The organism is Delftia tsuruhatensis, assembly GCF_903815225.1.
GTDB lineage: Bacteria > Pseudomonadota > Gammaproteobacteria > Burkholderiales > Burkholderiaceae_C > Comamonas > Comamonas tsuruhatensis_A.
The window spans coordinates 3,714,456-3,824,521 of record NZ_LR813084.1 but is presented as its reverse complement, the minus strand read 5'-3'; the positions used below and the strand labels follow the sequence as shown (position 1 = coordinate 3,824,521).

At 66.9% G+C, this 110,066-nt stretch carries 107 protein-coding genes, 2 tRNA genes and 1 pseudogene (2 of these 110 cut by a window edge); 59 read left to right on the top strand and 51 right to left on the bottom strand.

Annotation, left to right across the window (positions count from 1 at the left end; translation table 11 throughout):
• The 9 genes from L1Z78_RS17350 to L1Z78_RS17310 form a co-directional block, all read right to left on the bottom strand.
• Positions 1–1,016, bottom strand: the 5' portion of a protein-coding gene (locus tag L1Z78_RS17350; RefSeq protein ID WP_234637630.1) for an MBOAT family O-acyltransferase. 565 nt of this gene lie to the left of the window's left edge; the window shows 1,016 of its 1,581 coding nt (coding positions 1–1,016); it begins with the start codon at positions 1,014–1,016; its stop codon lies beyond the left edge, outside the window.
• A gap of 13 nt (positions 1,017–1,029) precedes the next feature.
• The gene (locus L1Z78_RS17345; protein ID WP_234637629.1) at positions 1,030–2,154 is read right to left on the bottom strand and encodes an alginate O-acetyltransferase AlgX-related protein; all 1,125 of its coding nucleotides are present in this window, start codon (positions 2,152–2,154) and stop codon (positions 1,030–1,032) included.
• 4 nt (positions 2,155–2,158) lie between these two features.
• Positions 2,159–3,181 carry an alginate O-acetyltransferase AlgX-related protein gene (locus L1Z78_RS17340; RefSeq protein WP_234637628.1) on the bottom strand — a complete coding sequence of 341 codons (1,023 nt, stop codon included), beginning with the start codon at positions 3,179–3,181 and terminating at the stop codon, positions 2,159–2,161.
• 41 nt (positions 3,182–3,222) lie between these two features.
• Positions 3,223–6,084 (bottom strand): NfrA family protein, encoded by a 2,862-nt coding sequence (locus L1Z78_RS17335; RefSeq protein WP_234637627.1) that lies wholly within the window; start codon positions 6,082–6,084, stop codon positions 3,223–3,225.
• Positions 6,081–7,805, bottom strand: a complete 1,725-nt coding sequence (locus L1Z78_RS17330; RefSeq protein WP_234637626.1) for a glycosyl transferase family protein — start codon at positions 7,803–7,805, stop codon at positions 6,081–6,083. The genes L1Z78_RS17335 and L1Z78_RS17330 overlap by 4 nt, the downstream gene beginning before the upstream one ends.
• Positions 7,806–7,845: 40 nt before the next feature.
• Positions 7,846–10,071: a cellulose biosynthesis cyclic di-GMP-binding regulatory protein BcsB gene (locus L1Z78_RS17325; RefSeq protein ID WP_234637625.1), complete on the bottom strand. Its 2,226-nt coding sequence runs from the start codon at positions 10,069–10,071 to the stop codon at positions 7,846–7,848.
• Between the two features lie 76 nt (positions 10,072–10,147).
• Entirely contained in the window at positions 10,148–11,332 is a 1,185-nt protein-coding gene (wecB, locus tag L1Z78_RS17320; RefSeq protein ID WP_234637624.1) for a non-hydrolyzing UDP-N-acetylglucosamine 2-epimerase, read from the bottom strand.
• A 552-nt stretch (positions 11,333–11,884) separates the two neighbouring features.
• A tRNA-Ser gene (locus L1Z78_RS17315) sits at positions 11,885–11,974 on the bottom strand.
• A 94-nt stretch (positions 11,975–12,068) separates the two neighbouring features.
• Positions 12,069–13,286 carry an MFS transporter gene (locus tag L1Z78_RS17310; protein ID WP_234637623.1) on the bottom strand — a complete coding sequence of 406 codons (1,218 nt, stop codon included), beginning with the start codon at positions 13,284–13,286 and terminating at the stop codon, positions 12,069–12,071.
• Between the two features lie 106 nt (positions 13,287–13,392).
• Here L1Z78_RS17310 and L1Z78_RS17305 point away from each other — a divergent pair, with 106 nt between their 5' ends.
• On the top strand, positions 13,393–14,352 hold the full coding sequence (locus L1Z78_RS17305; RefSeq protein WP_234637622.1) for a LysR family transcriptional regulator: 960 nt from the start codon (positions 13,393–13,395) through the stop codon (positions 14,350–14,352).
• Between the two features lie 119 nt (positions 14,353–14,471).
• On the opposite strand, the gene L1Z78_RS17300 is transcribed toward L1Z78_RS17305, so the two are convergent.
• A complete protein-coding gene (locus L1Z78_RS17300) occupies positions 14,472–14,735 on the bottom strand; it encodes a hypothetical protein (protein WP_234637621.1) in 264 nt (87 codons plus the stop codon).
• A 207-nt stretch (positions 14,736–14,942) separates the two neighbouring features.
• On the opposite strand from L1Z78_RS17300, the gene L1Z78_RS17295 reads away from it, so the two are divergent.
• On the top strand, positions 14,943–15,224 hold the full coding sequence (locus tag L1Z78_RS17295) for a DUF2789 domain-containing protein (RefSeq protein ID WP_234637620.1): 282 nt from the start codon (positions 14,943–14,945) through the stop codon (positions 15,222–15,224).
• 46 nt (positions 15,225–15,270) lie between these two features.
• Here L1Z78_RS17295 and L1Z78_RS27985 read toward each other — a convergent pair whose 3' ends face one another.
• Both L1Z78_RS27985 and L1Z78_RS17290 read right to left on the bottom strand, forming a co-directional pair.
• Positions 15,271–15,393, bottom strand: coding sequence for a hypothetical protein (locus L1Z78_RS27985; RefSeq protein ID WP_267966982.1), 123 nt, complete (start codon positions 15,391–15,393; stop codon positions 15,271–15,273).
• A gap of 97 nt (positions 15,394–15,490) precedes the next feature.
• Positions 15,491–16,129 carry a TetR/AcrR family transcriptional regulator gene (locus L1Z78_RS17290; protein WP_234637619.1) on the bottom strand — a complete coding sequence of 213 codons (639 nt, stop codon included), beginning with the start codon at positions 16,127–16,129 and terminating at the stop codon, positions 15,491–15,493.
• A 141-nt stretch (positions 16,130–16,270) separates the two neighbouring features.
• Between L1Z78_RS17290 and L1Z78_RS17285 the strand changes: the two genes are divergently transcribed.
• The 8 genes from L1Z78_RS17285 to L1Z78_RS17250 are packed head-to-tail and all read left to right on the top strand — an operon-like array spanning position 16,271 to position 23,305.
• Positions 16,271–17,608: an NAD(P)/FAD-dependent oxidoreductase gene (locus L1Z78_RS17285; RefSeq protein ID WP_234637618.1), complete on the top strand. Its 1,338-nt coding sequence runs from the start codon at positions 16,271–16,273 to the stop codon at positions 17,606–17,608.
• Entirely contained in the window at positions 17,605–18,357 is a 753-nt protein-coding gene (locus L1Z78_RS17280; RefSeq protein ID WP_234637617.1) for a DUF1365 domain-containing protein, read from the top strand. Before L1Z78_RS17285 ends, L1Z78_RS17280 begins: the two co-directional genes overlap by 4 nt.
• Entirely contained in the window at positions 18,354–19,622 is a 1,269-nt protein-coding gene (locus L1Z78_RS17275; RefSeq protein ID WP_234637616.1) for an SAM-dependent methyltransferase, read from the top strand. The genes L1Z78_RS17280 and L1Z78_RS17275 overlap by 4 nt, the downstream gene beginning before the upstream one ends.
• Positions 19,619–20,209: a hypothetical protein gene (locus L1Z78_RS17270; protein WP_234637615.1), complete on the top strand. Its 591-nt coding sequence runs from the start codon at positions 19,619–19,621 to the stop codon at positions 20,207–20,209. Before L1Z78_RS17275 ends, L1Z78_RS17270 begins: the two co-directional genes overlap by 4 nt.
• An 18-nt stretch (positions 20,210–20,227) precedes the next feature.
• Complete coding sequence (locus tag L1Z78_RS17265) at positions 20,228–21,505, top strand: MFS transporter (RefSeq protein WP_234637614.1); 1,278 nt, start codon at positions 20,228–20,230, stop codon at positions 21,503–21,505.
• Entirely contained in the window at positions 21,502–22,062 is a 561-nt protein-coding gene (locus L1Z78_RS17260; protein WP_234637613.1) for a DUF3833 domain-containing protein, read from the top strand. Before L1Z78_RS17265 ends, L1Z78_RS17260 begins: the two co-directional genes overlap by 4 nt.
• 5 nt (positions 22,063–22,067) lie before the next feature.
• Positions 22,068–22,859 carry an SDR family NAD(P)-dependent oxidoreductase gene (locus L1Z78_RS17255; RefSeq protein WP_234637612.1) on the top strand — a complete coding sequence of 264 codons (792 nt, stop codon included), beginning with the start codon at positions 22,068–22,070 and terminating at the stop codon, positions 22,857–22,859.
• A 5-nt stretch (positions 22,860–22,864) separates the two neighbouring features.
• Positions 22,865–23,305, top strand: coding sequence for a nuclear transport factor 2 family protein (locus L1Z78_RS17250; protein WP_234637611.1), 441 nt, complete (start codon positions 22,865–22,867; stop codon positions 23,303–23,305).
• Positions 23,306–23,427: 122 nt separating this feature from the next.
• On the opposite strand, the gene L1Z78_RS17245 is transcribed toward L1Z78_RS17250, so the two are convergent.
• The 3 genes from L1Z78_RS17245 to L1Z78_RS17235 all read right to left on the bottom strand — a co-directional run bounded on the left by L1Z78_RS17245 (position 23,428) and on the right by L1Z78_RS17235 (position 25,114).
• Positions 23,428–23,517: transfer RNA gene (locus L1Z78_RS17245), tRNA-Ser, on the bottom strand.
• A 158-nt stretch (positions 23,518–23,675) separates the two neighbouring features.
• Positions 23,676–24,593 carry an SPFH domain-containing protein gene (locus L1Z78_RS17240; RefSeq protein ID WP_234637610.1) on the bottom strand — a complete coding sequence of 306 codons (918 nt, stop codon included), beginning with the start codon at positions 24,591–24,593 and terminating at the stop codon, positions 23,676–23,678.
• 95 nt (positions 24,594–24,688) lie between these two features.
• Positions 24,689–25,114 (bottom strand): NfeD family protein, encoded by a 426-nt coding sequence (locus L1Z78_RS17235; protein WP_234637609.1) that lies wholly within the window; start codon positions 25,112–25,114, stop codon positions 24,689–24,691.
• A gap of 150 nt (positions 25,115–25,264) precedes the next feature.
• Between L1Z78_RS17235 and L1Z78_RS17230 the strand changes: the two genes are divergently transcribed.
• Positions 25,265–27,814: an arginine/lysine/ornithine decarboxylase gene (locus L1Z78_RS17230; RefSeq protein ID WP_234637608.1), complete on the top strand. Its 2,550-nt coding sequence runs from the start codon at positions 25,265–25,267 to the stop codon at positions 27,812–27,814.
• Between the two features lie 77 nt (positions 27,815–27,891).
• Here the strand turns inward: L1Z78_RS17230 and L1Z78_RS17225 are convergent, their stop codons facing one another.
• From L1Z78_RS17225 to L1Z78_RS17210, 4 genes are all read right to left on the bottom strand, one after another.
• Positions 27,892–28,893, bottom strand: coding sequence for a Bug family tripartite tricarboxylate transporter substrate binding protein (locus tag L1Z78_RS17225; RefSeq protein WP_418921632.1), 1,002 nt, complete (start codon positions 28,891–28,893; stop codon positions 27,892–27,894).
• A 131-nt stretch (positions 28,894–29,024) separates the two neighbouring features.
• Positions 29,025–30,272: a CaiB/BaiF CoA transferase family protein gene (locus L1Z78_RS17220; RefSeq protein WP_234637607.1), complete on the bottom strand. Its 1,248-nt coding sequence runs from the start codon at positions 30,270–30,272 to the stop codon at positions 29,025–29,027.
• Between the two features lie 22 nt (positions 30,273–30,294).
• A complete protein-coding gene (locus L1Z78_RS17215; RefSeq protein ID WP_234637606.1) occupies positions 30,295–31,248 on the bottom strand; it encodes a hydroxymethylglutaryl-CoA lyase in 954 nt (317 codons plus the stop codon).
• The gene (locus L1Z78_RS17210; RefSeq protein ID WP_234642306.1) at positions 31,217–31,417 is read right to left on the bottom strand and encodes a hypothetical protein; all 201 of its coding nucleotides are present in this window, start codon (positions 31,415–31,417) and stop codon (positions 31,217–31,219) included. The genes L1Z78_RS17215 and L1Z78_RS17210 overlap by 32 nt, the downstream gene beginning before the upstream one ends.
• On the opposite strand from L1Z78_RS17210, the gene L1Z78_RS17205 reads away from it, so the two are divergent.
• Positions 31,416–32,147 carry an IclR family transcriptional regulator gene (locus tag L1Z78_RS17205; protein WP_234637605.1) on the top strand — a complete coding sequence of 244 codons (732 nt, stop codon included), beginning with the start codon at positions 31,416–31,418 and terminating at the stop codon, positions 32,145–32,147. The two genes, L1Z78_RS17210 and L1Z78_RS17205, sit on opposite strands and share 2 nt — an antisense overlap.
• Before the next feature lie 6 nt (positions 32,148–32,153).
• On the opposite strand, the gene L1Z78_RS17200 is transcribed toward L1Z78_RS17205, so the two are convergent.
• The 3 genes from L1Z78_RS17200 to fabI form a co-directional block, all read right to left on the bottom strand.
• Complete coding sequence (locus L1Z78_RS17200) at positions 32,154–33,074, bottom strand: ZIP family metal transporter (RefSeq protein ID WP_234637604.1); 921 nt, start codon at positions 33,072–33,074, stop codon at positions 32,154–32,156.
• 38 nt (positions 33,075–33,112) lie between these two features.
• Positions 33,113–33,748: a superoxide dismutase gene (locus L1Z78_RS17195; protein ID WP_234637603.1), complete on the bottom strand. Its 636-nt coding sequence runs from the start codon at positions 33,746–33,748 to the stop codon at positions 33,113–33,115.
• Between the two features lie 286 nt (positions 33,749–34,034).
• On the bottom strand, positions 34,035–34,835 hold the full coding sequence (gene fabI, locus L1Z78_RS17190) for an enoyl-ACP reductase FabI (protein WP_234637602.1): 801 nt from the start codon (positions 34,833–34,835) through the stop codon (positions 34,035–34,037).
• A gap of 123 nt (positions 34,836–34,958) precedes the next feature.
• Between fabI and L1Z78_RS17185 the strand changes: the two genes are divergently transcribed.
• The 4 genes from L1Z78_RS17185 (at position 34,959) to L1Z78_RS17170 (ending at position 40,800) form a co-directional block, all read left to right on the top strand.
• Positions 34,959–36,776 carry an extracellular solute-binding protein gene (locus tag L1Z78_RS17185; RefSeq protein WP_234637601.1) on the top strand — a complete coding sequence of 606 codons (1,818 nt, stop codon included), beginning with the start codon at positions 34,959–34,961 and terminating at the stop codon, positions 36,774–36,776.
• A gap of 93 nt (positions 36,777–36,869) precedes the next feature.
• On the top strand, positions 36,870–37,892 hold the full coding sequence (locus L1Z78_RS17180) for a microcin C ABC transporter permease YejB (protein WP_234637600.1): 1,023 nt from the start codon (positions 36,870–36,872) through the stop codon (positions 37,890–37,892).
• A 92-nt stretch (positions 37,893–37,984) separates the two neighbouring features.
• The gene (locus L1Z78_RS17175; protein WP_418921631.1) at positions 37,985–39,118 is read left to right on the top strand and encodes an ABC transporter permease; all 1,134 of its coding nucleotides are present in this window, start codon (positions 37,985–37,987) and stop codon (positions 39,116–39,118) included.
• The gene (locus L1Z78_RS17170; RefSeq protein WP_234637598.1) at positions 39,115–40,800 is read left to right on the top strand and encodes an ABC transporter ATP-binding protein; all 1,686 of its coding nucleotides are present in this window, start codon (positions 39,115–39,117) and stop codon (positions 40,798–40,800) included. Before L1Z78_RS17175 ends, L1Z78_RS17170 begins: the two co-directional genes overlap by 4 nt.
• Before the next feature lie 9 nt (positions 40,801–40,809).
• Here the strand turns inward: L1Z78_RS17170 and L1Z78_RS17165 are convergent, their stop codons facing one another.
• Complete coding sequence (locus tag L1Z78_RS17165) at positions 40,810–41,421, bottom strand: lipocalin family protein (protein WP_234637597.1); 612 nt, start codon at positions 41,419–41,421, stop codon at positions 40,810–40,812.
• 255 nt (positions 41,422–41,676) lie between these two features.
• On the opposite strand from L1Z78_RS17165, the gene L1Z78_RS17160 reads away from it, so the two are divergent.
• Positions 41,677–41,838: a hypothetical protein gene (locus L1Z78_RS17160; RefSeq protein ID WP_234637596.1), complete on the top strand. Its 162-nt coding sequence runs from the start codon at positions 41,677–41,679 to the stop codon at positions 41,836–41,838.
• A gap of 116 nt (positions 41,839–41,954) precedes the next feature.
• On the opposite strand, the gene L1Z78_RS17155 is transcribed toward L1Z78_RS17160, so the two are convergent.
• Together L1Z78_RS17155 and L1Z78_RS17150 are read right to left on the bottom strand one after the other, a co-directional pair.
• A complete protein-coding gene (locus L1Z78_RS17155; RefSeq protein WP_234637595.1) occupies positions 41,955–42,278 on the bottom strand; it encodes a chaperone modulator CbpM in 324 nt (107 codons plus the stop codon).
• Positions 42,275–43,270: a DnaJ C-terminal domain-containing protein gene (locus L1Z78_RS17150; protein ID WP_234637594.1), complete on the bottom strand. Its 996-nt coding sequence runs from the start codon at positions 43,268–43,270 to the stop codon at positions 42,275–42,277. The genes L1Z78_RS17155 and L1Z78_RS17150 overlap by 4 nt, the downstream gene beginning before the upstream one ends.
• A 174-nt stretch (positions 43,271–43,444) precedes the next feature.
• Between L1Z78_RS17150 and L1Z78_RS17145 the strand changes: the two genes are divergently transcribed.
• The 9 genes from L1Z78_RS17145 (at position 43,445) to typA (ending at position 54,493) form a co-directional block, all read left to right on the top strand.
• The gene (locus tag L1Z78_RS17145) at positions 43,445–44,248 is read left to right on the top strand and encodes a c-type cytochrome (RefSeq protein WP_234637593.1); all 804 of its coding nucleotides are present in this window, start codon (positions 43,445–43,447) and stop codon (positions 44,246–44,248) included.
• A gap of 35 nt (positions 44,249–44,283) precedes the next feature.
• Positions 44,284–45,594, top strand: coding sequence for a cytochrome c (locus L1Z78_RS17140; protein ID WP_234637592.1), 1,311 nt, complete (start codon positions 44,284–44,286; stop codon positions 45,592–45,594).
• 9 nt (positions 45,595–45,603) lie between these two features.
• The gene (locus tag L1Z78_RS17135) at positions 45,604–46,005 is read left to right on the top strand and encodes a thioredoxin family protein (protein WP_234637591.1); all 402 of its coding nucleotides are present in this window, start codon (positions 45,604–45,606) and stop codon (positions 46,003–46,005) included.
• 249 nt (positions 46,006–46,254) lie between these two features.
• The gene (gene rimP, locus L1Z78_RS17130; protein WP_234637590.1) at positions 46,255–46,833 is read left to right on the top strand and encodes a ribosome maturation factor RimP; all 579 of its coding nucleotides are present in this window, start codon (positions 46,255–46,257) and stop codon (positions 46,831–46,833) included.
• Between the two features lie 83 nt (positions 46,834–46,916).
• Positions 46,917–48,404: a transcription termination factor NusA gene (gene nusA / locus L1Z78_RS17125; RefSeq protein WP_234637589.1), complete on the top strand. Its 1,488-nt coding sequence runs from the start codon at positions 46,917–46,919 to the stop codon at positions 48,402–48,404.
• 23 nt (positions 48,405–48,427) lie between these two features.
• Complete coding sequence (infB, locus tag L1Z78_RS17120; RefSeq protein ID WP_234637588.1) at positions 48,428–51,292, top strand: translation initiation factor IF-2; 2,865 nt, start codon at positions 48,428–48,430, stop codon at positions 51,290–51,292.
• A 6-nt stretch (positions 51,293–51,298) separates the two neighbouring features.
• Entirely contained in the window at positions 51,299–51,670 is a 372-nt protein-coding gene (gene rbfA, locus L1Z78_RS17115; RefSeq protein WP_234637587.1) for a 30S ribosome-binding factor RbfA, read from the top strand.
• A gap of 4 nt (positions 51,671–51,674) precedes the next feature.
• The gene (truB, locus tag L1Z78_RS17110) at positions 51,675–52,640 is read left to right on the top strand and encodes a tRNA pseudouridine(55) synthase TruB (RefSeq protein ID WP_234637586.1); all 966 of its coding nucleotides are present in this window, start codon (positions 51,675–51,677) and stop codon (positions 52,638–52,640) included.
• Between the two features lie 23 nt (positions 52,641–52,663).
• Positions 52,664–54,493, top strand: a complete 1,830-nt coding sequence (gene typA, locus L1Z78_RS17105; protein WP_234637585.1) for a translational GTPase TypA — start codon at positions 52,664–52,666, stop codon at positions 54,491–54,493.
• Positions 54,494–54,595: 102 nt separating this feature from the next.
• Here typA and L1Z78_RS17100 read toward each other — a convergent pair whose 3' ends face one another.
• Positions 54,596–55,486 carry a LysR family transcriptional regulator gene (locus tag L1Z78_RS17100; RefSeq protein WP_234637584.1) on the bottom strand — a complete coding sequence of 297 codons (891 nt, stop codon included), beginning with the start codon at positions 55,484–55,486 and terminating at the stop codon, positions 54,596–54,598.
• A gap of 109 nt (positions 55,487–55,595) precedes the next feature.
• Here L1Z78_RS17100 and L1Z78_RS17095 point away from each other — a divergent pair, with 109 nt between their 5' ends.
• The 4 genes from L1Z78_RS17095 to L1Z78_RS17080 all read left to right on the top strand — a co-directional run bounded on the left by L1Z78_RS17095 (position 55,596) and on the right by L1Z78_RS17080 (position 59,566).
• Entirely contained in the window at positions 55,596–56,768 is a 1,173-nt protein-coding gene (locus L1Z78_RS17095) for a CaiB/BaiF CoA transferase family protein (protein WP_234637583.1), read from the top strand.
• A 1-nt stretch (position 56,769) separates the two neighbouring features.
• Entirely contained in the window at positions 56,770–57,327 is a 558-nt protein-coding gene (locus L1Z78_RS17090; RefSeq protein WP_234637582.1) for a MaoC family dehydratase, read from the top strand.
• Positions 57,311–58,330, top strand: coding sequence for a Bug family tripartite tricarboxylate transporter substrate binding protein (locus L1Z78_RS17085; RefSeq protein WP_234637581.1), 1,020 nt, complete (start codon positions 57,311–57,313; stop codon positions 58,328–58,330). The genes L1Z78_RS17090 and L1Z78_RS17085 overlap by 17 nt, the downstream gene beginning before the upstream one ends.
• Before the next feature lie 144 nt (positions 58,331–58,474).
• Positions 58,475–59,566, top strand: a complete 1,092-nt coding sequence (locus L1Z78_RS17080; RefSeq protein WP_234637580.1) for an enoyl-CoA hydratase/isomerase family protein — start codon at positions 58,475–58,477, stop codon at positions 59,564–59,566.
• Positions 59,567–59,712: 146 nt separating this feature from the next.
• Here L1Z78_RS17080 and L1Z78_RS17075 read toward each other — a convergent pair whose 3' ends face one another.
• The gene (locus L1Z78_RS17075; RefSeq protein WP_234637579.1) at positions 59,713–60,378 is read right to left on the bottom strand and encodes a TetR/AcrR family transcriptional regulator; all 666 of its coding nucleotides are present in this window, start codon (positions 60,376–60,378) and stop codon (positions 59,713–59,715) included.
• 130 nt (positions 60,379–60,508) lie between these two features.
• Here L1Z78_RS17075 and L1Z78_RS17070 point away from each other — a divergent pair, with 130 nt between their 5' ends.
• Positions 60,509–61,204, top strand: coding sequence for a DAPG hydrolase family protein (locus L1Z78_RS17070; RefSeq protein WP_234637578.1), 696 nt, complete (start codon positions 60,509–60,511; stop codon positions 61,202–61,204).
• Positions 61,205–61,219: 15 nt separating this feature from the next.
• On the opposite strand, the gene L1Z78_RS17065 is transcribed toward L1Z78_RS17070, so the two are convergent.
• The 4 genes from L1Z78_RS17065 to smpB form a co-directional block, all read right to left on the bottom strand.
• On the bottom strand, positions 61,220–62,032 hold the full coding sequence (locus tag L1Z78_RS17065) for an anti-sigma factor family protein (protein WP_234642198.1): 813 nt from the start codon (positions 62,030–62,032) through the stop codon (positions 61,220–61,222).
• Between the two features lie 14 nt (positions 62,033–62,046).
• Positions 62,047–62,574, bottom strand: coding sequence for an RNA polymerase sigma factor (locus tag L1Z78_RS17060; RefSeq protein WP_234637577.1), 528 nt, complete (start codon positions 62,572–62,574; stop codon positions 62,047–62,049).
• Between the two features lie 30 nt (positions 62,575–62,604).
• Complete coding sequence (locus L1Z78_RS17055) at positions 62,605–63,009, bottom strand: hypothetical protein (RefSeq protein WP_234637576.1); 405 nt, start codon at positions 63,007–63,009, stop codon at positions 62,605–62,607.
• A 110-nt stretch (positions 63,010–63,119) separates the two neighbouring features.
• Positions 63,120–63,593, bottom strand: a complete 474-nt coding sequence (gene smpB, locus L1Z78_RS17050) for an SsrA-binding protein SmpB (RefSeq protein WP_234637575.1) — start codon at positions 63,591–63,593, stop codon at positions 63,120–63,122.
• 168 nt (positions 63,594–63,761) lie between these two features.
• Between smpB and L1Z78_RS17045 the strand changes: the two genes are divergently transcribed.
• Both L1Z78_RS17045 and L1Z78_RS17040 read left to right on the top strand, forming a co-directional pair.
• A complete protein-coding gene (locus tag L1Z78_RS17045; protein ID WP_234637574.1) occupies positions 63,762–64,214 on the top strand; it encodes a type II toxin-antitoxin system RatA family toxin in 453 nt (150 codons plus the stop codon).
• The gene (locus tag L1Z78_RS17040) at positions 64,207–64,551 is read left to right on the top strand and encodes an RnfH family protein (protein WP_234637573.1); all 345 of its coding nucleotides are present in this window, start codon (positions 64,207–64,209) and stop codon (positions 64,549–64,551) included. The genes L1Z78_RS17045 and L1Z78_RS17040 overlap by 8 nt, the downstream gene beginning before the upstream one ends.
• A 31-nt stretch (positions 64,552–64,582) precedes the next feature.
• Here L1Z78_RS17040 and L1Z78_RS17035 read toward each other — a convergent pair whose 3' ends face one another.
• Positions 64,583–65,119, bottom strand: coding sequence for a DUF4124 domain-containing protein (locus L1Z78_RS17035; RefSeq protein WP_234637572.1), 537 nt, complete (start codon positions 65,117–65,119; stop codon positions 64,583–64,585).
• Between the two features lie 110 nt (positions 65,120–65,229).
• Between L1Z78_RS17035 and guaB the strand changes: the two genes are divergently transcribed.
• Positions 65,230–66,705, top strand: coding sequence for an IMP dehydrogenase (guaB, locus tag L1Z78_RS17030; RefSeq protein WP_234637571.1), 1,476 nt, complete (start codon positions 65,230–65,232; stop codon positions 66,703–66,705).
• A 66-nt stretch (positions 66,706–66,771) separates the two neighbouring features.
• Here guaB and ilvD read toward each other — a convergent pair whose 3' ends face one another.
• The gene (gene ilvD, locus L1Z78_RS17025) at positions 66,772–68,469 is read right to left on the bottom strand and encodes a dihydroxy-acid dehydratase (protein ID WP_234637570.1); all 1,698 of its coding nucleotides are present in this window, start codon (positions 68,467–68,469) and stop codon (positions 66,772–66,774) included.
• A gap of 103 nt (positions 68,470–68,572) precedes the next feature.
• Between ilvD and L1Z78_RS17020 the strand changes: the two genes are divergently transcribed.
• Positions 68,573–69,508, top strand: a complete 936-nt coding sequence (locus tag L1Z78_RS17020) for a LysR family transcriptional regulator (RefSeq protein ID WP_234637569.1) — start codon at positions 68,573–68,575, stop codon at positions 69,506–69,508.
• Between the two features lie 15 nt (positions 69,509–69,523).
• On the opposite strand, the gene L1Z78_RS17015 is transcribed toward L1Z78_RS17020, so the two are convergent.
• The 9 genes from L1Z78_RS17015 to L1Z78_RS16975 form a co-directional block, all read right to left on the bottom strand.
• Positions 69,524–69,979, bottom strand: coding sequence for a RidA family protein (locus L1Z78_RS17015; RefSeq protein WP_234637568.1), 456 nt, complete (start codon positions 69,977–69,979; stop codon positions 69,524–69,526).
• A gap of 23 nt (positions 69,980–70,002) precedes the next feature.
• Positions 70,003–71,346, bottom strand: a complete 1,344-nt coding sequence (locus L1Z78_RS17010; protein WP_234637567.1) for an OprD family outer membrane porin — start codon at positions 71,344–71,346, stop codon at positions 70,003–70,005.
• Positions 71,347–71,554: 208 nt separating this feature from the next.
• Entirely contained in the window at positions 71,555–72,223 is a 669-nt protein-coding gene (locus L1Z78_RS17005) for a TetR family transcriptional regulator C-terminal domain-containing protein (RefSeq protein ID WP_234637566.1), read from the bottom strand.
• A gap of 5 nt (positions 72,224–72,228) precedes the next feature.
• A complete protein-coding gene (locus L1Z78_RS17000) occupies positions 72,229–73,197 on the bottom strand; it encodes a PDR/VanB family oxidoreductase (RefSeq protein ID WP_234637565.1) in 969 nt (322 codons plus the stop codon).
• Positions 73,198–73,241: 44 nt separating this feature from the next.
• Positions 73,242–74,291 (bottom strand): ABC transporter substrate-binding protein, encoded by a 1,050-nt coding sequence (locus L1Z78_RS16995; protein WP_234637564.1) that lies wholly within the window; start codon positions 74,289–74,291, stop codon positions 73,242–73,244.
• Positions 74,292–74,344: 53 nt separating this feature from the next.
• Positions 74,345–75,730, bottom strand: a complete 1,386-nt coding sequence (locus tag L1Z78_RS16990) for an FAD-binding oxidoreductase (RefSeq protein ID WP_234637563.1) — start codon at positions 75,728–75,730, stop codon at positions 74,345–74,347.
• Entirely contained in the window at positions 75,720–76,637 is a 918-nt protein-coding gene (locus L1Z78_RS16985; RefSeq protein ID WP_234637562.1) for an ABC transporter permease, read from the bottom strand. Before L1Z78_RS16985 ends, L1Z78_RS16990 begins: the two co-directional genes overlap by 11 nt.
• Positions 76,615–77,427: an ABC transporter ATP-binding protein gene (locus L1Z78_RS16980; RefSeq protein WP_234637561.1), complete on the bottom strand. Its 813-nt coding sequence runs from the start codon at positions 77,425–77,427 to the stop codon at positions 76,615–76,617. Before L1Z78_RS16980 ends, L1Z78_RS16985 begins: the two co-directional genes overlap by 23 nt.
• A gap of 27 nt (positions 77,428–77,454) precedes the next feature.
• Positions 77,455–78,276, bottom strand: coding sequence for a creatininase family protein (locus L1Z78_RS16975; protein WP_234637560.1), 822 nt, complete (start codon positions 78,274–78,276; stop codon positions 77,455–77,457).
• A gap of 308 nt (positions 78,277–78,584) precedes the next feature.
• On the opposite strand from L1Z78_RS16975, the gene L1Z78_RS16970 reads away from it, so the two are divergent.
• From L1Z78_RS16970 to L1Z78_RS16940, 7 genes are all read left to right on the top strand, one after another.
• Positions 78,585–78,857, top strand: coding sequence for a type II toxin-antitoxin system Phd/YefM family antitoxin (locus L1Z78_RS16970; RefSeq protein WP_234637559.1), 273 nt, complete (start codon positions 78,585–78,587; stop codon positions 78,855–78,857).
• Positions 78,854–79,288, top strand: coding sequence for a type II toxin-antitoxin system VapC family toxin (locus L1Z78_RS16965; protein WP_234637558.1), 435 nt, complete (start codon positions 78,854–78,856; stop codon positions 79,286–79,288). Before L1Z78_RS16970 ends, L1Z78_RS16965 begins: the two co-directional genes overlap by 4 nt.
• A gap of 31 nt (positions 79,289–79,319) precedes the next feature.
• Complete coding sequence (gene guaA / locus L1Z78_RS16960) at positions 79,320–80,936, top strand: glutamine-hydrolyzing GMP synthase (protein ID WP_234637557.1); 1,617 nt, start codon at positions 79,320–79,322, stop codon at positions 80,934–80,936.
• A gap of 301 nt (positions 80,937–81,237) precedes the next feature.
• On the top strand, positions 81,238–82,494 hold the full coding sequence (locus L1Z78_RS16955; RefSeq protein ID WP_234637556.1) for a tyrosine-type recombinase/integrase: 1,257 nt from the start codon (positions 81,238–81,240) through the stop codon (positions 82,492–82,494).
• Between the two features lie 156 nt (positions 82,495–82,650).
• The gene (locus tag L1Z78_RS16950; RefSeq protein WP_234642197.1) at positions 82,651–83,472 is read left to right on the top strand and encodes a type IV toxin-antitoxin system AbiEi family antitoxin domain-containing protein; all 822 of its coding nucleotides are present in this window, start codon (positions 82,651–82,653) and stop codon (positions 83,470–83,472) included.
• Positions 83,456–84,400 (top strand): nucleotidyl transferase AbiEii/AbiGii toxin family protein, encoded by a 945-nt coding sequence (locus L1Z78_RS16945; protein WP_234637555.1) that lies wholly within the window; start codon positions 83,456–83,458, stop codon positions 84,398–84,400. Before L1Z78_RS16950 ends, L1Z78_RS16945 begins: the two co-directional genes overlap by 17 nt.
• On the top strand, positions 84,400–84,663 hold the full coding sequence (locus tag L1Z78_RS16940) for a transcriptional regulator (protein ID WP_234637554.1): 264 nt from the start codon (positions 84,400–84,402) through the stop codon (positions 84,661–84,663). Before L1Z78_RS16945 ends, L1Z78_RS16940 begins: the two co-directional genes overlap by 1 nt.
• A 25-nt stretch (positions 84,664–84,688) precedes the next feature.
• Here the strand turns inward: L1Z78_RS16940 and L1Z78_RS16935 are convergent, their stop codons facing one another.
• Positions 84,689–85,045, bottom strand: coding sequence for a helix-turn-helix transcriptional regulator (locus L1Z78_RS16935; protein ID WP_418921630.1), 357 nt, complete (start codon positions 85,043–85,045; stop codon positions 84,689–84,691).
• A 285-nt stretch (positions 85,046–85,330) separates the two neighbouring features.
• On the opposite strand from L1Z78_RS16935, the gene L1Z78_RS16930 reads away from it, so the two are divergent.
• The 6 genes from L1Z78_RS16930 (at position 85,331) to L1Z78_RS16905 (ending at position 91,121) form a co-directional block, all read left to right on the top strand.
• The gene (locus L1Z78_RS16930; RefSeq protein WP_234637552.1) at positions 85,331–86,182 is read left to right on the top strand and encodes a hypothetical protein; all 852 of its coding nucleotides are present in this window, start codon (positions 85,331–85,333) and stop codon (positions 86,180–86,182) included.
• 100 nt (positions 86,183–86,282) lie between these two features.
• Complete coding sequence (locus tag L1Z78_RS16925; RefSeq protein WP_418921629.1) at positions 86,283–87,851, top strand: recombinase family protein; 1,569 nt, start codon at positions 86,283–86,285, stop codon at positions 87,849–87,851.
• Complete coding sequence (locus L1Z78_RS16920; RefSeq protein ID WP_234637550.1) at positions 87,848–88,744, top strand: plasmid partitioning protein RepB C-terminal domain-containing protein; 897 nt, start codon at positions 87,848–87,850, stop codon at positions 88,742–88,744. The genes L1Z78_RS16925 and L1Z78_RS16920 overlap by 4 nt, the downstream gene beginning before the upstream one ends.
• Positions 88,741–89,643 carry a plasmid partitioning protein RepB C-terminal domain-containing protein gene (locus tag L1Z78_RS16915; RefSeq protein WP_234637549.1) on the top strand — a complete coding sequence of 301 codons (903 nt, stop codon included), beginning with the start codon at positions 88,741–88,743 and terminating at the stop codon, positions 89,641–89,643. The genes L1Z78_RS16920 and L1Z78_RS16915 overlap by 4 nt, the downstream gene beginning before the upstream one ends.
• A gap of 325 nt (positions 89,644–89,968) precedes the next feature.
• Complete coding sequence (gene radC / locus L1Z78_RS16910; protein ID WP_234637548.1) at positions 89,969–90,505, top strand: RadC family protein; 537 nt, start codon at positions 89,969–89,971, stop codon at positions 90,503–90,505.
• A 268-nt stretch (positions 90,506–90,773) separates the two neighbouring features.
• Complete coding sequence (locus L1Z78_RS16905) at positions 90,774–91,121, top strand: DUF2958 domain-containing protein (RefSeq protein ID WP_234637547.1); 348 nt, start codon at positions 90,774–90,776, stop codon at positions 91,119–91,121.
• 33 nt (positions 91,122–91,154) lie between these two features.
• On the opposite strand, the gene L1Z78_RS16900 is transcribed toward L1Z78_RS16905, so the two are convergent.
• Entirely contained in the window at positions 91,155–91,826 is a 672-nt protein-coding gene (locus L1Z78_RS16900) for a DUF6988 family protein (RefSeq protein WP_234637546.1), read from the bottom strand.
• A 528-nt stretch (positions 91,827–92,354) separates the two neighbouring features.
• Here L1Z78_RS16900 and L1Z78_RS16895 point away from each other — a divergent pair.
• The 7 genes and pseudogenes from L1Z78_RS16895 (at position 92,355) to L1Z78_RS16870 (ending at position 98,795) form a co-directional block, all read left to right on the top strand.
• Positions 92,355–93,182, top strand: a complete 828-nt coding sequence (locus tag L1Z78_RS16895; protein ID WP_234642196.1) for a DUF932 domain-containing protein — start codon at positions 92,355–92,357, stop codon at positions 93,180–93,182.
• A 78-nt stretch (positions 93,183–93,260) separates the two neighbouring features.
• On the top strand, positions 93,261–95,318 hold the full coding sequence (locus L1Z78_RS16890; RefSeq protein ID WP_234637545.1) for a ParB/RepB/Spo0J family partition protein: 2,058 nt from the start codon (positions 93,261–93,263) through the stop codon (positions 95,316–95,318).
• Positions 95,319–95,380: 62 nt separating this feature from the next.
• Entirely contained in the window at positions 95,381–95,566 is a 186-nt protein-coding gene (locus L1Z78_RS16885; RefSeq protein WP_234637544.1) for a hypothetical protein, read from the top strand.
• Between the two features lie 205 nt (positions 95,567–95,771).
• Positions 95,772–96,083, top strand: a pseudogene (locus L1Z78_RS28180) (DUF6367 family protein); the annotation flags it as partial.
• A gap of 76 nt (positions 96,084–96,159) precedes the next feature.
• Positions 96,160–97,262 (top strand): IS3 family transposase gene (locus L1Z78_RS16880; RefSeq protein ID WP_234637323.1). Its coding sequence is split into 2 segments (ribosomal slippage): positions 96,160–96,418 and positions 96,418–97,262, totalling 1,104 coding nucleotides; the frame shifts between segments, so codons are not numbered across the junction.
• A gap of 89 nt (positions 97,263–97,351) precedes the next feature.
• Positions 97,352–97,855 carry a hypothetical protein gene (locus L1Z78_RS16875; RefSeq protein ID WP_234637543.1) on the top strand — a complete coding sequence of 168 codons (504 nt, stop codon included), beginning with the start codon at positions 97,352–97,354 and terminating at the stop codon, positions 97,853–97,855.
• Positions 97,856–98,114: 259 nt separating this feature from the next.
• Positions 98,115–98,795: a YdcF family protein gene (locus tag L1Z78_RS16870; RefSeq protein ID WP_234637542.1), complete on the top strand. Its 681-nt coding sequence runs from the start codon at positions 98,115–98,117 to the stop codon at positions 98,793–98,795.
• A 40-nt stretch (positions 98,796–98,835) separates the two neighbouring features.
• Here the strand turns inward: L1Z78_RS16870 and L1Z78_RS16865 are convergent, their stop codons facing one another.
• The 6 genes from L1Z78_RS16865 to L1Z78_RS16840 form a co-directional block, all read right to left on the bottom strand.
• Positions 98,836–100,029, bottom strand: a complete 1,194-nt coding sequence (locus tag L1Z78_RS16865) for an MFS transporter (RefSeq protein ID WP_234637541.1) — start codon at positions 100,027–100,029, stop codon at positions 98,836–98,838.
• A gap of 339 nt (positions 100,030–100,368) precedes the next feature.
• Positions 100,369–101,184: a hypothetical protein gene (locus L1Z78_RS16860; protein ID WP_234637540.1), complete on the bottom strand. Its 816-nt coding sequence runs from the start codon at positions 101,182–101,184 to the stop codon at positions 100,369–100,371.
• Between the two features lie 224 nt (positions 101,185–101,408).
• Positions 101,409–102,731, bottom strand: coding sequence for an MFS transporter (locus L1Z78_RS16855; protein WP_234637539.1), 1,323 nt, complete (start codon positions 102,729–102,731; stop codon positions 101,409–101,411).
• Between the two features lie 45 nt (positions 102,732–102,776).
• Entirely contained in the window at positions 102,777–103,622 is an 846-nt protein-coding gene (locus L1Z78_RS16850; RefSeq protein ID WP_234637538.1) for an NAD(P)-dependent oxidoreductase, read from the bottom strand.
• Between the two features lie 14 nt (positions 103,623–103,636).
• A complete protein-coding gene (locus L1Z78_RS16845; RefSeq protein WP_234637537.1) occupies positions 103,637–104,638 on the bottom strand; it encodes a transketolase family protein in 1,002 nt (333 codons plus the stop codon).
• On the bottom strand, positions 104,635–105,507 hold the full coding sequence (locus L1Z78_RS16840) for a transketolase (RefSeq protein ID WP_234637536.1): 873 nt from the start codon (positions 105,505–105,507) through the stop codon (positions 104,635–104,637). Before L1Z78_RS16840 ends, L1Z78_RS16845 begins: the two co-directional genes overlap by 4 nt.
• A 129-nt stretch (positions 105,508–105,636) precedes the next feature.
• Between L1Z78_RS16840 and L1Z78_RS16835 the strand changes: the two genes are divergently transcribed.
• On the top strand, positions 105,637–106,530 hold the full coding sequence (locus tag L1Z78_RS16835; RefSeq protein WP_234637535.1) for a LysR substrate-binding domain-containing protein: 894 nt from the start codon (positions 105,637–105,639) through the stop codon (positions 106,528–106,530).
• A 3-nt stretch (positions 106,531–106,533) separates the two neighbouring features.
• On the opposite strand, the gene L1Z78_RS16830 is transcribed toward L1Z78_RS16835, so the two are convergent.
• Positions 106,534–108,228 carry a TerD family protein gene (locus L1Z78_RS16830; protein ID WP_234637534.1) on the bottom strand — a complete coding sequence of 565 codons (1,695 nt, stop codon included), beginning with the start codon at positions 108,226–108,228 and terminating at the stop codon, positions 106,534–106,536.
• A gap of 71 nt (positions 108,229–108,299) precedes the next feature.
• Here L1Z78_RS16830 and L1Z78_RS16825 point away from each other — a divergent pair, with 71 nt between their 5' ends.
• The 3 genes from L1Z78_RS16825 to L1Z78_RS16815 form a co-directional block, all read left to right on the top strand.
• Positions 108,300–108,602: a hypothetical protein gene (locus L1Z78_RS16825; protein WP_234637533.1), complete on the top strand. Its 303-nt coding sequence runs from the start codon at positions 108,300–108,302 to the stop codon at positions 108,600–108,602.
• 281 nt (positions 108,603–108,883) lie between these two features.
• On the top strand, positions 108,884–109,474 hold the full coding sequence (locus L1Z78_RS16820; protein WP_234637532.1) for an SMI1/KNR4 family protein: 591 nt from the start codon (positions 108,884–108,886) through the stop codon (positions 109,472–109,474).
• A gap of 93 nt (positions 109,475–109,567) precedes the next feature.
• On the top strand, positions 109,568–110,066 hold the start of the coding sequence (locus L1Z78_RS16815) for a hypothetical protein (RefSeq protein WP_234637531.1). 971 nt of this gene lie beyond the right edge of the window; only the first 499 of its 1,470 coding nucleotides appear in the window; its start codon is at positions 109,568–109,570; its stop codon lies beyond the right edge, outside the window.

Sequence of the window (110,066 nt, the reverse complement as noted above, 5' to 3'; positions counted from 1 at the left end):
AGCCCCATGGTGAACAGCGTGGGCAGCACGATGGTGGCGGCGAAGCCTCCCGGCGAGCGCGCCGCGCTCGACCCCACGGACAGGCCGCGCCTTTCGCGTGCGCGGGAGACGGCCATGGCCACGGGGTAGTAGAGATAGGCCGTCAGGTAGCGCGTCAGCGTCATGTGCCAGCGCGCCCAGAAATCGATGATGCTGGCCGCCTTGTAGGGCGAGTTGAAGTTCAGCGGGAAGCGGATGCCGAACATGCGCGCCAGGCCCAGGGCCATGTCCGAGTAGCCCGAGAAGTCGAAGTACAGCTGCAGCGCATAGCTCACGCTGGCGCCCCAGGCCGCCCAGAACTGCAGCTCGCCCGGCGCGGCGAAGCCTGCATCCGCGTAGGGGGCGATCTCGTCGGCCAGCAGCACCTTCTTGGCCAGGCCGATCACGAACAGCGTGCCGCCCACCGACAGGTTGTCCGCGCGCAAGCGGTAGTTCTCGGGCTGCGCGAACTGCGGCATCATTTCCTTGTGATGCAGGATGGGGCCCGCGATGAGGTGCGGGAAGAAGGTCACGAACAGCACATAGCTCAGCAGGCTGCGTTCCTTGACGATGCCCGAGCGGCAGTCCAGCAGATAGCCGATCTGGGTGAAGGTGAAGAACGAGATGCCCAGCGGCAGGATCAGCTCGTGCATGCCACCCTGCGTCAGCCCCCACTCGCCCAGGAAGTTGAACAGCGTGGCGAAGTACTTGTAGTGGAACAGCGCCGCCAGGTCCGCGCCCACGCCCACGGCGGTCACCAGCGCCTGCCAGCGCGCATGGCCTGCACAGCGCAGGATCAGCAGGCTCACCAGGTAGTTGAAGGCGATGGACAGCGCCAGCAGGGCCACGAACTGCGGGTTCCACCAGCCATAGAAGACGAAGGAGGTCAGGCACAGCCAGAACGCGGCCAGCCGCAGGCTGATGGCGCCGGCCAGGTAGTGGCCCGCCAGCGCGATTGGCAGGAACAGCAGCAGGAAAAGGTAGGAGTTGAACAGCATGTGGCAGTCGGGGTCACGCAGGCGGGGCGGCGGCGGCCATCTCCTGGAGCGCCGCCTTTTCCTCGTCCGTCAGGGGCAGGGACAAGGTGTTTTCCGAGAATTCCCAGATCACCAGCCGCAGGCTGGCCGGCCAGGAGGCGCGGCGCTTGAGCGCGGCCGCCATGGCGCCATTGAACTGGCCGCCATCCATGCTCAGGTTCCAGACCTCGCGGCCCAGCGCACGGCCTAGCTGGGGCGCGAAATTGCTGCGCAGGCCGTTGGAGCTGCCGGCCAGCAGCACCTGCACGGGCGGCGTCTCGTCGAGCAGGCCGCCGCCGCGCAGGGGGGTAATGGCCTGCGGCCTGACCTCGTCGCGCGCGGGCCGCCAGCCCGGGGGCGCATCGCTCAGCCCCGCGAGGGCCAGCAGGTCGCCGGGCAGCAGTTGCGCGGGCCCGGGCGCAGACGCCTCGAACGCCTGGTCGCCGCGCTGACCGCCCAGCAGCGGCAGCGCCGCCCGGGCCACGGCCAGGGCTGCGGCATGCGCGCCCTCGGCATTCATGTGCACATCGGTGCGAAAGAACATGGGCTGCGCCTGGTCTTGCAGGGCAGGACGCAGGTCGGCGAAGGCGATTCCCTCGGTCTGCAGGAACCGCTGCCACTGGTCCAGCCGCTGGCGCATCACGGGCGCCACGGGCAGGCCGCACAGATGGGCGGCCTCGATGCGTGATTTGTCGGGCACGGCCACGACCAGGGTGGCGATGCCCCGGGCCTGCAGCTGCCGGGTCCAGTACCGGACCAGCTGCTGGCGCGCCTCGAACGGTGCGGCCCCCGTGCCGGGCTGCGGTCGCAGGCCGTCGCGATAGAACATCCATTGCGGGCAGCCCAGGGCCACCTGGGGGCCGGTGTCTCCCAGCAGGCGATAGCGCAGCGCGGCCTGGCCTGTTTCCAGCGAGGACTGGGCGGGCAGGCGCAAGGCCTTGTTCAGCGCCGCGCCCGCGCGGCCGTCCAGCCAGGCGGACAGTTGCAGGTCGCCGGCCCTGGGTCCATGCCGCACCAGCGTCCAGCCGCCCCAGGCCAGTCCCGCCAGCAGCAGCGCGCCCCAGATCCAGGCGTTGCGTCGATGGCCTTGCGCCAGAGGATCTCGTTCTGATGGGGCCACGGTCTCAGCCCTTCAGCGCGGCGCGCAGGCGCTCCAGCCATGTCGCGCTGGGCATCAGCGAGGCGTTGTCCCACTGTCCGGCCGCATTGGGGCCGTAGCTGTAGGTGGGCTCGAACATCTGCCATACCAGCACCTGGGGCTTGCGGGCCTTGAAGGCCGGAGACTCCAGGTATTCGAGCAGCATGGTCCATTGGCCGACGTTGCCGGGTTTCCAGTTCAGGGAGACCGGGCGGTCCAGGAGGCTGGAGAGCTTCTGGGGGAAGCCGAAATAGGGCTGGACCATGCTGTGGCCGGTCACGTGCACGGGGGCGGGCTCGTCATCGATCAGGCCCGGTGCCTGGGCCTGGCGGCGCACGGTGTAGACCTCGCGGCCGACCTGCTTGCGTTCGTCGGCGGTGAGGAACAGTTCGGCCAGGTCGCCGTAGCGGCGTTCGGTGACGACATCGCCCAGCGCCATGCCACCACCAGCGCGGCCCGCCAGCTGGGGCACCTCGGCCTGGACCATGCGGGCCGTGGCTTCGGCCGTGGCGTCGGCCGCGGCCTGGGTCCAGTGCTGGTCGGTGCGGTAGAACACGTCCTTGCCGCTTGCACGCACGGCGCGCAGCACGGCCTCGTCGTCGAAGCTGGGGATGCCGGCCGCCTGCAGGGACTGCAGCACCTGCTGGTAGCGGCCCTGGACCTCGCTGCTCATGGCCTTGCCGTCGGGCATCTTGTCGGGATAAAAGCGTACCTTGTCGGGCAGCAGCAGCACCTGCAGCTTGACGCCGCGGGCTGCCAGCAGGTTGCGGGCCTCGCTGATCAGGCGGGTGGACTCGGCGATGCCGGCTCGGTCCACCTGGGTCAGGCTGCCCCAGCCCGGGAAGAGCCAGCCGTCCTTGCCCTTGAGAATGATGGAGGAACTGTCCTGGGCCTGTGCCGCCAGCCCGCCCAGCGCCAGGGCGCAGGCGGCCAGCCCGCGCGCGGCGCGCGCCAGGACTGCGTGCCGCCTGTGCGGGGCCGGGCGCGGTGCTCGGGTCGTGGAATCCATGTTTCTTTTCTCCTTGTCGATGCGGTGATGGCGGGCAGGGCTCAGTAGGACAGGGTCAGCGTCATGAACAGGCCCTTGGCCCGGTCGGCCTGGCCGCCGCCGATGTTGAAGCGGTACTGCATGGACCAGTCCAGATAGGACTGGGCCGTGCTGTAGTGGCTTTCGCGGAACCATTGGCGCAGGCTGACGCCCACGCCGGCGCTGGCGGACCAGCTGCTGCCATTGCCTTGCAGGGCCAGTGTCTGGCCCTGCTGGGCCGCCAGCTGGGCGGCCGTGGGCGTGGCGCCCGGGGCCGCCTGCAGGGAGCGCACCTCGACGCGATTCCTCTGCTTGATCCAGTCGGCGGCGACCACGCCGAAGGGGAAGATCACCAGGCCCTGGCGGATGCCGTCGGCCCGGAAGCTGCGGCCGATGCGGGCCTCGGTGGAGAAGAACCACTGCTCGCGCTTGTAGCGGCCCGAGCCGTCGCCCACCTGGGCGCCGGTGGCCTGGTCGGTCAGCGTGAAGCGCGAGGCCATGCTCTGGTTGGCGTAGCCGGCCTGGCTGTAGCCTTCCATGGTGAACCAGCTGGAGCGGTCCGTGCGCCGTCCCGTGCCCTCGTAGAAGCCGTGGGTGACATAGGCCAGCCAGCCTCCCTGGCCCGCGCCCGCGCTGTACCTGGCCGAGATGGGGTTGCCCAGCGCCGGGCCGGTGGGGTTGAGCGGATCGCGTCCGCTCATCATGCAGCGCAGCTGGGGCGATTCGGGCGTGATGAAGCCCGAGCGCGTGGCCGAGCCCAGGTTGAACTGGCGCTCTATGCCGAAGGTCAGCGCGTACTTGGTGGACGGCGTGAAGCGCATCCCCAGCGAGCCCGTGGTGGTGGGCAGGCCCGAGACACCCCGGTTGTCGGTGGCCTGCACATTGATGGGCAGGCCCGTGCAGGGGTCGATGGCGCTCTGGCCCAGCGTGGTGCCTCCGCCGTCATGCAAGGTGCTGCCCAGCCGCCCGTAGACATCGAAGATGCGGGTGGAAGAGTTGAGGAAGTTGGACGGGCGCCAGTAGGCCTCGGCCGTACCGAAGACCGCATCGCCCGCCTGCGTGAGAATGCCGTCCGAAAACGCCCGCCCGGCAGGCCGCGCACCGCGGTAGCCCATGGACACGATGGCCCCCCATTCGCGCGCGTAGCCGGAGACGGCGCTGCGCGCGTTCTCGCGTTGTCCGGGCGTGAGTTTCGCGGTGCCGGCATCGTCGAGGTCGATGGCTTCCTTGAAGGTGCGAACGGCGGCGCGGCTGTCGCCGGTGCCGGCCAGCGCATAGCCTTCGTCCAGCATGGCGCCCGCGGGCGCCTCGCCCGTGGCACGGGCCGCGCGAAAGTCCTGCAGCGCCAGGGCCGGTTCCCCCCGGCGCGAGTGCAGGTAGCCGCGCTGCATCAGCAACTGGGCATCGTTGGGGGCGAGGGACAGGGATTTGTCCAGCCGCAGCAGTGCCTGGCCCTGCTGCTCGCGGTCGCCCGCGGCCAGCGTGGTGGTCAGCAGCTTTTGCAGCTGGGGATTGTCGGGGTCCTGCTCCACGGCCGTGCGCGCATGGCCGATGGCGGCCTGATAGTCCTGGCGCGCGTAGGCAGCGTAGGCCTGGGCGCTGGGGCCGCCCGCGCCCTGGGCATCGGAGGGCTGCAGCTCGCAGACCGTGCCATAGGGCGTGTCGCGGCAGTCCTGCAGCGGCGGGGGATAGTCGGCCATGGCCAGGGTCTGGGAGGCCGCCCGCGTGTCGGCCACCATGGGCGTGTCCCGTCCGGGGCGCAGGGCATCGGCCTCCTTCAGGCGCCGTGCCACGGATTCGTCCTGCGCCGGCATCGGCGCCAGCAGCGCCCGGGCGCGCGCCGGGTCTCCGGCCGCCAGGGCCGCGTCGACGGCGATCAGGCGCAGGTTGGCGGATTGCTTGTCATCCAGCCAGTCCTGCTTGAGCACGGCGTCGAAATCCTCGTTGGCCTGCGCCGTCTTGCCCTGGCGCTGGCGGATGTAGCCACGCATGCCCAGGGCAGCGGTGTCCTCGTCGTCCTGCTTCAGGGCCTCGTCGGCGGCCTGCTCGGCCTGGGGCAACTGCTCGGCCAGCATGAGCGAGGTGATCAGCAGCAGGCGGTGCGAAGCCGTTGCCGGAGCCAGCGCCACGGCTTCGCGCGCGAAGGGGACGGCCTGGGCCGGATTGTTGGCGATCAGCGCCTGGTAGGCCTTTTGCGCGGGAACGATGGCCTGGCTGCGCTGCAGTGTCTGGCGCCTGGCCACCAGGTCGCTCCTGTTGGGCGCGCCCAGGGCGAGCGCGGCATCCACGGCCTCGATGGCGGCACCCAGCTGCTCCTGCGCCTCGAGCGCTCCGACCCACAGCAAGGCCCATTGGCCCTGGGTGGGATCAAGGCGAAAGGCCTGCTCGGCCTTGCGCGCGCTGTCCGTGTAGTTCTTGCGGTTGTAGTCGTCGTAGGCCTGGGTGGCGATGGGAAAGGCCTTGTTGTAGGCCTCGGAGCCCCGGGGGGCCGCTCCCGGGCCGCCTGCGGCCGTTGTCGCGCGCACGTTCTCCTCCGCCTGTTTGAGCGTGGCCTCGTCCAGCCCCGCGGCGCGCGCCGAGGCAATGGCCTTGAGTGCTTCCTCGGACTTGCCCTGCTTTTGCAGCGAGTACACCAGCAGCATGCGCAGGCGCAGCAGGTCGGGCCGCAGGCGGATGGCCGACGCGGCTGCGGTGGCGGCGCGCGCGAAGCGGCCGGCTTCATAGTGGGCGTAGGCCTGGTTGGCCAGTTGCCAGGCACGGCCCTTGAGCGGGGCCTCGGCGGTGGTGGCGGGCAGCGCCTGTGTCCAGGCCGGCGGCGTGCTCCAGCACGCGCCCAGCAGGGCGACCAGAGTCAGCGGGCGAAGGAGGGGAGCGAAAGGCTTCATATGCCGGCCCTTGGTGTGTTGGTGCCTGCGCCCGGGACAGGGTCCTCGGCCAGAGGGGCGGGGGCCGTGCTCTCCCCCTGCTGGAAGCTGATGGCCTCGCGCAGCGTGGCCTCGTCGAGCCAGCCCTGTTCCATGAGGATGGAGCCCAGGGGGCGGCGTTCACGCCGCTGTATCTCCAGCGCGCGGGCCAGCCGCTCTTCGTCGATGGCCTGCCAGGACAGCAGCAGTTCACCCAGCCGCTGGCGCTGGTGGGACAACTGGTCGGCCGACGGGAAGTCGTGCATGGTCTTGTCCCAGGCCAGGCGCTTGCCGGTGACCAGGTGGATGATGAACAGCTTCCAGGCACGTGCCGCCGCCATGGCATTGATGAAGTTGCCGATGACCATGCGCGGAATCGCCAGCAGCGCATGTTCCCAGCCGTACAGGCGCGAGACGAACCAGGAGCGCTGCACCACGCGCAGCAGCAGGGCCACGACATTGACGCTCATCAGCGTCACCAGCCAGCCATTGGGCGCGAACAGCGAGGGGTAGTAGACGGTCCACCAGCCCATGTGGTCGGCCAGCAGGAAAAGCAGGAAGTTCAGCAGCAGCACGTAGGCGAGGATGGCCACGAAGGAGGTCACCAGCCCCTTGCGGTCGCGAAACAGCAGGTACTTGGTGGACAGCGGCCCCGCCCAGCCCACCTGGGACCAGCCCTGCAGGCCGATGCCCAGCGTCCAGCGCGCCTTCTGGCGGTAGGCGGTCTTGAAGGTGTTGGGAAAGAACTCGCGTATGCCCAGCGGCATGGTCAGCGTGGAGACCCTCTCCCTGCCCAGGCCGAACAGGGGCTTGCGCCGCACCACATAGTCCACGGGGAACTTCCCGAAGATCTGCTTCATGCCGCGCCGTGCCAGGCGCGCACCGATGTCGTAGTCCTCGGTCAGCGTGTCGGTGTTGAAGGGCTGGTTGTGGGTCTCGGCCGCCAGTTCCTCCAGCGCCTTGCGTGAAAAGCAGGTGCCCACGCCGGCCGAGGGTACCATGCGGGACATGCTTTCGCGCACCACCAGGTCCTTGGTGTGCCATTCGGCAAACTCGTCCATGTAGGTGCCCGCCACCAGTTCGTACCACTCGCGTTCCAGCGAAGTCACGGGCAGCTGGATGAAGTCCATGCGCGGCAGCAGGTAGTTGTAGTACTTGAGCTCGAGCGGGTGCAGCACGTCTTCGCTGTCGTGCAGGATGACGCCGGCAAAGGGCTCCGGCTGCTGCGCGTTCTGCCGGAAGATGGCCTGCACGATCCAGTTGAGGCAGTCTGCCTTGCAGGTGGGGCCGTCATGGGGGACCTCCACGCGCACGAGCTGGCGGTAGCGCCTGCGCATGCGCTCCACCTCGTTCCTGGTGCGGTCGTCGTTGCGGTAGGTACCCACGAAGATCATGTAGTTCTTGTAGTCCAGCGTGCCCACCATGCTCTCCAGCATGGGGGCGATCACGTCGTACTCCAGCCAGGCCGGCACCATGATGGCCAGCGGCTTTTCCTCGACCTCCATCAGTTGCTGGGCCTTGAGCGGCTGGTAGCGCCGCTTCACGGTCAGCGCGCGCCAGGCCTCGCGCGTCCAGTACCAGGCATCGATGAACAGGTCATCGATGCTGGACAGCAGGATGATGACCGCCACCACGGCGCTGACGATCTCCAGCGCGTGGTAGTAGTCGGCCACCAAGTAGGGCCAGTACAGGGAAGAGATCATGGCGATCGCCTCATGCCCATCCTCTTTCGGGCATCCACGCTCACTGGCTGGACTGCTTGCTGCGCGCCACGGCCCAGGCCAGCACCACCAGCAGCAGCACGACCAGCAGCGCGATGGCGACGCCGGGCACGCTCCAGGACAGGAAGCTGCGCCAGCCGTGGAAGGCGCTGTCGCCCGGACCGGGCACCATGCTGGCCTCGGGGTTGCTGCTGTCCACCCACGCCAGAGGGCCTTCGGCGCCGATCACGGCGATGTTGCCTCGGTTCAGCAGGAATGGCTCTCCCAACCCGCCACTCCACTCGCCGATCGCATGCCACAGCACGCCATGCTGGCCACCTGCCGCCACCACTTCCGCCGAGGACAACTGCCTGAGGCCCGTGATGTCCAGCCAGTCCACGGACTTGCCGCGGATGCGCAACTGCTTGCCATCCGTCACGCTCACCAGGGGCTTGGCGCCATCGACCGCCACCTCCATGGCGACGAAGGGCATGGAGGGTTTGGCGGGCGCATCGGCCCGGGCCACCACCAGCTCGGCCTGCGAGGCTGAAAGGCCGCTGGCGGCCGCCAGGTCGGCGATGCGCTCCAGCGCGCCGGGCGCAGCGGCGAGGTAGCTGGCAGGCACCATCAGCTGGGCCTTGGCGCCCAGCAGCGGCAGCAGTCCGACGAAGCTGCCATCGGGCTCCGGCTTGCCGGGGGTGACATAGCTGATGGTGGGCAGCACGCTGGCAGGGTAGGCCTGGGGAATCTCGTTGCAGTCGGCGGAGTAGGGCTGGCGCTGCACCGAGACACGCAAGGTGTTGTTGATGCCCAGCGCATAGCCGGGCACGCGGGCGCGCAGGCGTTCGGGCTGGCCGTTGGCCTCCAGCTGCCTGGCGGACAGCAGCATGCCGTTCCAGAACAGCGTGGCCACGGGGCGGGTGGCCGAGGCGCCCGGCGCGGCGGCCACATACAGCGTGATCTCTGCGGGCATCTGCCCCTGCGAGGCCACCGCGCTGAGCGGGAAGTTCACCGTCCAGTCGCCGCGTGTGAGCACGTCGAAGCTCTCGCCCGTGCCGCCCAGGCTGGACAGGCGGATGCCCTTGGCGCCGTCCCACTGCGGCGGCTGGGCGGCGGCCACCGTCACCTTGTCGCTGACCAGCAGGCGCTGCATGGCGGCTTCCTGCAGGCCGGCCACGCGCGCGCCGGCGTCGGCGGCCACGGCGAGCACCGTCTGGCGGCCCATGGGGAGGGCGCGCAACTGCTGGGAGGGCAATGGCTCGGACGCCAGCGGCGCGCGCTGGCCACGCCATTGCTGCAGTGCCTGGCCGGCGTCGGCATCGGAGGACAGCTGGCCCTGCAAGGCCGCGAATGCGGCGGCCAGCCGTTGCTGCAAGGCCTTGTCGGCCACGACCACGTCCCCGCTGACCTGGGCCGCGCCCAGCACGATCAGCGCGCCCAGCTCGGCGTCATTGGCCAGCTTGTGCTGCGCCCCGGCGCCTCGTAGCGCGGCAAAGGCGGGAACGGCCGCCAGGGCCGCAGGGATCTCCAGGCCGCGCAGATCGACGGCCTCACCCACGGCGGGCAGGGCATGCACCGCCATGCGCTTGCTGCTGCGCTGAAGGCTCGCACCTATGCGCCATGCGCTGTCGAACGAGGCCTGTTCCAGCTGTCTGCCAGCCACGAGCACGGTGGTGTTGACAGGCAGGGTGCTCCAGACGTCCTCGATGCTGCGCACGTCGCGCGGGTCCACGCGGTAGCTCAGCCGTGTCTGCGGCGAGATGGTCAGGGAGTTGGCCTGGGAATGGTTCTCGTCGCAGCGTTGCTGGCCGTTGCGGCTGTGCCAGTTCACGCCCAGGCGCACGAAGTTGGTGGTGCGCGCCGGTTGCGTGACCGCCAGCGTGCGTTGCAGCGTGCCCTCGCCGTCGGGCACGACCTGCGAGACGGCCGGCGTGCCGTTGATGGACAGCACCATCGACGAGGTGCCCGGTTCGCCCTTCAGGTAGCGTCCCTCGAAGGCAATGCCCGCGTCGGCCAGCGCAATGCCATGGGGAACGGGCAGGTAGAAGTCCTGGGCCGCGGTGCCGGCCAGTACCACGGGGTCGGCAATGCCCAGCTCCTTGAGCGTGACGCTGCGTCGAAGACCATCGCCGGCACCCAGCTGGCGGATGGCATCGCCCACCGCGGAGGCGCAGGCGTCTTGCGTGAGCAGGGCCCCCAGGCCCAGCAGCGTGCCCAGCACCCAGCGGGCGCCGGGCCTGGAGAACGAATGGCGGATGATCGGTTGCATGGTGGGCCCCTTTTTCTCTTTTCTGTGCTCGATTCGGTACCGCGCGGCATGGCTGGCGCGGCGCTGCATTCCCGCTTCAGGCGGGCGCCATGCCTTGCACCATGGCGGCCATGGCACCCGTGTGTCCGGCGGCGAACTCATCGAACGGCCGGCCCAGCAATGCCTGCACGATGCGCCGTGACGCATGGCCATCGCCATAGGGGTTGACCCGTCGCGCGAAGGATGCGTGGTACGCGGCATCACCCAGCAGCCGGTCCACTTCGGCAAAGATGCGCTGGCGCTGCGTGCCCACCAGCAAGACGGTGCCGGCGGACACCGCCTCGGGCCGCTCGGTCACGTCGCGCATCACCAGCACGGGCTTGCCCAGATAGGGCGCCTCTTCCTGCACGCCGCCGGAATCGGTGAGGATGATGTGGGCGTGTTGCATGAACCAGACGAAGTCCACGTAGTCCAGCGGATCGATCAGGCGGATGTTGTCCATGCCGCCCAGCGTGCGCATCACCACCTCGCGCACGGCGGGATTGAAGTGCACCGGGTAGACGATGAGCAGTTCGGGATGGCACCTGGCCAGATCGGCCAGCGCCGCGCAGATGTTCTGGAAGCCCTCGCCGAAGTTCTCTCGCCGGTGGCCCGTGACCAGCAGCATGGGGCGCTGCGGCTGCACCCAGGGGTAGCGGGCGGCGATGGCGCTTGCCAGCGCGGGCTCGGTCTCCAGGCGCCGGCACAGCGTGGCCAGTGCATCGATGACCGTGTTGCCCGTGACGGCGATGCGGCCCTGCAGGTTCTCCCGCAGCAGATTGGCGCGCGACGTCGGCGTGGGGGCGAACATCCACTGGCTGACCACGTCCACCACGCGCCGGTTCATCTCCTCCGGGAAGGGCTGGGCCAGGTCTCCCGTGCGCAGGCCGGCTTCCACATGGCCGACCGGAATGCGCCGATGAAAGGCCGCCAGCGCGCAGGCCGTGGCCGTGCTGGTGTCACCGTGCACGAGCACCTGGTCGGGCCTTTCCTGCTCCAGCACGGCATCGGCGCCGGCCACCACGCGGGAGAACAGGCCGTTGAGCGTCTGGCTGGGTTGCATCACGGCCAGATCGTGCTGCGGCTTCAGTCCGAACAGGTCCATCACCTGGTCCAGCATCTGCCGGTGCTGGCCGGTCACGCAGACCACGCTTTCCACGCCGGGCGTGCCCGCCAACGCCGTCACCAGCGGTGCCATCTTGATGGCTTCGGGACGCGTCCCGAAAAACGAAACAATCTTCATGCCAACCCCTTGTGCCTTTTTTCTGTTGCTCTGTGCCTGCCCGTGAGCGTCTTCTCATCCGGACGCAGGACGCAGCGGGCCGCAAGGCGGTTTGGAATATAAGCCGGCGGGTTGACTTTTTCGATCGAGTCGATGGGTTTGATTGAAAACTATCGTCAATTGATCGGAATTGACAGAAGTTAAGAGGAGTTGAAGGATTTCTGTGACCTTGTTTTCCATTTGAAACCTCCGTCATACACATGCTTGCAAGCCATGTGGGGCCGGCCCTGTCTGTGCACTGCATGGCGACGGTTGCAGAAAGCCGCAGGCCCGGGTGATTTGTTGCACCTAGTACAGCACTGAAACACGGGTTTGCTTGTCAGACACCTGCGTATTGCAGAACCTGCAGTGGTCCGGCGCCACGGCAGGGGAGCCCTGCAGGCGGGCATGCCGTTGCCTGGTGGCGCGGTTTCTCGGAGCTGGGGGCAAAGTCCGGCATGGAACAGGCCATGCTGCATGGGCCTGTCGGCGGTCTTGAAAAGAGAACGGGCCCCATGGGGCCCGACTGGTGTGTGGCGGAGAGGGCGGGATTCGAACCCGCGGTGGGGATTAGCCCACACACGCTTTCCAGGCGTGCGACTTAAACCGCTCATCCACCTCTCCGAAGCCGGCGATTGTAGCAGGGTTTTTGGATTGATTTGAGTGGATGCGCACCGACCCGTACCTGGGGGCCTTGCCGGGGCAGCATCGGCCTGCCTCATCGCTCGACAGGCGCAATCCGCGTTGCCAGCGCTGCGGCGCAGGCCGCGCAGGCCAGCGCCACCACGCCAGTCCACCCCCAGCGCGCCAGGGCCACTGCCCCCAAGGCCGAGCCCAGGGCCATGCCGATGAAGACGCCTGTGAACAGCAGCGCATTGAGCCGGCTGCGTGCGGCGGGCTCCAGACCATAGACCAGGGTCTGGTGCGCCACCAGGGCGGCCTGGATACCGAAATCGAAGCCTATGGCGCTGACCACCAGCAAGGGTAACTGGGCACTGGCCGGAAGCCGGGGTGACAGTGCCAGCAGGGCAAATGAGGCCAGGGCCAGGCCGACGCCCAGGCAGGTCACACGCTGCGGTCCCTTGCGGTCGGCCAGGCGGCCTGCCAGCGGCGCGGCCAGGGCGCCCGCAGCGCCGGCCAGGCCCAGGGAGCCGGCGGCGGCGCTTCCCAGGTGGAACTGGCTGTGCAGCATCACGGCCAGCGTGGACCAGAAGGCGCTGAAGGCCACGGACAACAGGCCTTGTGCCAACGCGGCGCGGCGCAGTGCGGGCTGATCGAGCCACAGTTGCACCATGGATCCCAGCAGCGCACCGTAGCCCAGCTGCGTGGTGGGACGAAAGCCTGGCAGCCCGCGCCACAGCGCCACGCCGAGCAAGGCCATGGCGGCAGCGGCCAGCAGGTAGACGCTGCGCCAGCCCGCGTGCTCGGCCAGCAGGCCGCTGGCCACGCGTGACAGCAGGATGCCCAGCAGCAGTCCCGTCATCACCGTCCCCACCACCTTGCCGCGCTGGTGGTCGGGCGCGAGCGTGGCGGCGGCAGGCACCACATCCTGGGCCAGGGTGGCCGCCAGCCCCACGGCCAGGCTGGCCGCCAGCAGTGGCGCCAGGCCGGGGGCCAGCCCGCTGGCCAGCAGCGCCAGCATCAGGGCTGCGGTCTTGGCCAGGATGATGCGCCTGCGGTCCATGCGGTCGCCCAGCGGGGCCAGCAGCAGGATGCCCAGCGCATAGCCCAGCTGGGTCAGCGTGGGGACGAAGCCCACGGCGCGTTCACTCGCGCCCAGGTCCGGGCCCAGCACGCCCAGCATGGGCTGGCTGTAGTAGAGCGAAGCCACGCCCACGCCCGCCGTGGTGGCCAACAGCCACACGAGCGGCGCGGGCACGCCTGCTGCCTGCCCGCCGGCTGCCGGTTGCATATGCGTAGATTGAATGGAAGACATGATGAGACGCCTGCGAGGCGCATTGGAAAAACGATGGCTGTAGTGTGGTGCGATGCAGCAAGACACGGTAGTGGCTGTGCCCACAGAATCGATATACGCTTGGCGTATGAGCAATGCAGACTTTTCCCTGCCTTCGGGCACAGACCGCATCGAACTGCTGCAGACCTTTGTGCGCATCGTGGAAAGCGGCAGTCTTTCGGCGGCCGCGCAGCAGATGGCGACGACCCAGCCCACGGTCAGCCGGCGGCTTCAGGCGCTGGAGCGTGCGCTGGGGCTGCGCCTGCTCAGGCGTTCCACCCATGCCATGGCGCTCACGGAGGACGGCGAGCGTTGTCTGGCCCATGCGCGCGAGCTGCTCGGCGCCTGGCAGGCGCTGGAGACCGACCTGCAGGGCGCCCAGGACACTCCACGCGGACTGCTGCGCGTGGTGGCACCCCATGCCTTCGGCCAGGACCAGCTGATGGCGCCGCTGCTGGCCTTCCTGGATCGCTACCCTGGCGTCAGAGTCGAATGGCTGCTGCACGACCGCCAGCCCGACTTCATCGCCGAGGGCATCGACTGCGCCGTGCAGGTCGGTGCGGTGGTCGACCCTTCGGTGATCGCCCTGCGCGTGGCCGAAGTGCCGCGCATCGCCGTGGCGGCGCCGCAACTGCTGGGGCAGGGCGCCATTCCCCGGCATCCGCGCGAGCTACAGGCCTTGCCTTGGCTGGCGCTGCGCACCTTCTACCAGCGCGAACTGGAACTCTACCGCGCGGACGCTGCGCGGCAGCCGTCAGAGTCCTGGCGGTTGCAGTTCGACCCCCGGATGAGCACGGACAGCCTGTACGCGTTGCGCAATGCCGCATTGGGCGGGCTGGGCGCGGCACTGGTCTCGGCCTGGATCGTGCGCGAGGATCTGGCTGCAGGTCGCCTCGTACAACTGGCACCCGGCTGGCAGGCGTCCCCGTTGCCCGTGCACCTGGTCTATCCCCCTGTGCGCCACCCGCCCGCACGCCTGCGCGCCTTCATCGATGCCATGCGGGAGGTCATGCCTGGCCTTACCGGCATGCGGGCCCCGCTGCGCTGAAGCGCATGCAGGCGTGCGGCTGCCTCGTTGCGGCGGCACATCCACGCCGGCGCGTGGCACCTTCGCCATGGGTGCATGCAGTCCACGTCCGCAGGCTGCCTGCAGCAGGCGGACGCCATCTACTCGGCTGCTTTCTTCAGCGACTCCTTGGCGTTTTCCGCCGACTGCCTTGAGCGCTTCTTGTGGTAATCGGACTTGACGTTGTTCACCGCCTTGCCCACGGGGCCACTGTCCTTGGCCCTGGCTTCGGCGCGCTTTTCCTGCACCTTGTGGTCTGCGGCGTCGGCTGCCTCGGAGGCGGCCTTGGCGACCTGGGCGTGCAGGGGCGGCAGGCCCGCTGTGAAGGCGAAGACAACGGCGGTGGCGGTCAGCAGCTTTTTCATCGATGGGCTTCCTGTGATGCGATGGCAGCATCGTGCCCCGGTCGAGGCGGCTGGACCTGTAGGCGCAGGCCGGAGTTGGGCGCGGGCGAGGCTGCGTGCCTGGCGCAGGGCTTCCGACGGCAGCTTGCCTGCGTGTCCGACACGGCGGGGCCCGGACAGCCCCTAGCCTTGCATGGACTTGCCATCCACATCGAGAAAGGACGCTCCATGATCACTGCCGAACCGACCATGACCCACCTCTTCGACCAGCTGGGCCTGGATTCCAGTCCCGAGGCCATCCAGCGCTTCATCGAGACCCACCGCCTGGACAAGGGCACCTTGCTGGTCGAGGCGCCTTTCTGGAGCGATGCGCAGCGCGCATTGTTTTCCCAGCAATGGCAGGCGGACGCGGCCTGGGCCATCGTCGTCGACCAGCTCAGCGAGGCGCTGCATGCCGATCCCGCAGCCCTGCCGGTTGCCGATGGACCGGGGCAGGAGGCCCGCCCCTGATGTCCTTGTGAGCGAAGGCGGGTCAGGCCGGCGCCCGCGACCCGGCTCAGATGCCCGCCTTTTCGAACAGGCGGCGCAGGACCTGCATGGGCAGGAATCTCACCTTGCGCCGTTTCAGTTCTCGCCGGAAGAGGCGCTCTCTTTCAATGAAGTTGATCTTGGGTTTCATCTCGTCGTTGGTGCGTTGTGCGAACGCGCCAATCTAACGGTGAACACGGTCCGCGCTGTAACACCGTGTCAGGGGTGCCGGGTCGCTGCGCTGGCCCTCACCGGGTTGTGGCCAGCCCGTCGAAGGTCGTGCTCGACACCCAGTCGATGATTTGCGCATGCGTGTACTGGCCCGACTCCTTGAGCAGGGCCACCACCGGATCGCAGGCCCGTGCGAACAGCGTGTAAAGCACCAGTTCGGGAGGGAGCGTGGCCTGCAGCTGCCCGCTGGTCTGGGCCTCGGTGATCCAGATGCTGAGCCGGTTGCTCAAGGCGATCAACCGGTCCATGTAGGCATCGTTGGATTGCAGCGAGGCGCTCAGGTTGGAGTTTTGCGCGGGCAGCGAAGGCATTTCACCCTCCAGCTGTGTCTGCATGGCCCAGCGCGTCACGGCCTTGAGCTGCTCCAGCGGGCCCTGGGGCGCCCCGGCCTCGGCCGCGCGGGAGGCCTCGTCTCGCAAACCGTCCACGAAGGCCAGTGCGCGGTCCAGCACGCCGACCATGGCGGCCCCCGCGAGTTCTTCCTTGGAGGTGAACAGCTTGTAGAGGCTGGCCTTGGCCATGCCTGCCTCGGCCGCGACCTCGTCCACCGTCATCGCGTCGTAGCCCTTGGTGGCCAGCAGCCGGTTGACGGCTGTGACGATGGCCTGCTCGCGCACACGCTGTATCTGTTCTTTGATCGAGGAGCGACTTGTCATAGCGATATTTTAGACGTGCCAGGTCATATTTGATACCTCATGGTGCAAATTTGGGTTACTTGGTATATAGTTTGAACTCATCAGTTCATTGTTTGATCTTTCTGGTTTTGATGGGCTGCTTCATTCAGGAAAGGCGTTCCCATGCATCGCATTGCTGTCATCGGATCGGGGATTGCGGGTCTGGCCGCGGCACGAAGGCTGGCCGCGGCGCCGGGCAGTCATGGCGTGACCTTGCTGGAGGCGGGCAGCCATTTCGGCGGGCATGCCAACACCATCGATTTGACGCTGGATGGCGTGAGCCAGGGCGTGGACACGGGCTTTCTGGTCTTCAACCACCGCACCTATCCGCTGTTGACGCGCTTGTTCGAGGAACTGCAGGTGCCGACGGCTGCGGCCGAAATGTCCTTTTCGGTGCAGGCTCCACGGGCCGATGGCGGCGCCTGCCTCGAATGGGGTGGCAGTTCACTGGCAAGCGTGTTTGCGCAGCATGGCAATCTGTTGCGCCCGCGTTTTCTGGGAATGCTGGCCGAGATCCTGCGCTTCAACCGCCTGGCCACGCGCCTCGCCAGGCAGGAGGATGATGTCCGGCTGCGCGGCTCCATCGAAGTCTTTCTGGATGAGCATGGCTTTGGCGCGGCCTTCCGGCAGGACTATCTGCTCCCCATGATGGGCTGCATCTGGTCCTGTCCCACCGACCAGATGCTGCGCTTTCCCGTGGCCACGCTGATCCGCTTTTGCCACAACCATGGGCTGATCCAGGTCACGGACCGGCCGCAGTGGTTCACGGTGCGAGGCGGCTCGCGCCAGTATGTGCGGCGCATGCTGGCCAGCCTGCAGCACGATGCGCGTCACGAGGCACGCCTGAGCACGCCCGTGCTGGGCCTGCGCCGGATGGAGCATGCGGTGCTGGTGCAGACCGCGCATGGCACGGAGCAGTTCGATGCCGTGGTCCTGGCCTGTCACAGCGATCAGGCCTTGCGCCTGCTGGGCAGGGATGCCTCGCAGCAGGAGCGCAGCGTGCTGGGTGCCATCCGCTATCAGCCCAACCAGGCGGTTTTGCATACCGATGCCGGCGTGCTGCCGCGCCGCAAGGCTGCATGGGCTGCATGGAACTATGAGCGTGCCGCCGATTCCGGGCGGGACCGGATGGGCGTCTGCCTTCACTACCTGCTCAATCGCCTGCAGCCTCTGCCCTGGCAGCAGCCCGTGATGGTGTCGCTCAATCCGGTACGCCCCATCGATGAAGGCAAGGTCCACGCGCGCATCGAATACAGCCATCCGGTGTTCGATCTGGCGGCCATCCAAGCGCAAGGCCGGGTAGGCTCCCTGCAGGGCCGGCGCCGGACCTGGTTCTGCGGCGCATGGTGCGGCTACGGTTTCCATGAGGATGGACTGCGGTCCGGCCTGGAGGCGGCCGACGGGCTGCTGCACGCCTTGCCGGCGCTGCCCGCCAACCCGGGCGTCGAGGGGGTGGCGTGATGTCGCGGCCCCTCATCGGATTCGGCCATGTCTGGCACCGTCGCCTGCGGCCTGTCGAGCATGCCTTTCGCTATCCCGGCTACTTCCTGATGCTGCCCATGCGCAGCCTGCGCACGCAGCCGGACGCCGTGCTCAGGCGCAACCGGCGCGGCTGGATCAGCTTCCATGACGGCGACCACGGCGAGGGTGGGTCCGATGCGCTGGCCTGGTTCGAACAGCTGTTGTGCAACGAGGGTATTGCAGATGCCGATGGCGAGGTCTGGCTGCACACCTTCCCCCGCGTGCTGGGCTATGTGTTCAAGCCTGTGAGCTTCTGGTATGCCCACCGCGCCGATGGTTCGCTGGCTGCCGTGCTGGCCGAGGTCAACAACACCTTTGGCGAGCGCCATGCCTATCTGCTGGCGGGCTCCGATCTGGACTGGGGCAGAGAGCAGGTGGCAGGCAAGCAGTTCCATGTCTCGCCATTCTGCGAAGTGCGGGGCGAGTACCGCTTCCGCTTCGAACTTGGGCAGGGCCGCACCCTGGCGCGCGTGGATCTCCATGACGAGCAGGGGCCTCTGCTGCAGACCAGCGTGGGAGGCGTGCTGTCCCCGCTGGACAGCTCGGCCGTGCGCCGCGCGTTCTTCGGCACTCCCCTGATGACGCTGGGTGTCATCGCCCGTATCCACTGGCAGGCGCTGCGCCTCTGGGCCAAGCGCGTGCCTTTCCATGGCAAACCCTCCGAGCCCGAGCGCTTCGTCACACGATGAACACTACCGCCGCCCCCATGCCGAGCCCCTCCGCTGCCACGCCGCGCCCCATGCCTGCGCGGGCGCGGCGCGTGCTGGATCTGCTCGAACGCCTGCCGCAGGGCCAATTGGAGCTGGTACAGCCCGACGGCCGCCTGCTGCGCCTGCCGCGCGCACCCTCCGGATCTGTCGATGCGCATTGCGTGCTGCATCGCTGGCAGGCGCTGGAGCGTACGCTGAGATCCGGCGACATCGGCTTGGCGGAGGGCTACATCGCCGGCGAATGGGACAGCCCCGACCTGGCCGCGCTGCTGCGGCTGTGCATGGTCAACCGTGATCATGTTCAAAGCCTGGTCTATGGCAGCTGGTGGGGGCGGCTGGGCTACCGTCTGCGCCACCTGCTGCAGCGCAATACGCGGGCCGGCAGCGCCAGGAACATCCACGCCCACTACGACCTGGGCAACGATTTCTATCGGCTGTGGCTGGACCCCGGCATGAGCTACAGCGCGGCCTGGTTCGAGGGACGCACGGGAGAGTCGCTGCGCCAGGCTGATCTGCAGGCAGCCCAGCAAGCCAAGTTCAGGCGTTCGCTCGAACAGGTGTGCTTGCAGCCGGGCCAGCGCCTGCTGGAAATCGGTTGCGGCTGGGGTGGGCTGGCCGAAGCAGCGGCGCGCGAGTTCGGCGCCCGGGTCACGGGCGTCACGCTTTCGCGCGAGCAACTGGCCTGGGGGCAGCGGCGCATGCAGCAGGCCGGCCTGGCCGATGCCGTGCAACTGCGCTATCAGGACTACCGTGACCTGCCTGCACGGCATGCGGGAGAGCCTTTCGATGCCATCGTCTCCATCGAGATGTTCGAAGCCGTCGGCCGCGAATACTGGCGCGGCTACTTCGAGATGCTGCGCGACTGCCTCAAGCCTGGCGGTCTGGCATGCATACAGACCATCACGCTGCGTGAAGACCTGTTCGCGCGGTATCTGCGCTCGACGGACTTCATCCAGCAGTACATCTTTCCCGGGGGGCTGCTGCCCAGCGCGGCTGCTTTCGAGCAGGAGGCACGCCGTGCCGGCCTGGTGGTGGAAGGCCGCATGGCCTTCGGGCCCGACTATGCTGAGACGCTGCGGCGCTGGCGCCAGTCCTTCGAGGACCGCATCGAGTCGGTGCGCGGCCAGGGCTTCGATGAACGCTTCGTGCGCATCTGGACTTTCTATCTTGCCTATTGCGAAGCCGCATTCGACACCGGCAACACCGATGTGGTCCAGTTCACGCTGCGCAGGCCCGTGCCATGACCACCGCCAAGCCCCATGTACCCCGCCGCCAGGCCCTGGCCTGGGGCGTCGCCTGCGCCATCGCCACTTCAATGATCACCATGACCGATGAACTTCATGCCGAGCCCGCCACGGCGGACATTCCCGCGGAACTGGGCGGCGCCTTGCCCGCCGCGCGTCTGCTCGGCTCTGGCGTACTGCGCTTCTTCGGCCTGCGCGTCTACGAGGCAAGGCTGTGGGCCGTTGCGGGCTTCCAGTCCGAGGACTATGCGCGCCACCCGTTCGCGCTGGAACTGGTCTATGACCGCAAGCTCCAGGGCGAGGCCATTGCCGAGCGCTCCATCGCCGAAATGCGCAGGGTCGGGAGTTTCACCGAGGAGCAGGCCCGGCAGTGGCTGGGCCTTATGAAGCAGGCGTTTCCCGACGTGGGGCCGCAAGACCGTCTGCTGGGCCTGAACGACGGAATGGGCAACGTGCGCTTCTTCCACAACGGACGCCAGACCGCGCAGATACGGGATACCGAATACGCGCGCCTTTTCTTCGGTATCTGGCTGGCGCCGCAGACTTCGGCACCCGCCATGCGCACCTCGTTGCTGGGCCTGGGCTGAATGCCGCCGGACCGTGCCATGTCAACGTACCCCGCCATGTCCCGCATGCTTCCCTGGCGGACAGGGCTGGCCTATGGTGGACTGGCTGCACCGCTGGCCTTTGCGTCGCTTCCCCTGTATGTGAACCTGCCCTACCACTACGCCAGTGTGGCGGGCGCACCATTGGCAGGGCTGGGTGCCGTGTTGCTGGCCACGCGCGCATTCGATGCCCTGGTGGACCCGGCTCTCGGTCGCCAGGCCGACCGGCTGCTGCGCCAGGGGGTGCGGCCCGCCTGGCGGGCGGCGGCGGTGGCCAGTCTGCTGATGGCGCTGGGCTTCTGGGCGCTCTGGCATCCGCCGCGGGACGGCCACGCCAGCATGCTGCTCTGGCTTGCCGGCAGCCTGCTGGCATGCACACTGGCCTACAGCTTCGTGGCCATCCTCCACCAGGCCTGGGCAACCCGCTGGGGCGGCGCGCCTGCATGGCGTGCCCGTGTGACAGCCTGGCGGGAAGGCGCCACGCTGGCCGGCGTGCTGCTGGCCAGCGTGCTGCCCGGCTGGCTGGGGCCGGATGCGACGAGCGGGGCGCTTGGGCTGGGCCTTGTCCTGGGCCTGGCCGGGCTGCACAGGCTCCGTGCTCCCGTGGTGGTGTTGCCGCGACCCGCGGCCGCCACCCCTTCTTGCGTGTGGGCCAACGCCGGATTTCGGCGGTTGCTGGCCGTCTTCATGCTCAACGGGGTGGCGGCGGCAGTGGCGGCAACCCTGTTGCCCTTCTTCGTGGCCGACCGGTTGCGCACACCCGAGCTGCTGCCCGTGTTGCTGCTGTGCTATTTCGGCGCGGCTGTCCTGGGACTGCCGCTGTGGGTGAGGGTCGTCTCCCGCCTTGGCCTTGCGCCCAGCTGGCGCATGGGCATGCTGGCCAGCGTGCCTGCCTTCGGACTCACGCCCTGGCTGGGAGCCGGCGACGGCCTGGCATTCGCCGCCATCTGCCTGGCCAGCGGACTGATGCTGGGCGCGGACTTGGCATTGCCGGGTGCCTTGCTCACGGGGGTGATCCAGGAGTCGGGCGAAGGGGGGCGGGGCGAGGGCCGCTATCTGGGCTGGTGGAACTGCGCGACCAAACTCAACCTGGCCCTGGCTGCGGGCCTGGCGCTGCCGCTGCTGTCCGCGGCTGGCTATCGCAGCGGCGGCACCGACCCGGCCGGCCTGCATGCCCTTGCATGGGCGTATGGCGGGCTGCCCTGCCTGCTCAAGCTGGCGGCGGCGGCGCTGGTCTGGCGCGCCGAGCGCCTGCATTCTTCCTGGAGGCACACATGAATCCCCTCAACCACTTCGCTTCGTTCGCGCCGCTGCGGCGCGCATCCCTGGGGGCCGCATTGGCCTTGTCCCTGGCTGGCTGCGCGGGCCCCTCGGTGCGGGACTATGCCCATGAGCAGCCGCGGCTGGACCTGCGCCAGTACTTCAATGGGCCATTGACGGCGCATGGCATGTTCACCGACCGATCGGGCAAGGTGGTCAAGCGCTTCACCGTGCGCATGACGGGCCGCTGGAACGGCGAGGAAGGGACACTGGATGAACATTTCGTCTACAGCGACGGCAGCACGCAGCAGCGTGTCTGGCATATCCGGCACCTGGGCGAGGGCCGCTACAGCGGCAGGGCGGACGATGTGGTGGGAGAGGCACGAGGCGAGAGCGCGGGCAATGCCATCCACTGGAACTATGTGCTGGCCCTGCCCGTGGACACGAGGGTGTGGAACGTCCGCATGGATGACTGGATGTTCCTGATGGATGGGAAGACCCTGCTCAACCGCACGGCCATGAGCAAGTTCGGTGTGCACCTTGGCGAGGTGACGCTGGCCTTCGTCAAGGAGTGAGTGCCATGCCGTTGTTCTCCGGCCGGCTGAATCCGCCGCTTTCCGACTGGGGTGGCCGCTCGGCCTGGATTCTGGGCGCGTCGTCGGGCATAGGACGCGCCACGGCCGAGGCGTTGCACGCGAAGGGGGCTCGGGTGGTCGTGTCTGCGCGCGATGCCGCGGCATTGCAGGAGGTCGCGCGCGGGCGCGACGGATGCCTGGCCCTGCCCCTGGACGTGACCGATGCCGATGCCGTCGCGCAGGCCGCCCGTGCCGTGCTGGCGCACGAGGGCAGGGCTCCCGACCTCGTCCTGTACTGCGCAGGCCACTACCGGCCGCAGCGCGCCACGGCGTTCGACCTCGCCGAGATGCAGCGCCACCTGGACGTGAACTATGGCGGTGCGCTGCATCTGCTCGCCGCCGTACTTCCCATGCTGCTGGCCGAGGGCCGGGGCCATCTGTCCCTGGTCGGCTCGGTGGCAGGCTATCGCGGGCTGCCCATGTCTCTGGCCTACGGCCCGACCAAGGCGGCACTCAACAACCTGGCGGAAAACCTCTACCTGGACCTGCATGGCCTGGGGCTGGGCGTGTCCATCATCAACCCCGGGTTCGTCGACACGCCGCTGACGGCGCAAAACCGCTTCAGCATGCCTGCCTTGATCGGTGCCGACGAGGCGGCCCGGCAGATGCTGCGGGGCTGGGCTCAGGGCCGCTTCGAGATGAATTTCCCGCGTCGCTTCACACGCTGGGTACGCCTTCTGCGCTGCCTGCCCGACGCCTGGTATTTTTCCGCGGTTCGCCGCATCACTGGAGCATGAACCCCATGGACAGTGGCATATCCGATCCGCGGCTGGCCCGGCTGGCCCGGGCCTACGAGGCTTTGCGCCGGGACAATCTGGCAGAACTGCTGTCCCTGTATGCCGATCAGGCCTTCTTCAAGGATCCCTTCAACGAGGTGCACGGCAGGGCCGAGACAGGGCGGGTATTTGCCCACATGTTCGAGCAGCTCGACCAGCCGCGCTTCACCGTGAACCAGGGAATGGCCCAGGGTGACAGCGGTTTCCTGCTCTGGGAACTGGCCTTTGTCAGGCAGTCGGGCGAGCCGATGTGCATCTGTGGCGCCAGCCACCTGCAGTTCGATGCCGATGGACTGGTGGTGGCTCACCGGGATTTCTGGGATCCCATGGAGGAGATCTTCGCGAAGCTGCCCATGCTCGGCCCCGTGACACGGTGGGTGCAGGCAAGAATGAGCGCTTCGAGATAGCGGCAGGGGCCCTTGTCCGCCGGGCCGCTTTCCTGGTTGCGATCACGGACGGCAGTGCGCCCGATGAAAAAGCCCTGTGACTTGCGTCATCAGGGCTTTTGGGGTCGGCTTGGCGCCATGTATGGCGGAGAGGGCGGGATTCGAACCCGCGGTGGGGATTAGCCCACACACGCTTTCCAGGCGTGCGACTTAAACCGCTCATCCACCTCTCCGAAGCCCTCGATTCTAGCACTGGTTTTGGCGCGTTCCGGGGAATCTGCGCAATTGCAATCAATTCACCCCTGCCAGCCAGGGTCGGTGTGCCTGACGGGATCGCGGACGATGGCCATGGACTCGCCGGGGCCGGGCGGGGCGGACACGGTGCCCGCCTTCAGCCGTTGCGCTGCCCGGTCTGGATCATCTTCATGGCCGAGGTGATCAGGCTGGAAACTTCGGTCATGTTGCTGGGCACGATCAGCGTGGTGGAGGCGTCGGATGCCACCTGGCCGTAGGCCTCGACGGCCTTTTCCGCGACCTTCAGCTGCACGGCCTGTTCGCCACCGGGCTGGCGGATGGCATGGGCCACGCGCTCGATGGCCTGTGCGGTGGCGTCGGCCACGGCCTTGATGGATTCGGCCTCGCCCTGGGCCTTGTTGATGACGGCCTGCTTTTCACCTTCGGAGCGCGCGATGAAGGCTTCGCGCTCGCCGGTGGCGATGTTGATCTGCTCCTGGCGGCGGCCTTCGGAGGCGGCGATCAGCGCGCGCTTTTCCCGCTCGGCCGTGATCTGGGCCTGCATGGAGCGCAGGATCTCGGCGGGCGGCGTCAGGTCCTTGATCTCGTAGCGCAGCACCTTCACGCCCCAGTTGAGCGCGGCCTCGTCGATGGCCGAGACCACCTGGGCATTGATCATGTCACGCTCCTCGAAGGTCTTGTCCAGCTCCAGTTTGCCGATCACGCTGCGCAGCGAGGTCTGGGCCAGCTGGGTGACGGCCATGATGTAGTTGGAGGAGCCATAGCTGGCGCGCATGGGGTCGGTGACCTGGAAGTAGAGGATGCCGTCCACCTGCAGCTGGGTGTTGTCGCGCGTGATGCAGACCTGGCTGGGCACGTCCAGCGGGATTTCCTTGAGGCTGTGCTTGTAGGCCACGCGGTCCACGAAAGGCACGAGGAAGTTCAGGCCCGGCGTCAGCGTGCCGGCGTACTTGCCCAGGCGTTCCTTGACCCAGGCGTGCTGCTGGGGCACGACCTTGATGGAGCGTGCGATGAAGATGGCCGCGATGACCAGAATGACGATGGCGATTTCCATGGTGTCTCCAAGCCCGGAGGGCATTCAGTGAAACAAGAGGGTGAAGCGAAGGGGCGGGACGAGGAGCGCGCCCGGTGCGCGTGACGGCGGCAGGCTCAGAGCTTGTCCACGAGCAGGCGGTTGCCGACGACTTCGGCCACGCGGTGCATGCCTGCCGAGGGCAGGTTGCCGGGGCGGCTGATCACGGTCCATTGTGCGCCACGGTAGCGGACCTGGGCCGTGCCGTCGGTGTTCCACTGCTCGACCATGACGGACTCGCCGACGTCGAGGTTGACGTCGCGGTTGCTCGATGCCGGCTGGCGGCTGGGCAGGCGCCTGCGCACGAGGTAGCAGGCCAGCACGAAGGCGCTGCCGAGCACGGCCGCGGTGACGAGCTGGGCGATGGGGGCCAGGCCCGCATGCGCGCACAGCGCACCGACGATGGCGCCCAGCGCCAGCATCAGCAGGTAGAAGCTGCCGGTCAGCAGTTCGGCGATCACCAATGCACCGGCGACGAGCCACCAGATGGTGGAATATTCCATGCCCAGACTCCCTATCTATGACAGTTGCTTGTGTTTAGTGCACCACATTCTGGGTGAAAAGCCGCACGCTTCAAAGGCGCAATAAGGATATTCCTTACACTTCGCGCCTGTTTCGTTTTTTAGGCCCGCTCAGGTTACGGAGGCTGCCCCATGAAGTTTCGCTTTCCCATCGTCATCATCGACGAGGACTACCGTTCCGAGAACACCTCGGGCCTGGGCATCCGCGCCCTGGCCCAGGCCATCCAGGAAGAAGGTTTCGAGGTGCTGGGCGTGACCAGCTACGGCGACCTGTCGCAGTTCGCGCAGCAGCAAAGCCGGGCCAGCGCCTTCATCCTGTCGATCGATGACGAGGAGTTCTCGCTGGTCGAGGGCGAAACCGATCCCGTGGTCCACAGCCTGCGCAGCTTCATCGGCGAGGTGCGTCGCAAGAACGCCGATGTGCCGATCTACATCTACGGCGAGACCAAGACCAGCCGCCACCTGCCCAACGATATCCTGCGCGAACTGCACGGCTTCATACACATGTTCGAGGACACGCCGGAGTTCGTGGCCAAGCACATCATCCGCGAGGCCAAGAGCTACCTGGAAGGCGTGCAGCCTCCGTTCTTCAAGGCGCTGCTGGACTATGCGGAAGACGGCTCCTACAGCTGGCACTGCCCCGGCCACTCGGGCGGCGTGGCGTTCCTCAAGAGTCCCGTGGGCCAGATGTACCACCAGTTCTATGGCGAGAACATGCTGCGCGCCGACGTGTGCAACGCGGTGGAGGAACTCGGCCAATTGCTGGACCACAACGGCGCCATCGGCGAGAGCGAGCGCAATGCCGCGCGCATCTTCAACGCCGACCACTGCTACTTCGTGACCAACGGCACCTCCACCTCGAACAAGATCGTCTGGCACCATGCCGTGGCGCCCGGCGATGTGGTGGTGGTGGACCGCAACTGCCACAAGTCCATCCTGCACTCCATCATCATGACGGGTGCGATTCCGGTGTTCCTCAAGCCCACGCGCAACCACTTCGGCATCATCGGCCCCATTCCGCAGAGCGAATTCTCGATCGAGTCCATCCAGGCCAAGATCGCGGCCAACCCGCTGCTCGAGGGCGTGGACGCCAAGACCGTCAAGCCGCGCGTCCTGACGCTGACGCAGTCCACCTACGACGGCGTGCTCTACAACACCGAGACCATCAAGGGCATGCTGGATGGCTATGTGGCCAACCTGCATTTCGACGAAGCCTGGCTGCCGCATGCCGCCTTCCACCCGTTCTATGGCAGCTACCACGCCATGGGCAAGAAGCGCGCGCGCCCCAAGGAGTCCGTGGTCTATGCCACGCAGTCCATCCACAAGCTGCTGGCCGGCATCAGCCAGGCCTCGCATGTGCTGGTGCAGGACAGCCAGACCCAGAAGCTGGACCACCACCTGTTCAACGAGGCGTACCTGATGCACACCTCGACCAGCCCGCAGTACAGCATCATCGCCAGCTGCGACGTGGCCGCCGCGATGATGGAGCCGCCCGGAGGCACGGCCCTGGTGGAGGAGTCCATCCTCGAAGCGCTGGATTTCCGCCGCGCCATGCGCAAGGTGGAAGACGAGTTCGGCGACGACGACTGGTGGTTCGAGGTCTGGGGCCCCGAAAAGCTCGCCGAGGAAGGCGTGGGCTCGGCCCGGGACTGGATCATCCGCGGCCATGATGCTGCGCCCAAGCGCTCCAAGGCCAAGAACGGCAAGGAGTTCGACAACTGGCACGGCTTCGGCGAGCTGGCCGACGGCTTCAACATGCTGGACCCGATCAAGTCCACCATCGTGACGCCGGGCCTGGATCTGGACGGTGATTTTTCCGATACCGGCATACCCGCCTCCATCGTCACCAAGTACCTGGCCGAGCACGGCGTGGTGGTCGAGAAGACCGGCCTGTATTCGTTCTTCATCATGTTCACCATCGGCATCACCAAGGGCCGCTGGAACACCATGCTGACGGCGCTGCAGCAGTTCAAGGACGACTACGACCGCAACCAGCCGCTGGCGCGCATCCTGCCCGAGTTCTGCCAGCAGCACCGCCGCTACGAGCGCATGGGCCTGCGCGACCTGTGCCAGCACGTGCACGAGCTGTACGCCAAGTACGACATCGCCCGCCTGACGACCGAGATGTACCTCTCGGACCTCAAGCCCGCCATGAAGCCCAGCGACGCCTACGCCCACATCGCCCAGCGCAAGACCGAGCGCGTGGAGATCGATCACCTCGAAGGCCGCATCACCGTGGGCCTGGTCACGCCGTACCCGCCCGGCATCCCGCTGCTGATTCCTGGCGAAGTGTTCAACCGCAAGATCGTGGACTACCTGCTGTTCGCGCGCGAGTTTGCCAAGGAATGCCCGGGTTTCGAGACCGACATCCACGGCCTGGTGGAGCTGGAAGACGCCAGCGGCAACGTGCGCTACTACGCGGACTGCGTGCGGCAGGAGGCACCGGCCCGCAAGAGCGCAGCCGGCGGCAAGTCGGGCGCCGCACAGCCGGCAGCCAAGGCGTCCGTGGCCAAGCCTGCCGCGAAGAAGGCGACAAAGCCGGCAGTGAAGGCCGCGGCCAGGCGTCCCGCGCCGGCCCGCAAGGCCGGGTCTGCGCCAGAGGTGGGTACGGCCGCCAAGCCTGCCCGTGGCCGCAAGATGGTGCAGGTGGGGGACGATGGCCCGTTCGGCCGCAACGTCTGATCTGCCCGATTCATGAAACGGCGATGAAAAAGGCGCGGTGCTCCTTGCGGGCGCCGCGCCTTTTTTGCTGCTGACGTTCACTCCAGCCGGATCCTGGCATCGCGGATCAGCGCGGCCCAGCCGGCCTGTTCCTTTTGCAGGTAGGCGGCTGCGTCCTGGATGCTGCCGCCCAGGGCCGTGCTGCCTTCGGCCTGCAATTGCTGCTGTACCGCAGGCTGTTGCAGCGCCGCGTTCACGGCGGTGTTCATCTTCTGCACGATGGCCGCCGGCGTGCCCTTGGGCGCGACGATGAGCTTCCAGTCCACGGCCTCGAAGCCCGCATGGCCCGATTCGGCCACGGTGGGCACGTCGGGCAGGATGGGCAGGCGCCTGGCCGAAGTCACGGCCAGCGCGCGCAGCTTGCCGCCCTTGAGCAGCGGCAGCACGGCCTGGGGTGTGCCGAACATGTAGTGCGTCTGCCGGCCCAGCAGATCGGTGATGGCTGGGGCCGCTCCCTTGTAGGGAACGTTGAGCACCTGTATGCCGGCCTTGAAGGCCAGCATCTCGCCCGCCAGGTGGCCCACCGTGCCCGTCGATGCCAGGCCCTGGCGGATGCCGCCCGGGTCGGCCTTGGCGGCCTTGACCAGGTCCTGTACCGATCTCCAGGGTGAGTCCTGCGGAACGACCAGCACCGTGGGCTGGGCGGCGACCAGGGCCACCGGGATCAGGTCCGTGCGAGGGTTGAACGGCATGCTGGGCAGCAGGGCGGGATTGATGGCCAGGTTGGCGGTCTGTCCCATGCCGAAGGTGTATCCATCGGGGGCGGACTTGGCCACGGCATCCAGGCCGATGTTGCCGCCCGCGCCGGGCTTGTTGTCCACCACCACGGTCCACTGGTTCAGCGTGCCCACGCGCTCACTGATCTGGCGCGCGACGGCGTCGGTGCCTCCGCCCGGCGTGTAGGGCACGACCATGCGCACGGCGCGTGCGGGCCAGTGGTCGGGCTGCGCCTGCGCCGCCATCGGCAGCCACAGGGCGGCGGCGTACAGCAGGAACAGGCGGCGGGACGTGGCAGGCGGGTGGGATGGGTGACTTTGCATGGTGTTGTCTCCAGGAATTTTGGGAAAAGGCTCCCCCGCCGGGCGCGCCGTGGGCGTCGTCCGGAAAAGGAAAGTGAGGGGCGGTGGGGAGAGGGCGCCTCCCGGCGCCTCTTCAGCGACTCAGTGCCGTGTCAATGCGATGCCGTGGCATGGCTGGCGGTGGATTCGCCCTGGGCCAGGGCCCGGGCCTGCTCGGCGCTGTAGCCCAGTGCCGAGAGGATCTCCAGGCTGTGCTCTCCCAGGCGCGGCGGCGACAGGCGGACGTCCATGCGCCTGCCATCCAGCGTGAAGGGCAGCAGCACGGTCTTGGTCTCGCGGCCATCGGGCAGGGTGATGGGCGCCAGCGCGCCGGTGGCGTTCAGGTGCGGGTCTTCGAGCAGGTCCTGCGGGCGTGCGATGGGCGCGAAGGGCAGGCCATTCTTCTCGAACACTTCGGCGATGTGGGTCGCACTGTGCGGCGCCATTCTGTCCCGCAGCAGCGGCATCAGCCAGCTGCGCGCCAGCACGCGGTCATTGTTGCTTCCCAGGCGCGGGTCGTCGCGCAGCTCGCCCAGGCCGAAGGCGTCGCAGAACACGCGCCAGGCGCCGTCGCTGACCACGGCCAGGAAGATCTGCTCGCCGTCCCGCACCTCGAACACGTCGTAGATGGCCCAGGCCGAGATGCGCGCGGGCATGGGCGCGGCGGGCTTGCCCGTCACGGCGAACTGCATCATGTGCTGGGCCACCAGGAAGATGTTGTTCTCGAACAGCGCGCTTTGCACCTCCTGGCCCAGGCCGGTCTTCTCGCGCTGGGCCAGGGCCGCCATGGCACCCATGGCGCCGAACATGCCGCCCATGATGTCGTTGACGCTGGCGCCTGCGCGCAGCGGGTCGCCGGGGCGGCCCGTCATGTAGGCCAGGCCGCCCATCATCTGCACCACCTCGTCCAGCGCCGTGCGGTGCTCGTAGGGGCCGGGCAGGAAGCCCTTGTGGCTTACGTAGATCAGGCGGGGAAAGCGTTCCTTGAGGCTGTCGTAGTCCAGGCCCAGCTTGTGCATGGTGCCGGGCTTGAAGTTCTCGCAGACCACGTCGGCCGTGGCGATCAGGCGCAGCGCGGCCTCCTTGCCTTCCTCGGTCTGCAGGTCCAGCGTCAGGCTCTTCTTGTTGCGGTTGAACAGGGGAAAGAAGCCCGAGCCCGAGCCCAGCAGCTTGCGCGTGGCATCGCCGTCGCGGCCGTGCCCCACGGGCTCGACCTTGATGACCTCGGCCCCGAGGTCGGCCAGCATCATGCCGCAGGACGGGCCCATGACCATGTGGGTGAACTCGACCACGCGGATGCCCGCGTAGGGCAGCGGTGCGGCATGGGGAGAGGGTGTGGCGGAGGTGGTGTCGTGGCTCATGGAAAAACGTTCGATGGTGGAATCAGTTGCGGGCATAGGCATGCGCAACGAAGCCCTTGGGCAGGCCGGCCAGCGGCGTCATGCCGTGCAGATCCTCACCGGGCAGGCCTTCGGTCAGCGGCTGGCGGGCGGCGATCAGGCGCTCGATGTCCACGCCCGTACGGATGCCCATGGCCTCGAACATGAAGACGAGGTCCTCGGTGACCACGTTGCCCGAGGCGCCGGGCGCGTAGGGGCAGCCGCCCAGGCCTGCCAACGAGGCATCGAAGGTGCGCACGCCGGCCTCGTGGGCCGCCAGGCAGTTGGCCAGGCCCAGCCCGCGCGTATTGTGCATGTGGGCCGCGCCCGCGTGCTCACCCAGCTCCGCGCGCAGCCGCGTGAACAGGCGCCGTACCTGGGCCGGGTTGGCCATGCCCGTGGTGTCGGACAGGCCCGATTCATTGGCGCCGGCGGCCACGCAGGCCGCGGCCAGTGCGATCACGTCGTCCTCGGGGACCAGGCCTTGCAGCGTGCAGCCGAAGGCCGTGGAGATGCCTGCCTCGATCAGCGCCTGCGGCGCGATCGCGTCACGCAGCGCGGCGATGGCGCGCACCTCCTCGACCATCTGCATGGGGGTCTTGCGCACATTGGCCATGGAGTGCGCGGGACTGGCCGAGACCGGCAGCGTGATCTTGTGGACGCCGGCGCGCAGCGCGGCCTCGGCTCCGCGCAGGTTGGGGACCAGGGCCATCACGGTCAGGCCCGGGCGTCGCACGGCGTGGGCCACCACGTCGGCGGCATCCGCCATCTGCGGCAGCAGCTTGGGCGAGACGAAGGAGCCGACCTCGATCTCCTGCAGGCCGGCGTCGGCCAGCGCGTCGATCCATGCGCACTTGTGCGCCGTGGACATGGTGGCGGCCACGGACTGCAGGCCGTCGCGCGGGCCGACTTCGCTGATGAGTACGTCAAAACGGTGAGAGGACATGGGTTGCTGCATCCGCCAGGTTGTGCCTGCCGCCAGGATTTTCCGGGTTGACAGGATTTGATGTGGTTGTTCTAATAGATAGAACTATATTCTTTCTATTGAAATATTCCGGGCTGCGGGCTGGATCGTCAAGCCCGTGTGTCTGGGGTTTTCCCTTGTTTGCTCGGGAGCGTTCTTTCATGCCTCGCAAATCCGTGACCGAATCGGTGGCCGACGAAAATGCCGCGCCGGGAGGCGTGGCGGCCGTGGACCGGGCCCTGAGCCTGCTGGCGGCGTTTCGCGATGGCGACGGCGGTCTCACGCTGGCGCAGCTGTCCGAGCGCGCGCGGCTCTACAAGAGCACCGTGCTGCGGCTGCTGGCTTCGCTGGAGCACGGAGGGTGGGTGCTGCGCCTGGACGATGGCCGCTATGCGGTGGGCCCGGCCGTGGCGCGGCTGCATGCGGTCTATGCGCGGAATTTCTCGCTGGACAGCGTGGTCATGCCCGTGTTGCGCGCGCTGGTGCAGGCCACGGGTGAGAGCGCGGCCTACCATGTGCGCCAGGGTCAGGACCGCTTGTGCCTGTACCGCGTGGATTCGCCCCATCCCGTGCGCGACCATGCCCGCTCCGGCGACCTGCTGCCGCTGGGGCAGGGCGCGGGGGGGCGCGTGCTGTCGGCCTTTGATCCCGAGTTGTACGCCGCGTCGCGCGGTGGCAGCCGCACGCAGCTGGCGCGCGTGCGTGCCGATGGCTACTGCGCCATGGTGGGAGACCGGCACCGCGAGATAGCCGGGATCTCGGCACCGGTGTTCAAGCGTGATGGGGAGCTGGCGGCGGCGCTGACACTGACCATGCCGGCCCACCGCTATGAGGAGCGCCATGCACGCCATGTGCTGGCCGCCGCGCGTGAGCTGGGGCAACTGCTGCCCTGAGCGGTTCTATCCCAGGGCGGTGTCCAGCAGCATCATCAGCACGAAACCTATCATCAGCCCGCCCGTGGCGAAGGCCTCGTGGCCCTTGCGGTGGGATTCGGGAATGATCTCGTGGCTGATCACGAACAGCATGGCGCCCGCTGCGAAGCCCAGTCCCCAGGGCAGCAGTGCGGCCGAGCCACTGACGATGGCCGCGCCCAGCACGGCCCCGACGGGCTCGACCAGGCCCGAGGCCATGCCCAGCGCCACGGCAAAGCTGCGCTTGTAGCCTGCGGCCAGCAGGGCCACTGCCACGACCAGGCCTTCGGGCACGTCCTGGATGGCGATGCCCGTGGCCAGCGCATTGGCGCGCAGCCCGTCGTTGCCCGCATAGCCCACGCCGATGGCCAGGCCTTCGGGCAGGTTGTGCAGGGTGATGGCGAAGACGAACAGCCAGGTGCGCTGCAGCTTGCGTGCGCCCTGCGGATCCAGCCCCTCGCGGCCCTTGATGAAATGCTCATGGGGCAGCAGTCGGTCCATGAGCATGAGCGCGGCGCCGCCCAGCAGGATGGCCGAGCCTATGACGCCGCCCGCCGCCCAGCCCCCCCCGCCGAACAACTGCTGCGTGCGCACGGCCTCCAGTCCCGGCAGGATCAACGAGAAGGCGCAGGCCGCCAGCATCACGCCAGCGCCGAAGCCGAACAGGCTGTCCTGCGTGCGCTCGGACAGGCGCTGCGACAGCATCACGGGCACGGTGCCCAGTGCGGTCGCCAGCGCGGCGGCCGAGCCCCCGGCCAGGGCCTGGAAGACCACCGGATGGTTCTGGGCATAGGCCCAGAACTGGCTGGTGAGCGCCCAGGCGCCGGCCATCATGATGGCCAGACCTATCCACAGGCGGATATTGGTCCGTGCGCTGGTCTTGGAGCGGAAGCGTCGTGGCAGATCCATGCTGGTCGGGGAGGGAAGGTTGGAGGGCGGGTGACCGCTCAGCCGCGTGCGGCGGCGTGGCGGCGGGCCACTTCGGCCCAGTGGATGACGTTGTAGAACGCCGCGATGTATTCGGGGCGGCGATTCTGGTACTTGAGGTAGTAGGCGTGCTCCCACACGTCCAGGCCCAGGATGGGCGTGGCGCCCGAGCCGATGCCGATCATCAGCGGGCTGTCCTGGTTGCCGCTGCTCTCCACGGCCAGCTTGCCGTCCTTGCCGACGACCAGCCAGGCCCAGCCGCTGCCGAAGCGCGTGAGAGCGGCCTGGGTGAAAGCGGTCTTGAAGGCGTCAAGACCGCCCAGCTCCTTGTCGATGGCCTGCGCCAGCTCTCCGGAAGGCGCACCGCCGCCGCCCTGGTCCGCGGGTGCCATCACGGTCCAGAACAGGCTGTGGTTGGCGTGGCCTCCGCCGTTGTTGCGCACGGCACCGCGGATGCCCTCGGGCAGCAGGGACAGGTCGGCAATCAGCTGCTCGACGGGCTGATTGCCATGCGGTGTGTCCTTGAGCGCCGCATTGAGGTTGTTCACATAGGCCTGGTGATGCCTGGTGTGGTGGATCTCCATCGTCTGCGCATCGATGTGGGGCTCCAGTGCGTCGTAGGCGTAGCTCAGTGCGGGCAGGGTGTAGTTGCTCATTGGGTTGCTTTCAAGGTCTGCGGTGGGAAATCAGTGAGGCAGGTGGGCCTGTACTGGCGCGGCGAGGTCAGAAGTTGCTTGCACGTCTGCTGGCTCCGAGATGCATTCCGAGGTTCTTTGATCTGGATATGAGAATTGTATTATTCATGAGAATCATTCTCATTAATTTTACTGATGCCCGCTTTTTTTCTCATGGGTTTTCAGCGTGGCGGAGAGGAAAAAAAGCCCCGCAGGCGCCAGTGCCTGCGGGGCTGGGAGTGCGGGGCGGGCGCGGCGCCCGCCGGGCTCAGACCTGGTCTGCCGACAGACCGGCGGTCTGGCTGAAGCCGCCGTCCACGTAGGTGATCTCGGCGGTGACGCCCGAGGCCAGGTCGGACAACAGGAAGGCCGCCACATTGCCCACGTCCTCGATGGTCACGTTGCGGCGCAGTGGAGCGGCATCGGCCACGCGGCCCAGCAGCTTGCCGAAGTCCTTGATGCCGGAGGCGGCCAGCGTCTTGATCGGGCCGGCGGAGATGCCGTTGGCGCGGATGGCGCGGCCGTCGGCCGTGCGGCCCACGGCTTCGGCCAGATAGCGCACCGAGGCCTCCAGCGATGCCTTGGCCAGGCCCATGGTGTTGTAGTTCGGGATGGAGCGCAGCGCGCCCAGGTAGGACAGGGTCAGCAGCGAGGACTTGTCGTTGAGGTAGGGCAGGGCCGCCTTGGCCATGGCCGGGAAGCTGTAGGCGCTGATATCGTGCGCGATCTTGAAGCCTTCGCGCGAGAGGCCTTCAAGGAAATTGCCGGCGATGGCCTCGCGCGGCGCGAAGCCGATACTGTGCACGAAGCCGTCGAACCGGCCCCAGGCCGAGCCCAGGTCGGCGAACAGTTTCTCGATCTGCGCATCGTCGGCCACGTCGCAATCGAAGGTCAGCTTGGAGTCGAATTCGGCGGCGAATTCGGTGATGCGGTCCTTGAAGCGCTCGCCCACGTAGCTGAAAGCCAGCTCCGCGCCCTGTGCGTGGCAGGCCTTGGCGATGCCATAGGCGATGGAGCGGTTGGACAGGACGCCCGTGATCAGCAGTTTCTTACCGGCGAGAAAGCCCATTGTTGTTCTCCAGATGAAGTGAGTGGAAGTGCGTGGCGCACGGCGCCGATGGCCGCTGCCCGCGTCAGCGTTTGCCAGCGGGCGGCTGGCTGCGTGGTGCAGAATTGTCGCATGCGCCATTGGATGATTTCTTCGCTGCTGCTGGCCTCGGCCTGTCTGCCGGCCTGGGGCTCGCATGCCTATGCCCTGTGGGGCGAGCCCCGCTATGCCGAGGGCTTCAGCCATTTCGACTACGTCAACGTCAAGGCGCCCAAGGGCGGCGAGCTGCGGCTGGTGAGCAATCTGCGCATCTCCACCTTCGACAAGTACAACCCGTTCACGATCAAGGGATCGGCGCCGGCCTACCTGACGGAGCTGGTGTTCGATACGCTGCTGTCGCCATCGCTGGACGAGTCCGCCACGGGCTACGGGCTGCTGGCCGAGGACGTGCAAGCCGCGCCGGACGGCCTGTCGGTGATCTTCAGGCTGCGGTCCGAGGCGCGCTTTCACAATGGCAAGCCGGTGCTGGCCGCCGACGTCAAGCACAGCTATGACACCCTGGTCGGCCCGCATGCGCTGCCGGGCTACAGGACACTGTTCATCGATGTGGCCGGTGCCGATGTGCTGGACGAGCGCACGGTGCGATTTCGCTTCAGGCAGCCCAACAGGGAGCTGCCGCTGACGGTGGGCGCCATCCCCATCTTCAGCCGCGACTGGGGGGTGGAGGGCGGCAAGGCCAAGCCCTTCGACCAGGTGATCACGGACACGCCCATAGGCAGCGGTCCCTACAGGATCGGTCCTGTGCGTTTCGGCAAGGACATCACCTATGTGCGCGACCCCGACTACTGGGCGCGTGACCTGCCGGTGCGCGTGGGCACGGCCAACTTCGACCGCATCTCCGTCAGGATCTACCGCGACAACACCGCCAGGCTGGAGGCGCTCAAGGCCGGGGAGTTCGACCTGATGCGCTTTTACAGCGCCGGCGACTGGGCGCGGCGCCTGTATGGCAAGCGTTTCGACCGCGGGGAACTGGTCAAGGGCGAGTTCGGCAACAAGCTGCCGTCCGGCTTCCAGAGCTATGTGCTCAATACCCGCCGGCCCTTGCTCAAGGATGCGCGCGTGCGCCGCGCCCTGGGTCTGGCGCTGGACTACGAGTGGATGAACCGCCAGATGTTCTACGGCTCCTACCAGCGGGTGCAAGGGCTGTTCGGCAACACGGAATGCGAGACCCATGGCGAGCCCTCGCCCGAGGAGCTGGCGCTGATGGAGCCCCTTCGCAACAGCCTTCCTCCAGCGGCCTTCGGGCCGATGGCACAGCCGCCGCGCACCGATGGCGACAGCTCGCTGCGCGGCAATCTGCGCCAGGCCAGGCAGTTGCTGGCCGATGCCGGCTGGACCGTGCGGGACGGCGTGCTGCGCAATGCACGCGGCGAAGCCATGGAGCTGGAGTACCTGGACAGCAGCGAATCGGGCATACGCCAGGTCTCGCCCTGGATCCGCAACCTTGAGAAGCTGGGAATCCGGCTGCGCTTTCGCCCGGTGGATTTCGCGCTGTACCAGCAGCGGGTGGAGAAGTTCGACTACGACATCATCTCCATCGCCTACCAGGGCACGAACAATCCGGGACAGGAATTCGCGGACCTGTTCGGCAGCAAGGCGGCCGACATGGAGGGCTCCGGCAACTTCCCGGGAGTGAAGAGCCCGGCCGTCGATGCACTGATCCGGCGCATGACCGAAGCCAAGACCGAGGCACAGCTGTTGCCCGCGTGCCACGCGCTGGACCGTGCGATTGCGCACGGCTACTACCTGATCCCGCAATGGAGCGCAGGCACGCATCGCATGGTCTACGACTCCTGGCGCCTGGTCCGGCCGGCCGTGGTGCCGCCCTATGCGAAGGGCGAGAACTGGGCCATGGAGACCTGGTGGGCCCGCATGCCCGCGCTGACCGCGCCGCCGCCATGACCAACGTGGCGCCACTGCCGTTGCGAACCGTTGCACGATGGTGCGGCCCCCGCTGCGGGCGGGGTTCGCGCCATGGCGATAATGCATGACTCTATGTGGGCCTACATACTCAAACGCTTGCTGCTGATGGTGCCGACCCTGCTGGGCGTGCTGCTGCTGACCTTCGTGGTCGTGCAGTTCGTGCCGGGCGGCCCCGTGGAGCAGTACCTGGCCGAGGCCAAGGCCGGCGTCGGTGCCGAGGGCGGGGGCATGGCCTACCGGGGAGCGCAGGGCGTGGATCCCCAGCGCATCGAGCAGATCAAGGCGCTGTACGGATTCGACAAGCCGGCCCATGAGCGCTTCTGGCAAATGCTGGGCCAGTTCGCGCGCTTCGACCTGGGGCGCAGCTTCTTCCAGAACAAGGATGTCTGGCAGCTCATCAAGGAGAAGCTGCCCGTCTCGGCGAGCCTGGGCCTGTGGACCTTTTTCATCAGCTACCTCGTGGCCGTGCCGCTGGGCATCGCCAAGGCGGTGCGGGCGGGCTCGCGCTTCGATTTCGTGACCACGCTGCTCATCCTGATCGGCTATGCGATTCCCGGCTTCGTGCTGGGCGTGGCGCTGCTGGTGATCTTCGGCGGCCAGTTGCAGTGGTTTCCCCTGCGCGGGTTGACCTCCGCCAACTGGGATGAGCTGTCCTGGGGCGCGCGCATCGTGGACTATCTGTGGCACGTCGCGCTGCCGGTGACGGCCATGGTGGCCGGCAGCTTCGCGATCACGGCCATGCTGACCAAGAATGCCTTCCTGGAGGAAATCCGCAAGCAGTACGTGCTGACGGCGCGCGCCAAGGGCCTGTCCGAGCGGCAGGTGCTCTATCGCCATGTGCTGCGCAATGCGCTCATCCCCATCGTCACGGGTTTTCCGGCGGCCTTCATCGGCGCCTTCTTCACGGGGGCGCTTCTGATCGAGACACTGTTCTCGCTGGACGGGCTGGGCCTGCTCAGCTATGACAGCGTGATCCGGCGCGACTACCCCGTGGTGCTGGGAACGCTGTACCTGTTCACGCTGATCGGCCTGGTGACCAAGCTGGTCAGCGATCTTTGCTATGTGTGGGTGGATCCGCGTGTACGGTTTGACTAGGTACCCCCTGGGCGGCTGGTACTGGCTCCTCCCTGCGGTCTCCGGCCCGGGCTGCGCCGGTCTCGAAGGCTTCACATTCTTGCCGGGGCGACATGGACACTGAGATGCAATCCGTTGCGATTTCGGGGGCGGGGGGGGCTGTGGCCACCGCGTCTGCCCCGCTGGCGGTGGCCGCGGCGTCACCGGCGCGGCGGGCCTGGCTGCGGTTCAAGCGCAACCGGCTGGGCTACTGGAGCCTGGTCGCGTTCTGCGTGATGGTCGTGCTGAGCCTGGGGGCGGAACTGATCAGCAACGACAGGCCGCTGGTCGTGCGCTACGAGGGGCAGACCTACTGGCCCTTGTGGAATGACTATCCCGAAAAGACCTTCGGGGGAGATTTCGAGACAGCCACGGACTACCTGGATCCCTTCATCCGCGATCGCCTGCGCCAGGGCGGCAACTGGGCGCTGTTCACGTTCAATCCCTACGGGCCGCAGGCCCTGAACTACTTCGCCACGCTGCCCAACCCGGCGCCGCCCTCGCGCGAGAACCTGCTGGGCACCGATGACCGCGGGCGGGATCTGCTGGCCCAGCTGATCTACGGTTTTCGCGTGAGCGTGCTGTTCGCGCTGGCGCTGACGGCCTCGGGCGTGGTGCTGGGGGTGGTGATGGGGGCCATCCAGGGCTTTTTCGGCGGCAGGATCGACCTGGCCTTGCAGCGGTTCATCGAGATCTGGAGCTCCATGCCCGAGCTGTACCTGCTCATCATCTTCAGCGCCGTGCTGGCGCCCAGCGTCTCGCTGCTGCTGGTGCTGCTGTCGCTGTTCGGCTGGATGGGCTTGTCGGACTACGTGCGCGCCGAGTTTCTGCGCAATCGTCAGCTGGACTATGTGAAGTCGGCGCGCGCGCTGGGCGTGGGCAATGGCGCCTTGATCTGGCGCCATCTGCTGCCCAACAGCATGACGCCCGTGGTGACCTTTTTGCCGTTTCGCATGAGTGCGGCCATCCTGGCACTGACCTCGCTGGATTTCCTGGGACTGGGCGTGCCACCCGAGACACCCAGCCTGGGCGAATTGCTGAATCAGGGCAAGAACAGCATCGACGCGTGGTGGATCTCGCTGTCCACCTTCGCGGTGCTGGTGCTGACCCTGCTGCTGCTGACCTTCATGGGCGATGCGCTGCGCGATGCGCTGGACCCGCGCAAGGCGGCCACCAGCGACGCGGCCGACGGCAAGGAGCCTGCATGAATACCGTGCAGCCCGCGATGGAGGCCGCGCCGATGGCGCGGGCCAGGACCTTGCTGTCGGTGCGCAACCTGCGCGTGCGCTTTGGCGGCAAGGAGGTGGTGCACGGGGTGAGCTTCGATCTGGCCGTCGGCGAGAAGCTGGCGCTGGTGGGGGAGTCCGGTTCGGGCAAGACCATCACGGCGCTGTCCCTGCTGCGGCTGGCCGGCGATGCGCAACTGGCGGGGCAGGCCCTGTTCGATGGCCGGGATCTGCTGCGCCTGCCGGAACGCGAAATGCGGGGGGTGCGTGGCGGCGACGTGGCCATGATTTTCCAGGAGCCCATGACCGCCCTCAATCCGTTGATGACCGCGGGTGAGCAGGTGGGCGAGGTCCTCCGGCTCAAGCAGGGCCTGTCGCGCAACCAGGCCATGGCCCAGGCGGTCGAGCTGCTGGCGACCACGGGCATTTCCGAGCCGGTGCGCCGTGCCCGGGCCTTCCCCCATCAGCTCAGCGGCGGCCAGCGCCAGCGGGCCATGATCGCCATGGCGCTGGCCAGCAATCCCAGGCTGCTTCTGGCGGACGAGCCCACGACGGCGCTCGATGTCACGCTGCGCGGCCAGATCCTCCGGTTGCTGGATGATCTGCAGCGCCAGACCGGCATGGCCGTGCTGATGATCACCCATGACCTGCACCTGGTGCGGCGTTTTGCCGACCGTGTGGCCGTGATGGAGCGGGGGCAGCTGGTGGAGCAGGGCGAGGTTGCGGCGGTCATGGCGTCGCCGCGCCATGTGTATACGCGCAGGCTGCTGGCCAGCGCGCCACGCCGCGATCTGGTCGAGGCGCAGATGGGCGGGCAGGGCCCGGCTCCCGAGGCGCTGGTGCGGGCGCAGGCCCTGAAGGTCAGCTATCCGGTGCCCCTGGCTGGCGTGCGAGGATGGTTCGGCCAGGGCCGGTTCGTGGCCGTGCAGTCGGCCGATCTGGCACTGTTGCCCGGACGCACCGTCGGCGTGGTCGGCGAGTCGGGGTCGGGCAAGTCCACGCTGGCCCAGGCCGTGCTGGGTCTGCTGCCGCACGAGGGTGAGCTGCGCATCGCGGGTCAGGCATGGCAGCAGCCGGCCATGCGCAATTCGCCGGCCAACCGGGCACTGCGGCGCAAGGTGCAGGTCGTGTTCCAGGATCCGTACTCCTCCCTGTCTCCCCGGCTGACGCTGGAGCAGATCGTTGGCGAAGGGCTGAGGGTGCACGCACCGGAGCTGACGGCGCAGCAGCACCGCGGCCGTGTCGTGGACATGCTGTCCGCCGTGGGCCTGACGCAGGAGCAGTTCCCGGGCCTGCTGGAGCGCTATCCCCATGAATTTTCCGGAGGCCAGCGCCAGCGCATCGCCATCGCGCGGGCCCTGGTGCTGGAGCCCGAGGTGCTGGTGCTCGATGAACCCACCAGCGCGCTGGACGTGACCATACAGCAGCAGGTGCTCGCGCTGCTGCAGCGGCTGCAGCGCGAGCACGGCCTGGCCTATCTGCTCATCACCCACGATGTGGATGTGATCCGCGCCATGGCCCATGACGTGGTGGTGATGAAGGATGGTGCCATCGTCGAATCCGGGCCCGTGGCCCAGGTGCTGGGGGCGCCGCGTCAGGCCTATACCCGGCGCCTGGTGGAGGCTGCGGGCTTCACGGGCGACGGCATGCCCGAGGGGTTCTGAGGACCCGGGCTACCAGCTGCCCGTGGGATTGACCCCGTCCTGCAGCACCCACTGGACCTTGTCCACCGGCACGCCGAGCAGCCTGGCCTGGGCCAGCAGGCGGGCGGCCACGCCATCGGCGAGCTGCGGGGTGCGCGACAGGATCCAGAAATAGCGCAGGTCCGAGCCCACCACCATGGCCCAGCGGTAGTCGGTATCGAGGGCCACCACGTTGTAGCCCCCGTAGAAGGGGCCGAAGAAAGACACCTTGAGCGCCGCGACATCCGGACCCCGCACGGTGCGGGCCTTGCCCTCGGCGGACTTCCAGCGGCGGTGCCGCGCATCGTAGCCGCGGTTGAGCACGTGCACGCTGCCGTCGGGCAGTGCCGTGTATTCGGCCTGGGTGCGCTCCAGCCCCTTCTCGAAGCCATGTTCCAGGCGCGCCACTTCGTACCAGCGACCCATGTAGCGCCGTATGTCCCAGTCGCGCACCGGCTCCACCCCCTGTGGTATGGGGGGCGGGCGCAGGCCTTTCCACAGCAGCGCCGCGGCGGCTGTGCCGACGGCCAGGCCGGCCGGCAGCATCCAGCCCGATCGCCTGGAGGATGAGCGGATATCTGGGGAGGGTGGACGGGATGACATGGTGCGGAACTCCGTGTTCAGGCAAGCCTGCATGCGTGCATGCCACAGGGGCCTTGTGCGCTTGGCTGCGTGCTCCTACTTTAGGACAGAATGCCGGTCTGCGTTGTAGGCCGGCGCTGCCAGCGCATGGCCTTGTGCGCGCGGCGCAACGCTGCAGCTTTCCCTATGCCGGAGCAGGCCATGTGTTTTTTCGTGCGCGCCCCTGCAGGTCTATGGCCTAATTGCGTGTTCTCACTTTTTGAAGAAGGAAATGCCATGGGCAACAAGATCGTTACCGAAGCCGACCGCAAGTTCACTCCCCAGCCTCCCCTGCCCAACGGCGTCACCCTGCCCACGCACGGCCGTGGCCAGCGCGTGAGCCGCGCCCGTGGCGCGCACACCCATACCAAGAAGAACCCCGGCAAGCGTCACCGCTGAGCACGGCGGGTCGCCGGCATCGCGCATGCGCATGCGGTGATCAGGTTCCGAGACAAAAGCCCTCGAAAGAGGGCTTTTGTCTTTTCCGCAGGCCCACGGCGGGGCGCAGTGCATTTTCAGTGCTGCAAGGCCTGGAGCTTGCGGCGCAGCATCTGCACTTCCTCGATCAGATCGGTGGTCAGCGCGGCCAGTTGGGGGTCGGCGTCGAAGCTGTGCTCCAGGTGGGCAATGCGGCGCGCGCGCACCAGCGTCTGGCTGCTGAAGCGCCAGGAGGTGGCTTCCGCAGATGCCTGGCTGTCGCAGGTGAGCACGCCGGTCTGCACATGCTCGATCACCCAGGCGGTGTTGCGCTGGCAGTGGCGCGCCAGATCCTGCAGGTCCAGCGCATCCTCGCCCAGCAGTTCGGCGGGCTCGTAGAAGGGGTAGGAATGCGTGCTCATCGAGAGGCTCCTTGGCCCGTGCCTTGCCGGCGGGCGTCGAAAGAGGGAAAGGCCTGGGCCAGGCTGGCATAGGCCTGGCGCTGTGCATCGGTCTGTGCCTCGGGCAGCGCGATGCCCAGAACCAGGTACAGGTCGCCGGGCGTGGCGGCGGGAAGGCCCTTGCCCTTGATGCGCAGCTTGCGGCCCGGGCGGCTGCCTGCCGGTACGCTGACCTCGAATTCGCCGGCGATGGTGGACATCCGGACCGCGCCCCCCAGCGCGGCTTCCCAGGGAGCCAGGGCCACGTTCTGGTAGACATCCTTGCCCTCTGCCCACCAGCGGGGGTCATGGCGAAGGTGCACCTCCAGCAGCAGGTCGCCTGCGGGGCCCTTGCCAAGGCCCGCGCCTCCCTGGCCGGCCAGACGGATCATCTGGCCTTCGCGCACGCCCTTGGGGATGCTGACCTGCAGCTCCTTGTCCCGGGCCACCACCTGGCCGTCGTCATCGATGGCCGTGGTGCGCAGGTGCAGGCTGCGCTGGGCGCCACGATAGCTGTCCATCAGGTCCAGCTCGATGCTGGCATGCTGGTCCTGGCCGCGCATGTCGGGCGGCTGGCGGCCTTGGCCGCCGGTGTCTGCCTGCCGAGCCCGGGCCGCATGGCCGAACATCTGCGAGAAGAAGTCGCTGAAATCCGCATCCCCTTCGGGTGCCGCGCCACGCCCGCCGCGAAAGTGGAAGTCCTGGTTCTCCCAGCCGGGTGGCGGCTGAAAGCCTCCCGTACCTGTGGTTCCCCGGCGCGGACCATCGGCCAGTGCATCGTAGGCCGCGCGTTTTTCGGGGTCTGACAGCACGGCATTGGCCTCGTTGACTTCGGCCATGCGCTGGGAGGCATCGGCCTCCTTGCTCACGTCGGGGTGGTATTTGCGTGCCAGCTTGCGATAGGCCTTCTTGATCTCATCGGTACTCGCGCCCCGGTCCAGTCCCAGGATGCGGTAATAGTCCTTGTAGTCCATGTATTTCCGTCCTCCGGCCCTTGTGGGCGATGTTTCGGACAAGCCTGGCCACAGCATAGCCCGCCCATGCCAGGGTCTCAACCGATGGGCTTTGGCCCGGTGCTTGTCCACACTCATCTTGTGACGGGTTCACTACATTCGCGCGTCGGCAGGGCGCAACAGGAGGCGTCGGACATGGATCATGGCAGTCGATGGTGGTCTGGGGGATGGCGGGCCGTGCTGGCGGCATGGATGGCCGCGGCCGGATGCGCAGCGGTGGCGCAGCCCGGGCCGTCGCTGTCGGGCGCGCCGGACGTGGAACTGCCGCCGGCCATCGTCAGCGCGCCGCTGCCCGAGGTGGGCTCCATGGCCGCCAGGGTGCTGGCCTGCACCGCCTGTCACGGCCCGCAAGGCCGTGCCACGCCCGGCGGTTATTTCCCCCGCATCGCCGGCAAGCCGGCGGGGTATCTGTACCGACAGCTCAAGAACTTCCAGCAGGGACGCCGCAGCTATCCGGCCATGAACCGGCTGATCGAGTTCATGTCGGATGACTATCTGCGCCAGATCTCCATGCACTTCGCGGGGCTGGAGCTGCCCTATGCGCCGCCCGTGCCGGCGGCACTGCCGGCTTCGGAGCTGGCCCGTGGCGAGCAACTGGTGCTGCGCGGCGACGAGCAGCGGGGCCTGCCTGCGTGCGCCTCCTGCCATGGCAGCCGGCTCATGGGGGCGGGCGAGGACATCCCCGGCCTGCTGGGCCTGTCGCGCGACTACCTGAACAGCCAGATCGGCGCCTGGCGCTCCGGGCAGCGCAAGGCGGCGGCGCCGGACTGCATGGACCAGGTGGCCAGGGCATTGACACCCCGGGAGGTGGTGGCGGTCACCGCGTGGCTGGCCTCGCGCCCCGCCCTGGCATCCGGCGGGCATGAGGCCGTGCGCCAGCCCCTGCCGCTGCGTTGCGGCGCCGTGCAGGCCTTGGCTGGCCGGGAGGGCCTGCCATGAAGGTGCACCCGAGGAAACAGCGAAGACGCGGAGGAATGCGTGGCCGCTGGTCGATGGCCGCGGTGGCCTGGCTCGGATTGGCCGGATTGGCCGTGCTTGGCGCGTTGCTGGCATGGCTCAATCTGCGGGGGGAATACGGTGTGCATGCCTACGGATACGGCGGGGGCGGCGGGGAGGCGGAGCCCGTGGCTGCCCTCGTGGAGCGCGGCGCCTACCTGGCGCGGGTGGGCAATTGCGTCGGCTGCCATACGGCGGCCGGGGGCGTGGAATATGCCGGTGGCCGGGGGCTGCCCACCGCGTTCGGCACGTTGTTCACCAGCAATCTCACGCCAGACGAGGAGACGGGCCTGGGCAAGTGGAGCGCGCAGGATTTCTGGCGTGCGCTGCACAATGGCCGCTCACGGGACGGGCGCCTGCTGTACCCGGCCTTCCCGTATGACAGCTACACCCACGTGACGCGGGCGGATTCGGACGCCCTGTTCGCCTATCTGCGAAGCCTGCCCCCCGTGCGTGCGCAGGCGCCAGGCCATGCGCTGCAATTTCCCTATGGATGGCAGGGCGCGCTAGTGGTCTGGCGCGCACTGTTCTTCACGCCGCAGGAGTGGAAGGAGCAGGTGCAGCATCCGCAGGCATGGAACCGGGGGCGCTATCTTGCCCAGGGGCTGGGGCATTGTGCCGCCTGCCATGCACCACGCAATGCCTGGGGGGCCGTGGGGCAGGCGCTGACCGGGGGGGTCGTGGCAGGCCAGTCCTGGTATGCACCCTCTCTGCTGGATCCGGCGCAGGCCGGTGTGCAGGCGGGCCGCGATTCGGCCTGGATGCAGGTGCTGCAGGCGGGGTCGGGGCCTTCGGGATCCGCCCTGGGGCCCATGGCCGAGGTCGTGGCCCGCAGCACCCAGCACTGGCAGCCGCAGGATCTGCAGGCCCTGGCCTCCTATCTGCAAGAACGTGGCGCCGCCGCGGTTGGGGGGGCTGAGGGCGGCCACGCGATCGCCGCGCCGTCGCCCGGGTCCATGGTCCTGGGGCAGAAGCTGTATGAACAGCAGTGCGCGGTCTGCCATGGCTCCCGGGGGCAGGGCACGGCAGGGGCGTTTCCCGCCTTGGCCGGCAATGCCACCGTGACCATGGCCGAGCCGCGCAACCTGCTGCTGGTGCTGCTGGAGGGGGGCTACCCGCCTTCGACCCGGCTGCAGCCGCATCCGCACGGCATGCCCCCGTTCGGTCATGTGCTGTCGGACGCCCAGGTGGCGGCCGTGGCCAACTATGTGCGCAACGCCTGGGGCAACAAGGCGGCGGAAATCGGTACCATGGAGGTTTACCGCGCCAGGGAAGGGCGCGGCTTCTGAGAGGTTTTCATGGATCCAATGGCCGGCACGCTGCCGGACGAAAGCGATGCCGCCTGCCCCTGGTGGGTGGTCTGCCTGTGCGCGCAGTGGTGCGGCGTGTGCAATCAGTACCGGGCCACCTTCGAGCAACTGGCCACCCAGTTCCCGCAGATGCGCTTCATCTGGCTCGATGTCGAGGACCGCGAGGATGTGGCCGGTGACCTCGATATCGAGACCTTCCCCTCGCTGCTTGTGGCCGATGGCGAACGGGCGCGCTTTCTGGGGCCCGTGCTGCCCCAGCCGGCGGTGGTGACGCGCATGCTGCAGTCGCTGGCGCAGGACCCCGGTGCCGGCCCCGCCGACCCGGCCGAGGCCCAGGCCCTGCTGGCGCGCCTGCGTTCGGCGCAGGCGCTGGACCATCTCGGTGCCTGAGTCCTGGGTCGTGCTGCCCGGCACTGTGCCTGCCTTTGTGCGAGGCGGACTTGGCCGCAGGGCGGTTTGAGAGTACAATGCCACATTCACGACCAAACGGGCGGGTACTCACCGCCCTTTTTTTTTGGGCGATCTTCGGGCGACCTTCGGGATTGCCCTGGGGCTCGGCGCTGTTGAGGGCATGGCTTTCGCCATGATTTCAGGGGCGTTCCGGGTCTTTTGTGTTGGCAGGACTGAATTTAAATACACGTGGCACTACAGCAAATCGTTGAACAAACCGTGACAGGTCTGGGCTATGACCTGGTGGAAATAGAACGCTCCGCGGGCGGGCTGTTGCGCGTCACAATTGATTTGCCTTGGCAGCCTCCGGTGGAGGGCGAGCCGGTGCTGCCGGAGCAGTTCGTGACGGTGGAGGACTGCGAGAAGGTCACGCGCCAGCTGCAGTTCGCCCTCGAGGTCGATGGCGTGGACTACACGCGCCTGGAGGTTTCTTCCCCGGGTATCGATCGCCCCCTGCGGCACGAGCAGGACTTCATCCGCTTCACCGGGGAAGTCATCGACCTGACCCTCAAGGAGCCCATGGGGGCCGCAGCCGGCGGGCAGGTCAGTGCCAATCGCAAGAAATTCCGCGGCACGCTGGAGCGCGCCGAAGATGGTGGCTGGCAGATCGTCTGGAGCGACGAGCCGCCGGTCAAGCCTGGCCAGAGGGTCAGCAAAAAGCGTGTTCCCGCGCCGCTGCAGGCGCTGGGCTTCACGCTGGAGGAGCTGCGCGAGGCGCGCCTGGCTCCCCTCGTGGATTTCAAGGGACGTTCTGCCAAGCCTGTCTGAGCGGGGCCGGGTACGTCGGATCATTGGGGCAAGAAGGGCATTGCCGCCCCCTTCTTGTGTGATTGAAATAGGAGAGTCGTCGCATGAATCGCGAACTGTTGATGTTGGTAGAAGCCATTTCGCGCGAAAAGAACGTGGAGCGCGATGTGGTGTTCGGTGCAGTGGAATCGGCCCTGGCCCAAGCCACGAAGAAGCTGTACCAGGGTGAAGTGGACATCCGCGTGGCCATCGATCGCGACAGCGGTAACTACGACACCTTCCGCCGCTGGCTGGTGGTGCCCGATGACGCGGGCCTGCAAAACCCCGATGCCGAGGAAATGCTGATGGATGCGCAAGACCGTGTCCCCGGTATCTCCGAAGGCGAGTACATCGAGGAAGAGATCGAATCCCTGCCCATCGGCCGCATCGGTGCCATGGCGGCCAAGCAGGTCATCCTGCAGAAGATCCGCGATGCCGAGCGCGAGATGCTGCTCAACGAGTTCCTGTCCCGTGGCGACAAGATCTTCACCGGCACCGTCAAGCGCATGGACAAGGGCGACATCATCGTGGAGGCCGGCCGCGTCGAGGGGCGCCTGCGCCGCAACGAGATGATCCCCAAGGAAAACCTGCGCAACGGCGACCGCGTGCGCGCCATGATCATGGAGGTGGACGCCACGCTGCGCGGCGCCCCCATCATCCTGTCGCGTTCCGCGCCGGAGTTCATGGTCGAGCTGTTCCGCAATGAAGTGCCCGAGATCGAGCAGGGCCTGCTGGAGATCAAGAGCTGCGCCCGCGATGCCGGCAGCCGCGCCAAGATCGCCGTGCTCAGCCATGACAAGCGTGTCGATCCCATCGGCACCTGCGTCGGTGTGCGCGGCACCCGCGTCAATGCCGTCACGAACGAGCTGGCTGGCGAGCGTGTGGACATCGTGCTGTGGTCCGAGGATCCCGCGCAGTTCGTGATCGGCGCCCTGGCTCCGGCCAACGTGTCCTCCATCGTCGTGGACGAGGAAAAGCACGCCATGGACGTGGTGGTGGACGAGGAGAACCTCGCCATCGCCATCGGCCGTGGCGGCCAGAACGTGCGCCTGGCTTCCGAGCTGACCGGCTGGAAGATCAACATCATGGACGCTGCCGAGTCCGCGCAGAAGCAGGCGGACGAGTCCGCCGTGGCGCGCCAGCTGTTCATGGAAAAGCTCGATGTGGACGAGGAAATCGCCAACATCCTCATCGAGGAAGGTTTCGAGACCCTGGAGGAGGTGGCCTATGTGCCCCTGCAGGAAATGCTCGAGATCGAGTCGTTCGACGAAGAGACGGTGAACGAGCTGCGCAGCCGTGCCAAGGACGCACTGCTGACGCAGGAGATCGCACACGAGGAAAACGTGAGCAAGGTGTCGCAGGATCTGCTGACGCTCGAGGGTATGACTGCGGAGATCGTGGACAAGCTGGCCCAGGCCAATGTGCACACCCGTGACGATCTGGCCGATCTGGCCATCGACGAGTTGACCGAGCTGACCGGGCAGACCGAGGAACAAGCGAAGGCTTTGATCATGAAGGCGCGTGAGCACTGGTTCACCGAAGGGCAAGAGTAAGGTCAGGGAGGTTCAGAGCATTTATGTCCAGTAATACGGTTGCCGAGTTTGCAAGAGAGCTCAACAAGACCCCTGACACGTTGCTGCAGCAGCTCAAGGCTGCGGGCGTCGCCAAGGACAACGCATCGGATGCGTTGACCGACACCGACAAGCAGCAACTGCTCAGCCATCTGCAGGCCAGCCACGGAAGCGGCGCCAAGAAGATCACGCTGACCAAGCGGTCCACGAGCGAGATCAAGCAGGCCGACGCTTCGGGCAGGGCCCGCACCATTCAGGTGGAAGTGCGCAAGAAGCGCACCTTCATCAAGCGTGACGAAGCCGCCGATGGCGCCTCCGACCCCGCTGCCAAGGCGGCTGCCCAGGAGCAGCGCGCGGCATCGGAGCGCGAGTCCCAGGATCTGGTGCGTCGCGAAGAGGAAGCACGTCGCCAGGCCGAGATGATCGGTCGCCAGGAGGAAGAATTGGCACAGCAACGCCGGGAGCGCGAAGAGCGCGAGCAACGCGAACAGCGCGAGCGCGAGGCCGAGGAACGCGCGGCCGCCTACGCCGCCGCCGAAGCGGCCAAGATCGCCGAGGCCACCCGCGCCAAGCAGGAGGCATCGCGCGAGCAGGCCGCCGGCCAGGCCGCGCGCGCCGAGGCCCAGGCTGCGGCCCGCGCCAAGGCCGAGGAAGAATCCAGGGCCCGCGCGGCCGAGGAAGCCGAGCGCGCCAAGGACCTGGAAGACCGCCGCCGCAAGGCGCTGGCCGAGGCCGAGGCCATCCGCGCCATGATGGCTGCTCCCAAGAAGGTGCTGGTCGCCAAGAAGCCCGAAGAGCCCAAGCCCGCAGCCAAGCCTGCGGCCCCGGCTGCGGGCGACGCCAAGAAGTCCACGCTGCACAAGCCCGCCGGCGCGACCACGGGTGGTGCAGGCGCGCGCACCGGTGGCGCGCCCGCTGGCGGCGGCAAGGAAGTCAAGTCCGCCAAGCTTTCGTCGAGCTGGGCCGGCGATGGCAAGAAAAAGGAAATCAAGACCCGTGGCGACAGCTCCGGTGGCGTGGGCGGCCGTGCCAACTGGCGTGGCGGCCCACGTGGCGGGCGTCGCGGCAATGACCGCAATGAAGGCCAGCAGCAGCACGCCGCGGCGGAGTTCCGCGCCATCGAGGTGCATGTGCCCGAGACCATCACCGTGGCCGAGCTGGCGCACAAGATGTCGGTCAAGGCTTCCGAGCTGATCAAGGTGCTGATGAAGATGGGCCAGATGGTCACCATCAACCAGCCCCTGGACCAGGACACGGCCATGATCGTGGTCGAGGAGATGGGCCACACCGCCAAGGTCGCCGCGCTGGACGATCCCGAGGCCTTCACGGCCGAGGAAGTGTCCCACCAGGAAGCCGCGCTAGAGTCGCGTGCCCCCGTGGTCACCGTCATGGGCCACGTGGACCACGGCAAGACCTCGCTGCTGGACTACATCCGCCGCACCAAGGTCGCGTCGGGCGAAGCCGGCGGCATCACCCAGCATATCGGCGCCTACCATGTGCAGACGCCGCGTGGCATCGTCACCTTCCTGGACACTCCGGGCCACGAGGCCTTCACGGCCATGCGTGCCCGTGGCGCCCAGGCCACCGACATCGTCATCCTGGTGTGCGCGGCCGACGACGGCGTGATGCCCCAGACCAAGGAAGCCATCAAGCACGCGAAGGCGGCAGGCGTTCCCATCGTGGTGGCCATCACCAAGGCCGACAAGCCCGATGCCAATCCCGACCGCGTCAAGCAGGAGCTGGTGGTCGAGGAGGTCGTGCCTGAAGAGTATGGCGGTGAGTCGCCCTTCGTGGCCGTGTCCTCCAAGACCGGCCAGGGCATCGACGAACTGCTCGAGCAGGTGCTGCTGCAGGCCGAAGTGCTGGAGCTGACGGCGCCGGTGGAAGCCGCCGCCAAGGGCATCGTGATCGAAGCCCAGCTGGACAAGGGCCGCGGCCCCGTGGCCACGGTGCTGGTGCAGTCCGGCACGCTGAAGGTGGGCGACGTGGTGCTGGCTGGCCAGACCTATGGCCGCGTGCGCGCCATGCTGGACGAGGACGGCAAGCAGACCAAGTCCGCCGGCCCTTCCATCCCGGTGGAGATCCAGGGTCTGTCCGACGTGCCCCAGGCCGGCGACGACTTCATGGTGCTGCAGGACGAGCGCCGCGCCCGCGAAATCGCGACCTACCGCGCAGGCAAGTTCCGCAACACCAAGCTGGCGCGCCAGCAGGCTGCCAAGCTCGAGAACATGTTCGCCGAAATGGGCGCGGGCGAGGTCCAGACCCTGCCCATCATCGTCAAGGCCGACATGCAGGGCTCGCAGGAAGCGCTGGGCGCATCGCTGCTCAAGCTGTCCACCGATGAGATCCGCGTTCAGCTGGTCTACTCGGGCGTGGGCGGCATCAGCGAGTCCGACGTCAACCTGGCGTTGGCCTCCAAGGCCATCATCATCGGCTTCAACGTGCGTGCCGATGCCCAGGCCCGCAAGACGGCCGAGAGCAACGACGTGGATCTGCGCTACTACAACATCATCTACGACGCCGTCGAAGAGGTGAAGGCAGCCATGTCCGGCATGCTGGCGCCCGAGCGCAAGGAAGAGATCATCGGCATGGCCGAGATCCGCACCGTGTTCGTGGCCTCCAAGATCGGCACCGTGGCAGGCTCGTACATCACGCAGGGCCAGGTCACGCGCAATGCGCATTTCCGCCTGCTGCGCGACAACGTGGTCATCTACACGGGCGAGATCGAATCGCTCAAGCGGATGAAGGACGACGTCAAGGAAGTCAAGGAAGGCTTCGAGTGCGGTATCAAGCTCAGGAACTACAACGACATCCGCGAAGGCGACATGCTCGAAGTGTTCGAGATCAAGGAAATCGCGCGCTCGCTGTAATCGACGATGGCAACACGCAAGTCCGCTGCGCCCAACCGCAGCTTCAAGGTGTCCGACCAGATCCAGCGTGATCTGGCGGAACTGATCGCGCGCGAGTTGAAGGACCCGCGCGTGGGCATGGTCACGCTGCAAAGCGTGGAGGTGACTCCGGACTATGCCCACGCCAAGGTCTACTTCAGCCTGCTCGTGGGCGATCCGCAGGCCACGCAGGATGCATTGAACCAGGCCGCTGGCTTCCTGCGCAACGGCCTGTTCAAGCGCCTGCACATCCACACCGTGCCCACGCTGCACTTCATCTACGACCGCACCACCGAGCGTGCGGCCGACATGAACGCCTTGATCGCCAAGGCCGTTTCCTCGCGCGGGAAGGAAGAGTAGCCCCATGAACGCGCCACGCACAAGGGTGCAGCGGCGCCCTGTGCATGGGGTGTTGCTGCTCGACAAACCGCTGGAGCTGTCCAGCAACGATGCCTTGCAGAAGGTCAAGTGGTTGCTGCGCGCCGAAAAGGCCGGACACACCGGCACGCTGGACCCGCTGGCCACCGGCGTGCTGCCGCTGTGCTTCGGCGCGGCGACCAAGTTCAGCCAATTGCAGCTGGAAGCCGCCAAGACCTACGAGGCGATCGCGCGCCTGGGCCAGACCACGACCACGGCCGATGCCGAGGGCGAGGTGCTGCGCGAGCGCGTCGTCGACCCTGCCGGCCTCACGGCCGAGAGGCTTGCCGCCGTGCAGGCGCAGTTCACGGGTGCGATCCGCCAGGTGCCGCCCATGTACAGCGCGCTCAAGAAGGACGGCAAGGCCCTCTACGAGTACGCGCGTGCCGGCATAGCGATCGAGCGTCCGGCGCGCGATGTGACCATCCACGCGCTCGCGCTGTCGCTCACGCAGGACGGCGAGGGACGGCCCGCCCTCAAGATGGTGGTGACCTGCAGCAAGGGAACCTACATCCGCACGCTGGCCGAGGACGTGGGCGAGGCCCTGGGCTGCGGAGCCCACCTGCGCGCGCTGCGCCGCATCGACACGGGCGGCCTGGGCGTGGAGCGCTGCATCTCGCTGGAGGCCCTGGCCGCCATGGACGAGGACACGCGCATGCGCCAGCTTCAGCCCTGCGATGCCCTGCTGGCCAGCCACACGGCTGTCACGCTGGGCGAGCAAGATGCGGCCCGCTTTCTCACGGGCCTGCCCCGCAAGGGGCCCTGGCCCGATGCCGAGGCGGTGGCCGTGTACGGTGAGCGCCCGCAGGCCCTTCTCGGCGTGGGCCGCGTGGTGCGCGGGGAACTCATCCCCGGGCGCCTGCTCAGTTCACTGGAAATTCAACAGATCTTGGAAGACACGCCGCGCCCCTGACGCTGCGGCATTGGGAAAACACTATGAGCACACAAATCCGCAATATCGCGATCATCGCCCACGTGGACCACGGCAAGACCACCATGGTGGACCAGCTGCTGCGCCAATCCGGAACCTTCGCCGAGCACGAGAAAGTCGTGGATACGGTGATGGACAACAACGCCATCGAACGCGAACGTGGCATCACCATCCTGGCCAAGAACTGCGCCGTGAGCTGGAAGGACACGCACATCAACATCCTCGACACGCCCGGCCACGCGGACTTCGGCGGCGAAGTGGAGCGTGCCCTGTCCATGGTGGACGGCGTGGTGCTGCTGATCGATGCGCAGGAAGGTCCCATGCCCCAGACGCGCTTCGTGACCAAGAAGGCCCTGGCCCTGGGCCTGAAGCCCATCCTCGTGGTCAACAAGGTGGACAAGCCCGGCGCGCGCCCCGACTACGTGGTCAACGCCGCCTTCGACCTGTTCGACAAGCTGGGCGCCACCGACGAGCAACTGGACTTCCCGGTGGTGTACGCCTCGGGCATCAACGGCTGGACCTCGCTGGAAGAGGGTGCTCCGGGCGAGCAGTGGGGCCCCGACATGTCGGCCCTGTTCGACACCATCCTCAAGCACGTTCCCTCGGTCAAGGGCGATCCGACCGCTCCGCTGCAGATGCAGATCTCGGCACTGGACTACTCCACCTTCGTGGGCCGTATCGGGGTGGGTCGCATCACCTCGGGCACGCTCAAGCCTTCGACCGACGTGCTGGTCATGGAAGGTCCGGACGGCAAGAGCTACAAGGGCCGCATCAACCAGGTCCTGAAGTTCCAGGGCATCGACCGCGTGCAGGTCACCGAAGCCGGCCCCAGCGACATCGTGCTGGTCAACGGCATCGCCGATCTGGGCATGGGCGTCACGTTGACCGACCCGCAAAACCCCCGGCCCCTGCCCATGCTCAAGATCGACGAGCCCACGCTGACCATGAACTTCTGCGTGAACACCTCGCCGCTGGCGGGCCGTGAAGGCAAGTTCGTGACCAGCCGCCAGATCTGGGACCGCCTGCAAAAGGAATTGCGCTCCAACGTGGCCCTGCGCGTCAAGGAAACCGACGAGGACGGTATCTTCGAAGTGTCCGGCCGTGGCGAACTGCACCTGACCATCCTGCTGGAGGAAATGCGCCGTGAAGGCTACGAGCTGGCCGTGTCCAAGCCCCGCGTGGTCTTCCGCGACGTGGACGGCGTGCGCCACGAGCCCATCGAACTGGTGACGGCCGACATCGAGGAAGGCCACCAGGGCGGCGTGATGCAGGCCCTGGGCGAGCGCAAGGGCGAGCTGGTCAACATGGAGCCCGATGGCCGTGGTCGTGTCCGCCTGGAATACCGCATTCCCGCGCGTGGCCTGATCGGCTTCACCAACGAATTCCTGAACCTGACCCGTGGTTCCGGCCTGATCTCCAACATCTTCGACAGCTACGAGCCGCACAAGGGCGACATCGGCGGCCGCAAGAACGGCGTGCTGATCTCCATGGACGAAGGCGAGATCTTCACCTACGCCCTGGGCAAGCTGGACGACCGCGGCCGCATGTTCGTCAAGGCCAACGATCCCGTGTACGAAGGCATGATCATCGGCATCCACAGCCGTGACAACGACCTGGTGGTCAACGCCACGCGTACCAAGCAGCTGACCAACTTCCGCGTGTCCGGCAAGGAAGACGCCGTGAAGATCACGCCCCCGATCGACCTGTCGCTGGAATACGCGGTGGAATTCATCGAGGACGACGAGCTGGTGGAAATCACACCGAAGAGCATCCGCGTGCGCAAGCGCCACCTGAGCGAGAACGAGCGCAAGCGCGCTGCACGCGAAAACGCGTAAGCGCACAGGTGCCTCGGGCACCCATGGCATGACCGCCATGACGAGCAAAGGCCGCCTCCGTGCGGCCTTTGTCTTTGGCGGCGCATACCGGTGGCGTCGCCTTCAGGGCGCCAGCCGCTGCAACAGCGCGAGCAGGTGCCTGGCCGTAGCCACCGGCTGGCGCTGGTTGAGCGCCAGCGCCAGCCCGATGGCGGGCAGGTTCTCGGCGTCCGCCAGGTGGCGGAACACCACGCCTGGCGCACCGGCCTTGGCCACGACGGCCGGAACCAGGGCCACGCCCAGGCCCGCGCCCACCAGGCTGACCAGGGTCTGGGCCTGCACGGCATGCTGCTTGACCTGGGGCATGAAGCCCGCCTGCTGGCAGGCCAGTACCACCAGGGCATGCAGGCCGGGGACCTCGCCGGGGCGGTAGTTGATGAAGGGCTGGCTTGCCAGATCGCGCAGGCGCAGCCCGGGCTGTCGCGCCAGGGGATTGCCTTCGGGCAGCACGGCCACCAGTTCGTCTTTCTCTATCGGCGTGATGGCCAGTTCCGTGGCCTGCGTCACCGGATAGCGCAGCAGGCCGGCATCGAATTCGCCGCTGGCCACCTGCATGCAGATCTCGCGCGTGGTCGATTCGGTCAGCACCAGGTCGATCAGCGGGTACTGGGCTCGAAAGGCCTGCACCAGCCGGGGAATCAGCGAGAAAGTGGCCGAACCGATGAAGCCCATGTGCAGACGTCCGCGCTCGCCGCTGGCCGTGGCCTGGGAGACTTCCTGCACCTGGCGCGCATGGTGCAAGGCCTGCTCGGCACTCTCCAGCGCCGCCAGGCCGGCCTCGGTCAGCGCCGTGCCACGCCGGTCGCGCTGGAACAGCTGCACACCCAGGCTGTCCTCGAGCCGGCGGATGGACTGCGACAACGGTGGCTGGGACATGTGCAGCTGCTCGGCCGCCTGCCGGTAGTTGAGCGTGCGGGCCAGGGTGACGAAGTGGCGCAGTTGGCGCAGGTCCATTGATATGCCTTGTGTATCAGCGGTGCCGGATTAAGTCTTGGACGCAATCTGCAAGATATCAAATACTGGCGCCCATGTCGCAACATGGGAGACCACAGTGCAGGCTGCGTTGACCGGGATTCGGGTGCTGGATCTGTCCAGCGTGGTGTTCGGGCCGCTCGCCAGCCAGGTGCTGGCCGACTACGGCGCCGAAGTCATCAAGATCGAGCCGCCGGCTGGCGACTCCACGCGCCACACCGGCCCGGCCGTCGAGCCCGGCATGGCCGCCATGTTCATGGGCACCAACCGCAGCAAGAAAAGCGTGGTGCTGGACCTCAAGCAGGAGGAATCGCGCCAGGCCCTGCACGCGCTGCTGGCCACGGCCGACGTGTTCATGCACAGCATGCGGCCGCAAAAGCTGGCCCCGCTGGGCCTGGACCCCGATACGCTGCGGGCCCGCTATCCGCGCCTGGTCTATGCGGGCCTGCACGGCTTCGGCGAGGACGGTCCCTACGCCGGCCTGCCGGCCTATGACGACGTGATCCAGGGCATGAGCGGCCTGGCCGACCTGATGGAGCGCCAGACAGGCCAGGCCCGCTACCTGCCCACCATCGCCGCCGACAAGACCTGTGGTCTGGTGGCCGCGCATGCCGTGCTGGCGGCGCTGTTTCAGCGCGAGCGCCGCGGCCAGGGCTGTTTCGTGGAAGTGCCCATGTACGAGACCATGGTGGGCTTCAACCTGGTCGAGCATTTCTACGGCATGCATTTCAGCCCGTCGCTCAGCGGCGCAGGCTACCCGCGTGTGATGGCGTCCTGGCGCAAGCCCTACAGGACGCTGGACGGCCATGTCTGCATGATGCCCTACACCGACGCGCACTGGCAGCGCTTCTTCGCCGCCGTGGGACAGCCGCAGCTGGCGCAGGATCCGCGCTTTGCCAGCCAGGCCAGCCGCACGGCCCACATCGCCGAACTGCTGGAGACCGCGGGCGAGCATGTGGCCCTGCACGGGACCCAGCACTGGCTCGATACCTGCCAACGCCTGGAGATTCCCGCTGCCCCGGTGGCTCGCATGGATGAGCTGCCTGCCGATCCGCACCTTCAGGCCACGGAGTTCTTCGTGTCGCTGCAGGACCCCGCCATGGGCACCGTGCGCCTGCCTCGCTCATCCGTGCGCATGGATGGCCGGCAGGCACCGATGGGCATGCCGCCACGCCTGGGCGAGCACACGGCTGTGCTGCTGGCCCAGGCGGGCTGGAGCGCCGAGCGCATCGCCGGCCTGCAGATCACACGACAGGAGACATGAGATGACAGTGAACACTTCCCAGGCCTGGAACGCCGTCCCCCGCATGGGCCAGGGCTTCTTCTGGCAGGACCTGAGCGTCGGCCAGCAGCTGCGCACCTTCCGCCGTACCGTGACCGAGGCCGACCTGGTCGCCTTCATCAATGCCACGGGCATGCTGGAGGCCATCTTCATCGAGGAAGGCTACGACGGCGGCGCCATCACGGGCCGCCCCGTGCCGGGCGCCATGACCTATGCGCTGATCGAAGGCTTCATCCTGCAAAGCATGATCCAGGGCACGGGCCTGGCCATGCTGGAGCTGCAGCAAAGGATCCTGGGACCCGTGCGGGTGGGCGACAGCATCGAGGCCCTGGTCGAAGTCACCGCCATCAAGCCCACCTCCAAGGGCAACCGCGCCGTCGTCACCTCGCGCATCGAGGTCTTCAACCAGGGCCATCAGAAGGTCATGGAGTACACGGCCGTGCGCCTGCTGGCCGGGCGCGGCCAGCCGCCGGGGCACGGCAGCCCTGCGGCACAGATTCCCATAACGACACCAGGAGACAAGCATGGACAGGACAGCTGACAAGGTATCCGGCGCGAGAGGGCGCCGCAGGGCACTGGCCGCGGCCGCGGCATGTGTGGCAGGGGTGGCAGGGGTGGCGCTGCCCGGTGCGGCCCTCGCGCAGCAGCCCTGGCCGGCCAGGCCGATCACGCTGATCGTGCCCTTTCCCCCGGGCGGACCCACCGACCTGGTGGCGCGCGTGCTGGCCCAGCAGGTGGGCCATCAACTGGGCCAGACCGTGGTCGTGGACAACCGGCCCGGTGCCAACGGCAACATCGGCAATGCCCTGGTGGCCAAGGCAGCCCCCGATGGCTATACCGTGCTCTACAACACCTCGTCCATCGCGCTGAGTCCGTCGCTGTACAAGAAGATGAGCTACGACGTGGGCAAGGACCTGATGCCCGTGGCGCTGACGGCCGTGGTGCCGCTGGGCCTGGTGGTCAACCCAAAGCTGCCCGTGAACACCGTGCAGGAGTTCGTGCGCCATGCCAGGGAGAGGTCCGGCCAACTGTCCTACGGCTCGGCGGGCAACGGCAACGTCACGCACCTGGCGGCCTTCCAGGTGGTGCAGCATTACCAGATCGAGGCCAGTCATGTGCCCTACAAGGGCAGTGCGCCGGCCGACGTGGACCTGGTGGCGGGGCAGATCGACTTCATGACCGACACCATCAACTCGGTCGCGCCCTTCATCAAGGAGGGGCGGCTCAAGCTGCTGGCCGTGAGCTCGGCCAGGCGCCTGCCCAACTTCCCCGATGCGCCCACGCTGGCCGAAAGCGGCATGTCCGGCTTCGAGGCTGGTGCCTGGCAGGGCGTGATGGTGCCGGCGAAGACGCCCGCCGCCATCGTGCAGCGGCTCAACCAGGAGCTGATGCGTGCGCTCAAGGACCCGGGCGTCGTCGAGAAACTGCAACTGCAGGGCGCCGAGGGCCTGGGCTCCACGCCCGAGGAGTATGGCAGCTACATCCGCAGCGAGATCAAGCGCTGGGCTGCTGTGGTCAGGAGCACGGGCGTCGCGCTGGACTGACGGAGCCTTCGCCTGCCAGGCCCTGTCGCGCAGTTGCGCGAATTGCCACCTGTTTGTCAGGGGTGGACGTGGTTTTTCAGCTATGGTTGCGGCTCATCGCCCCGGGATACCGGGGCAGGCATGCATAGCAACAAGGAGCAAGATATGACGGGAGCTGCCGGCGAAGTCCTCAGCGAAGTACGGGGCCGCATGGGCATGATCACCTTGAACCGGGCCAAGGCGCTGAATGCGCTGTCCCTGGGCATGGTGCGCGATCTGCTGGCCACGCTGCTGGCCTGGCAAAAGGACGAGCAGGTGCTGGCCGTGGCCATCCGCGGCAACGGCAAGGAAGGCCCCTTCGGCGCCTTCTGCGCGGGCGGGGACATCCGATTCCTGCATGGCGCGGGCAGCACGGGCAATCCGCAGCTGGAGGACTTCTTCACCGAGGAGTACGCGCTCAACCACCTGATCCACAGCTTCGGCAAGCCCTACATCGCCTTCATGGACGGCATCGTCATGGGCGGCGGCATGGGCATCAGCCAGGGCGGCACGCTGCGCATCGTCACCGAGCGCACCAAGATGGCCATGCCCGAGACGGCCATCGGCCTGTTCCCCGATGTAGGTGGCGGCTACTTCCTCTCGCGCTGCCCCGGTCACACGGGTGAGTGGCTGGCGCTGACGGGCGATGTGATAGCCGCTGCCGACGCGCTGGACTTCGGCCTGGCCGATGGCTACCTGCCCTCGGGCGAGCAGGCCGCGCTGTGGGATGCGCTGGCCGGCGGCAGCTTTGCCGACGCGGCGGCCGTGGAGGCGCTGGTGCGTTCCCGGTTCACTGCGCCCGCCGCGGTCGCGGCCCAGCCCCGCGCCGAGATCGACCGCTTTTTCGCGCTGCCCACGGTGCCGGCCATCGTTGCGGCCCTGGAGGCCGCCGACGGCGACTGGGCCCGGCACACGGCGGCCACGCTGCGCAAGCGCTCGCCGCTGATGCTGCACGTGGTGCTGGAGCAGATCCGCCGCGCGCGCGGCATGACGCTGGCCGAGGACCTGCGCATGGAGCGCGACATGGTGCGCCACTGCTTTTACCTGCGCCCGGGCCAGAGCGAGACCGTCGAAGGCATCCGTGCCCTGGCCGTGGACAAGGACCACAGCCCGCGCTGGAACCCGGCGCGCATCGAGGACGTGCAGGAGGCGCAGTGGCGCGCCTTCTTCGACAGCCCCTGGCCCGCGCATTCGCACCCGCTGGCGGCGCTGCGCTGATCGCGGCGCTGCCTCCGGGCGCTTGCGCACAAGGCCGTCCGGTGCATGCCGGGCGGCCTTTTTTCATCGCCGGGCCGCCCCAAGATGAAAATCCCCCCTCGGGGGCAGCGGACCTTGCGCAGCAAGGGCAGCGTGGGGGCCAGTTTTCATTCCATGGGGAGCGGCTCCAGGGTGCAGGCCTGTCCTGCCAGCAGGCGCACGGCGCTGTCGATGCGGGGTCCCGGATCCCACTCGGGCACGGGAGGAGTCAGGCCCAGCGCCATCTGCCGAAGCGGCTCGGCGATGGCCATGGACAGCAGCAGGTCGCAGACCAGCCCGGGCTCCTCGGCCCGCAGCATTCCCCTGGCGCACTGGCGGCGCAGCCAGTCCGCCAGCATGGCACGGCCGCGTTCTATGCCGTTGCGCTGGTAGATCTCCAGCAGGTCCGGCTTGGCGGGGAAATCGGTGGTGAGCAGGCGAAACAGGCCCACGGCCTCGGCGCTCAGCACGCGCTGCGCGATCTCCCGCAGTATCGCGGCCAGCACAGGGGCCACTTCGGCGGCCGAGCGGGCATCGGCGGCCAGGGCCGGGCCGAAGCCGTCGGTCCAGCTGCGCACCACCAGGCCCACCAGATCCTCGCGATGGGCCGCGAAACGGTAGAGGGTCTTCTTGGCCAGCCCCGCGCGCCGGGCCACGGCCTCCATGGTCGTGGCGGCATAGCCCTCGTGGAGCAAGAGCCAGGTGGCCGCCGCCACGGCGGCATCGCAGGCCTCGTGGTCGGGCCGGGCCGGCCGGCCGCGTGGGCGGGCAGGGGGAGTGATTGCGGGTTCCATTCGGTCTCGGGTTCGGCATGACCGCGGGATGCGGTGCTGCCTCGGCATGCATTATCCATAATTTGGAAACGATGATCGTTTCTTTAATGTACGATGGCCTCTCCTCATCCACCCCGAACTGGGCAAACCCATGAACGACAACGCCTTCGAACCCGATATTTCCGCCATCGATGAGCTGCTGCACATCACGCCCCTGCGGCTGGAGACCGGTATCCATCGATTGCCCAGCGGCTGCCTGGTGGTGGCCTGCCGCACCGACCTGCATGGCTGCAGTGGCCGCATGCTGGACTGGTGGTTCAAGTTCTTCGAGACCACGCAGCACATCAAGTGGTGGCATCCGCACGACCACATCGCGCACCGCGGCTGGGATGCGCGGTGGAAGAAGGGCGAGAGCTACATAGGCGCCAGCATCGAGGCCGTGGAGTCCCTGGCCGACATCCCGCCCGTGGCGGCACGGCTCAAGTTCCACGACCCGCGCGAGCTGTTCGATCCGGTGCAACTGGAACAGGCCTTTGCCGAAAAGCGTGCCTCGGCTGCCGTCTATGCACGCATCGGCTTTGGCGAGCATGTGCAGCTCGACGCCCAGGGCGATCCCCTGGATGGGCAGATGGTGCATCTGGCGCGCGATACACCCTTCGGCTGTGTGCTGCGCAGCCGCTTCCTGCTGGGCAGCTCCTGCACGGACCCCGCCACCGAACTGCCCGATGCGCTGGGACTGGGCCTGCTGCGCCATTGCTACACGGAGTTCACCTACCTGTCGCGCTTCCTGCCCTCGCTGTATTACGGCGAACATGGCAATGGCGAGGCGGCGCCGCTGCCCTGGTAGTCGCGTCCCCAGGCTTCAAAGCTGCTGGTGCACGACCGTGGCCAGCTGTAGCAGCCGGTTGCGTGGCAGTGCACCGCTGAGGGCATAGCCGAAGCCCTGGTCCACCCAGTAGAAGCTGGGCACGGGGCCGTCGCTGCTGAAGCGGAAGGCGGTTTCGCCGCGCGCTGCCGGCTCGTCCAGTGCGCCCAGGTACAGGGTGATGCGCTCGCCTGCCGCGTCCTGGTACATGAACTGGGCGCGTGCGCCGCTGTCGCCGGGCAGCAGGCGGCCGCCGACCAGCTCGTAGCCCAGGCCGGACAGTTCGGGCAGCTTCAGTGGCCGGCCCAGGCGCTTGGACAGCCACTGCAGCAGATGCGCCTGCTGGGCCGCATCGACTTCGACCGGATGGCGCTGCTCGGGCTGGTAGACCGCATGGGCGACGGCTGCCTGGTGGGCGAAGCGGGCAGGCGTGGCGGCCGCCAGCGTGGCGCCGTTGGAGGGCATGGCAGGAGAGGCCTGCTGTCCATGCACCAGCCAGCCCAGGCCGAAGGCCAGCAGCCAGCCCGCGGCCATGCCGCCCCAGCGCCACCATTGCCGCTGGCGCTGGTGGAGTGCCTGCAATTGCCGGGCGGCGGCCTGCATTTCCCTGGGCATGGGCGTTGTGTCCTGGGCGGCATGCAGGGCGCGCAGCAGCTGGCGCTGGTGCCTCCACTGTTCCACGCGGGCCGCGCTGTCCGCGTCCAGTTGTGCGTGCAGGGCCTGGGCTTGCTGCGGCGGCAGCCGGCCATCAGCCAGCGCGTGCAGCTGTTCATCCGAAACGGGGGGCGCAAGAGGGGGGGGTGGGCGCAGTCATGGCAGCCTCGTCATTTCAGCCGGCGCAGCGCGGGAGGCTGGGCTGCCGAGGGCGGCGCTGGCGCTGCCGTGGCGGGTGCCTCCATCAACTCGCGCAGGCGGGTACGGGCGCGCGACAGGCGCGACATCACCGTGCCCAGGGGCAACTGCAGCACGCGCGCCGTGTCGGCGTAGCTCATGTCCTCCACGCTGACCAGCAGCAGCACGGCCCGCTGTTCGGCGGGCAGGCGCTGCAGGCAGCGCTCCAGGTCCCGGGCGGCTTCGCTGCCGTCCTCGGGCGCCGCCAGCGTCTCGCTGACGCTGTCCAGATCCAGCCATTGCCCGCGCGCGGCCGAGCGCCGCTGGTTCAGGTAGAGGTTGTGCATGAGCGTGAACAGCCAGGCGCGCAGATCGCCATCGGGGCGCCACAGCAGCCATTTGCGGCAGGCGCGCTCCAGCGTGTCCTGCACCAGGTCGTCGGCCGCCCAGGCGTCGCCCGCCAGCAGCCGCGCGTAGCGGCGCAGGCCGGGCAGGTGCTCCAGGATCTGGCTGCGGTCCATGGACAGGTGCCGTTGCGGAGGAAGCCGGCGTCAGGGTCGTGCGGTGTGCCAGACGCCCAGCACGCCGTCGCCCGTGGTGTCGCCGGGCTTGGCATCCTTGGCCCAGTAGTACAGCGGCTTGCCCTTGTAGGCGATCTGGCTGCCGCCATCGTCGCGCTGGACCACGCTGTAGTTACCGCCCGATGGCGCCTGCTTGCCCATCAGGGGAGGCCAATTGGTCGCGCAGGGGCCGTTGCACACGGACTTGCCGCTGCCGGCCGTGTCCTTGTCGAAGGTGTAGAGCGTCATGCCGTTGGCGCCCACCAGCATGCCGTTGTGCACGCTGACCGCGCTGGGGGGCGTCTGGCCCGAGGCGCTTGCCGTGGGCGCGGAATAGCAGCCCGCCAGTGTCAGGGTGATGGCCGCCGCGAAGGCGAGGGTGCCGAGCTTCTTCATCGCTGTCTCCGGTGCTTGCCGGCGCGCGGGATTGCGGCCGGACACTGCAATGAACACGCGGCCGCCCCGGTTTATTCCACGGCCCCTGAAAAAAAGCGCCCCGCGCGCCGTCAGCGGTTGAAGCTCTTCATGGCGCGCTCGACCTCGCGCTTGCCTTCGCGGTCCTTGATGACGTCGCGCTTGTCGTGCTCGGCCTTGCCCTTGGCCAGGGCGATGTCGCATTTGACGTAGCCGTTCTTCCAGTGCAGGTTGATGGGCACCAGGGTGAAGCCCTTTTGCTCGACCTTGCCGATCAGGCGCAGGATGTCATCCTTCTTGAGCAGCAGCTTCTTGATGCGCGCGGCATCGGGATTGACGTGGGTGGAGGCAGTCTTGAGCGGGTTGATCTGGCAACCGAACAGGAACAGTTCGCCGTCCTTGATGATGACGTAGCCATCGGTCAGTTGCACCTTGCCGCTGCGCAGTGCCTTGACTTCCCAGCCGTGCAGCACGATGCCGGCCTCGAAGCGTTCCTCGAAGAAGTAGTTGAAAGCGGCTTTTTTGTTGTCGGCGATGCGCGACTGTGTTTCAGGTTTCTTGGCCATGGAGTAATAGATGCGGCGAAAACCTGGAGATGAAAGCTCTCCCTACAATACTGGATTGCCGTCTCGCCTCTGTGCGGGATTTTAGTTTCGCCTTGCCGTCATTGTGACAGCCGGCCGCGGCCTTGCCGCCCAGCCGGTGTTTTGCATGCCGTGCAGCCCGCCCCGTTCATGAAAAAAGTCAACAAGTCCGTCCTGATCTGGTACAGCCCCCAAGAAATGTTTGCCCTGGTGACGGACGTGGCCCACTATGCCGAGTTCCTTCCCTGGTGCGATCAGGCCAGGGTGCTGGAGCAGGACGAGCAGGGCATGACGGCCGAAGTGGGCATTGCATTCGGCGGCATGCGCAAGTCCTTCGTCACGCGCAACACGCACAGCGTGCTCGACGACGGCGGCCGCCAGGTCAGCATCCGCCTGGTCAAGGGGCCTTTTTCACGCCTGGAGGGGAACTGGATGTTCCACCCCGTGGGCGACGGTTCGCAGCGCGCCTGCCGCGTGGAGTTGCAGCTGGACTACGGTTTCGACAACATGGCCCTGGCCGCCGTGGTCGGGCCGGTGTTCGACCGCATCGCGGGCTCCATGGTCGATGCCTTCATCAAGCGCGCCGAGCAGGTCTATGGCTGAACCCCTGTCCGTGCTGCGCATCACGCTGGCATGCAGCCCGCGTGCCGGCCAAGTCGCCGAACATTCCCTGCAATTGCCGGCGGGCGCCACGGTCGCCGATGCCGTGCAGGCCGGTGGTGGCTGGCAGGCGCTGGGCCTTGCGCAGGCCGGGCCCGTGGGCATCTGGGGGCGCAGCGTGCCGCTGGACAGGCCGTTGCACGACGGCGACCGCGTGGAACTGTACCGCCCGCTGACCGTGGACCCCAAGGTGGCGCGCCGTGAGCGCTTCGCGCGCCAGGGCGCGCGTGCCACGGGCCTGTTCCAGCGCCAGCGTCCGGGGGCCAAGGCCGGCTACTGAGCGGCCGGCCCTTCGCGGCGTGGCGCAGGCTTCAGCGTGCCGGGCCGCAGTCCGATTCGATGATGGCGTCGGCGCGCTTGAGCTCGGCGTCGCGCGTGGCTTCGTCCATGAAGCCGCGCTCGCCCTGATCGTTGGTGTGGGCCAGCAGGCGGCCCGAGGCCAGCGTGGCCTTGGCCTGCCTGGCGCGCATGCAGTTGTCCTGACGCTGCTGGGCCTGGCGGTCCTTGTCGGCCTTGGCCTTGGCGGCCTCCTGGGCCTCGGCCTTGCGCTTTTGCTCCTCCAGCGCCTTGTCGGTGCCGGCGGGCTTGCTGTCCTTGGCCACGGCCTGTGCCGCGGCGGAAGCGTCCGCAGTGGGCTGCGCGGGGGCCGGTGTCGCCGTGGCCGCAGGTGCGCCAGCGGAGGCGCTTGCGCCGGGCTGGCGCAGGATGTTCTTGGCGGGGATGTCGGGCGGAGGCGCACGGTCGCTGAAGACCTTGCGACCTTGCGCGTCGACCCATTGCCACTGGGCGGCCGCGGGCAGCGCTCCGGCGGCCAGCGTGGCGAGCAAAACGAGCTTGATGGCGTGCATGATGATGTGGTTGGTCGGGCCGGTAGCCGGGAGCGATAGCTGGGAACAATGGCCTACAGCATACATTGTGATCCAGAGCGCGTGTACAATCCTTCTTTTGGAGCTCTCACATGCGCCTTCTCGGTAAAGCCCTGACCTTCGACGACGTCCTGCTGGTCCCCGCTTTCTCCCAGGTCCTGCCCAAGGACACCACGCTCAAGACGCGCTTCACGCGCAACATCTCCCTGAACATCCCCCTTGTGTCCGCCGCCATGGACACCGTGACCGAAGCGCGCCTGGCCATCGCCATCGCGCAAGAGGGTGGCATCGGCGTGATCCACAAGAACATGACGGCCGAGCAGCAGGCCGCCGAAGTGGCCAAGGTCAAGCGCCACGAGTCCGGCGTGGTGCACGACCCCGTGGTCATCACCCCCGAGCACACCGTGCTGCAGGTGCTGCAGCTGTCCGAGAACCTGGGCATCTCGGGCTTCCCCGTCTGCGACGGTGGCAAGGTGGTGGGCATCGTCACCAGCCGCGACCTGCGCTTCGAGACCCGCTACGACGTCAAGGTCAGCCAGATCATGACCCCGCGCGAGCGCCTGATCACCGTCAACGAGAAGGACGGCACCACGCCCGTCGAGGCCAAGGCCCTGCTCAACAAGCACAAGCTCGAGCGCATCCTGGTCGTGAACGACGCCTTCGAGCTCAAGGGCCTGATCACCGTCAAGGACATCACCAAGCAGACCACCTTCCCCAACGCCGCGCGTGACAGCGCCGGCCGCCTGCGCGTGGCAGCCGCCGTGGGCGTGGGCGAGGGCACCGAGCATCGCGTGGAACTGCTGGTCAAGGCCGGCGTCGATGCGCTGGTGGTGGACACGGCCCACGGCCACAGCAAGGGCGTGATCGACCGCGTGCGCTGGGTCAAGCAGAACTACCCGCAGGTCGATGTCATCGGCGGCAACATCGCCACCGGCGCCGCTGCGCTGGCACTGGCCGAGGCAGGCGCCGACGCCGTCAAGGTCGGCATCGGCCCCGGCTCCATCTGCACCACGCGCATCGTCGCCGGTGTGGGCGTGCCCCAGATCATGGCCATCGACAGCGTGGCCCAGGCCCTGCAGGGCACGGGCGTGCCGCTGATCGCCGACGGCGGCATCCGCTTCTCGGGCGACATCGCCAAGGCCCTGGCCGCCGGCGCCTCGACCATCATGATGGGCGGCATGTTCGCCGGCACCGAAGAGGCTCCGGGCGAAGTCATCCTGTACCAGGGTCGTTCGTACAAGAGCTATCGCGGCATGGGCTCCATCGGCGCCATGCAGCAGGGCTCGGCCGACCGCTACTTCCAGGAGTCGAGCACCGGCAACCCCAATGCCGACAAGCTCGTGCCCGAAGGCATCGAAGGCCGCGTGCCCTACAAGGGCTCCATGGTCTCCATCGTCTACCAGATGGCCGGTGGCGTGCGTGCGGCCATGGGCTACTGCGGTTGTGCCACCATCGAGGAGATGAACAACAAGGCCGAGTTCGTCGAGATCACGGCGGCCGGCATCCGCGAATCGCACGTGCATGACGTGCAGATCACCAAGGAAGCGCCGAACTACCGCGCCGACTGATCTGGCGCCGTCGCGCCAGACGGGAAAAGGGTCCGGGCAGTTCTGCCCGGGCCCTTTTTTCATGGTTCAGCTTGCGAAGTTGTCCAGCACTGCGCCCGAGCTGGCGCTGGAGGCATTGAATGCGAACTTGGCCTGCACGCCGCGCGTGTAGCGGGGGGCAGGCGCCTTCCAGTCCGCGCGGCGCCGGGCCAGTTCATCCTCGGCCACATTCAGCTGCAACCGCAGGGCGTGCGCGTCGATGGTGATGGAGTCGCCCTCATGCACCAGCGCGATGGTGCCGCCCACGGCGGCCTCGGGCGCCACATGGCCGACCACCATGCCCCAGGTGCCGCCCGAGAAGCGGCCGTCGGTGATCAGGCCCACGCTCTCGCCCAGGCCGGCGCCGATCAGGGCGCCCGTGGGGGCCAGCATTTCGGGCATGCCGGGGCCGCCCTTGGGACCCAGGTAGCGCAGCACCATCACATCGCCCGCCTGGATGCGGCCCGCCAGGATGGCGGCCAGCGCCGATTGCTCATCGTCGAACACGCGCGCCGGCCCGGTGATGACCGGGTTCTTCAGGCCCGTGATCTTGGCCACCGCGCCTTCGGGGCTGAGATTGCCCTTGAGGATGGCCAGGTGGCCCTGCGGGTAGAGCGCGTCGGCGATGGGGCGGATCACCTCGGGCCGGGGCGGCACGTCCGGCACGTCCGCCAGGGTCTCGGCGATGGTCTTGCCCGTGATGGTGATGCAGTCGCCATGCAGCAGGCCCGCGTTCAGCAGCAGCTTCATGACCTGGGGAATGCCGCCGGCCTGGTGCAGGTCCACGGCCAGGTATCTGCCGCTGGGCTTGAGGTCGCACAGCACCGGCACGCGCTGGCGGATGCGCTCGAAGTCATCGATGGACCACGGCACGCCAGCCGCGTGGGCGATGGCGAGAAAGTGCAGCACGGCATTGGTGGAGCCACCGGTCGCCATGATCACCGAGACCGCGTTCTCGATGGACTTGCGCGTCACGATGTCGCGCGGCTTGAGGTCCCGCCGGATGGCCTCGATCAGCACCCTGGCGGATTCCTTGGCCGAGTTTTCCTTTTCGTCATGGGGATTGGCCATGGTGGAGGAATAGGGCAGGCTCATGCCCAGGGCCTCGAAGGCGCTGGACATGGTGTTGGCGGTGTACATGCCGCCGCACGAGCCGGTGCCGGGGATGGCGTGCTGCTCGATGTCCTTGAGCTCCTGGTCGCTGATCTTGCCTGCGGCGTTTTCCCCGACGGCCTCGAACACGCTGACGATGTTCAGGTCCTGGCCTTTCCAGCGGCCGGGCAGGATGGTGCCGCCGTAGACATAGATGGCCGGCACGTTGGCGCGCAGCATGCCCATCATGCCGCCGGGCATGTTCTTGTCGCAGCCGCCGACCACCAGCACGCCGTCCATCCACTGGCCGCCCACGCAGGTCTCGATGCAGTCGGCGATCACCTCGCGGCTGACCAGCGAATACTTCATGCCCTCCGTGCCCATGGACATGCCGTCCGAGATGGTGGGCGTGCCGAACACCTGGGCGTTGCCGCCTGCTTCCTCGATGCCGGCGATGGCCGCGTCGGCCAGCTTTTGCAGGCCCGAGTTGCAGGGCGTGATCGTGCTGTGGCCGTTGGCCACGCCGACCATGGGCTTGCTGAAGTCCTCTTCCTTGTAGCCCATGCCGTAGAACATGGAGCGGTTGGCGGCGCGCGCCTTGCCCTCGGTGATGTGGGCGCTTCGGCGGTTGATGGGCAGCGGTGGGGTGGTCATGGCGTGTCTCTCGCTTGTCTGTCGTGGTGGGGTGCGATGAGTATGGGCGCTTTGATCCATCCGATCCAATCCTATTCATCGCCTGGATTGATATGCTGCGCATATGAATGAACCCTCCATCGACCTGCGTGCCTGGCGGCAGTTCCTGGCCGTGGCGGACGAGCTGCACTTCGGCCGCGCCGCCACGCGCCTGCACATGACGCAGCCCCCGCTGACGCAGGCCATCGCCCAGCTGGAGCGCAACCTGGGCGTGGCGCTGTTCCATCGCTCCAGCCGCCATGTCGCGCTGACGCCGGCCGGCGAGGCGCTGCTGCCGCAGGTGCGCGAGCTGCTGGCGCGGTCGGCGGCGCTGCCGGGGCTGGCGCGGGCCGCGGCGGCGGGCGAGGTGGGGCGCGTGCGCCTGGCCTTCGTCTCCACCATCGGCTTCACGCGGCTGCCGCTGTGGGTGCGGGATTTTGTCGCAGGCACGCCGGGCGTGGCGCTGGAGCTGGTCGAGGCCACCAGCGATGTGCAGATGCAGGCCTTCGAGCGCGGCCAGATCGATGCCGGGCTGATGCTGCATGCCCCGGGCCATGCGCCGGCCGGCCTGCAGTGCCTGGCCGTGGGGCGCGAGCCCATGGTGCTGGCGCTGCCCGCCCAGCACGCGCTCGCCGGTACAGACCGGTTGATGCTCGACGAAGTGCTGGAGCAGCCGCTGGTGATCTTTCCGCGCCGCATCATGCCCTCGCTGCACGATGCGGTGATGGACCTGTACCGCCAGCACGGCAAGGTCCCGCGCATTGCGCAGCAGGCGATACAGATGCAGACCATCGTCAACCTGGTCTGGGGCGGCATCGGCCTGGCCTGGGTGCCGGCCAGCGTGATGCAGTTTTGCCGGCCCGGCGTGGTCTATCGCGAGGTGGTGCATGCCGCCGGCGCCACCCGCGCGGGCCGCAAGCCCGTGGCGCTGCCGACCTGCGAGACCAGCCTGGCCTGGCCGGCCGATGCCCTGTCGCCCGCGCTGGCGCGCTTCGTCGAGTTCGTGCGCGCGCAGGGCTGAGAGGTCCGCCGCCGGTCATCGTGGCAGGTACATGGTGGCCTCCACTTCGACCAGCACCTCGTCGCCGGGCAGAAAGCGCGAGACCTCGACCACCGTGCTCACCGGCGGCGTGCCGGGGTAGAACAGGCCGCGCACGCGGTTGTAGGGCGCGTAGTGCGGCAGGTGGCGAAAGTACTGCACGAGCTTGAAGACATCCTGCATGCTGCCGCCCTGCTCGGCGGCGATCTGGCGGATGCGCTCCAGCACGAACCAGCTTTGCGCGACGATGGCGGCCTCGAACACGTCCACCGACATCTGCCCCGTGGCATAGCCCAGGGTTTGCAGCGCGCTGCGCGCGTGCCCGGGAATGTCGTCGTAGCCGGCCACGGCGCGGCGCGAGGCGGGATCGACGGCCACCACGCCGCTCATGAAGACGAAGTCGCCCACGCGCCGGGCCGCCGCGTAGTGGGCCATGGGTGTGCCCATGCTCATTTTTTGTTCCTCCATTCCTTGCATCACCACCGGTATTCCATGGCCAGCCGGTTCTGCCAGAAGTTGGTGGCATGGACCGGGGAAGTGGCCAGTGCGATGAAATTGCTCACGCGCAGACCTTTCAAGCTTCCGCTGAACTGGTAGATGGCATAGCCCAGGTATTCCGACTGGCGCAGGCTGGGGGCCGTGGCGCTGCTTTTGAGGTCCATGTAGGAGTACCGAAATCCTATGAACCAGCCCGGCGCCGGCGCGCCATTCACATCCAGCGCATAGGCATTGCCCGCGCCCAGGTCCTGCGTGCTGGAAAGAAAGGGCTGGGCGAACATCGGGCCCGAGGCGACATAGTGGGCATAGGGCGTGACCAGCGCCCCGTTCAAATAGGAGTCCGCGTTGGGAACGATGCGGTTGTAGCTCAGGGACAGCGTCGCGGAATGGCGCTTGGCACCGACCTGCAGGCCGTAGACCTTGCTGTCGACCTTGCCCAGCAATTGCCGGCCTTCGCCGGTTTCGCGGAAAACCTGGCCGGCGATGAAAGGCAGTACGCCATCGCCTTTGCCACTGCCGTTGCCATCGCCTTTCGCGCTCCATTGCGCCTGTACATAGGCCATCCTGGCGTAGTCCTGGTAGTTGAAATACCAGGCCTGGCCTTGGAGTTCCATGGTCTGGAGATCCAGGCTCCTGACACCGCCCACGCCATGAAAGCCCGGCGTCTCGGCCATGCCCGCGGGGGAATAGGCGTCGATGGTGGTGTTGTAGGTCGTGAGCCTTTTGAAGCTGTCATCGATATAGGACTTGAAGCGCGTCATGCGCACGGCCGTGATGTGGTTGCCATCGGACAGGCCGTAGCGCGCCGAGATGCCCTGGAACAGCTGGGCCGCCATGCGCCAGTCATAGCTGGCGGCAAAGGGCAGCTCGATGGCCTGGTTGCCGAGGGTCACGCGGGCATGGCGGTTTTCCCAGCGCGCATAGGCCTCGCCCATGGCCGTGATGTCGGGCCCCACATAGCCGTCGACGCGCGAGGGATCGCTGGAGCGGTGCAGCGGGCGCTGCAGGAATCCGGAAACCCCGAACGAGAACCCCTGGTACCCGGCCGAGCGGAATCCGATTTTCCCGCCGATGCTGGCCGTATCCTGGCGAAGGCCCGGCACGTAATAGGCATTGCTGCTGTGAAAGTAGATAGCCCGTGCATGGCCTTCGAATCGCCCCTTGGACAGCATGTCCCCGGGACTGTCCGCCTGGCTTTTGGGCGCTGGCGTATCGCCACCGGAATCCGCCGCCTGCGCCGCAACGCCTGAAAGCATGGACAAGGCCACCGCCGCCTGATGCAGGCGATGGCGGCAAAAGGATTTTCCGTGGTGCGTCTTCATGGCTTCTCCTCCCGGTGGAGTGGGTTGAAAAATGCGGACCGGACCGTTTTTCCCTGGATGCGGGCAAGGCTGCGCCATCCACGCAATGGCGATGCCTGTTGCGTGTTGCCTGTTACCTGTTTCGCGATGGAATGGAAAAGTGCCTTCCAGGAAGGCCATCACGCCCCATCAGGGCCTGATGCGCAGTGGCATGGCTGCCGGTCGCTGGCTATCGGACGCCGGAGCCCTTCATCAGGAATGCCGTGACCTGTTCGATGAGATAGCGCTGGTCCTTTTCACCGCTGTCGATGGGCGTGTCGCGGAAATAGGCGGCCTGGGTGGCGTGGTCGGCATAGAACTGCGTCACCGCCCAGATGTGGAACAGCACCAGCATGGGGTCGGCGGGGTCCATCAGTCCCTGGTTCATCCAGTTTTGCAGCACGGCCACCGCCTGGTGGGTGCGCTGCTTGCTGGTATCCATCATGGAGCGCAGCACCGGCGCGCCGCGCATCATCTCGGCGGTGAAGATGCGCGAGCGCAGCGGGTGCTCGAAGGAGAACACCATCTTGCGGCGGATGAGATCGCCCAGCACCTTGCGCGGGCCGAAGGCCTCATCGCTGAAGCCGAAGACCACGATCCAGTCGTTGAGGATGTCCTGCAGCACCTGCCGGTACAGCGCTTCCTTGCTGCCGATGTAGTAGTGCAGCTGCGCCTTGGACAGTCCGGCCTTGTCCGCGATGGCCTGCGTGGATGCACCGGCCAGCCCCTCGCTGGCGAACACCTCGATGGCCGCCTGGTGGATCAGGCCGAGCACCTGCGTGTACTTGCGCGAGCGTCCGCGCGTGGCGGGCGCATCCACGGTGTCTGCGTCGTCGAGGGTGGGGGAGGGAGAGGGCATGGCGGTCACAGCTCGAGCACGAGCGCATGGTTCTTGGCACGCGAGCAGCATAGCGCGATGCGGCTGCGCCGCTCGGTGGCGGTCAGGCAGACATCGCGGTGCTCGGCACCTTCGCCATCGCCGGGGACGACGCAGGTGCCGCAAAGCCCTTGCTGGCAGGACACGGGGATGGCTATGCCCACGTCATGCAGCGCGTCCACCGCCGTCTGGTCGGCGGCCACGGGCACCTCGATGCCGCGCCGCGCCAGCTTCAGCGTGAAGGGCCGGCCGGTGGCGTCCACGGCGCTGCCGTCGGGCGCCGCGAAGTACTCGGTGTGCAAGGCCTCCTCGGGCCAGTGGGCGGCCGCCGCGCGCACCGCTTGCACAAAGCCGCCGGGGCCGCAGACATACCCATGGGTGCCGGGCGCGGGGTCGGCCAGCAACTGGCCCAGGTCGATGCGCTGCGAGGCCGGGCCCTGGTCCAGGTGCAGCCGCACATGCGGCGCCAGGTCGGGCGCGCGCAAGGCCTGGGCGAAGGCCAGGTGCTGCCGGCTGCGGGCGAACACGCACAGCGTGAAATCCGCACCGCGCCGGGCCAGTTCCTGCGCCATGGCCAGCAGCGGCGTCATGCCGATGCCGGCCGCCAGCAGCAGGTGGCTGCGCGCCTGGGCACGCAGCGGGAAGGTGTTGCGCGGCGTGCTGATGGCGATCAGGTCGCCCTCGCGCACGCGCTCATGCATGGAGGCCGAGCCGCCCCGGCTGGCCGCCTCGCGCTTGACGCCGATCACATAGGCCTGCCGGCCCGCGGGCTGCGGCGCCCGCGCCAGCGAATACTGGCGTGAGAAGCCGCCGGGCATGTGCACGTCGATGTGGGCACCGGCCTCATAGCCGGGCAGGGCGCGGCCCCACGGATGGCTCAGCTCGAAGGCCAGGATGTCGGGTGTCTGCCGCGCGATGCGCGAGACGCGGACGGTGAGCGTGCGTTCGAGGCCCATGGGGCGGGATCTCCTTGCGGCGGGTGATGGGGGGCGTGCGCGGTTCACCGGCCCGTCGTGCCGGTCAACTGCTTGCGGATGTCGACGCCCACGCCCTGGTTGACGAAGCGCGTGTCCACGACCTTGGACAGGTCGATCTGCCCGCTGCGGTACAGGCCGGCCCGGACCATCTTGTCGTGGAAGTCCTTGACGCGCGCCGGATCGATGGCGCCAATGCCCCGGGTCAGCGAATCCGTACTGTCCACGAGGCCGAGCTTTTTGATGCGGTCGATATAGCCCTGCTGCACGGCCAGCGAGGCGTCGGGATTGATCTGGAGGATCCGCTGCTTGGCGGCCTCGTTCCTGCCGTACAGGAAGTGGTTCCAGCCGATGATCGAGGCCTCGATGAACCTGCGCACGGTCTCGGGCCGGTTCTTCACCATGTCCGTGCGCGTCTCTATGGTGGTCGCGTAGGTGGAGAAACCGTGGTCGGCCAGCAGGTGCACGACGGGCTCGAAGCCGGCCGCGTTGCGGATGGCGATGGGCTCGGAGAAGGCATAGCCTTGCTGGATGGATCGCTTGTCGGCCAGGAAGGGGCCCATGTTGAAGGTGTAGGGCCTGAGGCTTTTGTCCTGGAAGCCGTGCTCCGACTTCATCCACTGCCAGAAGCTGAACTGGCCGTCCTTGCCGATGAAGGCCACGGGCGCCCGGGCCAGGTCCTCGAACCGGTCGTAGCCCTGGCCCGGATGGGCCAGCAGGGCCTGCGGGTCCTTCTGGAAAAACGCGGCGACCACCACGGTGGGGATGCCGTTCTTGACGTTGTCGAAGGACTGCAGCAGGTTGCCCGCCATCAGGAAGTCGACCTTGCCCGCGGGCAGCATGGGGCGGTTGTTGACCAGGGCGCCGCCTTGCTGGATTTCCACATCCAGGCCGTATTTTTTGTAGGTGCCATCCACCAGCGCCTGGTAGAAGCCGCCATGGTCGGCATGCGCCTTCCAGTTGGTGGCGAACACCACCTTTTCCTGGGCGTGGGCGGCCAGCGCGGCGCCCAGGCATGCCAGGGTGATGGCGGCGCGCCGCAGGGGCGAGGGGCGGGTGCAAGCGGGCGTGGTCATGGCGTGTGTCCTTGTGGAGTGCGGGGAAGTGGCAGGCGGGGTGCGGGTGGGGGTCAGCCTTCCCGCGCCATGTGGGGCTGCCAGCCCAGCGTCTTGCCGGGGTTGAGCAGGCCCATGGGGTCGCTGCGCTGCTTGAAGGCGATCTGCCGGGCGTCGATGGTCTTCATGCCGCCGCCCTCGATGGTGACCACATGCGGATTGAAGACCCGGCAGCCGCCCTGGGACTCGATCTCGCGCACGATGGCGTCCAGGTGCTCCTCCCCCTTCCAGCGCACCAGCACGATGCCGAAGGTGGCGCATTCGCCATGGGCGCGTGCGAAATCCTGGTGCTGCAGCACATCGTCGCCAAAGACCGACAGATGGCGCAGCACCACGGCCGGATCGAACGGCTGGGCATAGGCCAGCTGCAGGTAGGTCCAGCCGCGGTCGGCCTTCAGCGCCTGCAGCGTGGTGTGGTTGAAGGCGCATTCGTAGGCGGGCGGCAGGCCCCGGGCCAGCAGCTCGGCCTCGGTGCCGGCCACGGAGACCGTGCCGCCATGCGCCCGCGCCAGGGCGCGCAGCGCCGGCATGGATGCGGGCGGCGCCATGGTGAACACGGCGTGCCGGTCGGCCGGAAAGTGCGGGCCCATGGCCGTGTAGTACACGGCAAAGCGCGCCTCCACCGTGGACAGCAGGAACAGGTCCAGCGCCGGGTCCTGCGCCGCGATGCCGAAGTCCAGCGCGCCGCCATAGGTGGGAAACAGCAGGGTGCAATGCACCCAGTCCACGGCCGGGCTCAGCGCCACTTCCACCTCCAGGATCACGCCATTGGTGCCGTAGGCGTGGTGCACCTGCTGGATGTCGTCGCCGGCCAGCTCGATGGTGCGCGGCGTGCGTTCCACCGTCATCACACGTGCGCGCAGCAGGTTGCCGCTGTCGCGCAGAATGCCGTGGCGGAACGACCCTATGCCGCCGAAGCCGCCCGCGATGAAGCCGCCGATGGTGGCCACATGCCAGGTCGACGGCCACATGCGCAGCGCCTGGCCGGTCTCGCGCGCGGAGAGGTCGATGTCGTGCATGCGCGCACCGGCCTGCACGCGGATGCGGCCCGGGGCGATGTCCAGCACGCGGCACATGGGCGTGACATCGAGCACGATGCCGCCCTGCAAAGGCACGCACTGCCCGTAGTTGCCCGTGCCGCCGCCGCGCACGGTGACGGGCAGCTTCCAGCGCGCGGCCACGGCCAGGGCCTGGCGCACGTCCTCTTCGGTGCTGACCTTGACGACCAGGTCGGCCACGCAGTGCGCGAGCTGCGCCGAGAGAATGGGGCTGTACCAGTGGAAGTCGCGGGACAGCTGCCGGCGCTGGGCGGGCGTGCCGATCAGGTTCAGGCCCCGCAGCTCGGCGCGCACGGCCTCCCAGTCGACGGGGGAGCGCGGCGGGTGCTCTCTAGCGTTCATGGCGCATCTCGCTTTCATGCCAGTGGCCGAGCACCAGGCGCGACAGCGCGGCGAACACGGCGAAGATGACGATGCCCAGCAGCGACACCAGCAGCAGCGCCGCGAACATCATCGGGATCTCGGTGCGAAAGCTCGACTCCAGGATGCGCGATGCCAGTCCGGTTTCCCGGCCTGCCGTGCCCGCCGTGAACTCGGCCACCACGGCGCCGATCAGGCTCAGGCCGCCGGCGATCTTCAGGCCCGCCATGAAGTAGGGCAGTGCGCTGGGCACCAGCAGATGGCGGAAGGTCTGCCAGGGCGACGCCTGGTACAGCCGCATCAGGTCGCGCAGCAGGCTGTCCGCGCTCTTGAGCCCGATGACCGTGTTCGAGAGGATGGGAAAGAAGGCCACGATCCAGGCGCACAGCAGCAGCGCCGCCGTGGTGTCGGAGACGTAGATCAGGATCAGCGGCGCGATCGCCACGATGGGCGTCACCTGCAGCAGCACGGCCAGCGGGAACAGCCCGATCTCCACCCACTTGGACAGGCCGAAGGCGATGGCCAGCGCCACCCCGCCCACGATGGCGGCGGCCAGCGCCAGCAGCGTCAGCTTGACGGTGAACCACAGCGCGGTGGACAGGGAATCCCAGTGCTCCACCAGCGTGCGCAGGATCAGCGAAGGCGCGGGCAGGATGTAGTGCGCGATGCCGTTGGCGCGCACCGTCCATTCCCAGGCCAGCAGCAGCGCGGCGACCACGGCCAGCGGCACGGCCGCGCGCAGCACGGATTCGCGGCGGCGCAGCCGGTCCTCTCGGGCGCGCAGCGATTGCGCCGTGGGAATGTTGGCCGTGGGGGTGGTGGCCACCGTGGCCGCTGCCGTGGCGGTGGTTGCCGGGATCGCGGATTCAATGGTCGATGTCGAGGCCATGCAGTGCTCCATGCAGTGAACGGGAGACGGCCGCGCAGTGCGCGTTGTAGCGGGTCGACGTGCGAAACGCCTCGCCGCGCGGGTAGGGCTCGTCGATGCGGATCTCGTCGATCACGCGGCCGGGACGCGCGGCCATCACCACGATGCGGTCGGACAGGTAGACCGACTCGTAGACGCTGTGCGTCACGAAGACGATGGAAAAGCGCTGCTCGCGCCAGATGGCCAGCAGGTCGTTGTTGAGCTTGATGCGCGTCATCTCGTCGAGCGCGGCAAAGGGCTCGTCCATCAGCAGCAGGCGCGGGCGGGTGACCAGGGCGCGGGCGATGGACACGCGCATCTTCATGCCGCCCGACAGCTCGCGCGGGTAGACATCGGCAAAGCGCGACAGCCCCACCATCTCCAGCGCCTGCTGCACCACCGGCGCGGCGGCGTCGCGGCGCGTGCCCGACAGCCTGAGCGGCAGCCACACGTTGTCGAACACCCGGGCCCAGGGCATGAGGGCGGGCTCCTGGAACACAAAGCCCAGATCGCGCTCGCCACGCGGCGTGCCGGGCGCGTCCCCGCGCCAGTCGATGTCGCCGCCGCTGCTGCGTGCCAGGCCCGCGATCAGGCGCAGCGCCGTGCTCTTGCCGCAGCCCGAAGGGCCGAGAAAACTGATGAAGTCGTGCGCGCCGATGTCCAGCGACATGCCGTCCAGCGCCAGCGTGCCGTTCGCGAAGCGCTTGCCGACGCCGCGCAGGCGCACCAGGGGCGGGCCGTCCCCGGTGCAGGAGAGGGTGGAGGTGTTCATGGGGCGGGCTCCCGGGACACGGTGGCGTCACTGCCAGGCGGGCACGTTGGCCAGCCGCTCCATGGGGAAGCGATCGATCTCCTGGAGCAACTGCACGAAGCGCCGGGCCACATGGTCGATCACGGCAGCGCCCTTGTCGGCGCTGGCGCGCGATGCATCCCCGGCGGCCCCGGCGGGATTGATGTCCTGCATCTGCCAGCCCAGCCTGCCGCTGGGCGTGATCGACAGGAAGCGGTTCTCCTCGGCCAGCTGCTCCGTCATCGACGGGAAGTTGCGCAACTGGTCGCGGCGCACATGGGCGGGCGCCAGGTGCAGCATGACCGAGCTTTCCAGGTCGCCGGCGTGGATGCCGTGCCTTTCCTCATGCGCGGTGAACAGGCCCTCGGGCAGGCCCAGCGTGTACCAGTGGGCCGCGACCACCATCATGCCGTGCGCCTCGCGCAGGTCGCGCGCCACGATGTCCATCACGCCCATCTGCCCGCCGTGGCTGTTGTAGAGCACCAGCTTGCGCACCCCGGCCCTGGCCACGCAGGCGCCGATCTCCATCCACAGCGCCATCAGCGTGCGCGCCGACACCGTGAGCGTGCCCGGATAGCGCGCATGCTCATTGCTCTTGCCGTAGGCCACCGTGGGCAGGAACAGCACCGGCAGCTCGTCGGGCAGCAGGGGCAGGCAGGCCTGCACCATGCCATCGATGGTCGCGGTGTCGGTGGACATGGGCAGGTGGGGGCCATGCTGCTCCGTGGCACCGACCGGCAGCACGGCGATGAGCCGTTCGCGGTCCAGCCGGGAAAACGCTTCGCTGGTCAGGTCCGACCAGAAGCGGCTGCGCGGGGGAGTCGGGTTCATCGGGACGCGCCTTTCTGTGGTGGCATCGATGAACAAAATTATCCATATGATCAAAAATAACTGGATAAGTGCTTACCCATTCGGTGAAAACTCTGTAGTTCTTGCTACCAGATAAGAGCATATGGATGAATTTGTGCCATGGATGCACGCCTGAGGAGCGGTGCCAGGGCACGCACCGACCTCCAGCGGCGCTTCGCCATCACCCGGAATGCCCGCAAGGTTCTGGCCTGAATTTTCAAAAATTCTGGCCAGAATGCTAGAATCGGGCCTGTGCCTGATTCCAGGCCTTTTCTGTTTCCCGCCCTGCCATGCAATCCGTCGGCATCTACGAAGCCAAGACCCGTTTCTCCGCCCTGATCGAACTTGTCGAGCAGGGCGAGGAAGTGCGCATCACCCGCCACGGCAAGGAAGTGGTGCGCATGCTGCCGGTGCGCCGCCGTCCGGTGATCACCGACGAGCAGATCGCCCGCGAGCTGGAGCAGATGCAGGCGCTGCAGGCCACGGTGCGGCCGGCCCCGGCCGGATCGTCGGCACCGGACGCCACCACAAAGCTGCGCCACGCAGGCCGGAGCCAGGCATGACCTCCTTCGTGCTCGATGCTTCCGTCACCGCCGCCTGGCTGCTGCCCGATGCCGCCAGCGCGCACACCCGGCGCCTGTACACCCGCATCCGCCGCCACGAGGTGGACCCGCAGGCCCCCAACCTCTGGCAGTGGGAGTGCGGCAACCTGATCGCCTCGGGCGTGCACGGCGGCCGCATTCCGCACAGCTCGGTCGAAGGCCTGTGGAGCGTGCTCGAAGCCATTCGCCACCGCGTGGAACTGCATGAGCTGGCCCCCGCCCAGCACAAGGCCGTGCTCGACGTGGCGCTGGACACCCGGCTGCCCGTGTATGACGCCGCCTACCTGTGGCTGGCGCAGTCGCTGCGCCTGCCGCTGGCCACCTTCGACCCTGCCCAGGCCGCCGCCGCGCGCAAGCGCGGGCTGGCGCTGCTGGCCCCTGAAGATTTCTGACCCCTTCCGTCCATCCTTGCCCTCGACGACCATGCAACACGACAAGATCCTCATTCTTGACTTCGGCTCCCAAGTCACCCAGCTGATCGCACGCCGCGTGCGTGAAGCCCATGTCTACTGCGAAGTCCATCCCTGCGACGTGAGCAGCGACTGGGTGCGCGAATTCGCCGCCGACGGCCGCTTGAAGGGCGTGATCCTGTCCGGCAGCCACGCCAGCGTCTACGAAGTGGACGACCGCGCCCCCGACGCCGTGTTCGAGCTGGGCATTCCCGTGCTGGGCATCTGCTACGGCATGCAGACCATGGCCACCCAGCTGGGCGGCAAGGTCGAAGGCTCGCACACCCGCGAATTCGGCTACGCCGAAGTGCGCGCCCATGGCCACACCGAACTGCTCAAGGGCATCGAGGACTTCGCCACGGCGGAAGGCCACGGCATGCTCAAGGTCTGGATGAGCCACGGCGACAAGGTCACCGAGCTGCCCCCGGGCTTCAAGGTCATGGCCTCCACGCCGTCCTGCCCCATCGCCGGCATGGCCGACGAGGCGCGCCGCTTCTACGCCGTGCAGTTCCACCCCGAAGTCACGCACACCGTGCAGGGCGCCGCGCTGCTCAACCGCTTCGTGCGCGAGATCTGCGCAGCGAATGCCGACTGGATCATGGGCGACTACATCGAGGAAGCCGTCGCCAGGATCCGCGAGCAGGTGGGTGACGAGGAAGTCATCCTCGGCCTGTCCGGCGGCGTGGACTCCTCCGTGGCTGCAGCCCTGATCCACCGCGCCATCGGCGACCAGCTGACCTGCGTCTTCGTGGACCACGGCCTGCTGCGCCTGAACGAAGGCGACATGGTCATGGAAATGTTCGAAGGCAAGCTGCACGCCAAGGTCATCCGCGTGGACGCCAGCGACCTGTTCCTGGGCAAGCTGGCCGGCGTCAGCGAACCCGAGGCCAAGCGCAAGATCATCGGCGGCCTGTTCGTGGACGTGTTCAAGGCCGAAGCCGCCAAGCTCAAGGCGGGCGATGCAGGCCACAAGGGCGCCACCTTCCTGGCCCAGGGCACCATCTACCCCGACGTCATCGAGTCGGGCGGCGCCAAGAGCAAGAAGGCCGTCACCATCAAGAGCCACCACAACGTCGGCGGCCTGCCCGAGCAGCTCGGCCTGAAGCTGCTCGAACCCCTGCGCGACCTGTTCAAGGACGAAGTGCGCGAACTCGGCGTGGCCCTGGGCCTGCCGCGCGACATGGTCTACCGCCACCCCTTCCCCGGCCCGGGCCTGGGCGTGCGCATCCTGGGTGAAGTCAAGAAGGAATACGCCGACCTGCTGCGCCGCGCCGACGCCATCTTCATCGAAGAACTGCGCAACTGGACCGACGAAGCCACCGGCAAGAACTGGTACGACCTCACCAGCCAGGCCTTCACTGTCTTCCTGCCCGTCAAGAGCGTGGGCGTCATGGGCGACGGCCGCACCTACGACTACGTCGTGGCCCTGCGCGCCGTGCAGACCAGCGACTTCATGACCGCCGACTGGGCCGAGCTGCCTTACGGCCTGCTCAAGAAGGTGTCTGGCCGGATCATCAATGAAGTGCGTGGTATCAACCGCGTGACCTACGATGTGTCGACCAAGCCGCCGGCGACGATTGAGTGGGAGTGAAATCGAGTCCTTCGGGGACTATCGCCAGTTATCGAAAAACTTCAGTAACGTGTTGATTTAAAAGAAAATACGTCACGACAGCTATCGGTGGCTATCGTCGGCCAGCAAAACGGGTTGACGGTAGAGCTGACGGTAAGAACCGAAGGTCTGATTAAGACCCTCCCGTTTACTATTGAGACCAAACCGGTCTTTGACGGTAAAACGCTCCCCTGGAAAGCTTGTTTCATGCGGCTTTCCGGGCATCGACGGGTCTCCTGACCCCTGACGGTAAAAGCCGTCACGAAACAGGAGGAAAACCTCGATGCTTACCGACACAGCACTGCGCAACCTGAAGCCTAAGTCCTTGACTTATAAGGCTTCTGACCGGGATGGAATGTACGTGACGGTATCGCCCGCCGGTACCGTCACCTTCCGCTACGATTACCGTCTCAACGGGCGCCGTGAGACCCTGACCATCGGCCGCTACGGTCCTGGCGGCATCTCCCTTGCTCTGGCCCGGGAAAAGCTGCTCGATGCCAAGAAGGCCGTCGCTGCTGGCCGTTCCCCGGCACTGGAGAAGCAGCGTGAGAAGCGCAGGCTGACCGCAGCCAAGAACTTCGGCGATGTAGCGCTCAAGTGGCTGGCGGATGCCAAGATGGCCGACAGCACGCGCGCGATGCGCAAGCATGTCGTTGACCGCGACATCCTGCCGGTGTTCAGGAGCCGGCTGCTCAACGAAATCACGGCCGATGACCTGCGGGCCTTGTGCAACAAGGTGAAGGCGCGCGGCGCTCCTGCCACTGCGGTGCATGTCCGCGACATCGTGAAGCAGGTCTATGCCTTTGCCATCCTGCATGGGGAGAGGGTGGACAACCCGGCCAATGACGTGGCGGCCGCCTCGATCGCCACCTTTGTGCCGAAAGACCGGGCGCTGTCGCCGGCCGAGATCCGCTTGGCGTTCCACCAATTGGTGTCCATCGCGACCTACCCGACGATCCGCCTGGCGCTGCGCATGGTTCTGCTGACCCTGGTGCGCAAGAGCGAATTGATCGAGGCCACCTGGAGCGAGATCGACTTCGATAGCGCGACCTGGACGATTCCGAAGCAGCGCATGAAGGGGCGCAATCCACATGTGGTCTATCTGTCACGGCAGGCCATGGACATCCTGGTGGCGTTGCACACCTGCGCGGCGGGCTCGAAGTTCGTGTTGCCATCGCGCTACGAGCCGACCCGTTGCATGTCGCATGCGACCTTGAACCGCGTGACCCAGCTCATCGTGTCGCGGGCCCAGGCTGCAGGCCTGCCGTTGGAGCCTTTCACGGTGCATGACCTTCGCCGCACGGGCTCGACGCTGCTCAACGAAGTGGGCTTCAACGGCGACTGGATCGAGAAGTGCCTGGCACACGAGGAAGGGCGCTCCTCGCGCTCGATCTACAACAAGGCCGAGTACGCTGAGCAGCGGCGGCACATGCTGCAGGAGTGGGCGGACATGGTCGATGCCTGGATCGACGGGCGCACCCATGTGCCGAAGCTGCTGCCGGAGAACGTATCGGTCCCGGTGCTGAGCGCGGCTTTGTGAAGGGAGGGCCGCATGATGACTGTATCTGGACTCTCTGTCGGCGACCAGCGCAAGGTTTGCCGACAGGACGAAAAGATCACTCTGAGTAATCTTTTGTGGCCATCGTCAAACCGGCCTATCTTGGCGAAGGTTTATAAATCTGTTATTTTGAGTACTATGGATGCTCAAAATTCAGGAAAGCTGAACCGCTTGCTGGCCGAACTGGGCGATACCCGCCTGGTGTCCAGCCGCTGGCTGCGGGCGCATGGCTACTCCAACAGCCTTGTGGCGCGCTACGTGGGCAGCGGCTGGCTGGTGTCGCCGGCGCGTGGCGTCTACATGCGCAGGGGCGGGCGGCTGCAATGGGAGGGCGTGGTCCGCAGCTTGCAGGTCGGCGAGGGCATACCGCTGCATGTCGGGGGACGCTTCGCACTCGGCCTGCAGGGCCACGAGCACTATCTGCGCCTGGGCGATGCTGGCACGATCACGCTGTACGGGCCACAGCAGCCGCCCGGCTGGGTGGGCAAGCTTTCACTGGAGCAACGCTTCGAGTACCAGGGCAAGGGTCCGCTCGATCTCCCGGCTGTGCCTGTCACCGCGGAAGTCTCAGAGAAGGCGTTGTCGGAAGATGGCCTGGCTTGGCATGCAGCAGCACCTGGGAACGATGCGCTGGTGTGCTCGACGCCCGAGCGGGCCATGCTGGAACTGTGCGACAGCGTATCGGATGCGGCAGGGGTCTATGAGGCCGATGCGCTGATGCAGGCCATGACCACGCTGCGGCCGCAGCGGGTCGGCCTGCTGTTGCGCCACTGTCGCAGCATCAAGGCCAAGCGGCTGTTCCTGGTCCTGGCCGAGCGCCATCGACACGCGTGGCTGTCGCACGTGCCGCTGGAGGGCGTCGATCTGGGCCGTGGCAAGCGTGCGCTGGTGCCCGGTGGGCGCCTGCATCAGACTTACCAGATTACCTTGCCGGGAGACCTCGATGAGCACCTGGCTTGACCATTGGGACCGGCGCTACACGGACCGCGTGCGACTGCTGGTCGAGATCCTGCCGGTATTGGCCTCAGAGCCGGGTTTTGCACTCAAGGGCGGCACGGCCATCAACCTGTTTGAGCACGATCTGCCGCGCCTGTCGGTGGACATCGATCTGGCCTGGCTGCCGGTGCACGACTATGCCGAAGATGCGAAGCTGATTGCTGAAGCGTTGGGGCGACTGGCCGATACGCTGCGCGCCCGGCCTCTGCAATTGCAGGTCCAGGCCTCGGCGGGCGAGGGTGGGGTGGTCACCCGGCTGGTGGCCAGTCGCGGCCGTGCGCGCGTGCAGATTGAGACGACGCCGGTCATGCGCGGCGCGGTGCATCCGGTGCGAACCATGGTCGTGCGGCCACGGGTGGAGGAGGCCTTCGGCTTTGCCGAGGTGCAGGTGCTGGCGTTTGCCGACCTCTATGCGGGCAAGCTGGCGGCTGCGCTGTCGCGCCAGCATCCGCGCGATCTTTTCGATGTGGGCCTGCTGCTGCAAGACGAACGAGCGGACGAAGTGCTCTGGCGCACCTTCCTCGTGTACCTGACGTGCAGCCCCAAGCCAGCCTGGGAGATGCTGGCGCCGCGCGTCCCGGGGGATTTCGAGGCCACCTTCGAGGCCCATTTCAATGGCATGACGTCCGAGCCTATCAGCGTGGCGGCATTGCTTGAAAGCCGCGAGCGCCTGCTGGCGCGCGTAGCGCATTGGCTGGATGGGCCGTCGCGCGCCTTTCTGCAATCCGTCGAGGATGAGAAGCCGGATTTCAGTTTGATCGGGTTGGCCCATGCGGCCGAGTTACCTGGAGTGCGACGCAAGCTTCACAACCTGGCGCAGCGCACGGCCGCCAAGCGTGCGGCAGATCGTCAGCAGCTTGACGAAACGCTGGCGCGGACCGCCGGAGCCTGATGACGAAGGAGGCTTACGCGATGGTTCACGATTTCACACTGGTCTATGTACTGGACCCGGGCATGGGGTCGCAGGAGGATGTCCTTCGCCAAGTGGCGGGCAGCGACTGCGCCGACGCCACGGTCGGCTGGGGGCGGCCGGGTCATGTCGGCCTGGCTTTCAGCAGGGAGGCGAGCGACCGCGATGCTGCGGTCAAGCTTGCAAGGGTGCAGATGGCGCAGGCGCTGCCCGGGGCGGTACTGGTTGGGGTGGATGCCGCGTAGCCGCTGCAGCCATTTGATGGTGACGTCATCCTCGAACAGGGCGGTGCCGGCGCAGCCTCACGTCCGGTCCGCTGGATGAGTTGGCCTTCGCTGATCGAGAGGCTTGCTTGCGGTCTTCGATCCAGGCTTCGACTTCTTCCAGGTCCCAGACGACGCAACGGGTGGTGAGGCGGAAGCGGCGCGGGAATTCGCCGCGCTGTTCCATTTCGTAGATCGTTGTCTCCGCGAGAGGCACGATCTGATGCAGCTCTTGACGGCGGATGGTACGTCGGAAAGGCAAGGGCGCCTTCACCGGGAACTGGGGGACGTTGTCGTAGCCGGGCATGTCCGGATGGGGCAAGGATGAAAGTCTGTCCGGGGCGGGAAGCGAAGAGGGCGGCATGGCAGTGACCGTGATCGGATGCGTTGGTGCCCATGGTGGCTATCGCGGGTGATCGGTACAACCTGTTGGGGCGAAGTCTGTCGTGTTCTGGTACGCATATTCGCTCGGCAGGTGTTGTTTACTGTGCAGTGAATCTCCGTTGGCTTCGGTCGTCGCGGTATTACGCCGCCGGGCTCGCGGGTTGTGCACCACGCTTATGCCAAATCGTGGTCATCAGGCTTTGAGCCTGACGGCTCCGCAACATGGCTGTTGCGCGCTACGCTCAGCCGGAAACGGATGTTGGCAATGACCCCAGAAGAACACGAGTCACTACTGAAACAGGCATTCGATGCCTATCTCTTGGTGCGCGGCCAACCGGGCTGCATCCCGAGTCGAACCTATCTCCCTTATGACGCAGTCGACCTGAAGCGCCTGCGATGGCCCACCATGGGCGACATGCTGATCGAGGACGAGCTTCGGGAGCTGACCAACAACCTGAACGCGTGGCTCGGGGCACTGCGGCGTTGGCACGCCTGGCAAATAGTCATGGGCGACTACTCGGAGGATGAGCGCTGGGAACTGGAACATGAGTTCGTCACGCCGCTGGCCACCTACTGCCTGTTCCAACCGAGCGCACTGCGCGACACGATCACCTTCGTGGTCACGAACGGCATGCATCAGGTTCTACGGTCTGTCGATCCTTCGTATCCGGACCGTCTGCCGCTCGACCAACTGCCGTGGGAGAAACCAAGTTATCCCACGCGCCGCAAGAAAGAGGCACAGCTCGCGCACATCGTCGCCAGATGGCCGGAAGGAGCGCATCTACTGACCGCACTGAGAAAACTGGACGATCAATCCAATCGTCAGGCGACGTCGGATTTCCGCAATCGTGCCAGCCACAGCATCGCTCCGCGGTTCTCCAGGGGGATCACCCGGACGGTGACACGGACTGTCGTACAGAAGACCCGCCTGGAGCCCAGGGGATACGGCTACGTTCACGACGTGCCAGTACCCGGTCAGATCTCCATCAGTTACGGCTTCGGTGGAACGGATCCACTGGACTTGAACCAGGTGCGAGAGGTCAACGTCCAACAGCTCGAAGTGGCGGTGGCCTGCTTTGATCACTACGTCACCCTCTTGAAAACAACGACTGGATAGCAGGCGCTGAAGGGGCTCGTGCAGCATGTCATCACAACGACATGCATCTTCCCAACCATTCAGAGATGTAGAAGTTCTCAAAAAGAGGTTGGGCGCGCGGGTGCTGAATCATGCTGGACTGAACAGTGATGATGACTCGGGGGAAGCCGGAGTTCCGGTGGCCCAGTACGTTCGCATGTCCACCGAGCATCAGAGGTACTCGACGGAGAACCAGGCCGAACGGATTGCTGAGTACGCGGCCCGCCACGGGATGCAGATCGTCCGGACCTACACGGACTCCGGTAAGAGTGGCCTGAATCTGAAGGGGCGCAGCGGTTTGCAGTCGCTGCTGCACGACGTCAAGCAACCCAACCCTGGTTTCAGCGCCGTGCTGGTGTACGACGTAAGCCGATGGGGACGCTTCCCCGACCCTGACGAGGCGGCGGTCTACGAACATGCGTGCAAGAGCCGCGGCATCCGCGTGATCTATTGCGCCGAGCCGTTCAACAACGACGGCTCTCTGCCTTCGACGGTGTTCATCGGCATCAAGCGCAGCATGGCGGCGGAATACAGCCGGGAGCTGTCGGTCAAGGTCTTCGCCGGTGCCTGCAACATCGTTCAGCACGGCTACCGCCAGGGAGGCGCGCCCGGCTACGGGCTGCGACGGCAGTTGATCGACGAGCAGCACAACGTCAAAGGACTGCTGTCGCGCGGCGAGAAGAAAAGCATCCAGACCGACCGCGTGGTGCTGGTGCCCGGTCCGCCCGAAGAGATCGCCGTGGTGCTCCGCATCTACCGGCTCTTCCTGGAGGAAGGCATGCCCGAGCGCGTCATCGCCTCGGTACTGAACCACGAAGGCATTCTGTCGGATGCCGGCACGCTCTGGTCGCGCGGCTCGATTCACCAGATCCTGACCAACGAGAAGTACATCGGGAACAACGTCTACAACCGCACGTCGTTCAAGCTCAAGGTCAAGCACGTGCGCAACCCGCCAGACAAGTGGGTCCGACGGGATGGTGCATTCGAGGCGATCGTTCCCGTGCACCTGTTCGTGCAGGCGCAGGCGATCATCATGGCCCGCTCTCGTCATCTGGATGACGCGGAGCTTCTGGATCTGCTTCGCCAGACGCTGGAGAAGCACGGTGCACTGTCGGGCATGGTCATCGACGAAGACGACGATGCGCCTTCCAGCTCGGCCTACCGCAGCCGGTTCGGGAGCCTGTTGCGGGCCTACAGTCTTATCGGCTACACGCCTCGGCGTGACTACGCCTACCTTGAGATCAACCGTTCGCTGCGCCGGCGTCATCCGGAACTGATCGAAGAGATGGCGGCCAGCATCCAGGCTGCGGGCAGCTGGACGGTGCGCGATCCCGGCACCGACCTGCTTACTGTCAACGGCGAGTTCACGGTATCGCTGGTCATCGCACGGTGCAAGCCAACGCCCGCCGGATCGCACCGCTGGCGGATCCGGTTCGATGCCAGCCTCCAGCCGGACATCACGGTGGTGGCGCGCATGGATCCTGGGAATCAGCGTGCCTTCGACTACTACGTGTTTCCGGCCATCGACTTCTCGGCCGACGCGCTGCCGACGCTGGAGGACAACGGGTTCACGCTGGATGCGTACCGCACCGATTCCCTGGATTTCTTCTATCAGTTGGCGGGGCGTGTTTCCCTGCAGGAGGCCGCATGACGTCATCTTCCGCACGCATCGAGATGATCCCGATCAGCGACATCACGGTGGCGAATCCTCGCGTCCGTAACGCGAAGATCCACAAGACGATCACCGACAGCATCGACCAGGTGGGGCTCAAGCGGCCTATTACGGTGCGCCGTGTTTCGTCAGGGGAGGGGACCACGCCATACGCGCTGATTTGCGGGCAGGGGCGGCTGGAATCCTGCAAGATGCTCGGGCAGACCGAGATTGCCGCGCTGGTCGTTGACGTGGACGAAGAGACAGGCCACGTCATGAGCATCGTGGAAAACGTCGCGCGGCGAACGCCCCGGGCGGTGGAGACGTTGGAGCAGGTTCGCGTGCTGAAGCAGCGGGGCTACACCGACAGCGAGGTCGCGGGCAAGCTCGGCTGCACCGCGTCCTGGGTCAACAACGTGGCCAATCTGCTGGAACGCGGGGAGAAACGCCTGCTGGCGGCAACGGAGGCCGGCCACATTCCACTGCACCTGGCGGTCAGCATCTCGCGGGCCAGCGGCAGCGAGGCTCAGCAGCTTCTGCTGGATGCCTACGAGAGTGGCGAACTGAAGGGCCGCAAGGTCACTGTCGTTCGCAAGATCCTGGAACAGCGGGAGCGCAGCGGAAAGAAGGGCAACAACTCTTTCGCCAAAGGGCCCTCCCGGCGACAGATGAGTCCGGAGGAACTCACGAAGCTCTATCAGCGTGACGTGGACATGCATCGTCGTATCCAGAAGAAGGCCGAGTACACGCAGAAATCACTGCTGCTGGCGCGGCAGATCTTCAAGGAGCTTTTCGCCAGCAAGGACTTCTGCGCCCTGTTGAAGGTGGAGAAGCTGGGTAGCGTTCCGCAACCGCTCGCGGAACTGGCGCCACGCGGAGGGCTAATGCGATGAGCAAGAAGCCGCCGAAGTCGGTACGGCTCGGGTTCGAGCGCGACTGCATGGAGATCGCACTGGACCTGCTCCATGTGGAGATACCGCCGCCGACCGGTATCAAGGAGACCGTCAAATACAAGCAGGTGTGCACCTCGGTGCAGGCCATCGGCCTGGTTGAGCCGATCGTCGTTGCCCACAGCCGGCAGAGCGTCGGCTCGTTCATCGTGCTGGATGGCCGCATGCGGCTGGAAGCCTTGCGAGACCGGGGTGCGCAGAAGGCGCTGTGCCTGATCTCGACGGACGACGAGGGCTACACCTACAACAAGCGCGTCAACCGTCTCTCGGTGGTGCAGGAGCATCGGATGATCGTCCGGGCTGCCGAGCGGGGCGTGTCGGTGCAGCAGTTGGCCGACGTTCTGGATGTGACGCCTGGTGCCATCCGCCAGCAGTTCAAGCTGCTGGACGGCATCTGCAGCGAAGCCGTGGCGCTGCTGGCGGACAAACCGGCTACCTATGCCGTGTTCCGCGCGTTGAAGCAGATGAAGCCGTTTCGGCAGATCGACGTGGCACAGGCCATGATCAATCTTGGCAACTATTCCGCGAAGCTAGCGTTGGCCATGCTACAGGCGACGTCGCCCGACCAGTTGACCGAGGAGGCGTCCGCCAAGGCGCAACGGGGCGGGCCGACGGAGGCGCTACAGCGCCTGGAGCGGGAGTTGGCGGCGGTGCAGGCGGACACCCGGTTGCTGGAAGAAGGCTACGGCCCGGCCAACTTGCAGTTGGAGATCATCAAGACATACATCGGCAAGACGCTTCTGGAAAACGCCGCCGTCGTCCGATGGCTGGCGAAGACCCATTCCGAGTACCTCCAGCAACTGCAGTTCATCGCCGAAATCAAACAGTTGCCATCACAGTAGCCAGGTTCGGGCGTCCCCGGCGATGCCGGGCCGCGCTGTCCGTGCTGCGCATCGAGCCGCCTGCGGCGTCTCGACCCTTCGGCTCCCATCGCTGATGCCTCCGCGGCTTTGCCGCTGCGCGCTGCGCTTGCCAGTGAGATGCGGGCGCGCGCTGTGGGGACGGCTGGCTTGCTGTTCCCTTCATCCTTGCACACCGTTCTCGCGGTCAAGGTCTGCGCGCACTCGTGCGCTTGCGGCCTGGCGGCCGTCGTTGAACCTGTGACAGCTGCGCTGCGGCGTGTCGGTTCCGGTCTCGGGCAATCCCGCCCGATGACTGGAGTTCGCCATGTCGCACGATCTGTTCTCTTCCCTCGATTCCTTCGTTGCTGATTCTTCTGCTGCTGGTTCACTGCTGGTTCGCGATGTTGCGGGCGAGTACCGCTCGGCCGAGCCAGCCGAGGTGCTGCAGGCGGCGTTGCGGGTGCTGGCGAGCCAGTTGCGCGGTACCGAGATGCTGTCGTCGCCGCAGGCGGTGCGCGACTTCCTGCGTATCAGGCTGGGCACGCTTGAACACGAGGTGTTCGCGGTGATCCACCTGGATGCGCAGCACCGCGTCATCGAGTACGTGGAGATCTTCCGGGGCACGATAAGCCAGACATCGGTGTACCCGCGCGAGATCGTCAAGGAAGCCCTGGCGCGCAATTCGGCGGCGCTGATTCTGGTGCACAACCATCCGTCGGGTGTGGCCGAGCCGTCGCGGGCGGACGAGATGCTGACGCAGACGCTCAAGAGCGCGCTGTCGCTGGTGGACGTGCGGGTCATCGATCACCTGATCGTGGCTGGGCCGACGATCCTGTCCTTTGCCGAGCGCGGGCTGATCTGAACCCGCGCAACCGGGAGCCGCATGGGCTCCCGGTTTTTCCTGTGCTGTAGACAGCGTGCCATGGTATGGCACGAGACCGTTGCAAGACGGAGGGTGGGGCTGGCTTGCTGTTGCACCCAGCGTGCCACGTCGTTCTCGCCGTCAAGGTCGGCGCGCATCCGCGATGCGCTGGCGGCCTGGGCGGCCGTCTTCGAACCTTGACCGCTGCGCTGCGCCGTGACCCGGAGGCTGCGGGCAATCCCGCCCGGCATTTCTTCTGGAGTTCAACATGAACGCCCTCATTACCGACGCGCAACGCGTGCTGCTGCTGGCCAACGGCCGCGAATCGCTGCAGGACACCGACTTCGATCCGGCGCCCGTGGTCAAGCTGTTCACGCCGGACGCCGGCGCGACCTGGCTGCTGACCGAGATCGATCCTGACGACCACGACCATGCCTTCGGTCTTTGCGACCTGGGCCTGGGCGCCCCGGAGCTTGGCTGGGTCAGTCTGCAGGAGCTGGCAACCGTGCGCGGGCGGATGGGTTTGCCGGTCGAGCGTGATCTGCACTCTCGTGCGGAGAAGCGCTTGAGCGCCTACGCGCGTGATGCGCGGCTAGCCGGGCGGGTCGTTGTCTGACCCGCCATCAGGGCGTCATCGACGCCCTGATTCTCAGGGCTTGAGCAGATCCGGCAGGCAGTCGGCGAATGCCGGCTGGACCTTGCTCATCGGCCTTGTGATGGCTTCATCGCCGGTGAGGACGGCCATTGTCATGGCCGTCATGGTGCTCAGACCGTTCGAGTTGCGCAGCACCTGCAGAGCCAGGTGCACGGGGAAGCCATCGGCATTGCGTCGCAGGGGATGGATGCCGCCGTGCACGAACGAGTTCATGGCGTTCCAGGAGATGTCCTTGAAGTGGACCAGCATCTGGTGGGCCGCTGCCGGCGCGTCCTGTCCAACCCGCTTGCCGATCTGATCGATCATGTCCTTCGCGCTGGGCAGGTTCTTGGCGGCCTGTTCGGCTTCCAGCGTGAGCGGTGCCGACAGCTTCTCGATGGCCGTCTCGGGGGCCGCATAGATGAGCCACATCGCACGGGTCAGCGCTTCGAACTGCAGCCGCATCAGGCTGACGGCCGATGTCGGCATGCCCAGCGCCATCAGGGCATGCAAGGCCGTGGCGTGTTCCATGGCGACCAGGCACATGCCCAGAGCTGCTTCGCCGCGCGGAGAGCCGTCGAATTCGGCATAGTCCAGCAGTTCGTTGAATCGTTCGTGCAAGGCCTCCGAGCGCTGGAGCATGTGTTCCAGGGGATCGTCGGAACCGGCGTGTTCTGTCGCGGGCATGGCGTCATCGTAAAGGCCACTTTGCGTTCGGGCGTCCCCAGCCACCTGAGAGATGGCCGGTCGCGCTGTCGTGCTTCGCATCGAGCCGCCTGCGGCGTCTCGCCCCTTCGGGCTTCCATCGTTCCCTCGCTCCGCTCGGCTGACGCCTCCGGCCCGGCTTCCAGCTTCGGGCCTGCGCGCTTCGCTTGCCATGCGGTCGGCGGTGGAAGTGGCCGTTGCCATGTCCTGCCGTCTTCCCTGACTTCATCACCTTGTCCGCGACTGTAGCCCGCGGTCGTGTGCCGTCAAGGCGCGCAGGGCCGTGTCCTCGCTGCGCTGCGGGCCGCACCAACCCTGCGCTTGCCTCCTTGACGTCCCCCGTCCACGGGCTCCCCTTCGTCGCGGGCGATGAACTCAGGAAAGACGGTGGCAACTGGGCCAACCGGGTTCCTCGTGCCGACCGCACCGAACAGCCGAAAGGCTGGGCTCCGAATCTTGGAATCCGGTGTGCGGTTTTCTTCAACAGCCTTTTTTGTTCAGGAGAAAGACATGCAACTCGCATCCCGTTTCGCTTCCCGTACCCCTTCGCTGCGCAGCGATTACCCGCTGTCCGATGACCAAATCCGGCGCGTGGCTCCGTCCATCTTCGCGGATGCGCCCCATGAGAGCCGTTCCGAGCGGTACAGCTACATCCCCACCGCCGCCGTTCTGACCGAGCTTCGCAAGGAAGGGTTTCAGCCCTTCATGGTGACGCAGACCCGCGTGCGCGATGAAGGCAAGCGCGAGCACGCCAAACACATGCTGCGCCTGCGCCATGCCAGCCAGATCAACGGCGCGGAGGCTAACGAAATCGTGCTGCTGAACTCGCACGATGGCACCAGCAGCTATCAGATGCTGGCGGGTCAGTTCCGCTTCGTTTGCAGCAATGGCCTTGTCTGCGGTGACACCGTGGCAGATGTGCGCGTGCCCCACAAAGGCGACGTGGCCGGGCTGGTGATCGAAGGCGCGTATCAGGTACTGAGCGGCTTTGACCGCGTGCGCGATTCCCGCGATGCCATGCGCGCCGTCACCTTGGACGATGGCGAATCCGGAGTGTTCGCCCGTGCTGCACTGGCCCTCAAGTACGACGACCCGGCCAAGCCCGCACCCATCACGGAATCGCAAATCCTGATGCCGCGCCGGTTCGATGACCGCCGCCCCGACCTGTGGAGCGTGTTCAACCGCACGCAGGAGAACCTGACCAAGGGTGGATTGCACGGCCGCAGCGCCAGCGGACGCCGCCAGAGCACCCGCCCCGTGCAGGGCATTGATTCCGACATTCGCCTGAACCGCGCCCTGTGGCTGCTGGCCGATGGCATGCGCCAGCTCAAGGCCTGACCCCCTACACGCATATCGCCCGCCGGAGGGGCGGTTCCCCTCCATTCCCTGTTCGTTTCATTCGATTGGAGATTCACCATGAACGCCGTTATCCAGACCGAAGCCCAAGCCCTCAACGCCGCCGCCAGCAGTTCGGCCAGCGCGCTGCAAACCGCCGACCCGAGCAAGCACATGATCCTGGTGCCGCTGTCGCGGCTGGTGCTGCGCCCCACGGGCCGCAATGTGCGCAAGACCCCGCGCATGTCCATTCCCGAACTGGCCGCGAGCATCCAGCGCGTGGGTCTGCTGCAAAACTTGATCGTGATCCTGTCCAGCGATGGCGAGCACTACGAAGTCGTGGCCGGTGGCCGTCGCCTTGCCGCCCTCAAGCTGCTGGCGAAGAAGCACCGCATCGCCAAGGATTGGCAGGTCCCTTGCTTGCAGGTGGCCGATGGCACGGCCCGCACCGCCAGTCTCACCGAAAACGTGCAGCGCGAGGCCATGCACCCGGCAGACCAGTTTGAAGCATTCGCGGCACTGGTGGCCGAGGGCCGCCCCATCGAGGACATAGCGGCGGATTTCAGCGTCACGCCGCTGGTGGTGCAGCGCCGCTTGAAGCTGGCGAATGTCTCGCCGCGCCTGATGGCGGACTATCGCGCCGATGCCGTGAGCCTTGACCAGTTGATGGCCCTTGCCATCACCGACGACCACGCCGCGCAGGAAAGCGCGTTCTACGATGCACCGCAGTGGCAGCGCCATCCCTCGCACTTGCGCGAACGCCTCACCGAAAGGGAAATCGACGCTTACCGGCATCCGCTGGTGCGCTTCGTCGGACTGGACGGCTACGAAGCCGCAGGCGGCGGCATCCGCCGCGACCTGTTCGCGGAAGGCGATGCGGGCGTGTACCTCAACGACGCCGCGCTGCTGGAACGGCTGGCGCAAGACAAGCTGGCAGGCATCGCCGCCACTGTCCGCGCCGAGGGTTGGGCGTGGGTGGATGCCACGCCGGGCGTGCCCCATGCCGATCTGCACGCCTTCCAGCGTGCGCCGAGAGAGCGGCGCGAGCCGAATAAGCGCGAAGCCGCACGCATCGAGAAGCTGCAAGCCAAGATGCAGGAGGTTGCCGAAGCGGTGGATGCTGCGATGGACGCCGACGACGAGGACAAGGTCGACGCTTTGCAGGAGGAAGGCGAAGCCCTGGGCGAGCAGCTGCAGGCACTGGAAGATGGCTTGCAAGACTACGGCGCGAACGTGAAGGCCGCGGCCGGTGCCATCGTCACCATCGACCGCAATGGCGAGGCCGTGATTCATCGCGGCCTGATGCGCGAGGCCGAGGCCAAGGCTCTGCGCACACTGGAACGGTTGCGCCAAGGTTTCAGCGGCGAAGGCGAAGCCGAGAACGACGAGCAACCCAAGACCGCTGCCATGTCCGACCGGCTGGCGCAACGCTTAAGCGCCCACCGCACCGCCGCACTGAAAATCGAAGTCGCACGGCATCCACAAGCTGCGCTGGCTGCCGTGGTACATGGCATGGTGCAGGCCGTCTTGCAGGAAAGCCGCTATGGCTTCAAGCGTGATTCCTTGCCGCTGGGCGTGAGCCTGAAACTGCAAGACCGGCTGGAAGGCATGGCCCCGGACTGGCCTCACTCCGCCGCCGCCGTGGCACTGCGCGAACTGCAACAGGTGGCCGGTGAAGGGTTGCCGGAGGACAGCGCCGAACTGTTCGCCGCGCTGCTGGCGAAGCCGCAAGATGAACTGGTCAAGCTGCTGGCCGTGTGCGTGGCGTCCACGGTGGACGTGGTGACGCCTCGCGCCACGCCGCGCCAACCCGGCGCGGAACTGGCGCAGGCCGTGGGCCTCGACATGGCCACATGGTGGCAGCCGACCGCCGAAGGCTACTTCAAGCACGTTTCCAAGGCCGTGATTCTGGATGCCGTGGGCGCGTTTGCACCGGAATCCGTCACCCGACTGGCAAAGCTCAAGAAGGCCGACATTGCCAGCGAAGCCGAGCGGCTGGCCGATGGCACGGGCTGGATGCCTGCCATCTTCAAGGCCGAAGGCCCGCAGGATGCCGCGCAGGTGGCAGGCCCGGAGCAGGACGCCCCGGAGGATGCCGAGGCAATGGCGGATGAACACGCCGAGGCGCTGGCCGCTTGACCCACGCTGAAGGCAAGCGCCCCGGCCTCGACCGGGGCGCTTTGCTGGAAGGAGAAGCCTCCATGACCCACACCACCACCAGCCGCCCGCGCATGGCGGCGATCTACGCCCCCGGCACGGTACGCACCCGCCGCTGGCACGGCGATAGCGAAGTGCGCGGCTACCGCCCACCCTCGGGCTGGTCGGCCCGTACTGACCTCACCGACATTCATCCCATCACGGGCCGTGCCTTGGTGCGCGCCGTGTAGTGGATCATCGAGACGAAGGAATAGCCTTCGGCAGCGCCGCGCCCAGGCCGTTCCGGTCTGGGCGCGGTGAACTTCAAAAATCCGGGCGCGGCAGTGGCCGCGCCCGGTGTCAATGCCGACAACCAGCCCCGGAATCAACAGCAACCATTTGCCGTGCTCGCGCATTTGGTATGGTTGAACGAGAACTTCTGAAGGGACGACTCATATGAAATTGGCTGAAATTCTGAGGGGGCAGGAGGCCGACGCGGAGCCAGAGGAAATTTCTGTTCTTCTCTCGACCGATGCGCTTCACCGCTGCAATCTGCAAATCACGTTGGAAAGCATCTGGATGCCGTCGGGGAACAAGGATTGGATGTATCGCGTAGACCCCGAAGATCCAAGAATTCCTCTGCAACGCCACATCCACATTGCCAAAAAGAAGCACACCAGCGCAAAGAACATGCAGGCATCGTGGAACGCTGACGGCACTCGCCACGATAAGAGTTCGTTCAACGCCTCTGTTGGCAGCACGGAGCGCGTAAGGGATATTGACCTGCCCGGTTTCTCCGAGACATTGATTTCTAGGAAGATGGCTCCCGCCCGGAGAGGAGCCGATGAAGAAGAGTCGATTTTCAGAAGAGCAAATGGTCACGATCCTGCGCGAAGCAGATCGAACGACGGTGGCCGAGGCCGCCAAGAAGCACAAGGTCAGCGAAGCCACCATCTATGCCTGGCGCAAACACTTCGGCCAGATGGAAGCGGCCGACGTCAAGCGTCTGAAGGCCCTGGAGCTTGAGAACAGCCGGCTGAAGAAGCTTCTTGCCGAGCGAGATCTGGACCTCGAGATTCTCAAGGAGATCAACGCAAAAAAATGGTGAGCCCGTTGGCTCGGCGCGAGCAACTGGCCTTCGTGCGCGCACGTGGCTTGAGTCTGCGCCGCGCCTGCGGGCTCATCGGCATGTCACGCGCCACGCCCAGTTACGAGTTGCGCTTGCCCGCCAAGGATGCGCCGGTGCTTGCGGCGATGAAGGAACTGTCGGCCATGTATCCGCGCTACGGCTATCGCCGCATTCGCGTATTCCTGCGTCGCAAGGGCTTCGAGCTGAGTTGGTCTCGCACGCACAGGCTGTGGCGTCAGGCGGGCCTGCTGGTGCCCCGGAAACGGCCGCGCAAGCGCATCGCATCGCTGCGCCCGCGCATCCACACGCCGTTCAAGGCCAACATGGTCTGGGCCTATGACTTCGTCTTCGACACCACGGCCAGCGGTCAGCAGATCAAGTGCCTGACCGTGGTGGACGAATACACCCGGGAGTGCCTGGCCATCGACGTGGCTGGGGCCATCCGTTCCAAGCGCGTGATCGAGGTGCTTTCGCGGCTGGTCAGCCTGCACGGGGCGCCGCTGTTCATGCGCTCGGACAATGGCCCCGAGTTCGTCAGCCAGGCGATCCTGGAGTGGATCTCAGCCTCGGGCATTGCCACCGTGCTCAACGATCCCGGCAAGCCCTGGCAGAACGGCACCGACGAAAGCTTCAACGGCAAGTTCCGCGACGAGTGTCTGTCCATCGAGTGGTTCCGTTCGCGCCGCGAAGCCGCTGCCCTGATCGAAGCCTGGCGCAATCACTACAACGAGGTACGTCCCCACAGCAGCCTGCAATACTTGACCCCGGCAGAGTTCAAACTCGAACTCCGCAAAGAACCGCAACCCGCCGTCTTCTAGGAAAAACTGTCTCGACTAAACCGAGCAGGTCAGTCTGGCACACGCACGCCACAGGAGAAACAAAGGCAAAGGACTTCTTCAGCGCTGGGTTGGCGTTGTTCGAGATGCGGGTTACCGAAAAATTGCAGTTCAACGTCGCCGAAAATTGCGCTACTAAGGGGGACATGGAGCGCCATGTGGAATGGCTCAAGGGGCTGTTTTCGGGATGGATCGGAGGCCGGATGTTGAGCGACCCCAAGTCGAGGGAATACCTGCTGGCTGAGAACAAAGAGCTTGTGAAATCGCTCGACCGAGTAAAGACGGAGAAGTCCTCCGTCGAACTGGAACTTGAGAAGGCTAAGGTCGATATCTTGGAAGTGCGCGGAAACTTGACCACCGAACGTCGGACCAGTACAGAGCACCAAGCGGAGGTCAACAAGCTAAAGGAAGTGGTAGTGCAAAAGAACCAAAAGCTTCGGGAGACAAACACAGAGAAAGCCCAGCTTACGGAAGCCAACGCAGCTGCGACGAAGAGCTTGTTCCTTTGGCGCCTAGCGACCTCCGCGCTGGTGTTACTCACCATGATGCTGCTTTGGCTCCTGTTCGCCTTTTGAGCCTGCTGAGGGCATGACCAACCTTCCACCAGACGCAGTCCAGTCTGAAGTCATTCCACCGTTAGGCCATGGGGGCGTGCATCGTCAGAAACAGTTGTATGCCCCGCAAGGTGCGGGGGCCGGTGCGTCGCCGGGCCAGGATGCGACAAGGCGTGTATTCCGGTCGATCTCGGTCAGGCGACCCAGCATCTCTGTGCATCCTGCATGGCATGTTCCAAACCGTGTTGAAGACTAGCGGGTGGCGTCGATCTGCGCGACCATGTCGCTGGTGCGCGAAGGTGAGGAGGCTCCGCAAGGCTTCGTGCCGCTACTCAAGGGAGGCGATGGCGGGATGCAAGACAGGTTCGAATCGAGAACGCGGCTGATTGACTACATTGCCCCGCGCACACGCCTGTGCCGCAGCCGGTTTGCCTTGCTCTTTGGCAGCCGGCATGCCCAGCCGCCGCTCGTGGCACGGACTGCCCTCCTGTACCGGATGGGCTATTTCGGGACGCTCATCATCTCAGGCGGACGGACGCAGGGCGGCCGGTTCAGCGAAGCCGAAGAACTGGCGGTCCAGTTGGTGGAGGCCGGCCTTGACCGCCGCGCCATCATTCTGGAGATGGCTTCAAGCAACACCAAGGAGAACATACAGTTTTCGCGCGCGCTGATGCGGGGTGCCGGCATCGACCGGCTGCTGTTGATCGGCAAGATCTACGCCAAGCGGCGCTACGTGATGACGCTGCGCCGCCACTGGCCCGAAATCGCAGAGGTGGCATGCACGGCCGTGAACTATTTCGGCGTCTCCCGGGCCGCCTGGTGGACGCACGCGGAATTGCGCGGGCGCATCTTGTCGGAGCGGCGCAAGATAGAGGCCTACCTGGGCAAGGCCGATCTTCAGGAAGTGGGTGTCGAAGACGGGCGATTCACGCTGGATGCGCTGCGTTCTCCGAGGGCCTAGTTGCCAGTGACGCAGGTGAGGCCCCAAGGCCGGAGGCCGTTCAGGGCTTGCTTTCAGCGCGTGGCCATGCGTGGCTGATCGCTGCAATCAGCACAAAGCCCAGACCCACCATGCACACCCCCGGCCAGCGCCACCCTTGCCAGGCCAGGTAGCCAGCGGCAGACCCCAGCGCGCCGCCCATGAAATAGCACACCATGTAGGCCGTGTTGAGCCGGCTCTTGGCCTGCGGCCGCAGGGCAAACACGCGGGACTGGTTGGCGGTCTGCATGATCTGAAGGCCCGCGTCCAGGGCCACCACGCCCGCCACCAGGCCTGTGATGGATGCGGCGCCGAGCCACAGAACGATGAAGGCGGTGGCCATCAGGGTGATGGCCGCCCAGATCACGGGCAGGGGCCCGTGACGGTCGGTCATCCTGCCGGCCCAGGGCGCGGCCAGTACGCCGACCACGCCGATGAGGGCGAACAGTCCCGCCTCGCGCGCGCCCAGATGCAGAGGCGGTGCGCTCAGCAGCAGCACCAGGGTGGTCCAGAACAGGCTGAAGGCGGCGAACAGCGCTGCGCCCGTCAACGCCGCTTCACGCAGGGGCGCCAGCTCCCGCGCCAATTGCCAGGGCGAGGCGATCAGTGGCCCGTAGGGCAGGGTGACGCCGGGCTGCGTGGGTGGCAGGGTGCGCCAGACCATCGCTGCCATCAGCGCGACGGCGGCGATGGCCACGGCGAACACCATGCGCCAGCCCCACTGTGCGCCGATGAAGCCCGCGAACGCGCGAGCCAGCAAGATGCCCAGCAACAGGCCGCTCATCACCCGGCCGATGGCCCAGCCGCGCTGCTCAGAGGGCACCAGCTCGGCGGCAAAGGGGCCGGCCTGCTGGGCCATGGTGGCGAACAGTCCCAGCAGGAAACTGGCCCCCGTCAGGACGGCCAGCGTGGGGGCCAGGGCGGCGGCCAGCAGCGCGAGGCAGGCGCCGGCCGCCTGCCACACGATGAGGCGACGGCGGTCCATGCGGTCGCCCAGTGGCGAGATCAGCAGCATGCCGGCCGCGAAACCGATCTGCGTGGCCGCGGCCACGGCGCCCACCCAGCCGGCATCGCTGGCGAAGGTGGCGCCGATGCCTGTCAGCAGCGGCTGGTGGTAGTAGATGCTGGAGATGGACACGCCGGCCGTGAAGGCCAGGACGGTCAGTGGGCGGATGGGCGCGGGCGAGGCAGCAGGGGATAGAGGTGTCGTGGGCATGGGCATCAACAGGTCATGCGGACCGTGTGTGCCCTGGGGTGTCGGGCGTGTCCCGCTGCCGTCTGGCGTCATGCAATGGCGCGCATGAATAGAAGTCCTATTCATGGCTCAAGGCGGAGTCGGGGACGCGGCTGATCCAGTCGATAAAGTCAGCGGCGAAGGCGGCCGGGATGGTCCTCAATTTTTCGGCCGGGGCATCGACATCCCAATCGCCGTCCTGATAAGGAGGCAGGCCCGCAGTCTGGATGGCAAACGCGGGGTCGAGGCCCTGGGTGCATCGTAGGTCGTGCCGCATTGCCGGTCAACGGTAGCCGCCGGCCACGGACTGATGCCGCCCCTCTAGCATTGCGCCGGTACCGTGAACCGGACGTAGCTGCGATCGTCGAAAGAGACCTGTCCCGGCTGCATTCCCTTGACCTGGGGATGCTCGTGGATCATCAGCGGATCTTTGCGCAGCAGCTCGTGCAGATAGCTCTCCGTGGCGGCGAGGCTGTCCTTGATCGCGGGATAGCCGTCGGACGCCAGAATCACTTCCCGGCCCGCGCCCACGGGCAGCACGCGCACATATTCGGCGCAGGCTGGAGCGCCGTCCATGATGCCGTAGCCATAAGGCGGTGGCAGCCGGTTTTGCATCTTCGCCTGGTTGCGGATGAAGGGTGCGATCAAGGCCTGTGCCGCATCGCGCTCCAGCAGGGATGCCACCGGCGTGCCCGAGGCAATCAAGGTGTGCAGGTAGGCGCACCGAAGAAAGGTGTAGGCATCGGCATAGGGAATACTGAACTGTTGCAGGTGCCCGTCGATGCCGACCCAGCCGTCTCCCAGCACCCATACTTCGGCGCGACTCACCGAGTACACCAGCATCGAAGCCGTGGGGCGTTCTTCCTGAGCGCGCCAGATCGGCGCCAGGCTTTGAGTGATGCGATAGCTCAAGATACTGAAGAAGTCGCGTGCTTGCAGGTCCGGTGCCATCTCGTGCAGGGCAGCGTCCAGCAGTTCGGCGATGATCCTGCCCGGCCGCTTGCGCTCGCCGTGGTCTGCCAGTGAGGTGGCGCCGTCGATGATGGCAATGTAGTGTTCCGAGACATGCAATACATCTTCACAGCGCTCGGCGCTTTGCTTTCCCACGACCAGGCTTTCAATGACGTTGTGGGACATGGTTCACTCCATCGGTTCGCAGGGTGGCGTTCAGGTTCTTCGCGGTGGCGATGACCGCCTTGATGTGCTCGCCGTGGTCCAGCGCTGCGCTGAGCAATGCACTGTATGAGCCGCAGTGCCAGGAGTTGGTTCCCCCGTAGTAGCTTCCGGCGTGTGCCCAGGAAGCGCCGTGGACCGCGCAGGCGTGAAGCCGCGCGCATCGAGATGCCTGCAACCAGAATGCCTCATGCAGGCAGGGACCCAGAGCCGCGCCGCAACCGAATCACGGATTCCGCCACCGCTGGCGCGGTTTCACGCATCGCGAAGGAACACCAGGTCGACACCACCCCGAGCATCGAGAACAGCACGGCCGGTCCCATCCATCCGACCCACCCATACAGGCCAGTGGCGATCAGGGGCAGCAGGCCGGCGACCAGCGAGGCGCCGTTGTAGCCCAGCGAGATGCCCGACGAGCGGACGTTGGCCGGGAATTGCTCGGAGAACCATGCCGGCTCGACGGCGAAGATGGGGTCATGGCTGAGCAGCAGGGACAGCGAGATGGCCACCACCACCATGACGGCGGCCCCGGTGTTGATCATCAGGAACATCGGGATGCCGAAAAGGATGGTGAAGCATGAGCCCAGCAGGAACACGGGCTTGCGGCCGATCCGGTCGCTCCATGCGCCATAGACCAGGTGGCTCACGAGGCCGAGGGCCGATCCGATCAGCGTGCCGATCAGGACCTGCCTTGTGGTCGAGACCCCCGCGAGCACCACGTAAGACAGCATGAAGCTGGTCGTGAGGTAGTAGCCACCCGTCTCGGCCAGGCGCAGGCCCACGATCTTCGCCACGCTGCGCCAGTCGCTGCGCAGCACTTCGATGGCCGGCTGGCGCACGATCTGCTTCTCCGCCTTCATCTTCTCGAAGTCGGGCGACTCGGCGATGCGTATGCGGATGAAGAAGCCGATGCCCACCATCACGATCGACACGAGGAACGGCGCACGCCAGACCCAGTCGCCTTCGAACAGGTGGCCGGACAGGAGGAAGGCGCCATTCGCCAGCAACAGGCCCAGGGGAATGCCGACCTGCGGCACGGCGCCGAAGAATCCCCGGCGCCTGGGCGGCGCATGCTCGCACGCCATCAGCACCGCGCCGCCCCATTCGGCACCGAAGCCGATCCCCTGCACCATGCGCAACAGGATCAGGAGGATGGGAGCGATGACGCCTGCCTGTGCGTAGGTCGGCAGCGCGCCTATCAGGACGGTCGCCAGGCCCATGGCGAGCAACGACCACAGCAGCACGGACTTGCGGCCCACGCGGTCGCCATAGTGCCCGGCCAGGTAGCCGCCCAGGGGGCGCATCAGAAAGCCCACGGCCATCGTGGCGAAGGAGGCCAGGATGCCGATCAAGGGCACATCGGTCGCGAAGAAGACCTTGCCGAAGTACGCGGCTGCGGCGGTGCCGTAGATGAAGAAGTCGTATGCCTCGACGGCCGATCCGACCATGGACGCAAATGCGACCTTGCCGGACTGGGGCGGCTGGGTGCCAGGGCTGGCGGTGGTGCTCATGGTTTTGTCTCGATGGTTATGGTTATGGTTTGGGGGAGGCGCGGGTCACTGCCAGGTCTCGATCACGCGGCTGTCGTCCCGGGCACCGAGGCCGGCATTGGCGGCGCGCTGAAAGCGGTCATGGGCCTGGGCCAGCAGGGGGACTTCGACTTTGGCGGCCTCGGCGGCCGCCGCCACCAGGCCGCTGTCCTTCACGAAGATGGTGACGGCGCTGGTGACCTCGGCGTCGGTGCCCTGGAGCATGCGCGGGCCGCGGTCACTCAGCATCCAGGAGCCCGCGGCGCCCTTCTCGATGAGGGGCAGGACGGCCGCAGGATCAAGGCCCAGGCCCCGGGCCAGATTCAATGCCTCGGCTGCCGCGACCAGGTGCACGGAACACAGGTGCTGGTTGACCACCTTGATGGCCTGGCCGTCGCCCAGCCGCCCGCCCACATGCAAAGGCGTGCCCATGGCCCGAAGGACAGCATCGGCCCGCTGGATGTCATCCACTTCGCCCGCGGCGAAAAGCACCAGGCTGCCCGTGCGGGCCCGGGCGACGCCGCCGGTCACCGGCGCATCGACCACGCGCGCACCGACCCTGCGCAGGGCCTCGCCCTGTGCACGCACACTGTCCGGGCCTACGGTGGACATGATGATCCAGAGCTGGCCGCCGGCTGCATCGCCCACCTGCCGCACCAGGCTCTCGAGCTGGCCAGGCGTTGCCACCATGACGACCACGACGTCGGCGCGGGGCGCCGCCTGATGTCCGGGGACAGCGGCAAGCCCGTGGTGCTGCGCGTTGTCAAGAGATGCCTGCGACACGTCGACGCCTGTGACGTCGTGGCCGGCCTGCTGGATCCGCAGGGCCATCGGCAAGCCGATGGCGCCGATTCCGATGAATGAGACTTTCATGATCGGCATGTCCTTCAGCCCAGCCAGGCCTTGATCTGGGCCACGATCGACTGTGCGGAAATCCCGTAGCGGTCGTGCAGGGTGGGGAGCGCGCCAGCGTCGAGGAACCGGTCGGGCAGCGCGATCTGGCGGAATGCAGGGTGTACGCCCGCACGCAGCAGCGTGGTGGCCACGGCCTCGCCCAGGCCGCCCACCGTGCTGTGGTTCTCGGCGACCACCACCAGGCGGCCCGGCCGGCGGCATTGCGCCACGATCGTCTCCACGTCCAGCGGCTTGATCGTGGGCACGTGCAGCACGGCGACCTCGGCGGTGCCGTCGGCCATGAGCTCCATGGCCTCCAGTGCCCGCATGGTCAGGATGCCCGAGGAGATGATCAGTACATCCTTTCCGTCGCGCACAAGCTTGGCTTTGCCCCACTCGAATCGATAGTCGTATTCGTCCAGCACCAGCGGCACCTTGCCACGCAGCAGGCGCATGTAGACCGGTCCGCGGTGCTGCGCCATCGCGGCCACCGCCTGTTCGGTGTCCAGCGCATCGCAGGGGTCGATCACGGTCATCCCGGGGATGGCGCGCATGAGCGCAAGGTCTTCGGTCGCCTGATGGCTGGGGCCATAGCCGGTGGTGAGTCCGGGCAATGCCGCGCAGATCTTCACGTCGAGGTTCTCTTCGGCGATCACCTGGTGAATGAAGTCGTAGGCGCGCCGGGTGGCAAACACGGCATAGGTCGTCGCGAAGGGGGTCAGGCCGGTCTTCGCCATGCCGCCTGCGGCCCCCATCAGCAACTGCTCGGCCATGCCCATCTGGAAGAAGCGCTGCGGATGGGCCTGCTGGAAAATGTGCAGGTCGGTGTACTTGGACAGGTCGGCGGTCATGCCCACGATGTCGGGGCGCTCTTCGGCCAGCGCGGCCAAGGCGTGGCCGAACGGCGCGGACCGGGTGCGCTGCCCCTCGCTGGCGATGGACGCGATCATCGCGGAGGTCGTCAGCCGGGGCCTGGGAGTGATGGCGGCATTCATTGCGTGGCTCCTTCTTCGTAGGTGGCGTCGAGCATCCGGATGGCTTGCTGCCACTCGCCCGGCTCCACCCGGATGAAGTGGTTCTTCTCGCGCGATTCGAGGAAAGGCACGCCTTTGCCCATCAAGGTGTCCAGAAGGATGACCCGGGGCACCGGCCGGGTCAGCGCGCGGGCCTCGTCGAAGGCATGGACCACGGCGCCGAGGTCGTTGCCGTTGATGCGCCGCACGTGCCAACCGAAGGAGGCCCACTTGTCCGCCAGGGGCTCGAAGCCGAGCACCTCATGCGAGTGGCCGTCGGCCTGCTGGCGATTGACGTCCACCAGCGTGATCAGGTTGCCCAGCTGGTGATGTGCCGCGGACATGGCGGCCTCCCAGGTCGAGCCCTCGTCGAGTTCGCCGTCGGACATCGAGTTGTAGACAAAGGCAGGGTTGCCCTGAAGCCGCAGGCCCAAGGCGATGCCGACGGCGATCGGCAGGCCCTGGCCCAAGGATCCGCCCGATATCTCCATGCCCGGGGTGTACGTGGCCATGCCGGACATGGGCAGGCGGCTGTCGTCGCAGCCATAGCTCTCGAGTTCGTCCTCGGGCAGTACGCCAGCCTCCAGAAGTGCCGCGTACAACGCAATGGCGTAGTGCCCGTGCGAGAGCAGAAAGCGATCGCGGCCAGGCCATTCAGGCTGGTCAGGGCGCAGGTTCATTGCGTGGCAGTACGCGGTGGCCAGCACGTCGGCCATGCCGAGGGCCTGGCCGATGTAGCCCTGGCCCTGCACCTCGCCCATGCGCAGCGCGAAGCGCCGGATGCGATAGGCGTGGTGGGCGAGCTTGGCCAGCAGGCTCTCGGTTGGCGGTGAATGGGCAGTACTCGTCATCGTCTCCGTCCGTCCTAGGGTTATCATGGATGCACTGATTTCATGAATCAGTTGCGCAATGGACTGTATGGCGACAAAAATGTAGTGACAAACGAAAACATTGCAGCTATTCATGATTGAAATTCACGCATGAAAGTCCCGGCCTCGTTGCCCTTGCCCTATCTGCGCGTCTTTGAGGCGGCCGGGCGGACTTCGTCTTTTGCCCTGGCCGCGAATGAGGTGGGGCTGTCACCCAGCGCCGTGAGCCACTCCATCCGCAAGCTGGAGGATCGGCTGGGCCATCGCCTCTTTCAGCGCAGCACGCGCGAAGTGCGTCTGACGCGCGAAGGCGCGATTCTTCTGGAGCATGTCCAGCGCGGGCTGGAGGAGATGCGCCGGGGCATGTCCCTGATCGCGCTGGACGAGCCGAGTCCGCTGAACGTCCACACGGCGCCGAGCTTTGCCACGCAGTGGCTGCTGCCCAGGCTGGCGAGTTTTCTCGAGGCCAATCCGCTGATCGATCTGCGCATCTCGGCGAGCACGGAGTACGCGCGCTTCGAGCAGGACGACTTCGATCTGGACATCGTCTACGGTGAGCCGGCCGCATCCCCGTACGAGAAGGTTCCGCTCGCCGTGGAGCGGCTGATGCCGTTGTGCACACCTGCGATCGCCGCAACGATCCAGGTGCCGGAAGATCTGCTGAACCACAAGCTGATCCAGTGCGATGTCCAGCTGTTGCAGTGGAAGGGCTGGTTCGACGCCAACGGCCTTCGCCCCCCGACCCAGTACGGGCTGCGGTTCGACCGCAGCTCCATGGCCATCGCCGCGGCCGTCGACGGGCTCGGCGTGGTGCTGGAGTCCAACCTGCTGGGTGACAGAGAGCTCAGGAGCGGCGCCCTGGTCAATCCGCTTCAGGGCAAGACCCAGGAGGTGAAGTACGTCGGGCATCATCTGGTCTACCCCAAGCGTCTTCACCACCATGCCGCCTTCGAGTCTTTCAAGGCCTGGCTTCTCGGATCGCTCTCGGAGGCTGAATCGTTCTGAGCCTCACAGAAACCGCGCGCGGATCACATCCACCTCCAGCGGGGTCACCCCCTGGTGAGGGGCGAACACGGTCTGCGCCTGCCCTGCCTCGTCCACGCGTTCACCGCGTGCGCGCGCATGCAGGTCGAACAGGGTTTCCAGATCGGGGCGGGGGGTGTGCACCAGGGCCCGCATCATCAGGGAGACGCCACTGAGGTTGTTGCGGACGTTGTTCCAGCGCGGTGCCGCGGTGAGGCCCAGGTCGGCCCAGATCATGCGGCGTTCCTGCAGGTCCATGACGAAGGGCAGGCAGATCTGGGTGTCGGATGCGATGTCGATGCGGTCGACCACGGACCGCGGCTCGAAGGCTTCGCCCGATGCGGTGTCGGCGCGGGCCATCCAGCCGGCGAAGCATTCGGGCAGATCGCAGTATGGCTGTTCGGTGTAGGAGTTGATGGACGTGACGACGTAGCGAATGCCTTTTTCCACGAGGGCGTCGATGTCCAGGTCGATGAACTCCGAGGCGCCCTGGGGCGCATCGACGATGTCGCCGCTGTGGCAGCCGCCGAATGCGGTCAGGTTGTAGTAGGCGACCGTCTGCATGAACACGAAGCGGGTATCGAAGAAGGCGGCGGACAGGTCGATGTCCGTGCGGGAGCGGCCATTCTTCCACCACAGGAACAGGCGGATGAAGCGCGTGTCGGGCAGGGGCAGGCGGCTGCCGCGCACCAGGGTGCGCAGGGATTTCGATGCGGCACGCTGCGCCAGCGGCACCGCGTAGTCGCGCAGCGCGGGGTCGATGAAGCAGGGGCCCAGCGGCGGCAGTCTGGCGAAGCGCGCCATGAGCGCGTCCTCGCAGATCCGGGCCGTGCGGGCCAGCAGCTCGGGCGCCAGGGGGTCGCGCCGGTCCGCGATGCCGTAGATCCTGGCCACGGCGCCCTTGGGCGTGAAGGCCCGCAAGGGCAGGGGGCGCGGCGCCCGTGCCTGGGCCAGCAGTTGCAGCAGGATGGGCGTGGCCACCTGCGCCGCAACCGCCTCGAATGCGTCCAGCACGGCGCCTGCGTCATCCGCCCGGCGCAGGCTCACGTCCAGCCGGCGTGCGAATTCGCCGGGGCGTGATCGCAGCAGCGGGGTGAGGGCGGCGATGTGGCGCCGGGCCAGCAGGGTCTCGACGCGCGAGCCGAACGAGGCCGGCGCGTCATTGCGGCGTGCCGCCGTGAGGGCGGCCAGGGCCTGCGGGTATTTGTCGGCGTAGTCGCCGGGGTGCAGCACTTCGGCCAGGCGCTTCCAGCGCTCGGCATGCCGCATCACGTCCTCCGTGGCATTGGGGGCGCGGTCGAGCAGGCCCAGCAGCAGGCGGCGCGTTCCCCGCTTCATGGCCGTGAAGCGCTTCGATGCGGTCGCCAGCGATATGTCTCCCCCGCTGAGCGCGACGGCCAGCCGGAGCACGTCCGTCGCCGTCTCGATGTGGCGTTGCAGGAAGGCGTCCCGTGGTGCGCCACGGTCCACGTGCAGCAGCAGCGCGCCGCCCACCAGCGCCCGGATTTCCCGCAAGGCGATGGCCTCGGGCAGCAGGCGGAACACATCGCCCCGGTATTGCCGGATGAACCAGACGACATCGGCGGCATCTGCTTCGGACAGCGCGCTGCGCGAGGCGACCAGGGGTTCGAGCAGCGACTCGAACTCCTGCGCGCTGCCCGGCTCGATCACCCGGTGCATGAGCTGGCCCTCCAGCAGCGCGGGGGCGGGCCGTCCTACCCTGGGGCAGGCGCCGGAGCGTCAGGTAGTGCATGACGGCCGTCAGGTACCGCTGCGCCTTGGAGGCGGCCAGCACCTGCTCCGGAAAATCGGGGTACAGCGGCTGGTGGCGCACATGGGCGCCGGTCTGGCGCCGCAGCACGGCGATCACCTCGCGCAACCAGCGCGTGAGCTCCTGTGCCGACAGCTGGCCCAGGCGCTCGATCAGGGGCTGGGACAGCACGCACCGAAAGACCGCGATCTCCTGGACGGCCGAGGCGATCTGGGCCGGCGTGGCGCCCCCCGTGCCCGCAGGGACGTGGACCTTGCCACGGCGGCGCAGGAACAGCTCCTGATTCATGCTTGCTTTCTCCCTGGGCCGCCTTTGTCTTTGAATGGAACGGGCTACGGCCCCGTCTCGGCGGTCGATGTGAAAACGCCTGCAAGATGCAGGCGCGGTGTGGAGAGCGGGACCCCTAGGTAATCAAATGGAGAAGGAAGGTGTCCCATAGCCACGAGATGCATTGTAGTCACGATACTGCTGTTTCATATGGTTACTGAATGACGGTCCTGCTTACCCGCAAGCTGCAGCTTGCGGGCCCATGTGGCCACTGGTCGGCAATCTTGGGAGACGGCAATGAGGGAAATGCGGGAAATGGGGGAGGGGCAAGCAATGGGGGCAATGGAGGCCGCGGGCTCAACGGATTCAACAGGCGCATTGGACGATGTCGATTGCGAGGGCCTCTGGGCCGATGGGCCGTCGGCCGGCGATGGATATACCGAGCCAGCGCCTTCCGAAAAGCTGATTGCCGAAATCGAGTCCGAACTCGGCGTGCGCCTGCCCTCCGCCTATGTGGAGCTGGCAAGGCGGCGCAATGGCGGCCATGTGCGGCGCAGCTGCCATCCGGTCGACGAGCCCACGGGCTGGGCCGATGACCACATCATGATCACCGGCATCTATGCCATTGGCCGCACGGTCGATCAGTCATTGCTGGGCCCTCTGGGATCCACCTTCATGCGCGATGAATGGGGCTATCCGGCCTGGGGCGTGGGGATTGGCGATACGCCGAGTGCCGGGCATGAGCAGCCCATGCTGGACTACCGCGAATGCGGGCCGCAGGGGGAGCCATCGGTCGTCCATGTGGATCAGGAGCGCGATTACCGGGTGACTTTCGTTGCGCCGGATTTCGCCAGCTTCATTCGCGGGCTGGTCAGCGATGCCCCCTGAGCCATGTCCTGCCTGGGGCGGCCGCATGCATGATGGTGCCGGCCCATGGCCCGGACCGATATCTGAACACCACCGTGACCCAGACAGCTTCGCATGACCGAACTCGCCTACGCCTACCTCGCCCCTTCCGGACTCGCCCAGCAGCCGGGCCGGACGGACCTGCACCTGGCCACCAGCGGCGGCATGGCGCCTTCGGGGGCGGTGGTGCATCCGTTTTTCTTTTCGGGCTTCGTGGAGCACCCGGCCGTGGTCACCCAGGCCCTGCTGATGCCGGCGCGCGTGGCGCGCACGCGCTTTTACGTGCCGCCGAACACGCTGGCCGCGGTGCTGCGGTCCGCCGATCCCGTGGTGACTTCAACGCCGCAGGGCCTGCGCTTCGAGTCCTTCAGCGTGTGCTGCGGGGTCTATGCGCGGCTGGACGTGGATGCCTCGGCGCTCGACACCGTGCACTCGGCGGTCGGGGTCACCAATGTCGATGTGAACCCGCCGCTGCGCCAGGCGCTGGCGGGGCTGCGCCCTTCGGAGCCCCTGCACCTGAGCGTGGGAAGCCAGGCGTTGCGCGTGGCCACGCCGGCCGGCGTCGTGGTCGAAG

What these genes read in the sequence shown, in the direction of transcription:
- L1Z78_RS17340 (WP_234637628.1), bottom strand. Translation starts at nt 3,181, where the DNA reads ATGGATTCCACGACCCGAGCACCGCGCCCGGCCCCGCACAGGCGGCAC.
- L1Z78_RS17335 (WP_234637627.1), bottom strand. Translation starts at nt 6,084, where the DNA reads ATGAAGCCTTTCGCTCCCCTCCTTCGCCCGCTGACTCTGGTCGCCCTG.
- L1Z78_RS17330 (WP_234637626.1), bottom strand. Translation starts at nt 7,805, where the DNA reads ATGATCTCTTCCCTGTACTGGCCCTACTTGGTGGCCGACTACTACCAC.
- L1Z78_RS17325 (WP_234637625.1), bottom strand. Translation starts at nt 10,071, where the DNA reads ATGCAACCGATCATCCGCCATTCGTTCTCCAGGCCCGGCGCCCGCTGG.
- wecB (WP_234637624.1), bottom strand. Translation starts at nt 11,332, where the DNA reads ATGAAGATTGTTTCGTTTTTCGGGACGCGTCCCGAAGCCATCAAGATG.
- L1Z78_RS17310 (WP_234637623.1), bottom strand. Translation starts at nt 13,286, where the DNA reads ATGTCTTCCATTCAATCTACGCATATGCAACCGGCAGCCGGCGGGCAG.
- L1Z78_RS17305 (WP_234637622.1), top strand. Translation starts at nt 13,393, where the DNA reads ATGAGCAATGCAGACTTTTCCCTGCCTTCGGGCACAGACCGCATCGAA.
- L1Z78_RS17300 (WP_234637621.1), bottom strand. Translation starts at nt 14,735, where the DNA reads ATGAAAAAGCTGCTGACCGCCACCGCCGTTGTCTTCGCCTTCACAGCG.
- L1Z78_RS17295 (WP_234637620.1), top strand. Translation starts at nt 14,943, where the DNA reads ATGATCACTGCCGAACCGACCATGACCCACCTCTTCGACCAGCTGGGC.
- L1Z78_RS27985 (WP_267966982.1), bottom strand. Translation starts at nt 15,393, where the DNA reads ATGAAACCCAAGATCAACTTCATTGAAAGAGAGCGCCTCTTCCGGCGA.
- L1Z78_RS17290 (WP_234637619.1), bottom strand. Translation starts at nt 16,129, where the DNA reads ATGACAAGTCGCTCCTCGATCAAAGAACAGATACAGCGTGTGCGCGAG.
- L1Z78_RS17285 (WP_234637618.1), top strand. Translation starts at nt 16,271, where the DNA reads ATGCATCGCATTGCTGTCATCGGATCGGGGATTGCGGGTCTGGCCGCG.
- L1Z78_RS17275 (WP_234637616.1), top strand. Translation starts at nt 18,354, where the DNA reads ATGAACACTACCGCCGCCCCCATGCCGAGCCCCTCCGCTGCCACGCCG.
- L1Z78_RS17270 (WP_234637615.1), top strand. Translation starts at nt 19,619, where the DNA reads ATGACCACCGCCAAGCCCCATGTACCCCGCCGCCAGGCCCTGGCCTGG.
- L1Z78_RS17265 (WP_234637614.1), top strand. Translation starts at nt 20,228, where the DNA reads ATGTCAACGTACCCCGCCATGTCCCGCATGCTTCCCTGGCGGACAGGG.
- L1Z78_RS17260 (WP_234637613.1), top strand. Translation starts at nt 21,502, where the DNA reads ATGAATCCCCTCAACCACTTCGCTTCGTTCGCGCCGCTGCGGCGCGCA.
- L1Z78_RS17255 (WP_234637612.1), top strand. Translation starts at nt 22,068, where the DNA reads ATGCCGTTGTTCTCCGGCCGGCTGAATCCGCCGCTTTCCGACTGGGGT.
- L1Z78_RS17250 (WP_234637611.1), top strand. Translation starts at nt 22,865, where the DNA reads ATGGACAGTGGCATATCCGATCCGCGGCTGGCCCGGCTGGCCCGGGCC.
- L1Z78_RS17240 (WP_234637610.1), bottom strand. Translation starts at nt 24,593, where the DNA reads ATGGAAATCGCCATCGTCATTCTGGTCATCGCGGCCATCTTCATCGCA.
- L1Z78_RS17235 (WP_234637609.1), bottom strand. Translation starts at nt 25,114, where the DNA reads ATGGAATATTCCACCATCTGGTGGCTCGTCGCCGGTGCATTGGTGATC.
- L1Z78_RS17230 (WP_234637608.1), top strand. Translation starts at nt 25,265, where the DNA reads ATGAAGTTTCGCTTTCCCATCGTCATCATCGACGAGGACTACCGTTCC.
- L1Z78_RS17225 (WP_418921632.1), bottom strand. Translation starts at nt 28,893, where the DNA reads ATGCAAAGTCACCCATCCCACCCGCCTGCCACGTCCCGCCGCCTGTTC.
- L1Z78_RS17220 (WP_234637607.1), bottom strand. Translation starts at nt 30,272, where the DNA reads ATGAGCCACGACACCACCTCCGCCACACCCTCTCCCCATGCCGCACCG.
- L1Z78_RS17215 (WP_234637606.1), bottom strand. Translation starts at nt 31,248, where the DNA reads ATGCAGCAACCCATGTCCTCTCACCGTTTTGACGTACTCATCAGCGAA.
- L1Z78_RS17205 (WP_234637605.1), top strand. Translation starts at nt 31,416, where the DNA reads ATGCCTCGCAAATCCGTGACCGAATCGGTGGCCGACGAAAATGCCGCG.
- L1Z78_RS17210 (WP_234642306.1), bottom strand. Translation starts at nt 31,417, where the DNA reads ATGAAAGAACGCTCCCGAGCAAACAAGGGAAAACCCCAGACACACGGG.
- L1Z78_RS17200 (WP_234637604.1), bottom strand. Translation starts at nt 33,074, where the DNA reads ATGGATCTGCCACGACGCTTCCGCTCCAAGACCAGCGCACGGACCAAT.
- L1Z78_RS17195 (WP_234637603.1), bottom strand. Translation starts at nt 33,748, where the DNA reads ATGAGCAACTACACCCTGCCCGCACTGAGCTACGCCTACGACGCACTG.
- fabI (WP_234637602.1), bottom strand. Translation starts at nt 34,835, where the DNA reads ATGGGCTTTCTCGCCGGTAAGAAACTGCTGATCACGGGCGTCCTGTCC.
- L1Z78_RS17185 (WP_234637601.1), top strand. Translation starts at nt 34,959, where the DNA reads ATGATTTCTTCGCTGCTGCTGGCCTCGGCCTGTCTGCCGGCCTGGGGC.
- L1Z78_RS17180 (WP_234637600.1), top strand. Translation starts at nt 36,870, where the DNA reads ATGTGGGCCTACATACTCAAACGCTTGCTGCTGATGGTGCCGACCCTG.
- L1Z78_RS17175 (WP_418921631.1), top strand. Translation starts at nt 37,985, where the DNA reads ATGGACACTGAGATGCAATCCGTTGCGATTTCGGGGGCGGGGGGGGCT.
- L1Z78_RS17170 (WP_234637598.1), top strand. Translation starts at nt 39,115, where the DNA reads ATGAATACCGTGCAGCCCGCGATGGAGGCCGCGCCGATGGCGCGGGCC.
- L1Z78_RS17165 (WP_234637597.1), bottom strand. Translation starts at nt 41,421, where the DNA reads ATGTCATCCCGTCCACCCTCCCCAGATATCCGCTCATCCTCCAGGCGA.
- L1Z78_RS17160 (WP_234637596.1), top strand. Translation starts at nt 41,677, where the DNA reads ATGGGCAACAAGATCGTTACCGAAGCCGACCGCAAGTTCACTCCCCAG.
- L1Z78_RS17155 (WP_234637595.1), bottom strand. Translation starts at nt 42,278, where the DNA reads ATGAGCACGCATTCCTACCCCTTCTACGAGCCCGCCGAACTGCTGGGC.
- L1Z78_RS17150 (WP_234637594.1), bottom strand. Translation starts at nt 43,270, where the DNA reads ATGGACTACAAGGACTATTACCGCATCCTGGGACTGGACCGGGGCGCG.
- L1Z78_RS17145 (WP_234637593.1), top strand. Translation starts at nt 43,445, where the DNA reads ATGGATCATGGCAGTCGATGGTGGTCTGGGGGATGGCGGGCCGTGCTG.
- L1Z78_RS17140 (WP_234637592.1), top strand. Translation starts at nt 44,284, where the DNA reads ATGCGTGGCCGCTGGTCGATGGCCGCGGTGGCCTGGCTCGGATTGGCC.
- L1Z78_RS17135 (WP_234637591.1), top strand. Translation starts at nt 45,604, where the DNA reads ATGGATCCAATGGCCGGCACGCTGCCGGACGAAAGCGATGCCGCCTGC.
- nusA (WP_234637589.1), top strand. Translation starts at nt 46,917, where the DNA reads ATGAATCGCGAACTGTTGATGTTGGTAGAAGCCATTTCGCGCGAAAAG.
- infB (WP_234637588.1), top strand. Translation starts at nt 48,428, where the DNA reads ATGTCCAGTAATACGGTTGCCGAGTTTGCAAGAGAGCTCAACAAGACC.
- rbfA (WP_234637587.1), top strand. Translation starts at nt 51,299, where the DNA reads ATGGCAACACGCAAGTCCGCTGCGCCCAACCGCAGCTTCAAGGTGTCC.
- truB (WP_234637586.1), top strand. Translation starts at nt 51,675, where the DNA reads ATGAACGCGCCACGCACAAGGGTGCAGCGGCGCCCTGTGCATGGGGTG.
- typA (WP_234637585.1), top strand. Translation starts at nt 52,664, where the DNA reads ATGAGCACACAAATCCGCAATATCGCGATCATCGCCCACGTGGACCAC.
- L1Z78_RS17100 (WP_234637584.1), bottom strand. Translation starts at nt 55,486, where the DNA reads ATGGACCTGCGCCAACTGCGCCACTTCGTCACCCTGGCCCGCACGCTC.
- L1Z78_RS17090 (WP_234637582.1), top strand. Translation starts at nt 56,770, where the DNA reads ATGACAGTGAACACTTCCCAGGCCTGGAACGCCGTCCCCCGCATGGGC.
- L1Z78_RS17085 (WP_234637581.1), top strand. Translation starts at nt 57,311, where the DNA reads ATGGACAGGACAGCTGACAAGGTATCCGGCGCGAGAGGGCGCCGCAGG.
- L1Z78_RS17080 (WP_234637580.1), top strand. Translation starts at nt 58,475, where the DNA reads ATGACGGGAGCTGCCGGCGAAGTCCTCAGCGAAGTACGGGGCCGCATG.
- L1Z78_RS17075 (WP_234637579.1), bottom strand. Translation starts at nt 60,378, where the DNA reads ATGGAACCCGCAATCACTCCCCCTGCCCGCCCACGCGGCCGGCCGGCC.
- L1Z78_RS17070 (WP_234637578.1), top strand. Translation starts at nt 60,509, where the DNA reads ATGAACGACAACGCCTTCGAACCCGATATTTCCGCCATCGATGAGCTG.
- L1Z78_RS17060 (WP_234637577.1), bottom strand. Translation starts at nt 62,574, where the DNA reads ATGGACCGCAGCCAGATCCTGGAGCACCTGCCCGGCCTGCGCCGCTAC.
- L1Z78_RS17055 (WP_234637576.1), bottom strand. Translation starts at nt 63,009, where the DNA reads ATGAAGAAGCTCGGCACCCTCGCCTTCGCGGCGGCCATCACCCTGACA.
- smpB (WP_234637575.1), bottom strand. Translation starts at nt 63,593, where the DNA reads ATGGCCAAGAAACCTGAAACACAGTCGCGCATCGCCGACAACAAAAAA.
- L1Z78_RS17045 (WP_234637574.1), top strand. Translation starts at nt 63,762, where the DNA reads ATGAAAAAAGTCAACAAGTCCGTCCTGATCTGGTACAGCCCCCAAGAA.
- L1Z78_RS17040 (WP_234637573.1), top strand. Translation starts at nt 64,207, where the DNA reads ATGGCTGAACCCCTGTCCGTGCTGCGCATCACGCTGGCATGCAGCCCG.
- L1Z78_RS17035 (WP_234637572.1), bottom strand. Translation starts at nt 65,119, where the DNA reads ATGCACGCCATCAAGCTCGTTTTGCTCGCCACGCTGGCCGCCGGAGCG.
- guaB (WP_234637571.1), top strand. Translation starts at nt 65,230, where the DNA reads ATGCGCCTTCTCGGTAAAGCCCTGACCTTCGACGACGTCCTGCTGGTC.
- ilvD (WP_234637570.1), bottom strand. Translation starts at nt 68,469, where the DNA reads ATGACCACCCCACCGCTGCCCATCAACCGCCGAAGCGCCCACATCACC.
- L1Z78_RS17020 (WP_234637569.1), top strand. Translation starts at nt 68,573, where the DNA reads ATGAATGAACCCTCCATCGACCTGCGTGCCTGGCGGCAGTTCCTGGCC.
- L1Z78_RS17015 (WP_234637568.1), bottom strand. Translation starts at nt 69,979, where the DNA reads ATGAGCATGGGCACACCCATGGCCCACTACGCGGCGGCCCGGCGCGTG.
- L1Z78_RS17010 (WP_234637567.1), bottom strand. Translation starts at nt 71,346, where the DNA reads ATGAAGACGCACCACGGAAAATCCTTTTGCCGCCATCGCCTGCATCAG.
- L1Z78_RS17005 (WP_234637566.1), bottom strand. Translation starts at nt 72,223, where the DNA reads ATGCCCTCTCCCTCCCCCACCCTCGACGACGCAGACACCGTGGATGCG.
- L1Z78_RS17000 (WP_234637565.1), bottom strand. Translation starts at nt 73,197, where the DNA reads ATGGGCCTCGAACGCACGCTCACCGTCCGCGTCTCGCGCATCGCGCGG.
- L1Z78_RS16995 (WP_234637564.1), bottom strand. Translation starts at nt 74,291, where the DNA reads ATGACCACGCCCGCTTGCACCCGCCCCTCGCCCCTGCGGCGCGCCGCC.
- L1Z78_RS16990 (WP_234637563.1), bottom strand. Translation starts at nt 75,730, where the DNA reads ATGAACGCTAGAGAGCACCCGCCGCGCTCCCCCGTCGACTGGGAGGCC.
- L1Z78_RS16985 (WP_234637562.1), bottom strand. Translation starts at nt 76,637, where the DNA reads ATGGCCTCGACATCGACCATTGAATCCGCGATCCCGGCAACCACCGCC.
- L1Z78_RS16980 (WP_234637561.1), bottom strand. Translation starts at nt 77,427, where the DNA reads ATGAACACCTCCACCCTCTCCTGCACCGGGGACGGCCCGCCCCTGGTG.
- L1Z78_RS16975 (WP_234637560.1), bottom strand. Translation starts at nt 78,276, where the DNA reads ATGAACCCGACTCCCCCGCGCAGCCGCTTCTGGTCGGACCTGACCAGC.
- L1Z78_RS16970 (WP_234637559.1), top strand. Translation starts at nt 78,585, where the DNA reads ATGCAATCCGTCGGCATCTACGAAGCCAAGACCCGTTTCTCCGCCCTG.
- L1Z78_RS16965 (WP_234637558.1), top strand. Translation starts at nt 78,854, where the DNA reads ATGACCTCCTTCGTGCTCGATGCTTCCGTCACCGCCGCCTGGCTGCTG.
- guaA (WP_234637557.1), top strand. Translation starts at nt 79,320, where the DNA reads ATGCAACACGACAAGATCCTCATTCTTGACTTCGGCTCCCAAGTCACC.
- L1Z78_RS16955 (WP_234637556.1), top strand. Translation starts at nt 81,238, where the DNA reads ATGCTTACCGACACAGCACTGCGCAACCTGAAGCCTAAGTCCTTGACT.
- L1Z78_RS16950 (WP_234642197.1), top strand. Translation starts at nt 82,651, where the DNA reads ATGGATGCTCAAAATTCAGGAAAGCTGAACCGCTTGCTGGCCGAACTG.
- L1Z78_RS16945 (WP_234637555.1), top strand. Translation starts at nt 83,456, where the DNA reads ATGAGCACCTGGCTTGACCATTGGGACCGGCGCTACACGGACCGCGTG.
- L1Z78_RS16940 (WP_234637554.1), top strand. Translation starts at nt 84,400, where the DNA reads ATGACGAAGGAGGCTTACGCGATGGTTCACGATTTCACACTGGTCTAT.
- L1Z78_RS16935 (WP_418921630.1), bottom strand. Translation starts at nt 85,045, where the DNA reads ATGCCGCCCTCTTCGCTTCCCGCCCCGGACAGACTTTCATCCTTGCCC.
- L1Z78_RS16930 (WP_234637552.1), top strand. Translation starts at nt 85,331, where the DNA reads ATGACCCCAGAAGAACACGAGTCACTACTGAAACAGGCATTCGATGCC.
- L1Z78_RS16920 (WP_234637550.1), top strand. Translation starts at nt 87,848, where the DNA reads ATGACGTCATCTTCCGCACGCATCGAGATGATCCCGATCAGCGACATC.
- L1Z78_RS16915 (WP_234637549.1), top strand. Translation starts at nt 88,741, where the DNA reads ATGAGCAAGAAGCCGCCGAAGTCGGTACGGCTCGGGTTCGAGCGCGAC.
- radC (WP_234637548.1), top strand. Translation starts at nt 89,969, where the DNA reads ATGTCGCACGATCTGTTCTCTTCCCTCGATTCCTTCGTTGCTGATTCT.
- L1Z78_RS16905 (WP_234637547.1), top strand. Translation starts at nt 90,774, where the DNA reads ATGAACGCCCTCATTACCGACGCGCAACGCGTGCTGCTGCTGGCCAAC.
- L1Z78_RS16900 (WP_234637546.1), bottom strand. Translation starts at nt 91,826, where the DNA reads ATGCCCGCGACAGAACACGCCGGTTCCGACGATCCCCTGGAACACATG.
- L1Z78_RS16895 (WP_234642196.1), top strand. Translation starts at nt 92,355, where the DNA reads ATGCAACTCGCATCCCGTTTCGCTTCCCGTACCCCTTCGCTGCGCAGC.
- L1Z78_RS16890 (WP_234637545.1), top strand. Translation starts at nt 93,261, where the DNA reads ATGAACGCCGTTATCCAGACCGAAGCCCAAGCCCTCAACGCCGCCGCC.
- L1Z78_RS16885 (WP_234637544.1), top strand. Translation starts at nt 95,381, where the DNA reads ATGACCCACACCACCACCAGCCGCCCGCGCATGGCGGCGATCTACGCC.
- L1Z78_RS16870 (WP_234637542.1), top strand. Translation starts at nt 98,115, where the DNA reads ATGTCGCTGGTGCGCGAAGGTGAGGAGGCTCCGCAAGGCTTCGTGCCG.
- L1Z78_RS16865 (WP_234637541.1), bottom strand. Translation starts at nt 100,029, where the DNA reads ATGCCCACGACACCTCTATCCCCTGCTGCCTCGCCCGCGCCCATCCGC.
- L1Z78_RS16860 (WP_234637540.1), bottom strand. Translation starts at nt 101,184, where the DNA reads ATGTCCCACAACGTCATTGAAAGCCTGGTCGTGGGAAAGCAAAGCGCC.
- L1Z78_RS16855 (WP_234637539.1), bottom strand. Translation starts at nt 102,731, where the DNA reads ATGAGCACCACCGCCAGCCCTGGCACCCAGCCGCCCCAGTCCGGCAAG.
- L1Z78_RS16850 (WP_234637538.1), bottom strand. Translation starts at nt 103,622, where the DNA reads ATGAAAGTCTCATTCATCGGAATCGGCGCCATCGGCTTGCCGATGGCC.
- L1Z78_RS16845 (WP_234637537.1), bottom strand. Translation starts at nt 104,638, where the DNA reads ATGAATGCCGCCATCACTCCCAGGCCCCGGCTGACGACCTCCGCGATG.
- L1Z78_RS16840 (WP_234637536.1), bottom strand. Translation starts at nt 105,507, where the DNA reads ATGACGAGTACTGCCCATTCACCGCCAACCGAGAGCCTGCTGGCCAAG.
- L1Z78_RS16835 (WP_234637535.1), top strand. Translation starts at nt 105,637, where the DNA reads ATGAAAGTCCCGGCCTCGTTGCCCTTGCCCTATCTGCGCGTCTTTGAG.
- L1Z78_RS16830 (WP_234637534.1), bottom strand. Translation starts at nt 108,228, where the DNA reads ATGCACCGGGTGATCGAGCCGGGCAGCGCGCAGGAGTTCGAGTCGCTG.
- L1Z78_RS16825 (WP_234637533.1), top strand. Translation starts at nt 108,300, where the DNA reads ATGACGGCCGTCAGGTACCGCTGCGCCTTGGAGGCGGCCAGCACCTGC.
- L1Z78_RS16820 (WP_234637532.1), top strand. Translation starts at nt 108,884, where the DNA reads ATGAGGGAAATGCGGGAAATGGGGGAGGGGCAAGCAATGGGGGCAATG.